The 115,343-nt window shown below is 62.3% G+C and carries 106 protein-coding genes and 1 riboswitch (2 of these 107 cut by a window edge); of the genes, 34 read left to right on the top strand and 72 right to left on the bottom strand.

Annotation, left to right across the window (positions count from 1 at the left end; genetic code table 11):
• Positions 1 to 136: the 5' end (the start) of an ABC-F family ATP-binding cassette domain-containing protein gene (locus tag R4P64_RS17170; RefSeq protein WP_033232091.1), read on the bottom strand. It extends 1,496 nt beyond the left edge of the window; 136 of the gene's 1,632 nt are visible here — the first part of the coding sequence; its start codon is at positions 134 to 136; the stop codon falls past the left edge of the window.
• Between the two features lie 191 nt (positions 137 to 327).
• Between R4P64_RS17170 and R4P64_RS17175 the strand changes: the two genes are divergently transcribed.
• The 3 genes from R4P64_RS17175 to R4P64_RS17185 all read left to right on the top strand — a co-directional run bounded on the left by R4P64_RS17175 (position 328) and on the right by R4P64_RS17185 (position 2,791).
• A complete protein-coding gene (locus tag R4P64_RS17175) occupies positions 328 to 1,467 on the top strand; it encodes a lycopene cyclase family protein (RefSeq protein ID WP_317821900.1) in 1,140 nt (379 codons plus the stop codon).
• Between the two features lie 66 nt (positions 1,468 to 1,533).
• On the top strand, positions 1,534 to 1,881 hold the full coding sequence (locus R4P64_RS17180) for a DoxX family protein (RefSeq protein ID WP_045067709.1): 348 nt from the start codon (positions 1,534 to 1,536) through the stop codon (positions 1,879 to 1,881).
• Between the two features lie 82 nt (positions 1,882 to 1,963).
• A complete protein-coding gene (locus R4P64_RS17185; RefSeq protein WP_045067708.1) occupies positions 1,964 to 2,791 on the top strand; it encodes a Ku protein in 828 nt (275 codons plus the stop codon).
• Positions 2,792 to 2,795: 4 nt separating this feature from the next.
• Here the strand turns inward: R4P64_RS17185 and R4P64_RS17190 are convergent, their stop codons facing one another.
• The 9 genes from R4P64_RS17190 to R4P64_RS17230 form a co-directional block, all read right to left on the bottom strand.
• A complete protein-coding gene (locus R4P64_RS17190; RefSeq protein WP_317821904.1) occupies positions 2,796 to 17,006 on the bottom strand; it encodes a non-ribosomal peptide synthetase in 14,211 nt (4,736 codons plus the stop codon).
• A 295-nt stretch (positions 17,007 to 17,301) separates the two neighbouring features.
• The gene (locus R4P64_RS17195; RefSeq protein ID WP_317821906.1) at positions 17,302 to 19,386 is read right to left on the bottom strand and encodes a condensation domain-containing protein; all 2,085 of its coding nucleotides are present in this window, start codon (positions 19,384 to 19,386) and stop codon (positions 17,302 to 17,304) included.
• Between the two features lie 150 nt (positions 19,387 to 19,536).
• Positions 19,537 to 19,959: a metal-sulfur cluster assembly factor gene (locus tag R4P64_RS17200; RefSeq protein ID WP_033232097.1), complete on the bottom strand. Its 423-nt coding sequence runs from the start codon at positions 19,957 to 19,959 to the stop codon at positions 19,537 to 19,539.
• Positions 19,956 to 20,459 (bottom strand): Fe-S cluster assembly sulfur transfer protein SufU, encoded by a 504-nt coding sequence (gene sufU / locus R4P64_RS17205; RefSeq protein WP_033232098.1) that lies wholly within the window; start codon positions 20,457 to 20,459, stop codon positions 19,956 to 19,958. The genes R4P64_RS17200 and sufU overlap by 4 nt, the downstream gene beginning before the upstream one ends.
• 3 nt (positions 20,460 to 20,462) lie before the next feature.
• On the bottom strand, positions 20,463 to 21,728 hold the full coding sequence (locus R4P64_RS17210) for a cysteine desulfurase (protein WP_095886278.1): 1,266 nt from the start codon (positions 21,726 to 21,728) through the stop codon (positions 20,463 to 20,465).
• Between the two features lie 5 nt (positions 21,729 to 21,733).
• Entirely contained in the window at positions 21,734 to 22,549 is an 816-nt protein-coding gene (gene sufC, locus R4P64_RS17215) for a Fe-S cluster assembly ATPase SufC (RefSeq protein WP_033232100.1), read from the bottom strand.
• A gap of 33 nt (positions 22,550 to 22,582) precedes the next feature.
• Positions 22,583 to 23,803: a Fe-S cluster assembly protein SufD gene (sufD, locus tag R4P64_RS17220; protein ID WP_045067704.1), complete on the bottom strand. Its 1,221-nt coding sequence runs from the start codon at positions 23,801 to 23,803 to the stop codon at positions 22,583 to 22,585.
• Positions 23,803 to 25,263, bottom strand: coding sequence for a Fe-S cluster assembly protein SufB (sufB, locus tag R4P64_RS17225; RefSeq protein WP_033232102.1), 1,461 nt, complete (start codon positions 25,261 to 25,263; stop codon positions 23,803 to 23,805). Before sufB ends, sufD begins: the two co-directional genes overlap by 1 nt.
• A 129-nt stretch (positions 25,264 to 25,392) precedes the next feature.
• Positions 25,393 to 26,058 carry a helix-turn-helix transcriptional regulator gene (locus tag R4P64_RS17230; protein WP_080711642.1) on the bottom strand — a complete coding sequence of 222 codons (666 nt, stop codon included), beginning with the start codon at positions 26,056 to 26,058 and terminating at the stop codon, positions 25,393 to 25,395.
• 210 nt (positions 26,059 to 26,268) lie between these two features.
• On the opposite strand from R4P64_RS17230, the gene mptB reads away from it, so the two are divergent.
• From mptB to R4P64_RS17255, 5 genes are all read left to right on the top strand, one after another.
• Positions 26,269 to 28,023, top strand: a complete 1,755-nt coding sequence (mptB, locus tag R4P64_RS17235) for a polyprenol phosphomannose-dependent alpha 1,6 mannosyltransferase MptB (RefSeq protein ID WP_045067703.1) — start codon at positions 26,269 to 26,271, stop codon at positions 28,021 to 28,023.
• Positions 28,020 to 28,964 (top strand): ABC transporter ATP-binding protein, encoded by a 945-nt coding sequence (locus tag R4P64_RS17240; RefSeq protein ID WP_045067702.1) that lies wholly within the window; start codon positions 28,020 to 28,022, stop codon positions 28,962 to 28,964. Before mptB ends, R4P64_RS17240 begins: the two co-directional genes overlap by 4 nt.
• Complete coding sequence (locus R4P64_RS17245; RefSeq protein ID WP_092808030.1) at positions 28,961 to 29,818, top strand: ABC transporter permease; 858 nt, start codon at positions 28,961 to 28,963, stop codon at positions 29,816 to 29,818. The genes R4P64_RS17240 and R4P64_RS17245 overlap by 4 nt, the downstream gene beginning before the upstream one ends.
• 47 nt (positions 29,819 to 29,865) lie before the next feature.
• Positions 29,866 to 31,263: a hypothetical protein gene (locus R4P64_RS17250; protein WP_411742687.1), complete on the top strand. Its 1,398-nt coding sequence runs from the start codon at positions 29,866 to 29,868 to the stop codon at positions 31,261 to 31,263.
• A gap of 133 nt (positions 31,264 to 31,396) precedes the next feature.
• The gene (locus tag R4P64_RS17255) at positions 31,397 to 31,927 is read left to right on the top strand and encodes a hypothetical protein (RefSeq protein WP_317821914.1); all 531 of its coding nucleotides are present in this window, start codon (positions 31,397 to 31,399) and stop codon (positions 31,925 to 31,927) included.
• A gap of 64 nt (positions 31,928 to 31,991) precedes the next feature.
• Here the strand turns inward: R4P64_RS17255 and lexA are convergent, their stop codons facing one another.
• Entirely contained in the window at positions 31,992 to 32,651 is a 660-nt protein-coding gene (gene lexA / locus R4P64_RS17260; protein ID WP_033232108.1) for a transcriptional repressor LexA, read from the bottom strand.
• Between the two features lie 96 nt (positions 32,652 to 32,747).
• On the opposite strand from lexA, the gene R4P64_RS17265 reads away from it, so the two are divergent.
• Positions 32,748 to 33,719: a COX15/CtaA family protein gene (locus R4P64_RS17265; RefSeq protein WP_172935494.1), complete on the top strand. Its 972-nt coding sequence runs from the start codon at positions 32,748 to 32,750 to the stop codon at positions 33,717 to 33,719.
• A gap of 13 nt (positions 33,720 to 33,732) precedes the next feature.
• Here the strand turns inward: R4P64_RS17265 and R4P64_RS17270 are convergent, their stop codons facing one another.
• A complete protein-coding gene (locus R4P64_RS17270) occupies positions 33,733 to 34,212 on the bottom strand; it encodes a DUF4188 domain-containing protein (RefSeq protein ID WP_317821916.1) in 480 nt (159 codons plus the stop codon).
• A 101-nt stretch (positions 34,213 to 34,313) separates the two neighbouring features.
• On the opposite strand from R4P64_RS17270, the gene R4P64_RS17275 reads away from it, so the two are divergent.
• Positions 34,314 to 34,943, top strand: coding sequence for a MerR family transcriptional regulator (locus R4P64_RS17275; protein WP_317821918.1), 630 nt, complete (start codon positions 34,314 to 34,316; stop codon positions 34,941 to 34,943).
• Positions 34,944 to 35,004: 61 nt separating this feature from the next.
• Here R4P64_RS17275 and R4P64_RS17280 read toward each other — a convergent pair whose 3' ends face one another.
• Positions 35,005 to 35,373, bottom strand: a complete 369-nt coding sequence (locus R4P64_RS17280; protein ID WP_033232110.1) for a hypothetical protein — start codon at positions 35,371 to 35,373, stop codon at positions 35,005 to 35,007.
• An 83-nt stretch (positions 35,374 to 35,456) separates the two neighbouring features.
• Here R4P64_RS17280 and R4P64_RS17285 point away from each other — a divergent pair, with 83 nt between their 5' ends.
• Entirely contained in the window at positions 35,457 to 36,422 is a 966-nt protein-coding gene (locus R4P64_RS17285; protein WP_233363820.1) for a quinone oxidoreductase family protein, read from the top strand.
• Positions 36,423 to 36,440: 18 nt separating this feature from the next.
• Here the strand turns inward: R4P64_RS17285 and R4P64_RS17290 are convergent, their stop codons facing one another.
• Entirely contained in the window at positions 36,441 to 37,424 is a 984-nt protein-coding gene (locus R4P64_RS17290; RefSeq protein WP_045068066.1) for a heme o synthase, read from the bottom strand.
• A gap of 216 nt (positions 37,425 to 37,640) precedes the next feature.
• On the opposite strand from R4P64_RS17290, the gene tkt reads away from it, so the two are divergent.
• The 6 genes from tkt to R4P64_RS17320 all read left to right on the top strand — a co-directional run bounded on the left by tkt (position 37,641) and on the right by R4P64_RS17320 (position 45,295).
• Positions 37,641 to 39,743: a transketolase gene (tkt, locus tag R4P64_RS17295; RefSeq protein ID WP_317540351.1), complete on the top strand. Its 2,103-nt coding sequence runs from the start codon at positions 37,641 to 37,643 to the stop codon at positions 39,741 to 39,743.
• Positions 39,744 to 39,748: 5 nt separating this feature from the next.
• Positions 39,749 to 40,873 (top strand): transaldolase, encoded by a 1,125-nt coding sequence (gene tal / locus R4P64_RS17300; protein WP_045068064.1) that lies wholly within the window; start codon positions 39,749 to 39,751, stop codon positions 40,871 to 40,873.
• A gap of 4 nt (positions 40,874 to 40,877) precedes the next feature.
• Positions 40,878 to 42,422 carry a glucose-6-phosphate dehydrogenase gene (zwf, locus tag R4P64_RS17305; RefSeq protein WP_033232114.1) on the top strand — a complete coding sequence of 515 codons (1,545 nt, stop codon included), beginning with the start codon at positions 40,878 to 40,880 and terminating at the stop codon, positions 42,420 to 42,422.
• Positions 42,422 to 43,330 (top strand): glucose-6-phosphate dehydrogenase assembly protein OpcA, encoded by a 909-nt coding sequence (gene opcA / locus R4P64_RS17310; RefSeq protein ID WP_092808104.1) that lies wholly within the window; start codon positions 42,422 to 42,424, stop codon positions 43,328 to 43,330. Before zwf ends, opcA begins: the two co-directional genes overlap by 1 nt.
• The gene (gene pgl, locus R4P64_RS17315; protein WP_033232116.1) at positions 43,323 to 44,063 is read left to right on the top strand and encodes a 6-phosphogluconolactonase; all 741 of its coding nucleotides are present in this window, start codon (positions 43,323 to 43,325) and stop codon (positions 44,061 to 44,063) included. Before opcA ends, pgl begins: the two co-directional genes overlap by 8 nt.
• A gap of 305 nt (positions 44,064 to 44,368) precedes the next feature.
• The gene (locus R4P64_RS17320) at positions 44,369 to 45,295 is read left to right on the top strand and encodes an SDR family oxidoreductase (protein ID WP_317821921.1); all 927 of its coding nucleotides are present in this window, start codon (positions 44,369 to 44,371) and stop codon (positions 45,293 to 45,295) included.
• Here R4P64_RS17320 and R4P64_RS17325 read toward each other — a convergent pair.
• Together R4P64_RS17325 and R4P64_RS17330 are read right to left on the bottom strand one after the other, a co-directional pair.
• Positions 45,292 to 45,432 carry a hypothetical protein gene (locus R4P64_RS17325; RefSeq protein WP_155276677.1) on the bottom strand — a complete coding sequence of 47 codons (141 nt, stop codon included), beginning with the start codon at positions 45,430 to 45,432 and terminating at the stop codon, positions 45,292 to 45,294. The genes R4P64_RS17320 and R4P64_RS17325 overlap by 4 nt on opposite strands.
• 50 nt (positions 45,433 to 45,482) lie before the next feature.
• Positions 45,483 to 46,067: a hypothetical protein gene (locus tag R4P64_RS17330; protein ID WP_317821923.1), complete on the bottom strand. Its 585-nt coding sequence runs from the start codon at positions 46,065 to 46,067 to the stop codon at positions 45,483 to 45,485.
• A gap of 71 nt (positions 46,068 to 46,138) precedes the next feature.
• On the opposite strand from R4P64_RS17330, the gene R4P64_RS17335 reads away from it, so the two are divergent.
• Positions 46,139 to 46,489 (top strand): iron chaperone, encoded by a 351-nt coding sequence (locus R4P64_RS17335; protein ID WP_033232119.1) that lies wholly within the window; start codon positions 46,139 to 46,141, stop codon positions 46,487 to 46,489.
• 151 nt (positions 46,490 to 46,640) lie between these two features.
• Here the strand turns inward: R4P64_RS17335 and R4P64_RS17340 are convergent, their stop codons facing one another.
• Complete coding sequence (locus tag R4P64_RS17340) at positions 46,641 to 47,312, bottom strand: TetR/AcrR family transcriptional regulator C-terminal domain-containing protein (protein ID WP_287162316.1); 672 nt, start codon at positions 47,310 to 47,312, stop codon at positions 46,641 to 46,643.
• An 83-nt stretch (positions 47,313 to 47,395) separates the two neighbouring features.
• Between R4P64_RS17340 and R4P64_RS17345 the strand changes: the two genes are divergently transcribed.
• From R4P64_RS17345 to R4P64_RS17365, 5 genes are all read left to right on the top strand, one after another.
• Positions 47,396 to 48,532, top strand: a complete 1,137-nt coding sequence (locus R4P64_RS17345) for an NAD(P)/FAD-dependent oxidoreductase (RefSeq protein ID WP_317821927.1) — start codon at positions 47,396 to 47,398, stop codon at positions 48,530 to 48,532.
• 79 nt (positions 48,533 to 48,611) lie between these two features.
• Positions 48,612 to 48,938 (top strand): TfoX/Sxy family protein, encoded by a 327-nt coding sequence (locus tag R4P64_RS17350; RefSeq protein WP_116103202.1) that lies wholly within the window; start codon positions 48,612 to 48,614, stop codon positions 48,936 to 48,938.
• A 77-nt stretch (positions 48,939 to 49,015) separates the two neighbouring features.
• On the top strand, positions 49,016 to 49,693 hold the full coding sequence (locus tag R4P64_RS17355) for a TetR family transcriptional regulator (RefSeq protein WP_317821929.1): 678 nt from the start codon (positions 49,016 to 49,018) through the stop codon (positions 49,691 to 49,693).
• Entirely contained in the window at positions 49,690 to 50,619 is a 930-nt protein-coding gene (locus R4P64_RS17360; RefSeq protein ID WP_317821931.1) for a TIGR01777 family oxidoreductase, read from the top strand. The genes R4P64_RS17355 and R4P64_RS17360 overlap by 4 nt, the downstream gene beginning before the upstream one ends.
• Positions 50,620 to 50,822: 203 nt before the next feature.
• The gene (locus R4P64_RS17365; RefSeq protein WP_233363811.1) at positions 50,823 to 51,242 is read left to right on the top strand and encodes a hypothetical protein; all 420 of its coding nucleotides are present in this window, start codon (positions 50,823 to 50,825) and stop codon (positions 51,240 to 51,242) included.
• Positions 51,243 to 51,311: 69 nt separating this feature from the next.
• On the opposite strand, the gene R4P64_RS17370 is transcribed toward R4P64_RS17365, so the two are convergent.
• Both R4P64_RS17370 and R4P64_RS17375 read right to left on the bottom strand, forming a co-directional pair.
• Complete coding sequence (locus tag R4P64_RS17370) at positions 51,312 to 52,487, bottom strand: MFS transporter (protein ID WP_317821933.1); 1,176 nt, start codon at positions 52,485 to 52,487, stop codon at positions 51,312 to 51,314.
• The gene (locus R4P64_RS17375; protein ID WP_258957136.1) at positions 52,484 to 53,059 is read right to left on the bottom strand and encodes a Chromate resistance protein ChrB; all 576 of its coding nucleotides are present in this window, start codon (positions 53,057 to 53,059) and stop codon (positions 52,484 to 52,486) included. The genes R4P64_RS17370 and R4P64_RS17375 overlap by 4 nt, the downstream gene beginning before the upstream one ends.
• 385 nt (positions 53,060 to 53,444) lie before the next feature.
• Here R4P64_RS17375 and R4P64_RS17380 point away from each other — a divergent pair, with 385 nt between their 5' ends.
• Genes R4P64_RS17380 through R4P64_RS17390 form a run of 3 tightly spaced genes read left to right on the top strand, consistent with a single transcriptional unit; the run spans position 53,445 to position 54,773 of the window.
• The gene (locus R4P64_RS17380) at positions 53,445 to 53,801 is read left to right on the top strand and encodes a hypothetical protein (RefSeq protein WP_317821936.1); all 357 of its coding nucleotides are present in this window, start codon (positions 53,445 to 53,447) and stop codon (positions 53,799 to 53,801) included.
• Positions 53,802 to 53,844: 43 nt separating this feature from the next.
• Complete coding sequence (locus tag R4P64_RS17385; RefSeq protein WP_317821938.1) at positions 53,845 to 54,522, top strand: hypothetical protein; 678 nt, start codon at positions 53,845 to 53,847, stop codon at positions 54,520 to 54,522.
• 50 nt (positions 54,523 to 54,572) lie between these two features.
• The gene (locus R4P64_RS17390; protein WP_147307779.1) at positions 54,573 to 54,773 is read left to right on the top strand and encodes a hypothetical protein; all 201 of its coding nucleotides are present in this window, start codon (positions 54,573 to 54,575) and stop codon (positions 54,771 to 54,773) included.
• A 73-nt stretch (positions 54,774 to 54,846) separates the two neighbouring features.
• Here R4P64_RS17390 and R4P64_RS17395 read toward each other — a convergent pair whose 3' ends face one another.
• The 6 genes from R4P64_RS17395 to secG form a co-directional block, all read right to left on the bottom strand.
• Complete coding sequence (locus R4P64_RS17395; RefSeq protein WP_165826287.1) at positions 54,847 to 55,014, bottom strand: hypothetical protein; 168 nt, start codon at positions 55,012 to 55,014, stop codon at positions 54,847 to 54,849.
• 62 nt (positions 55,015 to 55,076) lie between these two features.
• Positions 55,077 to 55,220: a hypothetical protein gene (locus R4P64_RS17400; protein ID WP_165826289.1), complete on the bottom strand. Its 144-nt coding sequence runs from the start codon at positions 55,218 to 55,220 to the stop codon at positions 55,077 to 55,079.
• A 44-nt stretch (positions 55,221 to 55,264) separates the two neighbouring features.
• Positions 55,265 to 55,408 carry a hypothetical protein gene (locus R4P64_RS17405; RefSeq protein WP_165826291.1) on the bottom strand — a complete coding sequence of 48 codons (144 nt, stop codon included), beginning with the start codon at positions 55,406 to 55,408 and terminating at the stop codon, positions 55,265 to 55,267.
• A 350-nt stretch (positions 55,409 to 55,758) separates the two neighbouring features.
• On the bottom strand, positions 55,759 to 57,018 hold the full coding sequence (locus tag R4P64_RS17410) for a PucR family transcriptional regulator (protein ID WP_033232125.1): 1,260 nt from the start codon (positions 57,016 to 57,018) through the stop codon (positions 55,759 to 55,761).
• Between the two features lie 274 nt (positions 57,019 to 57,292).
• Complete coding sequence (gene ppc / locus R4P64_RS17415) at positions 57,293 to 60,073, bottom strand: phosphoenolpyruvate carboxylase (protein ID WP_317821943.1); 2,781 nt, start codon at positions 60,071 to 60,073, stop codon at positions 57,293 to 57,295.
• A gap of 74 nt (positions 60,074 to 60,147) precedes the next feature.
• Positions 60,148 to 60,381, bottom strand: a complete 234-nt coding sequence (gene secG, locus R4P64_RS17420) for a preprotein translocase subunit SecG (RefSeq protein WP_033232127.1) — start codon at positions 60,379 to 60,381, stop codon at positions 60,148 to 60,150.
• A gap of 186 nt (positions 60,382 to 60,567) precedes the next feature.
• Here secG and R4P64_RS17425 point away from each other — a divergent pair, with 186 nt between their 5' ends.
• Positions 60,568 to 61,350 carry a tyrosine-protein phosphatase gene (locus R4P64_RS17425; RefSeq protein WP_317821945.1) on the top strand — a complete coding sequence of 261 codons (783 nt, stop codon included), beginning with the start codon at positions 60,568 to 60,570 and terminating at the stop codon, positions 61,348 to 61,350.
• 66 nt (positions 61,351 to 61,416) lie between these two features.
• Here R4P64_RS17425 and tpiA read toward each other — a convergent pair whose 3' ends face one another.
• From tpiA to fmt, 16 genes are all read right to left on the bottom strand, one after another.
• Complete coding sequence (tpiA, locus tag R4P64_RS17430) at positions 61,417 to 62,205, bottom strand: triose-phosphate isomerase (protein ID WP_317821947.1); 789 nt, start codon at positions 62,203 to 62,205, stop codon at positions 61,417 to 61,419.
• A 6-nt stretch (positions 62,206 to 62,211) separates the two neighbouring features.
• Positions 62,212 to 63,423, bottom strand: a complete 1,212-nt coding sequence (locus R4P64_RS17435; protein WP_033232130.1) for a phosphoglycerate kinase — start codon at positions 63,421 to 63,423, stop codon at positions 62,212 to 62,214.
• Between the two features lie 17 nt (positions 63,424 to 63,440).
• Positions 63,441 to 64,460: a type I glyceraldehyde-3-phosphate dehydrogenase gene (gene gap, locus R4P64_RS17440; protein ID WP_033232131.1), complete on the bottom strand. Its 1,020-nt coding sequence runs from the start codon at positions 64,458 to 64,460 to the stop codon at positions 63,441 to 63,443.
• Positions 64,461 to 64,628: 168 nt separating this feature from the next.
• Positions 64,629 to 65,606, bottom strand: a complete 978-nt coding sequence (whiA, locus tag R4P64_RS17445) for a DNA-binding protein WhiA (protein ID WP_172935629.1) — start codon at positions 65,604 to 65,606, stop codon at positions 64,629 to 64,631.
• Positions 65,603 to 66,658 carry a uridine diphosphate-N-acetylglucosamine-binding protein YvcK gene (locus R4P64_RS17450; RefSeq protein WP_092808066.1) on the bottom strand — a complete coding sequence of 352 codons (1,056 nt, stop codon included), beginning with the start codon at positions 66,656 to 66,658 and terminating at the stop codon, positions 65,603 to 65,605. Before R4P64_RS17450 ends, whiA begins: the two co-directional genes overlap by 4 nt.
• Positions 66,655 to 67,554 carry an RNase adapter RapZ gene (gene rapZ, locus R4P64_RS17455; protein WP_033232134.1) on the bottom strand — a complete coding sequence of 300 codons (900 nt, stop codon included), beginning with the start codon at positions 67,552 to 67,554 and terminating at the stop codon, positions 66,655 to 66,657. Before rapZ ends, R4P64_RS17450 begins: the two co-directional genes overlap by 4 nt.
• A complete protein-coding gene (gene uvrC, locus R4P64_RS17460; protein ID WP_092808068.1) occupies positions 67,551 to 69,713 on the bottom strand; it encodes an excinuclease ABC subunit UvrC in 2,163 nt (720 codons plus the stop codon). Before uvrC ends, rapZ begins: the two co-directional genes overlap by 4 nt.
• Positions 69,714 to 69,788: 75 nt before the next feature.
• Entirely contained in the window at positions 69,789 to 70,256 is a 468-nt protein-coding gene (locus tag R4P64_RS17465; protein WP_033232135.1) for a PH domain-containing protein, read from the bottom strand.
• A complete protein-coding gene (gene ribH, locus R4P64_RS17470) occupies positions 70,253 to 70,750 on the bottom strand; it encodes a 6,7-dimethyl-8-ribityllumazine synthase (protein WP_033232136.1) in 498 nt (165 codons plus the stop codon). Before ribH ends, R4P64_RS17465 begins: the two co-directional genes overlap by 4 nt.
• Complete coding sequence (locus R4P64_RS17475; protein WP_033232137.1) at positions 70,747 to 72,021, bottom strand: bifunctional 3,4-dihydroxy-2-butanone-4-phosphate synthase/GTP cyclohydrolase II; 1,275 nt, start codon at positions 72,019 to 72,021, stop codon at positions 70,747 to 70,749. Before R4P64_RS17475 ends, ribH begins: the two co-directional genes overlap by 4 nt.
• Positions 72,022 to 72,172: 151 nt before the next feature.
• On the bottom strand, positions 72,173 to 72,781 hold the full coding sequence (locus R4P64_RS17480) for a riboflavin synthase (protein WP_033232138.1): 609 nt from the start codon (positions 72,779 to 72,781) through the stop codon (positions 72,173 to 72,175).
• A 6-nt stretch (positions 72,782 to 72,787) separates the two neighbouring features.
• The gene (ribD, locus tag R4P64_RS17485) at positions 72,788 to 73,795 is read right to left on the bottom strand and encodes a bifunctional diaminohydroxyphosphoribosylaminopyrimidine deaminase/5-amino-6-(5-phosphoribosylamino)uracil reductase RibD (RefSeq protein ID WP_317822088.1); all 1,008 of its coding nucleotides are present in this window, start codon (positions 73,793 to 73,795) and stop codon (positions 72,788 to 72,790) included.
• Between the two features lie 55 nt (positions 73,796 to 73,850).
• Positions 73,851 to 74,534, bottom strand: a complete 684-nt coding sequence (gene rpe / locus R4P64_RS17490) for a ribulose-phosphate 3-epimerase (RefSeq protein ID WP_033232252.1) — start codon at positions 74,532 to 74,534, stop codon at positions 73,851 to 73,853.
• A gap of 64 nt (positions 74,535 to 74,598) precedes the next feature.
• A complete protein-coding gene (locus tag R4P64_RS17495; RefSeq protein WP_033232253.1) occupies positions 74,599 to 74,946 on the bottom strand; it encodes an MmcQ/YjbR family DNA-binding protein in 348 nt (115 codons plus the stop codon).
• Positions 74,947 to 75,040: 94 nt separating this feature from the next.
• Entirely contained in the window at positions 75,041 to 76,483 is a 1,443-nt protein-coding gene (locus tag R4P64_RS17500; protein WP_033232140.1) for an RsmB/NOP family class I SAM-dependent RNA methyltransferase, read from the bottom strand.
• Entirely contained in the window at positions 76,480 to 77,403 is a 924-nt protein-coding gene (fmt, locus tag R4P64_RS17505; RefSeq protein ID WP_317821954.1) for a methionyl-tRNA formyltransferase, read from the bottom strand. The genes R4P64_RS17500 and fmt overlap by 4 nt, the downstream gene beginning before the upstream one ends.
• A gap of 292 nt (positions 77,404 to 77,695) precedes the next feature.
• On the opposite strand from fmt, the gene R4P64_RS17510 reads away from it, so the two are divergent.
• Positions 77,696 to 77,902: a hypothetical protein gene (locus tag R4P64_RS17510; RefSeq protein WP_094272784.1), complete on the top strand. Its 207-nt coding sequence runs from the start codon at positions 77,696 to 77,698 to the stop codon at positions 77,900 to 77,902.
• A 22-nt stretch (positions 77,903 to 77,924) separates the two neighbouring features.
• On the opposite strand, the gene R4P64_RS17515 is transcribed toward R4P64_RS17510, so the two are convergent.
• Together R4P64_RS17515 and R4P64_RS17520 are read right to left on the bottom strand one after the other, a co-directional pair.
• Positions 77,925 to 78,890, bottom strand: coding sequence for an esterase/lipase family protein (locus R4P64_RS17515; protein ID WP_317821956.1), 966 nt, complete (start codon positions 78,888 to 78,890; stop codon positions 77,925 to 77,927).
• Between the two features lie 69 nt (positions 78,891 to 78,959).
• Positions 78,960 to 80,399: an MDR family MFS transporter gene (locus R4P64_RS17520; protein ID WP_045067681.1), complete on the bottom strand. Its 1,440-nt coding sequence runs from the start codon at positions 80,397 to 80,399 to the stop codon at positions 78,960 to 78,962.
• 125 nt (positions 80,400 to 80,524) lie between these two features.
• Between R4P64_RS17520 and R4P64_RS17525 the strand changes: the two genes are divergently transcribed.
• Positions 80,525 to 81,169 (top strand): TetR/AcrR family transcriptional regulator, encoded by a 645-nt coding sequence (locus tag R4P64_RS17525; RefSeq protein WP_051730342.1) that lies wholly within the window; start codon positions 80,525 to 80,527, stop codon positions 81,167 to 81,169.
• A gap of 12 nt (positions 81,170 to 81,181) precedes the next feature.
• Here the strand turns inward: R4P64_RS17525 and R4P64_RS17530 are convergent, their stop codons facing one another.
• Entirely contained in the window at positions 81,182 to 82,603 is a 1,422-nt protein-coding gene (locus R4P64_RS17530) for an MFS transporter (protein WP_172935481.1), read from the bottom strand.
• Positions 82,600 to 83,055, bottom strand: coding sequence for a MarR family winged helix-turn-helix transcriptional regulator (locus R4P64_RS17535; RefSeq protein WP_317821957.1), 456 nt, complete (start codon positions 83,053 to 83,055; stop codon positions 82,600 to 82,602). The genes R4P64_RS17530 and R4P64_RS17535 overlap by 4 nt, the downstream gene beginning before the upstream one ends.
• A gap of 265 nt (positions 83,056 to 83,320) precedes the next feature.
• On the opposite strand from R4P64_RS17535, the gene R4P64_RS17540 reads away from it, so the two are divergent.
• Positions 83,321 to 84,226 carry a hypothetical protein gene (locus tag R4P64_RS17540; protein ID WP_317821958.1) on the top strand — a complete coding sequence of 302 codons (906 nt, stop codon included), beginning with the start codon at positions 83,321 to 83,323 and terminating at the stop codon, positions 84,224 to 84,226.
• A gap of 86 nt (positions 84,227 to 84,312) precedes the next feature.
• Here R4P64_RS17540 and R4P64_RS17545 read toward each other — a convergent pair whose 3' ends face one another.
• From R4P64_RS17545 to R4P64_RS17640, 20 genes are all read right to left on the bottom strand, one after another.
• Entirely contained in the window at positions 84,313 to 84,846 is a 534-nt protein-coding gene (locus tag R4P64_RS17545) for a glutathione peroxidase (RefSeq protein WP_317821959.1), read from the bottom strand.
• Between the two features lie 96 nt (positions 84,847 to 84,942).
• Entirely contained in the window at positions 84,943 to 85,536 is a 594-nt protein-coding gene (locus R4P64_RS17550) for a PadR family transcriptional regulator (protein ID WP_045067677.1), read from the bottom strand.
• Positions 85,537 to 85,637: 101 nt separating this feature from the next.
• On the bottom strand, positions 85,638 to 86,741 hold the full coding sequence (locus R4P64_RS17555) for an ABC transporter substrate-binding protein (RefSeq protein ID WP_317821961.1): 1,104 nt from the start codon (positions 86,739 to 86,741) through the stop codon (positions 85,638 to 85,640).
• Positions 86,742 to 86,753: 12 nt separating this feature from the next.
• Positions 86,754 to 86,895, bottom strand: a riboswitch (cobalamin riboswitch).
• A gap of 19 nt (positions 86,896 to 86,914) precedes the next feature.
• Complete coding sequence (locus R4P64_RS17560; RefSeq protein WP_317821963.1) at positions 86,915 to 88,933, bottom strand: primosomal protein N'; 2,019 nt, start codon at positions 88,931 to 88,933, stop codon at positions 86,915 to 86,917.
• Positions 88,934 to 88,958: 25 nt separating this feature from the next.
• Complete coding sequence (metK, locus tag R4P64_RS17565; protein ID WP_033232149.1) at positions 88,959 to 90,173, bottom strand: methionine adenosyltransferase; 1,215 nt, start codon at positions 90,171 to 90,173, stop codon at positions 88,959 to 88,961.
• 175 nt (positions 90,174 to 90,348) lie between these two features.
• On the bottom strand, positions 90,349 to 91,644 hold the full coding sequence (gene coaBC, locus R4P64_RS17570) for a bifunctional phosphopantothenoylcysteine decarboxylase/phosphopantothenate--cysteine ligase CoaBC (RefSeq protein ID WP_317821965.1): 1,296 nt from the start codon (positions 91,642 to 91,644) through the stop codon (positions 90,349 to 90,351).
• On the bottom strand, positions 91,641 to 91,940 hold the full coding sequence (rpoZ, locus tag R4P64_RS17575; RefSeq protein WP_033232151.1) for a DNA-directed RNA polymerase subunit omega: 300 nt from the start codon (positions 91,938 to 91,940) through the stop codon (positions 91,641 to 91,643). Before rpoZ ends, coaBC begins: the two co-directional genes overlap by 4 nt.
• 73 nt (positions 91,941 to 92,013) lie before the next feature.
• Positions 92,014 to 92,610, bottom strand: a complete 597-nt coding sequence (gene gmk / locus R4P64_RS17580) for a guanylate kinase (protein ID WP_033232152.1) — start codon at positions 92,608 to 92,610, stop codon at positions 92,014 to 92,016.
• A gap of 60 nt (positions 92,611 to 92,670) precedes the next feature.
• Positions 92,671 to 92,991, bottom strand: a complete 321-nt coding sequence (mihF, locus tag R4P64_RS17585; RefSeq protein WP_033232153.1) for an integration host factor, actinobacterial type — start codon at positions 92,989 to 92,991, stop codon at positions 92,671 to 92,673.
• Between the two features lie 370 nt (positions 92,992 to 93,361).
• On the bottom strand, positions 93,362 to 94,570 hold the full coding sequence (locus R4P64_RS17590; protein WP_317821967.1) for a glycosyltransferase 87 family protein: 1,209 nt from the start codon (positions 94,568 to 94,570) through the stop codon (positions 93,362 to 93,364).
• A 57-nt stretch (positions 94,571 to 94,627) separates the two neighbouring features.
• Positions 94,628 to 95,449: an orotidine-5'-phosphate decarboxylase gene (gene pyrF, locus R4P64_RS17595; RefSeq protein ID WP_317821969.1), complete on the bottom strand. Its 822-nt coding sequence runs from the start codon at positions 95,447 to 95,449 to the stop codon at positions 94,628 to 94,630.
• Positions 95,446 to 98,787: a carbamoyl-phosphate synthase large subunit gene (gene carB, locus R4P64_RS17600; RefSeq protein WP_033232156.1), complete on the bottom strand. Its 3,342-nt coding sequence runs from the start codon at positions 98,785 to 98,787 to the stop codon at positions 95,446 to 95,448. Before carB ends, pyrF begins: the two co-directional genes overlap by 4 nt.
• Entirely contained in the window at positions 98,787 to 99,962 is a 1,176-nt protein-coding gene (gene carA / locus R4P64_RS17605) for a glutamine-hydrolyzing carbamoyl-phosphate synthase small subunit (RefSeq protein ID WP_033232157.1), read from the bottom strand. Before carA ends, carB begins: the two co-directional genes overlap by 1 nt.
• Positions 99,959 to 100,510: a hypothetical protein gene (locus R4P64_RS17610; protein WP_033232258.1), complete on the bottom strand. Its 552-nt coding sequence runs from the start codon at positions 100,508 to 100,510 to the stop codon at positions 99,959 to 99,961. The genes carA and R4P64_RS17610 overlap by 4 nt, the downstream gene beginning before the upstream one ends.
• A gap of 11 nt (positions 100,511 to 100,521) precedes the next feature.
• On the bottom strand, positions 100,522 to 101,859 hold the full coding sequence (locus R4P64_RS17615) for a dihydroorotase (protein ID WP_033232158.1): 1,338 nt from the start codon (positions 101,857 to 101,859) through the stop codon (positions 100,522 to 100,524).
• A complete protein-coding gene (locus R4P64_RS17620) occupies positions 101,856 to 102,800 on the bottom strand; it encodes an aspartate carbamoyltransferase catalytic subunit (RefSeq protein ID WP_317540370.1) in 945 nt (314 codons plus the stop codon). Before R4P64_RS17620 ends, R4P64_RS17615 begins: the two co-directional genes overlap by 4 nt.
• On the bottom strand, positions 102,797 to 103,423 hold the full coding sequence (pyrR, locus tag R4P64_RS17625) for a bifunctional pyr operon transcriptional regulator/uracil phosphoribosyltransferase PyrR (protein ID WP_033232160.1): 627 nt from the start codon (positions 103,421 to 103,423) through the stop codon (positions 102,797 to 102,799). Before pyrR ends, R4P64_RS17620 begins: the two co-directional genes overlap by 4 nt.
• A 182-nt stretch (positions 103,424 to 103,605) precedes the next feature.
• Positions 103,606 to 104,103: a transcription antitermination factor NusB gene (gene nusB / locus R4P64_RS17630; RefSeq protein WP_045067672.1), complete on the bottom strand. Its 498-nt coding sequence runs from the start codon at positions 104,101 to 104,103 to the stop codon at positions 103,606 to 103,608.
• 1 nt (position 104,104) lies between these two features.
• Positions 104,105 to 104,668, bottom strand: coding sequence for an elongation factor P (efp, locus tag R4P64_RS17635; RefSeq protein ID WP_033232162.1), 564 nt, complete (start codon positions 104,666 to 104,668; stop codon positions 104,105 to 104,107).
• A 35-nt stretch (positions 104,669 to 104,703) separates the two neighbouring features.
• Positions 104,704 to 105,798: a M24 family metallopeptidase gene (locus R4P64_RS17640; RefSeq protein WP_033232163.1), complete on the bottom strand. Its 1,095-nt coding sequence runs from the start codon at positions 105,796 to 105,798 to the stop codon at positions 104,704 to 104,706.
• A 111-nt stretch (positions 105,799 to 105,909) separates the two neighbouring features.
• Between R4P64_RS17640 and R4P64_RS17645 the strand changes: the two genes are divergently transcribed.
• Entirely contained in the window at positions 105,910 to 106,518 is a 609-nt protein-coding gene (locus tag R4P64_RS17645) for a B-4DMT family transporter (RefSeq protein ID WP_033232164.1), read from the top strand.
• A gap of 77 nt (positions 106,519 to 106,595) precedes the next feature.
• Here the strand turns inward: R4P64_RS17645 and aroQ are convergent, their stop codons facing one another.
• Genes aroQ through aroC form a run of 4 tightly spaced genes read right to left on the bottom strand, consistent with a single transcriptional unit; the run spans position 106,596 to position 109,881 of the window.
• Positions 106,596 to 107,024 (bottom strand): type II 3-dehydroquinate dehydratase, encoded by a 429-nt coding sequence (aroQ, locus tag R4P64_RS17650; RefSeq protein WP_033232165.1) that lies wholly within the window; start codon positions 107,022 to 107,024, stop codon positions 106,596 to 106,598.
• Complete coding sequence (gene aroB / locus R4P64_RS17655; RefSeq protein WP_033232166.1) at positions 107,021 to 108,130, bottom strand: 3-dehydroquinate synthase; 1,110 nt, start codon at positions 108,128 to 108,130, stop codon at positions 107,021 to 107,023. The genes aroQ and aroB overlap by 4 nt, the downstream gene beginning before the upstream one ends.
• Positions 108,131 to 108,155: 25 nt before the next feature.
• Positions 108,156 to 108,665, bottom strand: a complete 510-nt coding sequence (locus R4P64_RS17660) for a shikimate kinase (RefSeq protein ID WP_033232167.1) — start codon at positions 108,663 to 108,665, stop codon at positions 108,156 to 108,158.
• A 28-nt stretch (positions 108,666 to 108,693) separates the two neighbouring features.
• Entirely contained in the window at positions 108,694 to 109,881 is a 1,188-nt protein-coding gene (gene aroC, locus R4P64_RS17665; RefSeq protein ID WP_033232168.1) for a chorismate synthase, read from the bottom strand.
• A 455-nt stretch (positions 109,882 to 110,336) separates the two neighbouring features.
• Between aroC and R4P64_RS17670 the strand changes: the two genes are divergently transcribed.
• From R4P64_RS17670 to R4P64_RS17680, 3 genes are all read left to right on the top strand, one after another.
• A complete protein-coding gene (locus R4P64_RS17670) occupies positions 110,337 to 110,744 on the top strand; it encodes an SRPBCC family protein (RefSeq protein ID WP_317540371.1) in 408 nt (135 codons plus the stop codon).
• Positions 110,745 to 111,268: 524 nt separating this feature from the next.
• Entirely contained in the window at positions 111,269 to 112,693 is a 1,425-nt protein-coding gene (locus tag R4P64_RS17675; protein ID WP_317540372.1) for an ABC transporter substrate-binding protein, read from the top strand.
• A gap of 176 nt (positions 112,694 to 112,869) precedes the next feature.
• Positions 112,870 to 114,291 carry a DUF1254 domain-containing protein gene (locus R4P64_RS17680; RefSeq protein WP_317821977.1) on the top strand — a complete coding sequence of 474 codons (1,422 nt, stop codon included), beginning with the start codon at positions 112,870 to 112,872 and terminating at the stop codon, positions 114,289 to 114,291.
• 12 nt (positions 114,292 to 114,303) lie between these two features.
• Here R4P64_RS17680 and R4P64_RS17685 read toward each other — a convergent pair whose 3' ends face one another.
• The 3 genes from R4P64_RS17685 to R4P64_RS17695 all read right to left on the bottom strand — a co-directional run.
• Positions 114,304 to 114,789: an SRPBCC domain-containing protein gene (locus R4P64_RS17685; RefSeq protein ID WP_317821979.1), complete on the bottom strand. Its 486-nt coding sequence runs from the start codon at positions 114,787 to 114,789 to the stop codon at positions 114,304 to 114,306.
• 3 nt (positions 114,790 to 114,792) lie between these two features.
• Positions 114,793 to 115,134: a metalloregulator ArsR/SmtB family transcription factor gene (locus R4P64_RS17690; protein ID WP_317821981.1), complete on the bottom strand. Its 342-nt coding sequence runs from the start codon at positions 115,132 to 115,134 to the stop codon at positions 114,793 to 114,795.
• Positions 115,135 to 115,207: 73 nt separating this feature from the next.
• Positions 115,208 to 115,343 carry the 3' end of a hypothetical protein gene (locus R4P64_RS17695; RefSeq protein WP_317821982.1) on the bottom strand. The gene runs 308 nt beyond the window's last position, so 136 of the gene's 444 nt are visible here — the last part of the coding sequence; its start codon lies off the right edge, out of view — the gene reads right to left on this strand; it ends in the stop codon at positions 115,208 to 115,210.

Consider the following 115,343-nt stretch of genomic DNA (forward strand, 5'->3'; position numbering starts at 1 on the left):
GTGTGGTGGTCTTGCCTGCACCGTTACGACCGACCAATCCGATGCGATCACCGGGCTGAATTCGCAAGGACGGACCGGGCGCCGTGAGAAGGGTGCGGACACCGGCACGAACTTCGAGGTCAGTGGCGGTAATCAAGCAGAACTCCTCAGAACTAAAGACAACTACGGGCAAACGTGTCCTGACGGCAGACACAAGAACTTCCAATTTTACCGTGAGCTGGGGCCATCTCCGACCAGCGGCGTGTGAATCCGCTAACAGTGGGAGATCTGCGATGTAGATGGGAATCAACAGTGGGAGATCTGCGATGTAGATGGAATCCTCGGGGGATGACAACCCGAACAACCGCCGCAGACGTCGTCATCGTGGGCGGCGGGCCGGCCGGGCGGGCGCTGGCGACGAGATGCGTCGCCCACAATCTGTCGGTCATTCTGATCGATCCGCACCCCACGCGAGCGTGGACGGCAACGTATGCGGCCTGGCTCGACGAGCTTCCGGCGTGGTTGCCGGACGCGGCCATTTCCAGTCGTATCGGTCGCCCGTCAGCGTGGGCGCAGCGACCCACAACGCTCGATCGCACTTACTGCGTATTGAATACATCGATACTGCAATCAATACTGTCGACCGGATCTGCGCAGGTCATAGCCGGGAGAGCCACTAATGTGACTACCCACTCCCTCACCTGCGCTGACGGGACCCGTATCGGCGCACAGGTCGTGGTCGATGCCCGTGGAACACCACCAACTCCCAGAACGGCACAGCAAACCGCCTTCGGAATCGTGGTCGATCGCGCCGCCGCGGAGCCGGCACTCGACGGCAACGCAGCCTGGTTCATGGACTGGCGACGAGACAACGGCACCGCGGAAACCGCAGAGCCGTCGTTCCTCTACGCCGTCCCCCTCGACGCCAACCGGACGCTCCTCGAGGAGACGTGTCTTGTAGGTCGACCGCCCCTACCGCTCGGCGAGCTGAAACGGCGACTGCACATTCGGCTCGGCAATCGCGGCGTCACCGTTGCGGAAGACGCCCCCGTCGAACGTGTCCGGTTCGCTGTGGAATCGCCACCGCGTCGGCGCGGTGATCCCTTCCGATTCGGCGCACGCGGCGGACTGATGCATCCCGGCACCGGGTACAGCGTCGCCACGGCTCTGAACGAAGCAGACGCTGTTGCATCCGCGCTTTCCCGCGGCGACGACCCTCAGCACGCACTGTGGCCGCGATCGGCTCGAGCTGTCGCAGCACTGCGGCGAGTAGGCCTGAGCGCACTTCTCACTCTCGAAGCCGCTGACGTCGAAACGTTCTTTGCGACGTTTTTTGCGCTGCCCGTCGAACAGCAACGGGCCTATCTGTCGGATCGCCGCGATGCAGCCGCTACGGCGAAGGTCATGACGTCACTATTCGCCGCCTCACCGTGGCGGGTGAGACGAACATTGATGGGCGCGCCGCTTTCAGCGTTGAGGTCGCAATAACGGCTGTCCAAGTAACGGTCGTTGATAGCGTCACTACATATCGCCTCACCGATCACTGGAGTTTCCTTGTTCATTCTTTATGCCGTTGTTGCCGTGATTCTGACTGCCACTCTCGCCGGATCTGCCTATCTCGACATCACGCGCGAAGAAAAACTGGTCGACACCCTGACCGGATTGGGCGTTCCCGAAGAATGGATTCCCGGGCTCGGCGTCATCAAGCTGATCGGCATCGTCGGCCTGCTCGTCGGGCTTGTGGTGCCGGCGATCGGCATTGCCGCTGCCATCGGGCTGATCCTGTATTTCATCGGCGCCGTCGCCGCTCACCTGCGATCGGGCGACCAGAACATCGTGCCTCCCGCGATGCTCGGGCTCCTCGCCGTTGCCGCCTTGGTGCTGCGTATCGCGTCGTCCTGACCCGCCGACGCGGTGATCGCGAACAACAATTCGACATCGCACCCATTGTTTTCTCTCGCGCAATTGCGTTGCAGCGACCATCATGGGAACCATGCGATCGATTTGGAAAGGCTCGATAGCGTTCGGTCTGGTCAATGTTCCGGTCAAGGTGTACTCCGCAACAGAAGATCACGACATCAAGTTCCACCAGGTCCACGCCAAGGACGGCGGCCGGATCAAGTACAACCGCGTGTGCTCGGAGTGCGGAAACACGGTGCAATTTGCCGATATCGACAAGGCATACGACGCCGAAGACGGGACGCGTGTTGTCCTGACCGACGAGGATTTCACGAAGCTGCCGGCTGCGGAAAAGCATGAAATTCCGGTGCTCGAGTTTGTCGCGAACGAGCAGATCGACCCCATCCTTTTCGAGAAGAGTTATTTCCTCGAACCGGACTCCGCGTCACCGAAGGCATACGTCCTTCTCTCGACGGTGCTCACGGAGAGCGATCGCACTGCGCTTGTCCACTTCACACTCCGGCAGAAAACGCGTCTGGCGGCGTTGCGCGCCAGGGACGGCGTCCTGGTAATTCAGACCCTGCTGTGGCCGGACGAGGTTCGCGCTGCCGAGTTCCCCTCGCTCGACGGCGCGGAGAAGCCGAAGCCGAAGGAACTCAAGATGGCGCAGACACTGGTAGACAGCATGGCGGGCGATTTCGACCCGACCGAATTCACCGACGACTATCAGCTTCAGCTTCGCGAACTGCTCGAGAACATGATCGAGAGCGGCGGCAAGAAGGTCATCCCCGCAGCCGAGGTCGAACAAGGCGGCGAGGACGCCGACGTCGTCGATCTGGTGGCAGCACTGCAACGAAGCGTCGACGAGGCAAAATCCAACGCGTCGAAGACCAAGACCCGCAAGCGCGCCTGAGCACCTACCGCCGAATGTCCTGTTCGTCGATCAAGGCATCCAGTTCAGCGTCGACGTCGGTGCTTCGATCACCACCCGACGCAACGGCCAGTTTCACCGCGGGCCCGATCGCCGCCAGCCCGACGTCGGTGAACATGTCCGCGTGTGAGGTGGGGACCGGACGGTCCACGATCACGCCGGTTATGAACGGTCGCCACGCCGACGCAGTGCGCAGTGGGTCGAAGGTGTCCGTGTGTGCCGAGAAGAACAGCAGATCACCGACGAATCTGCCGGGGCGATACCGATGTGCAAGGTGCGCCCCGGCGCAGTACTCGTCGTACAGTCGCTCGATCGTGTTGCTGGAGGCCAACGGATGATCCCCGATACTGCGACGGAGTAACACTTCCGCAGCCGCGGGAGTCAACTCCACCGCATCAGGGACCGCTATCCCCAGCCCCGCGACCAATTCCGCGAGTGTGGGTTGCGCTCCGTCCATTGACGGATCCTCGAGCACGAAACTGTCCAACAGGACCAGTTCGGCAACGCTCTCCCCCAATGCCTGCAGCTGCACGGCAGCAGCGTGCGCGATCAGTCCCCCGATCGACCATCCGAGTAGGTGATATGGACCGTGCGGCTGGACTCGGCGGATCTCCGCGACATATCTCGCCGCAAAATCTTCGATCATCTCTGCCCGGAATTCCGGGTCCGTGAGGATCGGCGACTGCAGGCCGTACAACGGTCGGGCTGGATCGACGTACTGAGTCAACCCGCCGTAGCACCAGGCCAAGCCGATCGCGGGATGGACGCAGAACAGCGGTTCGGCTTCCCCTGAGGTTCGGATAGGCAGCAGAACCGACAGTGCTGATGCATCCGACTCGGACAGTGCTGATGCATCCGGCTCGGACAGTGCTGATGCATCCGGCTCGGACGAGTCGGCGTCGGCAAGCTTGCGGGCCAGCGCCTCCGGCGTCGGATCCGAGAACAACCACCCCACGGGAACTGCGCTCCCGGTCCTCACCTCGATCGCAGCTACCAGACGTGTTGCCATCAGCGAGTTTCCGCCGAGATCGAAGAAGCTCGAATCTGCGTGGACCATGTCGACGTCGAGTGCGAGTACGTCGGCGAATGCCGCGCACAGAGCGATCTCCGCGGAACCCTCCGGCCTGCGGCCGCCGTCGTCGTCCCACGTGGGAGTCGGGAGCGCGGAGCGATCGACCTTGCCTGCCGGCGACGTCGGGATCGAGTCGATCGTCACGAAGGCGGACGGCACCATATGCGTCGGCAACAAGCGAGCGGCATGGCGGCGCAACATTGCCGAATCGATACTTCCGCCGACGGCAGGGACTACGTACGCCACGATCCTGGAATCGCTGCCGGCCCCAACGACGGCCGCGACGGCTGCACGGACCGACGGTTCCGACGCCACGACCGTGTCGATTTCTCCCAGCTCGATACGGAACCCCCGCACCTTGACCTGGTGGTCGCCGCGTCCGAGGTAGTTCAACGAACCGCCGCGGTCGCTGCGCACCAGATCGCCGGTGCGGTACATCCGCGCACCTGCCTGGCCGTGCGGGTCGGCAACAAACCGTGTTGCCGTCAACGCGGGACTACCGAGATACCCCCGCGCAAGTCCGGCCCCGTTGACGTACAACTCCCCGACGAGTCGCCCGGGTACCGAGTGCAGGCGCGAATCGAGAACACGCGCGGCGACGCCCCGGATCGGGCCACCGATCGACACCGGATCCCCGACGCTCAACTCGTCGCTGATCGTGACCGCGACCGTGGCCTCGGTCGGACCGTAGGCGTTGAACATCCGTCGCCGTGGGGCCCACTGGGATACGAGCTCGGCTGAGCACGTATCGCCGCCGACGATCACTACGTCGAGCTGATCGAGTCCGCTGGGATCAACCGTCGCCAGGGCTGCTGGGGTGACAAACGCGTGCGTGACGGCGCAGCGCTGCATCACATCTCGCAGTTCGGCGCCGCCGTACACCGTCGCGGGTGCAATCACCATGGTTGCGCCTGCGCCGACGGCAAGCAGCAGTTCGAGAATCGACGCGTCGAAGCTGGGAGACGCAAAACTCAGGGTGCGGGAATCAGCGCTCACGCCGAATCGCTCGCGTTGTTCCTCCGCAAAAGCTGACAGTCCCGCGTGGGTGACCAACACGCCCTTCGGTTTTCCGGTGGAACCGGACGTGTAGATCAGGTAGGCCGGGTGATCGAGCTCGACCGACACCGGACTCACGTCTGCGCGGCCGACGGTAAGTTCGAGCGACTCGAGTGTGACCCACCGCGATGTGTCCGGCAGGTCGGCGACATAACTGCCGGCTGTCAGTCCGAGAACGGCCCCGCTGTCGCGAAGCATGTGTTCGATGCGTTCGGCCGGATACGCCGGATCGACAGGCAGGAACGCCGCGCCGGTCTTGGCTACAGCCCACACTGCGATCACGTAGTCGACGGAGCGCGGAAGTGCAATCGCGACGATCGTTTCCGGGGCAGCGCCACTCGCTACCAGCACGCGGCACAGAGCGTCGGACCGGCGATCGAGTTCGCCGTACGTCAGCGCGTCGGACCCCGCCACGTCGATCAATGCCAGAGCGAGCGGATCGGACGCAGATCGGGCGAGAAGCTGCGGCAACGTCGCGGGGTCGCCTGCTACCTCACCGTGCACAGCACTGGACTCATTCGGTCCGAGGAGGTCCACGTCGCCGACTACGACGGTCGGATCGGCAGTCACCTCGGCGACAAGCGTCTCCAACATCGTTGCAAACGACGCAGCGGTATCTGCGTCGAACAGATCCGTTGCATAGGTCAGGGACGCGGTGTACCCGGCGCCCTCTTGCGCTGTCTGTTCCACGACCGTGAATTGCAGATCGAACTTCGCGACGTCGGGCGTGATCTCCTCCGCGCGGACGCTCAGTCCGGGCAGTTTCCACGCCACCTGATGAGCGGCGTGGAAGGAGAACATCGTCTGGAACAACGGATGGCGGTCGGTTGTACGCGTCGGCGCCACGACCTCCACAACCTGTTCGAAAGGAATGTCCGTGTGGGCAAATGCATCCAGGTCAACGGCGCGAACAGTGCGTAGTACGTCGACGAAGGTCGCAGCGGGATCGACAATCGTGCGCAGTCCGACGGTGTTGACGAACATTCCGACCAGATCGTCGAGAACTCGGTGGCCGCGGCCGGCGACCGGCGAGCCGATCACGACGTCGCTGCTGCGACTCACGCGAGACAGCAGCACGGCGTACGCCGCGTGCAACACCATGAACGGTGTCGCTGCGTTAGATCCGGCAAGGGCTTCCACTGCGGCGCGAATGTGCGACGGCAGCGTGACGGTGACGTGCGCACCAGCCAGCGATTGAGTGAGCGGCCGCGGCCGATCAACGGGGAGATCGATCAACTCGGGTGCCCCGCGCAAGGTTTCCCGCCAGTACGACGCCTGTGCGCCGAGCACACTATCGGGGTCGTCCGCGCCGCCGAGCGCCTGGCGTTGCCACAGGGCGAAGTCGGCGTAGTGCACGTCGAGTGGTGTGAAGTGCGGAGCATGTCCGGAGCATCGTGCAATGTAGGCGGTGAACACGTCCCTCATCAAGGGCGCGACGGACCATCCGTCAGCGGCGATGTGGTGCACGACGATGACAAGAGTGTGGCGATCCGGTGCGGTCTCCATCAGTAGTGCGCGGATGGGTGCTTCGGAGGTGACGTCGAAGCCGCGAGAAGCAAATTCGGCGGCAATCGACACCGCCCCACGGGCGCCTTCCGTCTCGAATTCCACCGCGGTGACGTTGCTCTGCACCACCTGATGCGGCCCGGTATCCGAGTCGGGGAACACCGTTCGCAAGATCTCGTGACGCTCGATCACATCGAGCACCGCAGCTTCGAGAGCCGGCACGTCGAGGCTGCCGTCGAGTGAGATTGCCGCCGGAACGTTGTACGCGGGTGAGGCCGGATCGAGTTGGTTGAGGAACCAGATGCGTGATTGCGCGTACGACAGTGGAATTCGTTCGGGGCGCTTGCTGACAGTGATCGGCGGCAGCGCCAGGACCGAAGCCGTTGAATCCAGCGCAGCTGCGAGGTCTCGGATTTCTGGGTGTTCGAACAGCATGCGGACCGGAACGTGGCGGCCCAGTGATTCGCCGAGACGCGCAACCAGCCTGGTCGCGAGCAGTGAGTTGCCGCCGAGATCGAAGAAATTGTCCAGACCGCCGATGTCCTCGGTACCCAACAATTCTCCGAACGCGGCGGCGACCACCAGTTCGGTTGCCGTGACCAGGGGCGCCACCGTTCGCTCGATCGTGCCAAGCACCGGTGCCGGTAGTGCGGCCCGGTCCAGCTTTCCGACAGGGGTGAGCGGAACGCGGCCGATCGGAGTGATCGCCGATGGCACCATGAACGCCGGCAGGGACCGGCGCGCATGGCTCAGAAGCTCTTCCACCGCAACTGTTTCCGTCGACAGCACCACGTACGACGCCAATATCGTCTCGCCGGCCGGGCCGTCCACACCCACCGTGACGGCAAATTCGACGCCGGGATGGCTGCTGAGAACCGAATCGATTTCGCCGAGTTCGATGCGGAACCCACGTACTTTCACCTGATGATCGGACCGCCCGACGTAGTCGATGGTTCCGCCGGCAGTCCACCGCACCAGGTCACCGGTCCGGTACATACGAGTTCCACTGGGACCGAATGGTGCCGCCACAAATCGCGATGCGGTCAGCGCAGGCTGATCGTGGTATCCGCGGGCCAGTCCGAGACCGGCGATGTAGAGCTCACCCGTCACACCGATCGGCACCGGATTTCCGGATCCGTCGAGAACGACAGCCGACACTCCGCGGACCGGTCCGCCGATAGTGACCGGCTCCCCCACTGCCAACGCGTCGCTGATGCACACCATGACCGTGGTTTCAGTGGGGCCGTAGCCGTTGAACAACCGACGGCCCGGCGCCCATCGCTGCACCAGTTCGGGCGGGCATGCTTCGCCGCCGACAACGATCGATTGGAGCACGTCAAGTCCGGCGGGATCGACCGAGGCAAGCGCTGCTGGTGTGATGAAGGCGTGCGTGACGCCTTCACGGGCGATGAGCTCGGCCAGATCTTCACCGCCGTACACATCGGGCGAGGCAATCACCATCGTGGCGCCGGTATCGATGGCAAGCAGTAGTTCGAGGATAGAAGCGTCGAAGCTCGGTGACGAAAAATGAAGGGTCCGCGAGGAGGCAGAGATGCCGTATCGCTGCGTTTGTTCTGCGGCTAGCGCACTCAGTCCGCGGTGAGTGACGCTGACGCCCTTGGGTTTACCCGTCGAGCCCGACGTGTAGATGATGTATGCAAGGTTGTCGGCTCGGATAGGTGCTGCTGGTACCACCAGTTCGCGCGAATCAGCGACAATCTCATCCATTGTCAACCACGGCACGGATCGTGGAAGCGACTCGAGCACAGATGTTGTCGTCAATCCGCGTGATGCTCCGGAATCGGTGAGCATGTGCAGGATTCGATCCGCCGGATATCGCGGATCGACGGGAACAAACGCCGCACCGGTCAATGCCACGGCCCACAGCGAAACAATCGAGTCGACGGAACGCGGAATCGCAATCGCCACAATGTCTTCGGCGCCGATTCCCTCCGTGGTCAACCGATGCGCGACCGCTGACGCGCGGGAATAGAGTTCACGGTAGCGCAGGGTCACATTTCCCGATCGGAGCGCAACCGAATGTCCGGCCTCCGTTGCCGTCTGGGTGAAGATGTCCGCCAAGGTGCGCGAACCGACCCAGGCCGGTCCGCGAACCGGCATCAGCGACGCCCGCTCGTCGGCGGTGAGCAGTTCGATATCGGCGATCGTGGTACTCGGATCGGCGATTACGGCCCGCGCTACCGACTCGAACCGCGCGGCAATCCGCGCTGCTGTGTCCTCGTCGAACAAAGCGTGCGCGAAACGCAGGGAGCCGGTGATCTCCGGGTTCTCGGAATCACCCGCCACGAGCGTCAGTTCGAGATCGAATTTCGCTGTCGCAGGTTCGAGTGGCTCCGCGTGCAGATGGACGCCATGCACACTCACCTGCGGAGACACAAGATTCTGGTGGTACGACAGCATGACCTGGAACACCGGATGACGCGGCGTCGACCGGTCGAGTTCGAGTGCGTCCACCAGCACGTCGAAGGGCAGATCGGCGTGTTCGAATGCGGCGAGGTCGCTCTCGCGTACGGCGTCGAGCAGGTCCGTGAACGGCGCCCGGTGATCAACCGCTGTGCGCAGCGGCAAGGAGTTGACGAACATTCCGATCAGCGCATCGAGTTCGGGGCGCCCACGGCCGGCAACCGGTGTTCCGATCACCACGTCGTCGGTCGCGCCGAGGCGTGCAAGAACAAGTGCAAACATCGCGTGCAGGACCATGAACTGCGTTGTTCCGGTGTCACGGGCCAGAACGCCGATGTGCCTGCCTGCATCGGAGTCGAGGATGACCGGGACGGAACCGACCGCGGTGGTGGACTCGGATCCTCGTGGACGATCCTTGGGTAGGCGCAATTCGGCCGGCGCGCCGGCCATTGCCGCCGTCCAGAATTTCAGCTCACGAGAAACCACGCTTTCCGGATCGTGTGCATCACCGAGAACGGTGTGCTGCCACAGCGCGTAATCGGCGTAGTGCACGTCCAGCGGCATAAATACCGGTGAGTCCCCCACTGCGCGAGCCGAATACGCAGCAACGAAATCCGCAGCAAACGGGGTCAACGACCAACCGTCGAAGGCAATGTGGTGGATAACCACCACCAGACGATGCACGTCCGGGCCTTCGCGTACCAGCAGCGCCCGTAGCGGAAGGTCCGCACTCAGGTCGAAACCTCGACCTGTGAACTCGTCCACCGTGGTGTCGGCATTACCGGTGCACTGCTCCACCGCAAAATTCACGTCGGCCCGCGCGCGAATGATCTGAACGGGACCGTCAGCGTCATCGACATAGACGGTTCTCAGTGCTTCGTGACGTGCGATGACATCGGACAATGCCGCTTCGAGGGCGCCGACCGACACGTTTCCGGTAATCCGAATCGAGAACGGAATGTTGTAAGCCGGCGATGCCGGATCGAACCGGTTGACGAACCACAGTCGCTGTTGCGCGGCCGAAAGCGGCACGCGATCAGGGCGGACAACGGCCGTGAGAGCCGGGCGATCGTCCGAGGCTGCGACGCACGAAGCGAGACGCAGTGCCAGACCTTCGACGGTGGGGTTCTCGAAGATCGACCGCACCTCTACCGCGATACCCGTCGCGGCGGTCAATCGGGCGGTGACCTGCGTGGCGATCAGCGAGTTGCCACCGAGATCGAAGAAACTGTCGGTTGCTCGCACGGCGGTCACATCCAGAAGCGCTGCAAAGACTTCCGCTACTGCCTGCTCCAGACCCGGCTCCGGCGCGCGCCCGGTACCGAGGATTTCACGCGCGAGCGGCGTGGGTAGCGCCCGGCGGTCCAGCTTTCCTACCGGCGTCAGCGGTATGGCGTCGATGGCGGTGATGGACGACGGAATCATGTAGCGGGGCAAGGTTTCCCCGAGCAACCCGAACAGAGCCTCGGTGTCGCGGTTCTCGCCGTCGCGGTTCTCGTCACTGAACAGCACGTACGACGCCAGTGTGGTCCCCACGGAGGATTCGACGGCGATTGTTGTTGCGAACTGTACAAGCGGAGATTCCATCAACGCGGCGTCGATCTCACCGAGTTCGATGCGGAATCCGCGGATCTTGAGTTGATGGTCGCTGCGCCCCACGTAGCGAAGTGTGAGGTCCTTGGTCCAACGAACGAGGTCTCCGGTTCGGTACATCCGTGCACCGTCGGGCGAATACGGATGTGCGACAAAACGATCCGATGTCAATCCGGCACGTCGATGGTAGCCGCGAGCCAGCCCCGGTCCACCGATGTACAGCTCGCCGACACCGCCGACCGGCACCGGTTGCAGCCGCGAGTCCAGGACAACGGCGTCGACACCGCGGATGGGTCCGCCGATGGTGATCGACTCACCGGGTTCGATCTGGTCGCTGATCGCCACCATCACCGTGGTTTCGGTGGGCCCGTACCCGTTGTGCAGCCGGCGTCCCCGGCCCCAACTCTCGACGAGTTCCGGTGTGCAGACGTCGCCGCCGACAACAACACATTCAAGTTCGGAGATACCGGCGGGATCTACCGTCGCGAGTGCTGCGGGTGTGACGAAGGCATGGGTCACCGCGCTCGTTCGAAGGAACTTCCCAAGCGCCTCGCCGCCGTAGATGTCGGCCGGCGCGATCACCATCGTCGCGCCGGTGGACCCCGCGAGCAGAAGTTCGAGTACGGCACCGTCGAAGCTCGGTGACGCAAAATGTAGGGTCCGGGAATTCTCGGTGATCCGATATCGATCCTGCTGTTCCCGCGCAAGATTGGCCAGGCCGGAGTGCGTCACGACGGTGCCTTTCGGCACACCGGTCGATCCGGACGTGTAGATGATGTACGCAGCAGACGCTGGTGTGGTCGATGTGGAGTGCTCGTCGTGGCCGATCGGAGAGTCCGGATACGCCGCGACCTCCGCCGCGATGTCTGGGTCGCGAAAGTCGATCCACGCGGCAACGCTGCCACCTGCGGCAGCGTCGACTGATCTGATGCCGATCCGCGCTCCGGAATCCTCGAGCATGTGCGCCACGCGATCTTCCGGGTACCGCGGGTCGACGGGAACGAAGACTCCACCGGATTTGGCGACTGCCCACACTGCAAGAACCGAGTCGACCGACCGCGCAACTGCCAGCGCTACCGGCACTTCGCCGCACACGCCCAGGTCCATGAGGTATCGAGCGATCCGATTGGATTCACTGTCAAGCTCGCGGTACGACAGTGCGCGCTCACCGTCGTCGACGGCAATCCGGTCGGGATATGCCTCTGCCGTGCCGCCGATAATCTGCGCTAGCGTCGCATCGGGCAACCCTGCCTGACCGCGTCGTGGCAGTACGGCGGCGCTTTCACCGGCATGAAGCGTATGAAGATCGCCAACCCGAGTTGCCGGGTCGGTAACGGCGGACTTCACGAGCGTCACGAAGTTCTCGGCCATCGCTTCGATCGTCGAGGTGTCGAACAGGTCGGTGGAATAGGTGAGGGTGGCGTCGATTCCGTCTGGTCGGGAAATCCCCTCGATCTCGGCTTCGTGTCGTTCGGCGATCGTCAATTCGAGATCGAACTTGGTCAGGCCGGTATCGACCGCACGAGCCGCCATCGAGATCCCGGCGATTTCTCCCGTGTGGGTGGTCGCAATCCGCGAGGTGATTGCCACCTGGAACACCGGATTGTGCGACGACGAACGATCGATTTCCAGTGCGTCCACCACAACGTCGAATGGCACGTCTGCGTTGTCGAAAGCGTCGAGGTCGATACTTCTGACCTGTTCGAGGTACTCGTGAAATGTCATGGCGCGGTCGATGACCGTGCGCAGAGCGAGTGTGTTGACGAACATACCGACGATGGGATCCAGAGACCTGTCCCCTCGACCAGCGACCGGCGTTCCGACGACGATGTCGTCCGTACCGCTGTACTTGGCCAGTAGCAGAGCAAAGCAAGCATGCAGAGCGATGAACGGCGTGGCGCCGTGGTCTGCGGCCAGGGCCGTCAGTTTCTGATGGACGGGCGCATCAATCCTGAAGTCCATGTGCGAACCGCGCAGCGACGGCGCGATCGGGCGAGGACGGTCGATCGGCAGATCAAGTTGTTCGGGTGCGTCTGCGAGTTGGCGAGTCCAGAACGCAATCTGTTCGGATGCAAGCGAATTCGGGTCGGCGACTTCGCCAAGGTGCTGACGATGCCACAGGGCGTAGTCGGCGTACTGGACGGTTAACGGTTCCCACATCGGAGCGTGGCCGGTGACCCGAGCGGCGTAGGCGCCGGTGAGATCGGCTGCCAGCGGAGCAAGTGACCAACCGTCCGCCACCATGTGATGCAGGACAACCACCAGGACATATTCGTCGGTATCGGCAACCTGGATCAGCAGGAACCGCACCGAAGATTCACGCACCAGATCAAAACCGGCCGAAGCAAATTCGAAGATCCGGTCTTCTAGCAAGCGCGGTTCGACGTCGATGGATTCCAGTGCCTCGAAACTGTCACCGGGATCAAGAATCTCCTGAACTGCCTGGTCGGCGCGTTGAGGAAACACGGTGCGCAGCGATTCGTGCCGAGTGACGACATCGATCAGGGCTTGCTGCAGCGCTGCAGTATCGACATTGCCCCGCAGCGATATCGCAAACGGAATGTTGTACGCACCGGACTCCGGCGCCACTCGCCCCAGGAACCACAGTCGCTGTTGTGCGGGCGCGAGCGGTAGCGTCTGCGGACGTGGTTCAACCCGCAGGGCACCGCTGTCCGGCGTCTGAGTTGCGTGTTCTACGCTCGCGGCAATTCCGGAAACAGTCGTGTGGTCAAACAACGCCCGCAAGGGCATTCGCACGCCCGTTGCCTCGGCCACCCGGGCAACCACCGTCGTCGCGGCCAATGAGTTTCCGCCGAGATGGAAGAAGTTGTCGTCGAGCCCGAGTGGGCCACTGCCAAGAATGTCGGCAAGAACAGCGGCAACCGCAATTTCGGTCGCAGTAGTCGGTGACCGGAACGCAGCCTGGGAACCCAGGATCGGTGACGGCAGGCTGCGTCGGTCAAGTTTTCCGTTGGTGGTCAAAGGAATTGCGTCGATCACCATGAACGCGTCGGGAACCATGTACGTCGGGAGCATTCCAGCAGCATGCATTCGCAACGCCTGGTCGTCGACGGCGTCGGCTGTGGTCACATACGTGACCAGAACATCACCGGCCGGTGTGGGTGCCACCACCGTCACGGCGTCGTTCACTCCGGGAGCAGCGAGGATTACGGCGTCGATCTCACCGAGTTCTATCCGGAAACCACGAATCTTGACTTGAGCGTCACCGCGACCGAGATACTCGAGCCGGCCGGGTTCAACCCAGTGAGCCCGGTCTCCGGATCGGTACAGCCGCCCTCCGCCGGCGTTGAACGGGTCGGCGACAAACCTGCACGCCGTCAGGTCCGGACGCCCGAGGTAACCGCGAGCGAGCTGGCCGCCGGCAACGTAGATCTCCCCCGCAACACCCACTGGGACGGGTGAGAGATGGTCATCGAGCAGGTAGACCCGAAGCCCGTCGATGGCGTCACCGATCCGGCTGCCGGCCGCTGAGCGTGCGTGTGCACTGCCCAGTTCGAGACGAGTGACGTGCACCGTCGTTTCGGTGATCCCGTACATGTTGACAAGAGTCGGTGCCGAGTCGCTGTGATTGTCGTACCAGCGCCCGAGGCGACGCAGGTCCAGTGCTTCACCGCCGAAGATCACGTACCGGAGCGCAGTCTGAGACACTGCACGCGTGTCCGCCTCGATGTACTGGTAGAACGCCGACGGTGTCTGATTCAGCACGGTGACGCCTTCTTCGGCGACAAGAGCACGGAAGGCATCGGGATCACGCGAAAGGTCGTGGTCGACAAGTACCAGCGTTCCGCCGTTCAGCAGCGCTCCCCACAATTCCCACACCGAGAAGTCGAAGGCAAACGAGTGGAACATCGTCCACACATCGGTGTGGTCGAACCCGAAATCACGACGTGTGTTCTCGAACAGTCGCATCACCGCTGCATGAGTTACGGGGACGCCTTTCGGCCTCCCGGTCGAGCCCGACGTGTAGATGACGTAGGCCAGGTTGTCGGCGCTGTAAAAACTCGAGAGGTCGCCGAGAGTGTCGGCGGAGAATTCGGCGGATTCGACCCCGACCACCACCGCGCCAGAAATCTCGGCGTCGGAAATGATGCACACCGGCTTCGCGTCGTCGATCACAAAACTCACCCGATCAGCCGGGTGCGCACGATCGAGTGGGAGATAAGCACCGCCGGCCTTCAACACGGCTACTACGGCGACGATCATGTCGAGCGATTTCGTCAGCATGATGCCGACCAGTGATTCAGGCCGCACGCCCTCCTGGATCAGCTTGCGTGCCAGCCGGTTCGATCGCTCGTCCAGCACTCGATACGACATCCGCTCGGTGCCGCACACCACCGCAACAGCGTGTGGCAGGTTCCGCACTTGACCAGCAAGGACGTCGGTCAGTGTACGAACCGGAGTTGGCGGCCGCACCGGCCGTACGAGCGCACCTCGCTCGTCGGCTCGCAGTAGCGCAACAGCCCCCAAAGCCAAGCGAGGTGTCGTCACCAGCGCGGTCAGGATTCGGTTGAAGCGGTCTGCGAGATCCTCGGCAGCTCGCTGCGAACCGAGCCAGTCCACAACCCCGGTGACAGTCCGGTCGCCGCTGCCGTCACTGCCAGCCGGGACCGTCAGCGAGACAACAAGGTCCGGGTCGGTGGCGATGTCGGACCCGATGGGCACCCCTACTATCAGTCCGGGAAACCTTGGGTGCGCGTCGAGTGCTTCGTCGAAACAGAGCATCGCCCGGAACAAAGGTCCGTTCTCCACTGTGCGACCGTCCCCGAGGGCTGCGGTCACCGATGTCAGAAGGGTGTCCGCACGATCGAATGCTTCGACAGTGACACCATCCACGATCTCGACCAATTCCGCGAGCGTCGCGGAGGTCGACGCTTCGGTTCTCAGGACCAATTGATTGGCGAACATCGATACAAAATCGTCGGGACTCGGCGAACCGTATCCACGCACCGATACCCCGATTGACACTCCTTCGGCCGAGCCGTGGCGTCGTAGCAGGCCAACCATCGCGGACTGCAGCAGCACGAACACACTCGTATCCGTCGCTGCGGCCATCGACTCGAGACACCGGAACACATCGGATTCGATCGCGACGGGCGCCTGAGAGCGAATCCCGTCCGCCGACACCGGCAGCCCCAGTTCTTCGGCAGGTGTCGAAAGTTTCCGCGCCCAGTATTCGATATTTTGCGAATGGCGAACATTGTCGACCCAGCTCCGCGCCCCGTGAAAATCTATATCCGACAATCGGGTATCAGGACCAGCGGCGCAGAACAATTCGAGGAAATCGAGGAACCCACAATGGTGGGCGGTGAGGGTCTCGTCGGTATAAAGATCCGGGTTGGCCGCAAAATCGATCTGGATGTCGGTGGTGGACGGCTGGTAGACGTTGACCGACAGATCCTCCACCGGGCCCGTCGAGATCACCCGGAGTTCACCGGCGGCGGCGCCCAGAGTAATGCCGGAATGAAACAGCATCAGATTGATCAGTGGTCCGTGAAATCCTCGACCATCGGCCATGGCCCCAGTACCCGCGTTGAGATCTCGTCGCAGATCCTCGTGTCGATACTTCTGATGACGCAACGCGCCGGTGAGTTCCAGTTTCACCTCGCGGAGCACGTCACCGACGCAGTAGTTCGGGTCGACCGTCGCCCGCAGCGGTACAACGTTCGACATCATTCCGCCGGACCGTCTGGCAGCCTTTGTCGTGCGTCCGGACACGGGCAGACTCAAGACCACATCTCTGGTGCCGATCGTGCGGGCCAGGAACGCGGCCAAGGCTCCGATCACTACTGACGCGGTTGTGACGTCATGAGCGTCCGCGACGATTGCGATGGTGTTTCGCAGCGCCGCAGGCACAGTTGCAGATCGGATCCGGGCCCACGACTGCGCTGGCGCCGTATTGCGTGCAAGTGACGTCCCGGACGGCTGATCAGCCATCTTCGTGTTCCAGTACTCCCGATCGCGGTTCCATCGCGTCGAACCCAGGTAGTCGGATTCGGACTGGACCAGAGCGGGGAGCGACGCTGTTTCCTGGTCGGGAACCGGTTCGTTCCGAACGGATGCGGTGTAGATCTCGGCTGTGCGATTCATCATCGACATCGCGCCGAACCCGTCGAGAGCCACGTGATGAATGCGGCTGTACCAGTAGTAACGGTCCTCCGCAAGCACGAGAACTGCCATCCGCACCAGACGATCGACGAATGGATCCATGGGGGTGGTGTGTTCGCGGTGCATCCAATCCTGGGCTGCCGCTTCAGGATCCGACTCTCCGCGCAGGTCCACCACGTCCAGCCGGTCATCCAGGTTCACGTCGAGCCATTGCCGTGGCGTGCCGTCCACCTCGACCAATCGGAGATACCCCGATCCGATCTCACGTCCGGTTTGCTTACTCGCCGCGGTCAGTACTGCAATGTCCAACGGTCCGTCCACATCGACGTACTGCGCAATGGTGACCGGAATTTCGGGCCTCAGCTGTTGCGCGACAAGTAAGGAAAGTTGTGAAGGGGACAGCGGGAAAGTGTCGGACATTCTTCCTCGATTGGGGCTACCTTCCACACGGATCTCCCTTGAACGAAATAGTCGTGACACACGAGCAAAAACGCACCAGTCAATAGGCCGAGCCAAGAAAGGAGCAAATGCCGAAAGCTGACAAATTGCCCACTTGAGATCTCATCGTGACTATCCGTCGCGGCGTTACCACACAGATATATGAGAGCGGATCACAAATGCGGCAGAACAGGACTATCGTCCTGCATATAATGGCGAAAAGTCCCGCGGTAAACAAACTGGCGGGTCAGATACCCTCACCATAGGGCACCAAACGTCACAGGTCTTTGTGCGCCAGATCCACGGCCTCGAGCGTCAGGCGAGAATCATCGACCATGGCGCGAAGTATCCGCTGAAACCGGAATGCAAGATCACGGGCCTCTGTCGGCGGAGCAATGCAGTTCACGTAGCCGACGGCTCGGGAACTACCCGCCTGACTCGGTAGCGAGATGTACAGTTCTGGCATGTCGGCAAGTTCGAATCCGACTGGCACCCCGCCCATCACGGCCCGGAACCGTGGATGCGTATCCATCGGCGATTGCGCAAATACCAGTGTCCTGAACAGCGGACCGTAGTCGAGTGAACGACGCTCGCCCAGCGCAGCCGCCACCGCGGACAACCGGATATCCGCGTGGATCAGCGCGTCGACAACTGCATCGTCGGTCCGCTCGATCAACCGGGTCAAACTCTCCGCGGTGTCGATGGTCAAACGAAGTACGACGTGATGGGCGTACATCGAGGCAAAGTTGTCCGGGTGCGGCGCACCATACCCTCGAAGCGGGACCCCGATCGAGACCTCCGAGACTGAACCTCGTCGACGCAGCAATCCTGCGACGGCCGCGTGATACAACACGAACATGCTGGTGCACATCGATGCTGCCAGCGATTCGAGCTGTCGATACAGCTGTGGGGAGATGACGACCGGCGCCGAGGAACGCTCACCTGCGAGCATAGGAAGCAAACCCAACGTCGGGGCGGGTGTCGACAACGCCTCACGCCAATACTCCAAGTTACGGGCCTGCAACCCAGCTGAATCCGGTGTCGTGTCAGCTCGCGGATCGACATCCGCCACGAGGGTCGCCGCGTCGCTGGAACCGATCAAGGCAAGAAGTTCACAAAAACTGCGATGGTGCTCGGTGAGGATTTCCTCGGAATACAGATCAGGATGCGCTGCAAAATCGACCTGTATGCCGCTCGTTTCGGAGTGCGACTGGAGCGTGACATCCAAATCTTCGACGGGGCCCACAGACTCGAGATGCAGCACACCCCGCGCGTCGCCAAGAGTGATTCCAGATGGAAACAGATTCAATGCCAGAACCGGTGCGCGAAGCGGTTGCTGGTCGCGGTAGCGGCGGTGCCGAATCGCACCCACCAATTCGACTTTGACTGCCTGCACCAATTCACCAACTCGGCAATGCGGATCGAGCATGACGCGCAACGGCACGATATTCGACGCGCTTGCGCCGGCCACCCGCGCACTCGACGACGTCGGCGCCGGCGTCGGAATTCGAAGAACTACATCACGAGAACCCGTCATGCGCCCGAGATACACGGCAAACGTCGCAATGAGCACCGTGGACAGGCTCACGCTCTCCGCTTCGGCGATGCCTTCGAGAGAGGCGATGACATGTCGCGGCACAGTTCCGGTTCGGACGTTGGGCAATGCCACAGCCGTCGCGGTTTCAGCCGCCAGCGACGTTCGGGTCGGCGCACCCGCAAGCGTTGCGTCCCAATACTTCTGATCCTGGATCCAGCGTTTCGACACACGGTAGCCGACCTCGGTGTCGACTGCCGTACGAGGCGAATGTGGCGAATCCGGAGCCGTGTTCCGCACGGCCGCGGTGTAGATCTCGGCCGCTCGAATCATCATCGACCGCCCGCCCGCAACATCGAGCGCGATGCGATGCACTCGGGCGTACCAAATGCAGTGCTCGTCACCCAGAACGAGAATGGCCCACTGTGTCAGTTGCTCGGTCGACGGGTCCATCGGCCGAGCCGATTCGCGCTGCATCCAGTTCCGGGCCACGGTGTGTGGATCCGATTCGGTTCGAAGGTCTACCACGTCGAACGAATTCGCGCCCCGCTTGCCACCATGACTCATGACAACACCCTGCGCCGGTAGCAGTGATCGGCATCCGAATTCACGGCTGGCGAGTGAACTAGCAGCTTTCAGGGTGTCGACGTCCAGTTTTCCTGCGACGTCCACGTAGTGGCTGACCGTCAGTGGAACGTCGGGCCGAGAATGCTGCGCCTCGAGAAGTTCCTGCTGCTGCGGCGAAAGAACCGTAAGTTGACCCTGACGAGATGACCGGCGATCGCGCGAGGTTCCGAGAGCACGGTGTCTATCGGAACTGCCTTTCACGCGGATCTCCCTTGGGATGTTCGGTACGAAAACGGCAAAATGCCTTCGCTGGTAAATATCGCGCGAACACATAACTCCGTTACCGGACATAACGCCTAACGCCGGCACCTTGGTCAGGTACCGGCGTCAGAGGGGAAAAGCATCAGTGGATCAGACTGTGAAACCCAAAGCTCGAAGCTGTTCGCGTCCGTCTTCGGTGATCTTGTCCGGGCCCCACGGCGGCAGCCACACCCAGTTGATCTTCATGTCGGTACACAGGTCGCTGCGAACCAACGCGCCGCGAGCCTGATCCTCGATCACATCGGTCAGCGGGCACGCCGCCGACGTCAGCGTCATGTCGATCGTGACAACGCCGTCGTCCTCGAAGATCCCGTACACAAGACCGAGGTCGACGACATTGATTCCCAGTTCGGGGTCGACAACGTCGCGCATGGCTTCTTCGAGTTCGTCGAGTCGTTCCGGTGAGGGCAGTGTTCCGGAACCCTGCGCGCCACCGAATTCCGCAGTGGAATCGGGATTGGGGTTCACCGGAGCGGTGGCCTCGGACTCCTGTGTTGCTTGTGTCTCGGTCATGATCCCTGTCCTCTAGTCGTGTCGACCAAATCACTGCTGTTGTCTCGAGCATTCACGGCACCACCGTCAACAATCTGGACAACTGCATCCTTGAACGCCATCCATCCGAGCAACGCGCACTTCACACGTGCCGGGTACTTCGAAACTCCCACAAAGGCAATGCCGTCACCGAGAACGTCTTCGTCGCCCTCGATCTTGCCGCGACTGCTGACCATCTCGTTGAAAGCTGCCACGGTCTCGAGCGCATCCGTGACCTTCATGCCGATGACAAGGTCGTTGAGCACCGACGTCGACGCCTGGCTGATCGAACAGCCCTGACCGTCGTACGACACGTCAGCGACGGTGTCGTCGTCCGCGATGTGCACGCGCAGTGTTACTTCGTCGCCACAGGTCGGGTTGACGTGATGAACCTCGGCGCCGAACGGCTCACGAAGGCCGCGGCCGTGCGGATGTTTGTAGTGATCGAGGATCACTTCCTGATACATCTGCTCCATACGCATGATTCAGTTCAACTCCCCTGCAACACCGAAAAATTCCTGGGCACGCTTGATCGCCGCAACCAGCACGTCGATTTCCTCAGCGGTGTTGTAGAGGGCAAACGACGCACGGGCCGTAGCCGCGACCCCGAGGCGGCGGTGCAGTGGCCAGGCGCAGTGGTGTCCGACGCGGATGGCTACACCCTCGTCGTCGAGAATCTGACCGAGATCGTGGGCATGGATGCCGTCGACGACAAACGAGATTGCGCCGCCGCGATTTTCAGCGGTCTGCGGACCCACGATGCGTAGGCCGTCGATTGTCGAGAGCTTCGCGAGTGCGGCTTCGATCAGCGCATGCTCGTGTGCGGCAATGGCATCCATACCGACATCGCTGAGATAGCGCACCGCAGCACCGAGACCGATAACCTGCGAGACCATCTGCGTTCCTGCCTCGAACCGCTGTGGTGCCGGCGCATACGTGCTGGCCTCCATCGTGACCGTTTCGATCATCGATCCGCCCGTGATGAACGGAGGCATCGCGGCCAGCAACTCGGCCTTGCCGTACAGAACACCGATGCCGGTGGGGCCGAGCATCTTGTGCCCCGAGAAGGCTGCATAGTCGACATCGAGCGCATGGAAGTCCACTGCCATGTGCGGAACCGACTGGCACGCATCGAGAACCACCAGAGCGCCGACCGCGCGGGCCCGACGAACCAATTCCTCGACGGGCGCGATCGCGCCTGTCACGTTGGACTGATGCGTGAAGGCAACAACCTTGACGGCGTCGGTCAATTCGAGCGAATCGAGATCGATCCGGCCGTCGTCCGTGACCGCGTACCACTTCAACGTAGCGCCGGTACGCCGCGCAAGTTCCTGCCACGGAACAAGATTGGCGTGATGCTCGAGTTCGGTGATGACGATCTCGTCGCCAGGCCCGACGTGCCGATCGAAGCGGTCGTCACCGAGAACATATGTCACCAGGTTCAGCGCTTCGGTGGCGTTCTTGGTGAAGACGAGTTCGTCGGAATCAGCCCCGACGAACTCCGCGATCAAAGCTCGCGCGTCCTCGTAGGCGTCGGTAGCCTCTTCGGCCAGCTGATGAGCACCCCGGTGCACCGCTGCGTTGCACGTGGTGAGAAATTCCCGCTCGGCGTCGAGCACCTGGAGTGGCCGTTGCGACGTGGCACCGGAATCCAAGTACACCAAAGGTTTTCCGTCGCGCACCGTACGTCCCAGGATAGGGAAATCTTCCCGAATCCTGGTGACGTCGAGCTCGCGCACCGAGGTGGTCATCGCGCTTATGCTCCCTGGGTTGCTGAAGCGTCCGCTGTGAAACGAACGTATCCGTTGGTCTCTAGCTCATCAGCCAATTCCGGTCCGCCGGACTCGACGATGCGGCCACCGACAAAGACGTGAACGAAATCGGGAGCGATGTAGCGCAGGATGCGCGTGTAGTGCGTGATCAGCAGAACGCCGCCGTTCTCGCGCTCCTTGTAGCGGTTGACGCCCTCGGAAACGGTGCGCAGCGCGTCGACGTCGAGACCGGAGTCGGTCTCGTCGAGGATCGCGATCTTCGGCTTGAGCATGCCCAACTGAAGGATCTCGTGGCGCTTCTTCTCGCCGCCGGAGAAACCTTCGTTCACGGAACGCTCGATGAACGCGGGATCGATCTCGAGCTCGTTGAGAGCTTCCTTCACTTCCTTGACCCAGTGGCGAAGCTTGGGGGCTTCGCCGCGCACTGCGGTAGCTGCGGTGCGCAGGAAGTTGGACATGGAGACGCCGGGAACCTCGACGGGGTACTGCATCGCCAGGAACAGGCCGGCGCGAGCGCGCTCGTCGACGCTCATCTCGAGGACGTTCTCACCGTTGAGGGTGATGGAACCGGAAGTGACCTGGTACTTCGGGTGACCTGCGATGGCGTACGACAGCGTCGACTTGCCCGAGCCATTGGGGCCCATGATCGCGTGCGTCTCACCGGAGCGGACCGTCAGGTCGACACCTTTGAGGATCTGGATGGGCTCGGCGTTGGCGTCGCTGTTGGCAACCTCGACGTGCAGGTCACGAACCTCGAGGACCGAGGTGGCCGGTGTGGTGCTGTTGTCACTGGTAGACATGAAATTCCTTCAAGATGAGAAGTATGAGGGCGGTCAGGAGCCGACTGCTGCGAGTTCGGCTTCGACTGCGGCTTCGAGGCGATCGCGCACCTCGGGAACAGCGATCTTGTTGATGATCTCGTGGAAGAACCCACGCACGACCAGGCGGCGTGCCTGATCCTCCGGGATGCCGCGAGCGCGCAGGTAGAACAACTGCTCGTCGTCGAAACGACCTGTAGCGCTGGCGTGTCCGGCTCCGACGATCTCGCCGGTCTCGATCTCGAGGTTCGGCACCGAGTCGGCGCGTGCACCATCGGTGAGGACGAGGTTGCGGTTGAGTTCGAAGGTGTCGGTTCCCTCGGCTGCCGCACGAATCAGAACGTCGCCGATCCACACGGTGTGCGCATCAGGCTTGCTCGAATTCGGATCGCCCTGCAGTGCGCCCTTGTAGACCACGTTGGACTTGCAGTTGGGCTGGCTGTGATCCACGAGCAGACGCTGTTCCAAGTGCTGTCCGTCGTCAGCGAAGTACACACCGAGCAGTTCGGCGTCGCCACCTGGTCCGTCGTACTTCACCGTTGCCGAGAGACGAACGAGGTCGCCGCCAAGGCTGATCGCCGTGTGGCGAAGAACTGCATCGCGGCTGAGGCGAGCGTGATGCGACGTGACGTGCACGGCATCCTCGGCCCAATCCTGAACTGCGACGACGGTCAGGTGCGCACTGTCGCCGAGAACGAATTCGACGTTCTCCGCGAAGGTTCCGCTGCCGCGCTGATCGAGGACAACGGTTGCCTTCGCGAACTGAGCCAGACGAATCTGGGTGTGACCGTAGGCAACTGTGTCGGCGCCTGCGCCTGTCATCGTGACGACGACGGGCTTCTCGACCTCGATCTCGGCTCCGATCGAAATGACCGTCGCTGACTCGAAGCTCGAGTATGCCTGCGCTGCAATGCGATCGGCAGGGACGCCGGCCTTGCCGAGGCGCTCGTCGTCGCGGCCGACAGTCTCGACGGTGACATCGCTACCGGCCTCGACGTCGACCGTGATCTGAGCGTTGGCAACAGCACTGCCGTCGTGCAATCCGCGCAGACGACGCAGCGGGGTGAACCGCCAGATCTCGTCACGTCCGCCGGGAACCTCGAATGCATTGACGTCGAACGAGGAGAACTGCTCACCCTTGTTCGTGATGGGTGAGCCTGTGGCTGCACCCTTTACAGGAGCGGTCGGGTTCTCCCCGACTACAGCTCCGATGACACCGGTCTCTGGCGTGGTCACTAACCCACAGCCCCTTCCATCTGAAGTTCGATAAGGCGGTTGAGCTCGAGCGCGTACTCCATCGGGAGTTCCTTCGCGATGGGCTCGACGAATCCACGGACGATGGTGGCCATGGCCTCGTCCTCGGTCAGACCACGGCTCATCAGGTAGAAGAGCTGATCGTCGCTGACCTTGGAAACAGTGGCCTCGTGGCCCATCGTGACGTCGTCCTCGCGGATGTCGACGTACGGGTAGGTGTCGCTGCGGCTGATCTGGTCGACAAGCAGAGCGTCACACTTGACGGTCGACTTGGAACCGTGGGCACCCTTGTTGACCTGCACCAGACCGCGGTACGACGCGCGTCCACCGCCACGGGCGACGGACTTGCTGATGATGGTGGACGACGTGTGCGGAGCCAGGTGGAGCATCTTGGCACCGGTGTCCTGGTGCTGTCCCTCGCCCGAGAATGCGACGGAGAGAACTTCACCGCGGGCGTACTCGCCCATCAGCCATACGGCCGGGTACTTCATGGTGACCTTGGAACCGATGTTGCCGTCGATCCACTCCATGGATCCGCCGGCTTCGACCTTGGTGCGCTTGGTGACCAGGTTGTAGACGTTGTTGGACCAGTTCTGGATGGTTGTGTAGCGGCAGTGGCCGCCCTTCTTCACGATGATCTCGACAACTGCCGAGTGCAGTGAATCGGACTTGTAGATCGGCGCGGTGCAACCTTCGACGTAGTGCACGGAGGCGTTCTCGTCGACGATGATCAGGGTGCGCTCGAACTGACCCATGTTCTCGGTGTTGATGCGGAAGTACGCCTGCAGCGGGATGTCCACGTGGACTCCCGGCGGGACGTAGATGAACGAGCCACCGGACCACACCGCGGTGTTCAGCGCGGAGAACTTGTTGTCGCCGGCCGGGATGACCGATCCGAAGTACTCCTTGAACAGCTCCGGGTGCTGCTTGAGACCGGTGTCGGTGTCGAGGAAGATGACGCCCTGCTGCTCGAGATCCTCACGGATCGAGTGGTAGACGACCTCGGACTCGTACTGAGCGGCAACACCGGCAACAAGGCGCTGCTTCTCCGCCTCGGGGATGCCGAGCTTGTCGTACGTGTTCTTGATGTCCTCGGGCAGGTCTTCCCACGACTCGGCCTGCTTCTCGCTGGACCGGACGAAGTACTTGATGTTGTCGAAGTGGATACCTTCGAGGTCACTGCCCCAGTTCGGCATCGGCTTCTTGTCGAAGGTGCGCAGAGCCTTGAGGCGGATGTCGAGCATCCACTCCGGCTCGCTCTTCTTCGCGGAAATATCCCGCACGACAGCCTCGGAGAGTCCGCGCTGTGCGCTGGCTCCGGCTACGTCGGAATCGGACCAGCCGTAGCCGTAGTGACCGAGGGACGCGATGGCCTCTTCCTGCGATAGCGGCTCGGTGCCTGCAGCTGCAGTGGTAGTCGCCTGGTCTGATGTGACGGTCATGCGAGCTCCTTCCGGAGTCTTGTTACTTGACGGCTGCTCCGCAGCGACGAGGGCTGAATTCGACGCGAGGAACATTTCTGACTGTGAAGAACTAGCGAAAAACTTTGGGAACTAACGGATCGGGAGGTTTCATCTACTCCCGTTCGATACGAGGGGAACGTGTGTCGTGCAGGCGCAGTCACCGTTCGCGATGGTGGCCAAACGCTGAACGTGCGTGCCGAGCAGTTGCCGGAACGCTTCCTGTTCCGCGTCACACAGTTCCGGAAACTCCTCTGCCACATGGGAAACCGGGCAGTGGTGCTGGCAGATCTGCACGCCGTTACCCACCGGCCTGGTCGACGCGGCAAATCCGACGGCGCTGAAAGCGTCAGCAATGGCATCTGCCGTCTCCGCAACGGCGCCGAGGTCGGCGGGATCTGCCGGTTCGACATCTCCCACAATTGCCTGCACCCGCCGCTTGGCGAATTCCTCGATCGCGGCGTCTCCACCGATTTCGCGGAGTTGGCGCATTGCCGCGCCGGCAAGATCGTCGTACGCGTGACCGAGACGCCCACGTCCTGTGGCGGTGATCTGAAATTGCTTGGCGGGACGCCCGCGTCCACGCTGACGGAGCGACGACGCGGATGCGGCGCGGGCTTCACCGGACTCGATCAACGCGTCCAGGTGACGCCTGACACCGGCCGCACTCAAACCGAGTCGCGTGCCGATTTCGGAGGCTGTAATGGGCCCTTCTTCGAGGAGCAGTTTGACCACCGCTGCCCGAGTCTGGCCTTCGACACCCACCGCTACCGGCATTACGACAGGACTCTGCGAGGCAGCTGCAGTGGACTGACCTGCAGCTTCCTTGCTTTGAGTGCGAGTCGCATTTCTTTTCACAACACAAGTGTGACGGAATTCTTTTCGCAGGTCTACTAAGGGCAACCTGCATTACATTTGGGAATAGGCGGACTGCCCGCATTGTTCACAGTTGTCCGAGCCCTGCGCACGAGCCGCTAGGCTTCCTGGGTGCCGCAGACCCCCACGCAGAAGACGACCGCGCAGTCGACCCGCGCGATCCTGCTGGACAAGCCGAAACAACTTGTCCTCTCCACCCTCGGTGTCCGGCCGTTCGGATCCAAGCCCCGGCAATCCGTGATGGCGACGCTGCACGGCGACGAGGACGAGCGCCCCGGTCTGAACGAGAAGGAGACCGCTCAGCTTCGCGGAATCAGGCGTTTCGGCGCGACAGGCACCGTGTTGATGGCGGTTGGCGCACTCGGTGCGGGTGCGCAGCCTGTACTCCAGAATCCGACGGCCGGACTACGGGTGCTGAGTCTCCCCGGACGAATGCCGACTGTCTCGTTGACGATGACAATGACCGGAACTGTTCTGGTTGTCCTAGCGTGGCTCATGTTGGGCCGATTTGCCGTCGGTGATCTGCGAACTCGCGCCGGCGCGCCGCGCCGCATGAGCAGATCACAACTGGACCGCACGCTGTTGCTGTGGATTTTGCCGCTGACCGTCGCACCGCCGATGTTCAGTCGCGATGTGTATTCGTACCTGGCGCAGAGTGAGATCGCGGCACGCGGACTCGATCCGTATCTCATCGGCCCCAAAGCCGCGCTCGGCGTCGATCACGTGCTCACCAGAACTGTTCCGACGATCTGGCGTGACACCCCGGCACCGTACGGACCGTTCTTTCTGTGGCTTGGACGCGGCATCAGTTCGCTGACCGGCGACAACATCGTTGCCGGAATCTTCCTGCATCGCCTGCTCGTTCTGGTCGGCGTTGCGTTGATCGTGTGGGCCCTGCCCCGACTGGCAAAGCGGTGCGGTGTCTCTGCGGTCAGCTCCCTGTGGCTCGGCGCCGCCAATCCCCTCCTGCTGTTCCATCTGGTTGCCGGCATTCACAACGAAGCCCTGATGCTCGGTCTCATGCTCGCCGGAATCGAGGTGGCGCTGCGCGCGGTCGAAGGCGCCGGCCCGATCCGAGGTCGCTCGCTTGCTCTGTTGATAGCCGGCTCCGGCCTGATCGCGTTATCGGCGACCGTAAAGATCCCGTCCCTGCTTGCACTCGGTTTTGTCGGAATGGCGTTGGCCCGCCGGTGGGGCGGAACCTGGAAGTCCTTCTTCTCGGCGGCGCTGCTGCTCGCCGGCGTGACCGTTGTCGTGATCGGCGTCATCAGCGTCGCCAGTGGCTTGGGTATGGGTTGGATCAACACGCTCAACACCGCGACAGCCGTGCGAAGCTGGATGTCGATACCCACGCTTCTTGGCGTCGGGACCGGATTGGCCGGAGTGCTTCTCGGACTCGGCGACCACACGACGGCGATTCTCACCATCACCCGCCCGATCGCATATCTGGTCGCAGTGCTGATCACGGCCAGAATGATGGTCTCCGTCTACATGGGACGCCTCCATCCCGTCGGCGGGCTCGGAATCGCCCTCGGCGCGATCGTGCTGCTCTTCCCGGTTGTGCAACCGTGGTACCTGCTCTGGGCGATACTCCCGCTCGCAGCCTGGGCAACCGCTCCGATATTCCGCGTCCCTGCCGTGGTGTTCACGTCGATCGTGAGCGTCATGCTCATGTCGAACGGCGCCGAATACCTGCCGTTCATGATCGTCCAAGCGGTCGTCGCGACGATCATCACCGCTTTCGCGTTGATCTACCTCACCCGGAATTCCCTGCCCTGGCGTAGCGAGAAACCAGTAGCGGAAATCACGAAAACCAGACCAGTGGACGAAGGCAACTCTGCCGGGGCTTACGCTGATTCTCCGTGACCTCGAGTGCAACAAGATCGTCGACGCCTGCCGTGCGGATAGAAGGCGTCGTCAAATCGTTTGACGGTGTTCGTGCCGTGGACGGTATCGATCTCACCGTTGAAACCGCGCAGGTCGTCGCCCTTCTCGGCCCCAACGGCGCTGGTAAGACCACTACGGTCGAGATGTGTGAAGGCTTTGTCACCCCTGATTCCGGAACGGTCCGAGTACTCGGACTGGACCCGATCGCCGATTCCGGTGAAGTTCGTTCGCGGATCGGCGTCATGCTCCAAGGCGGCGGCGCGTACCCCGGCTCCAAAGCCGGCGAAATGCTCGACCTCGTGGCCTCGTACTCCGCTGATCCTCTCGATCCCACCTGGCTTCTGTCCAAGCTCGGATTGACCGACGCACGGCGAACTCCGTATCGACGGTTGTCCGGTGGCCAGCAACAACGCCTGTCGTTGGCCTGTGCACTGGTGAGCCGACCGGAACTTGTCTTCCTCGACGAACCGACTGCAGGCCTCGACGCCCAGGCCCGTCTCCTCGTGTGGGAGTTGATCGATGCATTGCGCCGCGACGGTGTCAGCATTCTCCTGACCACTCACCTCATGGACGAAGCTGAAGCACTGGCCGACGAGTTGGTCATCATCGACCACGGCCGCATCGTCGCATCGGGTACTCCCGCCGAAGTCACCAGCAAGGGAGCCGAGGGTCAATTGCGACTGACCACGATGTCCGGACTGAGTGTCGATTCACTTGCACTGTCCCTCGCCGGGGAATTCCGAGTGAGCGAAGCCAATCCGGGGACATACTTGATCGAAGGCTCGATCGAACCGTCGACGGTGGCAACGGTGGCAACATGGTGCGCCGAACAAAATGTCCTGATCAATGACATTCGCGTCGATCAACGTAGTTTGGAAGACGTCTTCCTCGAATTGACGGGTCGTGATCTGCGGGGATGACGGGAAACAAGGTCGTGAACAAAGCCGTGTCGAATAGCCAGAACAATGCTTCGGCGAACAGCGCCCGGGACCGACGGTTGGCTGACAATCGCTTCGAGCCCGGTACGTTCTCCCCCGATCCTCGCCCCAACTCTGCGGCGAAGATGATGGCGGCTCAGACCAAGCTCGAATTGACGTTGTTGCTGCGCAACGGCGAGCAGTTACTGCTGACGATGCTGATTCCCATCACGCTGCTGATCGGACTGTCCCTCCTGCCCCTGGGCGATCTGGGCGATTCAAGGGTCAGCAAAGTATTGCCCGGCGTCATGATGGTGGCGGTGATGTCCACCGGATTCACCGGGCAGGCAATCGCAGTGGGCTTCGACCGCCGATACGGCGCACTCAAACGTCTTGGCGCTACACCACTTCCGCGGTGGGGAATCATCGCCGGCAAGAGCGCAGCCGTCATCATCGTCGTGGCATTGCAATCGGTCATACTCGGCCTGATCTCCCTGGCGCTTGGTTGGCGCCCGACGCCGACGGAACTGGCGATCGGCGCGGTGGTCATCGCGCTGGGAACCGTTACCTTCACCGCACTCGGACTGCTCCTCGGCGGCACATTGCGTGCGGAAATCGTTCTGGCACTTGCCAATGTCCTGTGGTTTGTGATGGCTGGCATCGGCAGTGTCGGACTGATCAGCGAAGACATCCCCGACGCGCTGCACACCTTGGTACGCCTTGTTCCGTCCGGCGCCTTGGCCCATGCACTCGACTCGGCCCTCGCGTCCTCAATGGACTGGTTCTCGATCGTCGTGCTGCTCGTCTGGGCTGTGATCGGCGGAGCCTGCGCCGCACGGTGGTTCAAATTCACGTGAGCATTTCGCGGAAGGCACTCCGGATAGCCGGCGCAACCAGTGCGCTGATGCTACTTGCTGCCGTTCCGTCAACCGCGTCGTTGCCGACTGCGGGCCCGCTGGCACCGGCCAATCCCTACCTCGGTCCGGTCGGCACAGCAACGATGCACGGCGACGCAGGTTCGTCCGACGTCACTCCCCTCCCCGGGCCGGGCATCGAACCTCACGAGGTCACCGCGTTTCCTCTGATGTCGGCGTGCCCGACAATCTTGCAAGGTTCCGACGGCCTGATCGTCTCTCTGTGCACCACGATGCTCGGTCAGATCCCGACCATTCACCTCATCGATCCCAAGGCCGAGGCGTCGCCGTTCGGCCGATCCGTCGCGCAGTTGCCCCTGGCGAAGGGCAGCCTGCTCGGTGGCGTCTACGCATACCTCGACCACGAGAACCGACTGGTTGCCGTCGACGGCAATCGCCAACTCGTTCGCATCGCGCATGCTCAGAACCCCGACGGAACCTGGCGTCTGGAACTCTCCGATGTCATCGACCTCTCTGGCGCCGTCGCAGCCGACGACAATGTAACCGGACTGGCACCGGACTGGACCGGCAATGTCTGGTTCGCGACCGGCCACGGAACCGTCGGCGTTGTCGGCACCGATCGGATCGCTCATACGATCGACCTTCCCGAAGGCGAACAGGTCCAGAACAGTATTTCGACCTCCCCCACGGGAACGGCCGTCGCCACCACTCATGCGCTGTACCAACTGAGCCGCAAGGGCGACGATATCGCCGTCGATTGGCGTCAGCCTTACGACCGCGGCCCCGCAAGGAACCCTGGCCAGTTGAGTTGGGGAACAGGATCGACACCCACGTACTTCGGGCCGTCGACGGGCAGTGATTTTGTCACGATCGTCGACAACGCTCACCCGACCGTCAGCGTCCGGGTCTATCGGTCAGATACGGGTGCCGAAGTGTGCTCCCAACCCGTCCTGACCGCAGCCGGCAAAGACGGCTCACCGAGCGGCAGCGAGAACTCCCCCATTGCGATCGGCCACTCCGTCTACGTAGCCGGCACCTACGGGTATCCGTATCCGACCACACCGGAAGGCGCCGGTCCTGCGGTTCCAGCCACCGCACCATTCAACGGCGGAATGACTCGGGTCGACATCGATCCGGTTGGCTGTCATGTTGTGTGGGACAACACTATTCGAAGCTCCGCAGTCCCGCATCTATCCACGGCTGACAACAACATCTACACAGTGACGCGCGACGGCTCAGCCGACACGACGCCACTCGACGGTTACTCCTTTGCCGTCATCGACTCGAAGGACGGAACCCAGATCGGGTCCACCACGATGCCCGCCACAGTGGTGCACGACACCCTGCAGATGTCGGCCCTCATCACCGCGTCCGGCGAGTACTTCCAGGGAACGATCTCCGGAATTGTGCGCGTTCGCGCGTACTGACTCAGGACACCGAAAACTCCTCCGCCGCGCTCGGCACATCCCAATCACATCAGCAGGATTGAGCGCGTCGGCTTTGACAGCAGTATGAAACCGCTGGATGCGAACGCGTCGGGCCGGTGGGCAATCACTGCACATGCATCTGTTCGTGTGCCAGGCTCAGATCATGGTCTGGTATCAGAGATTCATGCCGCCCGACGCCAAAGAGTTGGGTGCAATCGCACACGGTCCTCAGCTGTTGGCCCAAGTGGAAGGCGTGACTGTGGGGCTACGGTCGATTGTGGCCTACACATCGGGGCTCGAACTCGCAGTTGTCGTGGTCGCCAAAGGCGTTCACGCTGACGCGCTACTACGTCAATACACAGCGCCGGCGATCACCGATCCTGAAACCGGCCGACGCCGACCCGGCGAGACGCATGGGAGACCTTTACGGTTGAGAGCTCTCGAGGACTCGGTGCTTCAACCCATTCGGCACAGAGATGGCCAGGGATACGAGAACTCCGAGATGCAGCAGCGCGAGTACCTATTTGAGCTGACGCCATTGCCTAACGCAGAGGATCTGCCCCTCATCACGGAGTGGCCAGAGATCGGTCTCGGACCTGTCACTACTCACCTGAAGCTGCCTCCACCCGCCGTATTGGCGGCAGCGATCATTCCACTGTCATAGTCCCTGAGAGACCGGCGATTCGACCTGCTCCTCGACTGTCACAGGTCGGCGATGATCGAGATCCTCAGATCCGCCGCATCACCGAAACAACCTTGCCCAAGATCGTTGCGTGGTCGCCGTCCATGACCTGGTAGGCCGAGTTGCGGGGCTCGAGGTACACGTGGCCGTTTCGGCGTCGGAGCACCTTCACCGTGGCCTCACCGTCGATCATCGCGGCCACTATCTCGCCCGAATGGGCCTCGTCCTGGCGGCGCACCACCACAACATCGCCATCGCAGATCGCGGCGTCCACCATCGACTCGCCGCGCACCCGAAGCCCGAACACCGTTCCGGAGCCGACAAGTTCGCGCGGTAGTTCCAATACCTCGTCAGTGTGTTCTTCGGCGAGAATCGGTGCACCGGCCGCGATATCGCCGACCACCGGCACCTCGACACTGTTGTTCGACGAACCCCCCTTGATTCCAACCAGGAAGGGCCGGACGTCCAGTTGCCGAGCCATCGCCGTGCCCCGGCGGAGGAATCCCTTTTCCTCGAGGCTCTTGAGGTGTTTGGATACCGACGACGTCGACCGCAGACCTACCGCGTCCCCGATTTGCCGGGTGCTCGGCGTGGATCCGTTTGTGGTCACCCAGTCCCGAATTGTGGCGAGAATCTGCTGCTGGCGGAGCGGGAGGGTGGAGGCGTCGAGGCCACCGAACATGTCGAGTTCGTCGTAATGCGTCACTCGGAGAATCGTAGTGAGGGGTGCCGACAGTCTTCTGCAGTAGGGCGGGCTGCCCCAACGACACGCTGTAGTTGTTGGGGAACTACCATCGTTGGCGTGGTGAATCGTGTGTATGCCGGATTTTTGAGCTTGGTGGATCGCCTGCCTCTCCCCTCGCTGAAGACGCAGAAGATCATCGCGTTCATCGTGATCTTGACCCAGGGCGGTATTGCTGTCACAGGTGCGGTTGTGCGTGTGACTGCGTCGGGGCTGGGTTGCCCGACCTGGCCGCAGTGCTTCCCGGGCAGTTTTGTTCCGGTCGGCCATGGTGAGGTCGCGATCATCCATCAGGTTGTGGAGTTCGGAAACCGGCTGCTGACCTTTGTGGTTGTGATTGTCGCGGCTGCGATCGTCCTGGCTGTGACGCGTGCGCGTCGTCGCCGCGAGGTTCTGGTGTACGCGTGGATGATTCCGCTCGGCACGGTCATTCAGGCGATCATCGGCGGAATTACCGTCCTCACGGGGTTGCTGTGGTGGACGGTTGCTATTCACCTGGTTGCGTCGATGCTGATGGTGTGGATCGCCACGGTTATGTACGCGAAGATCGCCGAACCTGATGACGCGACCACGCTGATCGTGATGCCGAAGCCGCTGCGCTGGCTCGCGGCACTGAGTGGTGTGGCTCTTGCCGGAGTTCTGGTCGCGGGAACGCTCGTGACGGGTGCCGGCCCGCATGCCGGCGACAAGAGTCTTGACCGGACGGTTCCCCGCCTCGAAGTCGAGATCGTCACCCTGGTTCATCTGCATTCACAACTACTGGTCGGCTATCTGGCCTTGGTCGTCGGTTTGACGTTCGGTCTGTATGCGGTCGGAACATCCGCTGCCGTAAAGAAGCGCCTGCATGTTCTGCTGGTCCTGATTGTTGCTCAGGCGCTGATCGGCGTTGTTCAGTACTTCACCGATGTACCGCAGATCCTGGTGATCCTGCATGTCGCGGGTGCCGGTCTGTGCACAGCGGCAACGGCGGCGGTGTGGGCAGCCGGAAAGGTCAGACAAGACGTTCCGGCAGCATCCGCAGTAGCGGCCTGAAACCACCTGGCGGTCAGCGAACCATCCGCTCCCTTGCGGTGTCGCGTCGCTTCCCCACTGGCACGGACGTAGTGGCCTCAGCCAACCCCATGACGGGCATGTTCACGTAGACCGATTCGTGCTGCCCGCTTCCGACGCGGTATGTCTCGTGATAGACGCCCACATCGCCACTCTTGCCGACGCGCCGGTTGAATGCCCTCCAGGCCGGCAAATGTGGATCGTTCGGGTTCTTCGCGAACGTTTCGAGGTCGTCGAAGCTTCGCCAGTACTGGATCACGGTAATCGTGCGCCCACCCCAGGACATTCGTGCCCCGAGCATTCCCTTGTCCGGCGATCGCTGCAGTTCTCGAAGCATTCGAGGCATCGCGACAAACGCGCCGATCCACTTGTGGATCTTCCAGAGCTTGTTGAATCTCATGCCGATGATGAAAACCACGAACTGGCCGTCGATGTCCGCGGTGTATCGGCCGTTCTGCACTTGATGTCGATTCATGAGAACCCTTCCATCGCAGTTTGATGTCGCCTCGATACGGATAGTGACACTATCTATAATGGATAGTGCTACTATCCGAACGTGAAGTCAAGGGCAAATCTGTGAGGATCTCCGAGCTCAGCGCCCGAAGCGGCGTATCAATCGCTTCGATCAAGTACTACCTGCGTGAGGGCCTGCTCACCAGCGGTGAACAATCAGCCACCAATCAGGCCGACTACGGCGACTACCACGTGAGGCGCCTACGACTGATTCGTTCCCTGATCGATATCGGAGGTCTGTCGATATCGAAAGTTCGAGCCACGTTGGCTGCGATGGAAGACGAGACAACCCCGATGCACGATGCATTCGGGGCGGTGATGCACGGACTCGACGAAATTCCGACCGGCGACCTGTCCGCCGATGTCATGGCGGCGTACGACGAGGTGCAGGTGTGGCTGAGGCACAGGAATTGGAAAATCGAGGATGACGCTCCGGCGCCGTACCGACTCGCGGAACTCGTCGCGACTCTGCGCCGGTTCGGCTTCCCGGCAGCGGTATCGGATTTCGACAACTCCGCAGACTTCGTCGAGAGAACAGCCGAAGCCGAAGTTCACTACGCTCGATCCATGCCGGATCGCACCGCTGCCGTCGAGACCATGCTCATCGGGACGGTGATCTACGAGCGAACTCTAGTCGAAGTGCGGCGGCTTGCGCTCGAAGCTGCCAGTTTCCGACTTGATGAAACCAACTAGATAGACCAATTGCGGCGAAGTTCCTGCCATCAGCTGCCGGAATTCGCCGCAATCAGTTTGTTCAGGCGCCGTTGCGGGCCTTCGGGAAGCGCGTCTGGTGGGCAACCCACCCGGCCATCTTCTTGAAGTGGCCGTCGGCCGGCGTGACGATGCTGGTCAGTTCACGTTCCCACTCGGCAACGGTGACGTTGTCGAAGGACGCGACGACGGCATTTGCAGTAGCAAGATCCTTGACCACCTGGTCGCCGAGAATGCCGTCGGCACCCACGAGAGTGATGCGCACTCCAACTACGCCGACGGGCTGAATGACGGCGCTTGCGGTGCCGCCATGTTCGGCGACGAACTTGGTGATCGCTTTGACCGTCGACTTCGGAAGTTCCGGCGCGGTCGCGGACGGTGTGGCGTCCGACTTCTCGGTATCGGTGCTCATAGCTCGACAATACTGGTCGGTAGTCCGGCCGCAACATGAGGCATGGCCTGAGTTGACGCGACCTCAGGTGTAGAACAGACAAGATGCGAGCCATCTATGTTTCCGAGACCGGCGGACCAGACGTTCTCACGCTGTCCGAACAACCCGAGCCCACGATCGGTGCACACGATCTCCTTGTCCGCACCGAAGCCATCGGCATCAACTTCATCGACACGTACTTCCGAATGGGCATGTATGCACGGGATCTCCCCTACATCCCCGGCGACGAGGGAACCGGGATCGTCGAGGCAGTCGGCTCCGAGGTAACGGAGTTCACTGTCGGCGAGCGGGTGGCATGGGCGGCAGCAACCGCAAGCTACGCCGAAAAGGTGGCTGTCGCGTCCACTGTTGCAGTAAAAGTTCCCGACGGTGTCCCTGCGCCGGTTGCCGCGTCAGCACTCCTGCAAGGCATGACCGCGCATTACCTCTCCAAGTCCACGTACCCGATCCAGCCGGGTGACACGGTGCTTGTGCACGCCGGTGCCGGCGGCGTCGGATTGATCCTCACGCAGATGGCAGTGAGTCTCGGCGCCAAGGTCATCACAACGGTGTCGTCAGATGCCAAAGAGCAACTGTCCCGCGAGGCCGGTGCGTCGGAGGTTTTGCGATACGAGGACGACATTGCGGCCCGGGTACGTGAGTTGACCGGCGGTGAAGGTGTCGCGGTGGCCTACGACGGGGTGGGTGCAACGACGTTCGATGCAAGCCTGGCGTCGGTACGAATCCGCGGGACCGTCGCATTGTTCGGGGCTGCCAGTGGCGCTGTGCCGCCGGTTGATCCGCAGCGGCTCAACAGCTCGGGTTCACTGTTCCTGACACGGCCGACGTTGGCTCATTACATTCGTACGCCGGAGGAACTGCGGTGGCGGGCCGGCGACGTCTTCGACGCCATCGCTGCGGGCACCTTGAAGATTCGGGTGGGTGCGCAGTATCCGCTGGCAGATGCTGCCCAGGCTCATCGTGATCTGGAAGGCCGGGCAACTACGGGATCAATCGTGCTGATTCCGTAGGTTCGTGGCTGCAGGCGGTCAGCTGAACATTTCGCTGATCGTCTGCAGTCCCAGCACCGAGTCGATGGCTAGGCCCACGAACAACACGGACAGGTAGTTGTTGGACTGCAAGAAGAGCTTGAGGGGCTTGACCTCTGCGCCGCCGCGGACTCCGCGGTACAGCTGGTGAGCGAGGAGCAAGAACCAGGCACCGGCCAGCAGAGCAACGATCGCGTAGACGAGACCGGCTGCGGGAACGAGGATCAGGCTGGTGACAACCATTGCCCAGCTGTAGAACAGGATCTGCTTGGTGACGTGCTCTTCGGTGGCGATGACCGGGAGCATCGGGACGCCGGCAGCCTTGTAGTCCTCTTTGTAACGCATCGCGAGAGCCCACGTGTGGGGCGGCGTCCAGAAGAAGATGATCAGGAACAGAACAAACGGTTCCCAGCTGAGCGAACCGGTAACAGCGGCCCAACCGACCAAGACGGGCATGCAGCCTGCGGCGCCGCCCCAGACGACGTTCTGCCACGTACGACGCTTGAGCACCATGGTGTAGATCAGGACGTAGAACGCGATGGTGATGACAACGAGGACACCAGCCAGCAGGTTGGCGCGCCACCACAGCCACGCGAACGACGCCAGTCCGAGCGCAAGACCGAAGACCAGCGCGTTGCGCGTCGGGACGGCTTCTCGGGCCAGCGGGCGCTTGGCAGTGCGCTTCATGACCTTGTCGATATCCGCGTCGACGACGCAGTTGAGGGAGTTCGCGCTCGCGGCGCCCATCCATCCACCGAACAAGGTGCTCAGCACCAACCACAGGTCGACATTTCCGCGATCAGCCATGAGCATCGCCGGAATTGTTGCCACCAGGAGCAATTCGATGACTCGCGGCTTCGTGAGCGCGATGTAAGCCAGAACCTTCCCCATTGCGCGACCCAGAACGGTGTTCTGATTGGTCGCCCGCGGGGCTGCTCCGGGGCTGCCGAAGCCATGTCCGCTCGGCTGTTGCCCTGTCCGCACGTTCTCTCCTTGCACCACGCGTTACCGCACTATCTCTTCACGACACACTGCTGACACTTCTCTGGACTATCGCAATTGCTACTACGGACGATGGTAGACCGCGGTCATCGTGGAACCGAATCGACCCGGACAGCCAGGACCATTAGGCTAGGTGACGCAGCGGAGGGACACCTCTCCCTCGCAATCCACGTACACAATGTCAGGAGACATCTGCCAGTGTCGATCACAGACGAGATCCACGTCCTCACACAGCCAGTCCACCCCTCGGACTGGACCGACCTGGACACGAAGGCTGTCGATACCGCCCGCGTGCTCGCCGCCGATGCGGTTCAGAAGGTCGGCAACGGCCACCCCGGAACCGCAATGAGCTTGGCGCCGTTGGCATATACCTTGTTCCAGCGTGTCATGCGCCACGATCCGTCGGATGCGGAATGGGTCGGGCGCGACCGCTTCATCCTCTCCTGTGGCCACTCTTCTCTGACGCTGTACACGCAGCTCTACCTCTCGGGTTACGGCCTCGAACTGGCAGACCTCGAAGCTCTCCGCACGTGGGGCGCCCTCACACCGGGTCACCCGGAGTTCGGTCACACTGTCGGCGTCGAGATGACGACGGGTCCGCTGGGCCAGGGCCTCGCGTCCGCAGTCGGCATGGCAATGGCTGCTCGTCGTGAGCGTGGATTGTTCGATCCGGAAACCCCGGTCGGCTCCTCCCCCTTCGACCATCACATCTACGTGATCGCGTCCGACGGTGACATCGAGGAAGGCGTCACGTCCGAAGCGTCGTCGCTTGCGGGTGTCCAGGAACTGGGCAACCTCATCGTCTTCTACGACGACAACAAGATCTCCATCGAGCACGACACTACGATCGCTCTCGGCGAAGACGTCGGCAAGCGTTACGAGGCATACGGCTGGCACGTTCAGCATGTCGAAGGTGGCGAAAACGTCTCCGGCATTCTCGACGCTGTTGCTGCGGCCAAGGCCGTCGTCGATCGCCCGTCGATCATTCTCCTTCGCACGATCATCGGTTTCCCCGCTCCGAAGAAGATGAACACCGGAGACGTTCACGGCTCCGCTCTCGGTGCCGACGAAGTTGCAGCGGTCAAGGAAGCTCTCGGCTTCGATCCGGCCAAGTCGTTCGACGTCGACGCCGACGCATTGGCTCACGCCCGTGAGGTCGTCTCCCGCGGAGCCGACGCGCACAAGGCGTGGCAGGTCGAGTTCGACGCTTGGGCGTCGCGTGAGTCCGAGCGCAAGGAACTGTTCGACCGCTTGTTCGCCGGTGAGTTCCCCGCCGGTTGGGCCGACGCTCTCCCGACGTACGAGCCCGATACCAAGGGCGTCGCAACTCGTAAGGCTTCCGGTTCAGCGCTTAACGCACTCGGCCCGATCCTGCCCGAGCTGTGGGGCGGCTCGGCCGACCTCGCCGGCAGCAACAACACCACCATCAAGGGTGCAGACTCCTTCGGTCCGTACTCCATTTCCACCAACGACTGGAACGCAAAGCCTTACGGCCGCACGCTCCACTTCGGTATCCGTGAGCACGCGATGGGCTCGATTCTCAACGGCATCGCGCTGCACGGCCCGACCCGCCCGTACGGCGGAACGTTCATGGTGTTCTCCGACTACATGCGTCCGGCTGTTCGCCTCGCTGCTCTCATGAAGACGGCCGTCACGTACGTGTGGACCCACGACTCCATCGGACTCGGCGAAGACGGCCCGACGCACCAGCCGGTCGAGCACCTTGCTGCTCTGCGCGCCATCCCGAACCTGTCCGTTGTCCGTCCGGGTGACGCCAACGAGACGTCGTTTGCCTGGCAGGCAGCCCTCGAGCACAAGACGGGCCCGACCGCTCTGGCACTTACCCGCCAGGACGTCCCGGTTCTCGAAGGCACCAAGGAGAAGGCAGCCGAGGGCGTCAAGCGCGGCGCATACGTGCTCGCCGATGCCGCCAACGGTGCTCCCGAGGTCATTCTGCTGGCCACCGGTTCCGAACTGCACCTCGCAACCGAGGCTCGCGAAACCCTCGAAGCTCAGGGCGTCGCAACGCGTGTTGTGTCGGTTCCGTGCCTCGACTGGTTCCTCGAGCAGGATCAGGCATACCGCGACGAGGTCATTCCTCCGGCCGTGCGTGCCCGCGTATCCGTCGAAGCCGGTATCGCAATGCCGTGGTGGCGCATTCTCGGCGACGCCGGCCAGGCCGTCTCGCTCGAGCATTACGGCGCTTCCGCCGATTACAAGACTTTGTTCCGGGAGTTCGGCATCACCGCCGACGCGACTGTCGAAGCCGCGCAGCGCTCCCTCGCCGCTGTGAAGGGATGATCTCGATGACACAGAATGTGAACACCGAAAAGCTATCCGCCGCAGGCGTTTCCATCTGGCTTGACGATCTTTCGCGAGATCGCATCCAGTCCGGAAACCTGCAGAACCTGATCGACACCAAGTCCATCGTGGGTGTCACCACCAACCCGTCGATCTTCCAGGCAGCCCTGTCCAAGGGTTCGGACTACGACGCGCAGGTCCGCGAGTTGGCCCAGCGCGGCGCCGATGTCGACGCCACCATCACGGCGGTCACCACCGACGACGTGCGCGCAGCGTGCGACATCCTGGCTCCGCAGTTCGAGGCGTCGAACGGCGTCGACGGCCGCGTGTCCATCGAGGTTGATCCTCGCCTGGCACACGACACCGACGCGACTGTCGCGCAGGCCATCGAACTGCACAAGATCGTCGATCGCCCGAACGTCCTCATCAAGATCCCCGCGACGCTGGCCGGCATTCCCGCCATCGCCAAGGTGATCGGTGAAGGCATCAGCGTCAACGTCACGTTGATTTTCTCGGTCGAGCGCTACGAAGCCGTCATGGGTGCATACCTCGACGGTCTGGAGACCGCGAAGGCTGCGGGCCGCGACATCTCTTCCATCGAGTCGGTGGCGTCGTTCTTCGTTTCCCGCGTGGATTCCGAGATCGACAACCGCCTCACGGCGATCGGCACGCCGGAGGCTCTCGAGCTTCGCGGCAAGGCTGCACTCGCAAATGCTCGTCTGGCATACAACGCATACCAGCAGGTCTTCGAGGTGCAGCCGCGCTTCCAGGGACTCCTGGCTGACGGCGCCAAGGCCCAGCGTCCGCTGTGGGCGTCGACGGGCGTGAAGAACCCTGACTACCCGGACACGCTCTACGTCACGGAGTTGGTTGCACCCAACACGGTCAACACCATGCCGGAGAAGACGCTCGACGCACTTGCCGACCACGGTGAGATCACGGGCGACACCGTCTCGGGCACCGCCCAGGAGTCGCAGGCAGTGTTCGATCAGCTCGCAGCCGTCGGCATCGATCTCGCGGACGTGTTCAATGTCCTCGAGACCGAGGGTGTCGACAAGTTCGAGGTGTCGTGGAACGAGTTGCTCGACGCGACTGCCGAGCAGCTCCGCGCAGCAACCCAGAAGAGCTGAGCCTGTGAGCGATTCCGCGGCGGCATCAGATTGGGTCAACCCCCTCAGAGACAGCACGGACAAACGTCTTCCGCATATTGCCGGGCCTTGTGCCCTGGTGATTTTCGGGGTCACCGGTGACTTGGCGCGGCGCAAGCTGATGCCGGCCATCTACGACCTTGCCAACCGAGGGCTGCTGCCGCCCGGATTCGCTCTGGTCGGGTTCGCCCGGCGCGACTGGACTGACGCAGACTTCGCACAGGTAGTTCTGGACGCGGTCAAGGACGGTGCTCGCACCAAGTTCCGGCAGAGCGTGTGGGAGCGGCTGGCGGACGGCATCCGATTCGTCAAGGGCAACTTCGACGATTCCGAGGGCTTCACGAACCTGGCCGACACTTTGGCCACACTCGACACCGAGCGGGGAATCGGTGGAAACCACGGCTTCTACCTCGCGATCCCGCCGGATGATTTCCCGCAGGTTCTCGAGCAGTTGTCGTCGTCCGGGCTTGCCCAGGCAGAAGAAGGCCAGTGGCGACGCGTTGTCATCGAGAAGCCGTTCGGTCACGATCTCGAAAGTGCTCGTGAACTGAACGCTGTGGTCAACAAGGTGTTCCCCGAGGACACGGTCTTCCGTATCGACCACTACCTCGGCAAGGAAACGGTTCAGAACATCCTGGCTCTGCGTTTCGCGAACCAGCTGTTCGATCCGATCTGGAACGCGCACTACGTCGACCACGTTCAGATCACGATGGCCGAGGACATCGGTCTCGGTGGCCGCGCCGGATACTACGACGGGATCGGCGCCGCTCGCGACGTCATCCAGAACCACCTGCTGCAACTGCTGGCGTTCACCGCGATGGAAGAGCCCATCAGCTTCGAGCCGCTCAACCTGCAAGCGGAGAAGATCAAGGTCCTCTCCGCCACCAGGCTCGCCGAACCTCTCGACGAGACCACCGCCCGTGGCCAGTACACGGGCGGCTGGCAGGGTGGTCTCCCGGTTGTCGGGCTTCTCGAAGAAGACGGCTTCGCGGCTGATTCCATCACCGAGACGTATGCGGCCATCACGCTCGAGGTCGACACTCGACGTTGGGCCGGTGTGCCGTTCTACCTGCGCACCGGTAAGCGTCTGGGACGCAGGGTCACGGAGATCGCCGTGGTCTTCAAGCGGGCGCCGCACCTGCCGTTCGACAAGACCATGACCGACGATCTCGGCCAGAACGCATTGGTCATCCGGGTGCAGCCCGATGAAGGCGTGACCATGCGCTTCGGGTCGAAGGTTCCGGGATCGAGCATGGAAGTACGCGACGTCAACATGGACTTCTCGTACGGCCAGGCCTTCACCGAGTCTTCACCCGAAGCGTACGAGCGACTCATCCTCGATGTGCTGCTCGGCGAGCCGTCACTGTTCCCGGTGAACGCTGAAGTCGAATTGTCTTGGGAGATACTCGATCCCGTCCTCGAGCATTGGGCTGCCGGCGGCAAACCGGACCCGTACGAGGCCGGTACCTGGGGACCGGAATCTGCCGACGAAATGTTGAACCGCACCGGACGCGAATGGAGGCGACCCTAGTGATTCTCGATTTGCCGTCAACCACCACGGTCCAGGTCAGCAAGAAACTGGTCGAGGTACGCAAGACCGGCGGCGCTGTCACGTTGGGTCGTGTGTTGACTCTTGTTGTCTGCACCCGCGACACCGGCAACGCCGAAGAAGCGATCGAGGCAGCCAACGAAGCAAGCCGCGAGCACCCGTGTCGCGTCATCGTGCTGCTGCGCGGCGACGAGCAAAGCGAACCACGCCTCGACGCTCAGATCCGCGTCGGCGGCGACGCCGGCGCCTCGGAAGTTGTGGTGCTACGTCTCTACGGTCCGCTGGCAGATCACGAGAGCAGTGTTGTCATCCCGTTCCTGCTCCCGGACACACCGGTAGTCGCGTGGTGGCCGCTCGAGGCTCCCGCGATTCCGGCCAAGGATCCGGTGGGCAAGCTCGCCGTCCGTCGTATCACCGACGCCACCGGTGCACCCGATCCGACGGCAACCATCAAGGGGCGGCTCGCGTCGTACACCGCCGGAGACACCGATCTGGCGTGGAGCCGCGTCACGTACTGGCGCGCGCTGCTGGCGTCGGCGCTCGATCTTCCGCCACACGAGAACGTCACCTCCGCTGTGGTGTCCGGCCTGAAAACCGAACCCGCACTGGATATTCTGGCTGGCTGGTTGGCTGCGAAGACCGGAGTTCCGGTATACCGCCGCACCGGCGCACTGAATGTGGAGTTGAAGCTCGAGACGCGCAGCATCTCCATCAGCCGCCCACAGGAGGGCACAACTGCAACGCTGATCCGGACAGGTCAGCCGGATGCACTTGTGTCCCTTGGTCGCCGGGAGACACGCGATTGCCTCGCCGAAGAACTACGTCGACTCGATCCTGACGAAATCTACGAAGAGGCGCTGGCCGGCCTCGAGAAGGTGACATATGAGTGATGTTGTCGTAGAAAAGTTTTCGGACGCGGGCCAGTTGGTCGATGCGGCCGCCGCACGTTTGGTAGACACCATCGTCGAGGCTCAGAAGGCTCGCGGCGTTGCGTCCATCGTTCTGACCGGAGGCGGAACCGGCATCGCACTGCTCGAAAAGTTGCGCAAAACTCCCGGTGATATCGACTGGGCGCAGATCGACCTGTACTGGGGCGACGAGCGTTTCCTCCCGGCCGGCGATCCGGAGCGTAACGAGGTTCAAGCGCGCGAGGCGCTACTGGATCATGTTCCGGTCGATCCGGATCGGGTACATCCGATGGCTGCGTCCGACGGCATCTACGAAGGCGATCCAGACGGCGCGGCAACAGCGTACGAGCAGTTGCTGGGCGCGCAGGCGCACGGCAAGCAGGTCCCCACATTCGACGTACACCTGCTTGGCATGGGCGGCGAGGGACACATCAACTCTCTGTTCCCGCACACAGACGCGGTTCGTGAAGAGTCTCGTTTTGTGGTCGCGGTGACGGACTCCCCCAAGCCCCCGCCGGTCCGCATCACTCTGACTCTTCCCGCCGTTCAGCGCGCGAAGGAAGTGTGGCTGCTCATTTCCGGCGCGGCAAAGGCTGAAGCTGTTGCTGCTGCCGTTGGCGGCGCTGCAGCGGTCGACTGGCCATGTGCCGGCGCCACAGGATTGGTTGCCACCCGGTGGTTCCTCGATTCGGACGCTGCCTCGCAGTTGCCCTGATCTCAGATTCACTCCGGCCGGGAGTCGTCTTCGGGCGACTCCCGTGCCGGTGGAACTTCTGTGGCCACTCCCCCACGACGGCCGCTACGCACAATCGCTAGCCTGCTCGAATTTCTTCGTGCCACAACCGAACTCATCGGCGTGACACCGTTTCTCCACTCGGCACTCTGCCCGACACAACGATTCATGTTCCCCCCGGTCCATGTTCTTGAGCACTCATGAATTTTGACGCGCCCAGAGCGCTTTCGGTTCCTCCTGTGTTTCGAGGCCTTGAACATGGCAGCGCCGGCGAGCAGAATCGGACAATGGCGTGGACACCTCAACGTGATGCCCTACGCGGGCGTGTTGCTGTTGTTGCCGGGGCAACGCGGGGCGCTGGACGCGGAATCGCCGCAGCATTAGGCGAGGCGGGCGCCACGGTTATCTGCACTGGTCGGAGCACGTCCACCGGCATCCTTCAGTCGGACTACCCGCGGAGCGAAACCATCGAGGAGACCGCCGCTCTGGTCACCGAATTGGGTGGCGTCGGAGTACCGATTGCCGTCGATCACCTCAAGAGCACTCGAGTTGCTGATCTCGCTGAGCAACTACGCACCGACTACGGACATATCGACGTCTTGGTCAACGACATCTGGGGCGCAGAGTTACTCAAGGGTGGACCGGCGGAGTGGAACACTCCGGTATGGGAACACGATCTGGACAAAGGCTTTCACATCTTGCGCCTGGCGATCGACACCCACATCACCACGTCGCATCATCTGCTGCCGCTCATGATCGATCGGCCAGGTGGACTGGTTGTCGAAATAACCGATGGCACTACCGAATACAACGCCTCGAACTATCGCATCTCAGTGTTCTACGACTTGGCAAAAGTGTCGGTGAACAGGCTCGCATATTCGCAGGGCCATGAACTTGGCCCGTTCGGATGTTCCGCCGTTGCCATTACTCCGGGTTTCCTGCGATCGGAGATGATGCTCGATAATTTTGGTGTCACAGAATCGAATTGGCGCGACGCACTACTGCCGAATCGGGATGGGCCGACTGCGCCACCTGATTTTGCTCGTTCCGAGTCGCCGAGATTTGTCGGACGCGCAGTGGCCGCCCTTGCCGCTGATCCGAATCGTGCCCGATGGAATCAGCGATCTGTCAGTTCGGGTGAACTCGGAGCAGAGTACGGGTTCGCCGACATAGATGGTTCGAGGCCCAACTTCTGGCAGCCGAAGCCGGACTAATCGACGGCACGATGGTCGTCGCGCTTGTCCTCGACCTCACGCAATGACCACCCTTGAACAAAGCGCTTCGCGTTGACCAAATATGCACGAAGGTGGGTAGTCAATCTCGAGATTTCCCAAGGTTCCAGATTCGCCATACCTAATGGTCTCATTTCAGAACGCGTGGGTAGATCGGGGGCCTGACCCATCACTCCGGTTTGATGAACCGAGCTTCGACCGTCGGCGAAACTGGGATGAGGTGGACAATCCGTTCAGTGACCGGTAGCTCCTGGATGGCAGTGATCGCCTCCCACTTAAACGCGCCACACTCATTTGTCGGCAGGTCCGGAGCAAGCAGTCCCAGGCCTTGATCGTCTACGAGCCACACAATCGGAGGCGTCGGCTGGTCCACAAAGCAGGTGCGGATTTCCGGCGGTGCATCGGACGGAAGCCGGTAGCCTGCAATAACGGCGTCCATATTGCCCTCACGTCGTTCCTCGACCCACGACACTGAGTGCTCTACGACGCCAGCGCTCCAGTCACCCTCACAAGTGACCACTCGGACGGGCACAAAATCAGCCGGGATCGGCCGCGGTTCTGGAACCGGTGCTGCTGCCTGCGGCAAGTCCGAGAATCCGAGAAGGTTACCGGCCAGGCAGGTTGGTTCCACCAGGCCAGGCACCTTCACTCGCGACGTCGGTGGCGCAACGTCGTCCGCGTTGTTGCTCGGTGCACCACATCCCACTAACAAGGCGACGGCCGCAACGCCCAGCAATTCCCGTGAATACCGCATGAATGCACCGTACTGCTCAATCGATTGTCGAATGCACAGTCGACAACGCTCGATGACGATATGTTCGAAACGTGACCACAGAAAGCCCCGAGACGATCGACCAGTACATCGCGTCCTTCCCGATCGATGTGCAACCGGTGCTCGAGAGCGTCCGTCAGACCATCCACGAAGCAGTCCCCGGCGTCGGCGAAACCATCAGCTACCAAATGCCGACCATCACGGTCGACGGCAAAAGCCTGGTGCATTTTGCCGGATGGAAACACCACATTTCGATGTATCCACTCCCCGAGGGCGACGCCGAATTCGAGAAGGCAATCGACCCGTATCGATCAGCCAAAGCGACGGCGAAGTTTCCGTTGAACAAGCCGATCCCGCTCGACCTCGTCGCGAGGATTACCGAATTGCTCGCGGCCAGACACTAACCCGGCCTTCCGAAGGCTTCCAACATCCGCGCGCGAATTGTGCATCCGCGCGGTTGATCAACCGCGCGGATGCACAATCCCCCTGCGGCAGTGGTGGTATCGACGGTTCAGCCCACCGGAACAGTCAGTGGCAACCAAGGCGTTAGGCCGTCTATCGGACAGTCGCGATTCCGGCCAGGATGAGATCGATGCCGGCAAGAAATTGGTCGCGGTCGTCGTGATCACGCAACTGCGGTGCCACCTGACGTAAGAACGGGTACTCGGCTGAGTCGAGTTGTTCCCACCCTGAGGTGATTGTCGCGAGGAAGTCCGATCGATCCGTCTCGCGTGCGTGAAGGCGGGCCCCTGCGGCATACTGTCCGGCCAGGCCGAGGACATAGTTCACGAGTGCGGAAGCGCAGTCGAACTGCGCGGATTCGGGAACTCCGAGTTCTTGGAGTTGCCGGCCAACGCCTTCGAATATCTGCAGCACCGCGGACTGCCACGGCTCACGAGAGAGCTGGGTGCCGACCCACGGGTGCGCGTCGATTGCGTCGAAGACATCGAGAACAGTAGTGCGGATGGTTTCCCGCGGCGTCGCCCCTGGGACGACGCCGGTCATAACACGTGTGATGACGTCGGTGGTCGTCGCTGCAAGCAGTTCGTTCTTGTTTGCAACGTGCCAGTAGATTGCGCCACTTCCGGTTGCCAGGCGAGACGCCAACGCGCGAAATGTCAGCGCGCCCTCGCCCTCGGTGTCGAGGATCTCGATCGCGGCCTCGACGATTCGCTCTTTCGACAGTGCATCCGTGCGTCGTTCGTTCCGCTGCGACTTTGTGTCCATCTGTCCATCTTGACATATCTGGAACACTGTTCCAAGATCGACAATGGAACAACGTTCCAATCTCATTGAAAGGAATTAAGACCATGACAACTCCAGTCACGATCATCGGAGCCGGCCTCGGCGGCCTCACCCTCGCGCGTGTCCTCCACGTTCACGGCATCGCTGCAACGATCTACGAGTCGGAACCCTCTGCCGAAGCCCGCACGCAGGGAGGTCAGCTCGACATCCACGAAAACAACGGGCAACTCGCGCTCGCAGCGGCCGGTCTCACCGACCAGTTCCGCGCGATCATCCACGAAGGTGGCGCGGCTTCACGGATACTCGACCAACACGGCACGGTGCTCCTCGACGAACCGGACGACGGCACCGGTGGACGGCCCGAGGTGCTTCGCGGGGATCTTCGCCAGATCCTGCTCGACTCACTACCTGACGGGACCATTGAGTGGGGACGGAAAGTGTCCAGTGCCGTTTCCCTCGGCGACGGCCGGCACGAACTCACCTTCGACGACGGCACAACCGTCACCACCGACCTTCTCGTGGGCGCCGACGGCGCGTGGTCGAAGATTCGACCTCTACTCTCCGACGCCACACCCGAGTACGTGGGCACCGTATTCATCGAGACATACCTGCAAGATGTTGACGAGCGACACCCTGCGACAGCCGACGTAGTCGGCGGCGGCGCTCTGTATGCGCTCGCCCCAGGTAAGGGAATCACCGCGCACCGCGAGTCCGGTGGCGTCATTCACACATACGTTCAACTGAACCGGCCCGCCGACTGGATTGCGAGCATCGATTTCACCGACACCGCCGCATCGATCGCTCGAGTCGCGGCCGAATTCGGCGGGTGGGCACCAGAACTCGCCGCGCTCATCACCGCGGGCGAAACCGCGCTGATCTCGCGTCCGATCCACGCTCTCCCAAGTGATCACCAGTGGGACCACGTTCCGGGGGTGACGCTCCTCGGTGACGCGGCGCACCTGATGGCGCCGTCCGGCGAGGGAGCGAACTTGGCAATGTACGACGGCGCCGAACTCGGGAAGGCGATTGCAGCGCATCCAGACAATCTCGAAGAGGCACTTGCCGACTACGAAGCGGCGATGTTCTCCCGCAGCCAATCGGAAGCGGCGGACGCAGACGTGATCCTGGGACTCTGCCTTGGCGACCGCGCTCCGCTCTCACTCGTCGAGTTCTTCACCGCCCCACAGCCTGCGCATTCGTAACGCTTATCGGTCGTCGCATGTCACGCTTGTGAGACATATCCGTACCGGGTACGCGATATCGACATCGAGGGATGGTCGCATGACATACGACAAAGCACTGGCAGACCGGATCCGCGATGCACTCGTGAGCGAGGACGACGTCAGTGAGGTGAAGATGTTCGGCGGCCTGAGTTACATGGTCAACGGACAATTGGCGGTCGCAGCGAACTCTCACGGCAACCTCTTGATCCGCTGCGCGCCGGAACGCGTCGACGAACTGCTGCTGCACAAGGGCGCACACTGGCCTGACATGCGCGGAAAGCCGATGAGCAAAGGGTGGGTCGAGGTCGATCGCACTGGCACCAGTTCAACCGTGGAGTTCAACGCCTGGATCAAGGAAGCCCTGGATTTCGCGCACTCACAGTAGCCTCACACCTCTAATTGAACACGTTCAACTATGGCGCGTAGACTCAGTTTTGAACACGTTCAAAACTAGGAGACGTCATGAGTAGTCGCGGAACTGAGACGCGGGAAAAGCTTGTGGATACCGCCTTGCGACTCTTCCGCGACGAGGGCTTCCAGTCGACAACCATGCGCCGGATCGCAAGCGAGGCAGGCGTCTCTCTCGGAAATGCCTACTACTACTTCGCCAGCAAGGACGAACTCGTCCATGAGCTGTATCTAGTCGTCCAGCGCGATCACCGCGATCTGGCACTTCCACTCTTGCGCCAGGGCGGCTCACTCGCGGAGAACCTGAAGACAGTTCTGCACTCCGGACTCGATGTCATGACGCCCTATCACGACTTCGGCGGAACATTCCTGCACAGTGCGTTACCTACCACCTCGCGATCCAGCCCGTTCTCGGTCGAGTCCACCGATGCCCGAGCAATGGCGATCGATCTGATGCGCGAGGCTCTGACTGCCTCCCACCAGCGGACACCGCCCTCATTGGAGAAACAGCTCCCCACACTTCTGTGGCTCACCTATATGGGTGTGACTCTGCACTGGGTCACCGATTCGTCGCCCGGACAAGCACGTACGCGTGCATTGGTCGACGGTCTCGCCCCAGTGGTCGCGAAAACCGTCAAGCTCGCCCGCCTACCAGTGGCCAGGAGCTTGGTCGGTGACGTCGCGAAATTGATGGCCAAAGTCACTGCGCGAGAAGAGGAGACCGTGCGATGAGCACCATGAATTACGTCGTCATTTGCGGAGCGTCGGGCTATATCGGGCAGTACCTTCGTCGCTCGCTCGAAGCCAGTGGGATCAATGTTCGGACGATCGGGCGGAGCGACTCGAGTGATGCCACTTGGTCCGACAGACAAGGCGTCGTCGACGTTCTGGATGGAGCGGATCTGGTTGTCAATCTCGCCGGACGCTCGGTGAGCTGCCGCTACAACAAGCGCAACGCCGATGAGATCTTTTCCTCACGTGTGGAAACCACGGCGCAGCTTGGTCGCGCACTGGCCCGCACACCACAGCCGCCATCACTCTGGATAAATGCCAGCACCGGCACAATCTATCGGGACGCTCGTGATCGGCCGATGAACGAGAGGACCGGCGAGCTGGGAACAGGATTCTCGGTGGCTGTCGCGCGAGCTTGGGAGCAAGAGCTGTTCGAGGCACCGACAACCGTTCGCAAGGTGGCGCTTCGGATGTCGATCGTGCTCGGCGCCGGCGGCGGGGCGATTAATCCGTTCATCAATCTGGCCCGCGTCGGCTTCGGCGGAAGAATGGGCGACGGTCGGCAGATGTTCAGTTGGGTTCACGTCGATGACTTAGTTCGTTCCATCACCCACGTCTACGAGCACCAGGCCATCTCCGGTCCGGTCAATGTCGCCTCGCCCGTTGCGGTGACCAACGACGTGTTGATGCGTGAGATGCGTGCATCCCTGGGTCGAGCGCGCGGGTTGCCGACGCCCGGCTGGATGCTGGAGTTCGGCGCACGCGTAATACGCACCGAAGCCGAGCTAGTGCTCAAGAGCCGCTGGGTGGACCCGGGCGTGCTCGCCGATACCGGCTTCCAGTTCACGTTTCCGACGCTGGACACGGCGCTCAACCAGATAGTTCAGGAGACTCCGCGAGGCTTGCTTCCCGTTGCTTTGGGCTGACAGTCCGGGCCAGGTCTGCACTCACGTTCAATTGAATATTGTCGAATCGGTCACAACACAGAGGGCGGTCCCTAGACTCCGAAGAAGCTAGACATGAGCAACAACGTTGTTAGAGAGAGTCGGTCCACCCAGTGACTATTCGGGTAAGTCAGCCGTATGAGCAGCAGCCGTTCGGGATTTCACCCCGGGTACCTCAAATGCCGATGCCTGCTCATTTCAGGCCGAATCTGATCGCAGCAGCGCTCTCGTGTGTCGGCATCATCATCGGCAGCATCGGTCCGTGGACGTCGTTCCTCGCGCTGGGTAGTTCCGGTATCGGCGAATGCGGCGTGATCACCCTGATCCTCGGGATCGGTGCAGCTTTCGCATTGACTCCGCTTCTTTCGAGGGGCGTCACACCGCAGGTGAAGAACCACTGCATTGGCCCCTTGGCGGGAATCGCAGTCTTGATCGTTGCCGTCGGCAACGCCGCCTGCATACTCCAACGCGGTACCGAGATCGCCGGAAAGATCATTGGACCGTCAGTGGGATGGGGGCTCTGGCTGGTCGTGATCTCCGCGCTAGTCCTGTCCATTACGTCGGCGACGCTCGCGCAACTGATCAGAGCGCAGGCCACCACTTAGACCCTCGAGATTACGAGCGGCGTTTCAACCTGACGTTCCCGGCAACCGAGCCACGGAGCATCGACGGCGTCATGAACGGACGTTGCGTTGACGCGCGGAATCTGCGCCGATCAACAGTGTTATTACTGCAAGTACGCCGAAGCCGGCTGTCAGTGTTGCGACAGCTGCCACGCCCGCGACGATCAGCGGGCCGCCCGCGTCGCCGAGTTCACGTCCCAGTTCGGCTGCACCCATCGTCTGCCCCATGCGCTCCTCGGGCGTCGATGCAGCAAGTGCGGCAAAGCCGAGGGGTGTGATGATGCCGGTGCCGATGCCAACAGCAACTGCCGCGGCGAGAATCCCGACCAGCCCCGGAATCATGGCAAGCGCCAGACCGGCGGCGGTGACAACCAATCCCCATGCCACACCTCGCTCGACGGTGATTTTTCCCGCATCAAGTGCTCGCCCGGCTCGCGGTTGGGCAAATGCTGCACATAACGCCAGTACTGATACGGCCGCACCTGTTGCTATCGGTCCGAGTCCGGCATCAACGCCGGCAACCGGGAGAAACCCCACACCGACCGACAGTGCGGCAGTCGACGCCGCAAGAGCTGCGGTGGGACCGAGGAACTGACGATCACTCAGGCGACGAGCCAAATCAACCACGGTTTGCCTGGCCCGAGGTAGCGGCGGAAGCGCAGGTACCACGAACTTGGCCCAGAGCGCGACAACCAGCGCGAGGACGGCCATGACTGCAAACAGAAGTGTGAGACCACCGATCCACACGATCACACCGCCCAGCAACGGGCCGAGGGTATAGCCCAGACTTTTGTAGAACCCGTAAGTTCCGAAGGCACTGCCGTGCTTACCTTTTCGGGTCAATCGAGCAACCGAAGAACTAGCTGCCGGCGAGAATGCCGATGCTGCCGCACCTTGGCCGAGCCGCGCCAACCACAACCAATCCGTATCCGCGACAACAACAAACAGAAACGATGCTGCGGCAAACGCGACGAGCCCGCCGAGCAGAACCGGCTTTGCGCCGATCCGATCTGCCAGCGTGCCGAACACAGGTTTGAGCAGGACTTCGGCGCCGTCGTACAGGGCCAGCAGTAGACCGAGATAGAGCAGCGAATTCGCCAGATCGTCGAGATCGAACACGAGGTTCGCCGCAACGGCATGGGCTCCGAATGCAGTCGTGAACCCGGCCGCGTACAGCGGCCACATCTGCCATCGCGCGCCTTCGACCTGGGCTTTGTTGTCACTCATGTGAGATCACCGTCGTCATTGCCTTCAGGAGAGTGCAGTGCGTTGATTACTCGCTCCGAGTAGTCCTCGAACCGCAGGGTGCACTGCTGGAGCGCCGCCGTTGCGCTTTCCGCATTCCTCGCGCCGAATACGTCGCGCGCCTTCAAATCTCGATGCCAGCGACGCAGCCTGTCCAAGCTCTGCTCTTCTTCCTCGAGTTCTGCGAGTGTAAATTTCTGGATCCGGATCTCCTTGTCGAGCTCGGCCTCGTATTTCGCACAGTCCGACAGGAATTCGGTCCAGTCTTCCTCGCGGGCCGCGGTGAACATCGCGGCGAATCGCGAGTTGTCTTCCTCGCTCGCACCCGTTGCGTTGAGGAAGACAATTTCACCGGACGCGCGGTCGACAAGTTCTTTCGCACGGTCGACGCCTGCCGCGAATGCCGGAACGTTCGGCACAGCCCAGGTGCCTTGCCCGATCGACAACGCACCCACTTTGCGCAGTTCTCGCCACACGGCAACACGGTGACGCGTCGGCTCGGCAGCAATCTTGATCAGGATTATCCGCCAACTCACGGATGACTCGGAATTCACACTGGAGAATGTATCACCCGTTACATTTCAAAGTGTGAAGCCAGTTTCCACACCCTTCGCTCACTTTCCCTCATCTGGGCAGCCAACACTGCTCTGAGTGGGTCTGTTTCGGTTCCGCCAGGATCGAATCGCAAACACGCTCGACCCGACAACACCGACAACCCCAGACCGACACCACTGTGAACTACCACCGGTCGAGCCGTTCATTTTCGCACCATCAGGAGGTGCCGTGATGATCCCGATTCCGCCTTACAGACTCGGTACCAGTTGGAAGATCTGGACGCCGTGGCTGGTTCCCCTTGTGGAAGGGTGGAATGTGGAGCGGTGGAACACCTGGCACTTACTCGCGGCGTTCAATCAAGCCACCAAAAGCTAAAGTCAATGTATGACAAGGCTTTCGGTAGCAAAGTGGCTGAGCATAGCGGCGCTGTTCACAACGGGCCTGGCTGGATGCGGCGCTCCGTCCGAACCATCACCGGAGAAGGTTGAAATCGGCACCGCCTACAGCTACAAGATGTACACCCACTGCGGTGCGCGAGAAGCCAAGTTCGCCGGCGAATACTGGGAAGCGGTCAACACTGATGCTCGGCAAAACAACTCGCCCTCCGGTTGGGACGACCCGTACCAGAAGGGCACTATGACCCGGTTATCTGAAACCGCCGCTGTTTTCGAAGCTGGCGGGAGCGAGAAGCGCTATCTATTACGACCGGGCGCCACAACTTTCCAACAAGTCTGCTCCTGATCGCACTCACGCAGCGCCGCGACGACGCATGGAGAATCGCAGTATGCCCCCACGCCTAGGTTGGATCGGCGATTCGTTGCCCGATAGCGCGACATGGCTCGCGCCCTACCCGTACCCCGACGCAGGACCGACGGGTCACTGGTTAGCCGACCGTTACCCGCATGTTCTGCGGATCCTGCACCCGGCCTATATCCATGACGACGGCGAGCCTCGAGCGGTGACATGGTCCCAGGTCGCCACTGCCGTGGGCGCAGAGATGATTGTCGGGACGCAGTTTTCCGAGATCGTCGGAGCGTGGTTTCCCAATAGTGTCGGACGCCCGGATCCGTGCGCGACAATCGAGGGCATCTTCGACACTGAACCGGAAATGGGGTCACTGCCGCCTGAGTTGATCGATGTCGTCTACGACCACTTCGACGACGTGCAATCGGGACTGTTCTGGGATGGGTGGGGCAAGTTCCTCGACGAACCGATCCGCGGTTGTGCTCGCGTCTCGGAAGGCCTACAAGGGTGGAACTACCAGGTAGTCACGACAACCCGGTCCCCCGCACAACGCGCCACACGGACGCGCACCCCGAACTTTTGGTGGCCCGCGGACCAAACCTGGTGCGGCGCAACCGGGATCGATGAGATGGACACGCTTGTCGTGTCCGCCGACCTCGCCCGGCTCAAATCCGTCCACGCGAACCCAGGTCTCGAAACACAGTTGTATTCACGCTGACAAACCGCGCACCATTGCATCTGCCAACCCCGGTGGCGCACAGTGAAGTAGTGGAGAATTCGCAGCATCGACACGCGGCACATCCGGAACGCACACCGGCTTACGGCGTCGTGATGATCATCGTGGCTCTGGCTGCGGCGATTACCGTCAGTTTTGTCGGTCCGACATGGTTGCGGATTGCGGTGTACGTCTTGGCAGGTGCCGCGATTGCAGTCGGGTTCGTTTTTACGCTGCGAGACTACTCGAACTGAACTGCTCCCCGAATGTCAGAACTGAACTTGTCAGTCCGAGATTCGGGGAGCAGTTCACGCAGAACGATGGCTGCTATGCGGCGCTGCCCATGCTCGCTGAGTCGAAGCTGCCGAGCCCGGTGCTACCGAGACCGCTGCTCCCGACACCGCCCAGTGCGAGCGCATTGCTGCTGCCTGCGCTGAAAAGCTGGACAATTATGTTGATCACGACGGGGTCACCGGTGAGCGGAATTGTAGGCACAGGAAGACCTGCTTTCTGTTTCGCGGGTGGATACGAATGTGCGTGGGAGACAGTGAGGTCTGTCAAAGTCCGCCGACACTACTGAATTCAATGCTTCCGGCACTGCCGAACGAGACGATCGGGCCGGCACTGCCGAAACCGAGTGCGCTGGCAAGAGAGCCGAAGTCGATGACCAGGCTGCCCTGGGTGTACGGCGAGTTGATCACGATGATTCCTGTCTGCGACGTTACGGTGCGAGCGGGTAGATCGATCAGGGCACGGGCGTCGTGGGATCTTCGCCGCCGCCCGGGAGCGGAGCGTTATTGGTAAAGAGAAAGCTGCTGCCCGCGTTGAACATCTGCAGGACGGTGTTCATGACGACGGCCAAAGCGCCGGTCGTTGGTGAGGCGATCATGTATTACTCCTGGCCTAAGCGGGGTGGCGGTGTGGTCACCCCCTCAGATCGTGGGGGCGAGAAACGTGCCCCTGTGCGAAGGATCTCGCACAGGGGCACGAAATGCGTCCCTAGGCGACGCCGCCGCCGTTCGTCGAGCCAGTTCCGGTGCTGCCTGCGTTGAACAGCTGCAGGATCGTGTCGAAGAAGGCACCGAGGAGGGCGTTTTCCTGGCCGTTGATCATGTCTTTCCCCTTTTTCGTTACTGGTCTGCGCGGTGATTCGCGCCACATTTTTATATCCCGGCTGTCTACTGAAAAGTGGGGTCCAGCCATCAAAAGTGGGTTGTTACCAGTGAGTTATGTGAGGTTTCACAATTTCACTGGACGGATGTCCACGTCGGTGCTGACAAAGGTCAGTGCGATCATCGCCGCACGCAGTTTAAGCAGCTCAGAGGGCAAAGTCGGGTCTAATCCGGTGAGGTGTGCAATGCGCTTGATCCGGTTGTCGACAGTGTTCGTGTGCAGGCCCAACGCTGACGCGGTGCGCTGCCGGTGCTGGTCGTTCGACAAGTGCACGGACAGCGTCTGCAACAGTTCAGGGTTGCTGTCGAGCGGCCTGAGTAGGCCGATCAGGCTGTCGCGCGCTGGGCCAGTCCGGGTCAATTGATACTCGAGCGCGAGGTCCTCCATCCGGTATGACTGCGCCGGCAGCCCGAGCCTCCGGACGAGGTGGACCAACTCGCGGGTGGTCGCCTGGGCCGCTGGGAGATCCTCGAGTGCGGCATTCTCGCCGACTGCCGTGATCTGCACCCCGATCTTGGCCGTCGCCTGACGCACAACTTGGCACACCAACCCCCAGTGTGGTGTGCCCTCGATGAGGACCAGGCCGCGTTGCGGCGCCGGGGCTTCGAGCAACTTGGCTCCGAAGTGGGCAGCGACCTTGGCTTGTGCCGCGGCGAGATCACGGTATGCCTGCAGTCGCTGATGCGCGCCGTCCCTGGCCCCCGGCCGGGGTTTCGGTAGGTTCACGAGGAGCCGCAGAACGAGATAGCGGGGTGCGAGCTCGATACCCAACTGCAACGCAAGATCAGTGGGATCGTCTCCATCCAACATGGCTTTGACGAGGGCGCCGGCGGAGCTTCCCTCGAGCTGGGCGCCGGCAGGGATCGCCGCCAGATAGCTGACCGAGATGAATGAATGAAGGCGCTGCGCGACTGTGAACAGGAGGTGGTTGAGCTCCTTGAGGTTGGCAGAGTCCTCGACGCCCGCTCTGCTGAGGATAAGGTTCCGAATGACGCTGATGGCCTCGTCTGTTACGGCAAGGATGGCACTGAGCGGGACACCCTGGCGGGCCTGCCGGACGGTCAGGGTGTGAATACTGTCCAGGTCGCGGTCGGTCGGCAGCTTCCTGTGGTCCATGAGTTGGATCGCCAGTTGCAACCCCTGCGCGGTCACCGCAACCAAATCCTCCTGAACGGATTCCAGGTTGAGGGTTTTGAAGGTTGCGTTGGCGCGGGAGAAGTTCTTCACAAGTTCGGCCGCCAGCGGGACGAAGTCGCGGACCGCAGTGGAGGCGGGTTCGCCTCCGAGCATCAGCGGCCCCGAGGTATTCAACAGCGCAGTGGACATCGTAGACAAGCCTCCTCGAGACAAGAGTGTCGCGCGGCGCGATGGCCGGCGGCTCGACGCGTCAGGGAATGAGAAACCCGCCGCGGTGCCCGAATTGAGGACTTTAGCCGCTTGCGTCTGCCGTTCCCGATTACGTCAGGCGATGTGATGTCTACCACATGAACGGTCGTCCAATTGTCAAATGAGACAATTTGGATTTCTGGTCGGTCGGCATGACATGGTCACGCCGACCGACTACACCGGAGGCTCCCGGCGTGGGCAAAATGACCGCTATTTAGCCGCTGTTCCGCAGCGCCGTGGCCAGGCCGTTCATCGTCAGCTGAATACCGCGCCGGACCTGGTCACTCTCGTCACCTGATCGATATCGCCTGATCAACTCGACCTGCAAGTGATTGAGCGGTTCGAGATACGGGAAACGGTTGTGGACGGAACGTTCCAGGCCTGAATTGTCAGCAAACAAATCGTCGTAGCCGGTGATCTCCTTGTACATCCGAACGGTTCGCGCATGCTCGTCGGTGATCATGCCGAAGACTCGATCACGCAGTTCTACGTCGGGAACCAACTCCGCGTAGCGGGCCGCCAAGCCCATGTCGGATTTCGACATCACCATCGCCATGTTCGAGAGCACAGTCCGGAAGAACGGCCACTTCTCGTACAAACGCGTCAGCGTCGCCAAACGCTCCGGGTTGCCGTCGATCCATCGCTCGAAAGCCGCGCCTGTGCCGTACCAGCCTGGCAGCATGACGCGTGACTGACTCCAGGACAACACCCACGGAATCGCACGCAGATCGGAGATCGCCTTGGTCTGCTTACGCGAGGCGGGTCGGCTACCGATGTTGAGTGCGCCGATTTCTGCAACCGGCGTCGACGCCTCGAAGTACTGGACGAATCCCGGTGTGTCATGGACCAATTCGCTGTACGCGGTACGCGCCAGCGCAGCAAGCTCATCCAGAACGGTGTACGCCGCCTCGGCATCGGTTCCGAGTCCTTCGACGTCGAGCAACGTCGACTCCAACGTCGCAGCAATGAGCGTCTCGAGGTTGCGATGAGCCAACCGCGGTTCGGCGTACTTCGCTGCGATCACCTCACCTTGCTCGGTGATCCTCAGCGAACCTTCGACAGCTCCGGGAGGTTGCGCAAGAATTGCCTCGTAGCTGGGTCCACCACCACGCCCGACGGTTCCGCCGCGACCGTGGAAGAGCCGCAACCGGATTCCACTCTTCCGTGCGGCGTCGACCAGATCGAGTTCTGCGCGGTACAGCGCCCAATTGGCAGCCAGGTAGCCACCGTCCTTGTTGGAATCGGAGTACCCGAGCATCACTTCCTGACTGTTGCCGCGGGACGTCACGATGGCTCGGTAAATCGGAATGTCGAGCGTGGCAAGCAATGTTGCCGCGCCGCCCTGCAAGTCCTCGATCGTCTCGAACAGGGGAACAATGCCGATGGGGCATGACGGCTCACCGCCAACACCTGGATCGAGAACTCCTACCTCCTTGAGCAGGACCGCGGCCTCGAGCATGTCGCTCACGGAGCTGCACATGCTGATGATGTAGTTGGGAACGGCACCGGCGCCCAGAACTCGAACTGCCTTGGCACCGGCGTGCATGATCGCCAATTCCTTGGTCGTCAGTTCGGAGAACTCCGCATCCGGCGACGTCAGCGGCCGACGGGTGGTCAGTTCCGCCGAGAGCAGGTCGACTTTTTCCGATTCCGACAACGACGCATAGTCCGGCTGAACACCCGACCAGGCCAACAACTCGGCAACGACGCTCTCGTGAACTTCGGAGTTCTGCCGCATGTCCAGACCCGAGAGGTGAAACCCGAACACCTCCACGGCTTCTCGCAAACGTTCGAGGCGATCATCGGCGATCACCGCGTCACCGTTGCGGCGCAGTGACGTGTCGATGACAGCTAGATCGTGCTGAAGTTGCCCGGGTTCGAGGTATGCCTCCAGTCCGGAGTCGCCGCCGTGCGCGGGCATCTCCCCCAAGATGGAAAGTCCTGTGGCGGTGAGGCGTCCACGGATTCCCCGGATTGCGCGACGGTAGGGTTCGTCCGCCCGGAACACCGAATCGTCACCCGAGGTCGATGCCAGAAGATCCAATTCCGGTGTCACCGTGACCAACCGCGCCGACATCGACAGCTCACGCTCGAGATGTTCGAGTTCGGCGAGGTGATGCTCGATCGCCGTGGCTGCCGCTCGGGTCGTCGCGCGATGCACGATCTCCCCCGTCACATAGGGGTTACCGTCGCGGTCACCGCCGATCCAGGAACCCGGACGCAAGATCGGCTCACGCAGGAGATCTGCGTCGGGCCACCGGCTGCGAAGCGCCTTGCGCACTTCGGCGTTGATTTTGGGAATGACTTCGAACAGGGCCGCGTCGTAGTAACGCAATCCCACTTCGATCTCGTCCTGGATTCGTAGACGCGAGAGCCGGATCAGCGCGGTCTGCCAAAGAGTAAGAATCTGTCGACGCAAGTCCAGGTCGACGTCCGCGGTTTCCCCGACGCTCAATGCCGTGCGCTCGCGGTAGCGCATCAATTCGGTGATGCGAGACTGTGTCTCGAAGACCGTCCGTCGACGCGTTTCCGTGGGATGAGCTGTGATGACCGGTGAGACAAGGGCGCCGCGCAGTGCATCTTCGACAGTCGCGGAGTTGATGTCCGCACCGTCGAGTTTGCGGTAGGTAGCGGCCAGTGTGCTGTCACGCGGTGATTCGCCGGCATTGATGTGAATGGCGCGCCGACGCTCACGGTGGATGTCCTCGGCCAGGTTGGCGAGCAAGGCGAAGTGGCTGAACGCACGGATCACCGGGATAGCGTCTGCGGTGCTGACTCCAGCGAACAACGACACCAGTTCGGCGCGGTCAATTTCGGAACGGCGTACTCGGAACGATTCCACCCGGGCGCGTTCAACAAGATCGAATACGGTGTCGCCGGCCTGTTCGCGAACAATCTGCCCCAGGATCCCGCCGAGAAGCCGAATGTCCTCACGCAGTGGCTCGGTGGCCTCGCGTGGTGTTTCACGATGCTGATTCGAGACGAATTCGGTCATCGTTCAATTATCAACTGAAACGCAGAACCCCGCTCGATGGCGGGGTTCTGTGTGAAATACGTGACGGGAGGCGATCAGGCGAACTTGATCTCCAAGCCGATGCCGACGATCGAAATGACCCAGATCAGAGCGGTGAAAACAGTCAATCTGTCGAGGTTCTTCTCGACCACTGTCGATCCGGACAGGCTGGACTGGACACCGCCGCCGAACAGGCTCGACAGACCGCCGCCCTTGGCCCGATGCAGCAGCACCAGCAGAATCAAGAGCAAGCTGGTGATGACCAGCAGGATATCCAAGAACAGTTCCATGTCTGTCTACGGCCACCAATCCAATAGGGACAACTACAACCGATAACACCATACAGGCGATCACAGCTATCCCGACCACATACCCGTGCGACAAGTTGTCTCGTTCGGTGGTACCGATCACAACTCCGAGTTTCCGGCCCGCTAGTTTCGAAGTGACGCGACGTTACCTTCGGAAGGCTTGTTCTGATGCACACCGACACCACTGGTCCCACAACACACAAAAGCACTCCGCGTCTCGCTTCCGTCCACAACTTCCGAGATGTCGCCGGAAACGGATACTCGACATCAAGCGGGACCACCATGCGGCGCGGTGTCTTCTACCGTGCCAACGTCCTCATCCCCACCGGGGCGGATCTGGCTGTTGTCGAATCGTTGGGCCTGACCGCCGTCTACGACGTTCGCTCCGAGGCCGAGGCTTCGGAAACCCCGGACACCATTCTCTCGGCAGCCAAGTACACACACATCCCGATCCTTCCGGGAACAATTCAGAACTCGGCTCTGGCAATCCGCACCGTCGACTCTGCGCAGGATTTCATGCGCGAACTCAATCGCAGTTTTGTGACCGACGACGCGACCCGCGCCGGGTTCTCCCAATTGCTTACCGCGCTCGCGACAACACCGGGACCCCAGTTGTTCCATTGCACCGCCGGAAAAGATCGCACGGGTTGGGCAGCAGCGTTGCTGCAGACGCTAGCAGGGGTTCCGCAGGAGACCATCGTCGACGATTACCTGCTCACCAACACCTACTCCGCGGCCTACGTCGACGCGGCTGCCGAGCGTATTGCTCAAACGGATGCGATCGGTCGGGCCGACGTGGTCCGTGTCATGTTGACGGTCGAGGAGAGTTACCTCGGCGCAGCCTTCGAGCAGGTGGGCGCCAGCTACAAGTCAATTGAGAACTATCTGCACGACGGACTCGGCCTCACCGCCGACACCATCGACGCACTCGGCTCAAAACTGGTTGCCTGAGAATGCAAAAACAGTGGGCGCGTAACCATTTCGGTTACGCGCCCACTGTTCTTTTCAGATCACATGCTAGCTAGGCAGTGGCCCGCCGGCTGCAATCGCAGACAAGGTGGCAAACTCGTCCGCCTTCAGTGACGCGCCGCCGACAAGTGCGCCGTCGACGTCGGCCTGGCCGACGATCTCTCCGACATTCTTGGAGCTGACGCTGCCGCCGTACAGGACTCGTACGCCTGCAGCCACGTCAGCGTCGGCGAGCTCGGCGACCGTGCCGCGAACCGCTGCGCACACTTCCTGAGCGTCCTCAGCAGAAGCGACTCGACCGGTGCCGATTGCCCAGACAGGCTCGTACGCGATGACGATCTTGGAGATCTCCTCCGCGCTCAAGCCGGCCAGAGAACCCTTGAGCTGCTCAACGTTGTAGGCGACGTGATTGCCTGCTTCGCGAATCTCGAGGCCCTCACCGATGCACACAATCGGTGTGAGGTCGTTCTTCAAGGCAGCCTTGGCCTTGGCGAGGACAAGCTCGTTGGTCTCACCGTGCAGGGTGCGACGCTCCGAGTGTCCGACCACGACGTAGGTGCATCCGAGCTTGGCCAGCATGGAGCCGCTGATCTCGCCGGTGAATGCACCGCTGTCCTGAGCGGAGACGTCCTGCGCGCCGTACGTGAGCAGGAGCTTGTCGCCCTCGATCAGCGTCTGGACGCTACGGATGTCGGTGAACGGCGGGATAACCGTGACGTCCACTTTGTCGAAGTACTTCGCAGGCAAGGAGAACGCGATCTTCTGCACCAGGGCGATGGCCTCGAGGTGGTTCAGATTCATCTTCCAGTTGCCGGCGATCAACGGGTTACGTGCCATGTCGGATCAGCCTTCCAGTACTGCGATGCCGGGAAGCTCTTTACCCTCGAGGTATTCGAGGGAAGCGCCGCCGCCGGTGGAAATGTGCGAGAAGCCTTCGTCCGGGATTCCGAGCTGGCGGACAGCCGCAGCAGAGTCGCCGCCGCCGACAACGCTGAACGCGCCCTTGGCGGTTGCTTCGACAATTGCCTCCGCAACACCGCGGGTGCCGGCTTCGAACTTCGGGAACTCGAACACGCCCATCGGGCCGTTCCAGAACACCGTCTTGGCTCCGGTCAGGATCGCGGCAAAGCGCTTGACCGACTCCGGTCCGATGTCCAGACCCATCCAGCCGTCGGGAATCTTGTCGAACGGAACGATCTTCGACTCGGCATCAGCCGAGAAGGAGTCCGCGACAACAACATCCTGAGGGATGTGAATGACGTCCGCGTACCGGTCGAGGAGGCTCTTGCAGGTCTCGATCATGGACTCTTCGCACAGCGAATTGCCCACGGACACACCCTGAGCCGCGAGGAACGTGTAGAACATTCCGCCGCCGATCACCAGTGTGTCGACCTTGGGTGCCAGTGCCTCGATGACGGCCAGCTTGTCCGAGACCTTGGAGCCACCGAGCACCACTGCGTACGGACGCGCCGCGTCCTGCGTGAGCTTGGCGAGCACCTCGACCTCGGCGCCGACGAGGTAACCCGCGTAGTGCGGGAGCAGCTTCGCGACGTCGAAGACCGACGCCTGCTTGCGGTGAACAACACCGAATCCGTCGGAGACGAATGCGCCGTCGTCACCGACCAGCTCGACGAGAGCTTTGGCGAGCTTGACCCGCTCGGCTTCGTCCTTGCTGGTCTCGCGAGGGTCGAAACGGATGTTCTCGAGCATCAGGACGTCACCGTCGGTGAGTCCTTCGGAACGAGCCAGCGCGTCCTGTCCCACGACGTCACCGGCGAGTTGCACGTTGCGACCGAGGATTTCGGCCAACTTTGCGGCAACCGGTGCGAGGGAGAACTTGGGATCGGGCTGACCGTCGGGGCGCCCGAGGTGCGCGGTCACGATGACCTTCGCTCCACCCTCGGCAAGTGCCCGCAAGGTGGGAGCGGACGCGACGATGCGGCCCGGGTCCGTGATTTCTCCGCCATCCAACGGGACGTTGAGGTCGGAACGCACCAGTACGGTGCGCCCCTCGACCCCAGCGTCCAGCAGATCCTTCAGCGTCTGAACTGCCACTGTTATCGAAACTCCGCTCAGAGTGACTTGGCGACGAGGCCGATGAGGTCGGCGAGGCGGTTGGAGTAGCCCCACTCGTTGTCGTACCAGGAAACGATCTTGACCTGGTCGTCGATGACCTTCGTCAGACCCGAGTCGAAGATCGACGAGTGCGGGTCGGTGACGATGTCCGACGAGACGATCGGTGCGTCGGTGTACTTGAGGATGCCCTTGAGGGGGCCCTCGGCTGCAGCCTTCATCGCGGCGTTGATCTCGTCAGCGGTAGCCGACTTCTTCAGGTTCGCGGTGAGGTCGGTGACCGAACCCGTGGGGATCGGCACGCGCAGTGCGTAACCGTCGAGCTTGCCGAGCAGCTGCGGGAGAACCAGGCCGATTGCCTTGGCAGCGCCCGTGCCGGTCGGAACGATGTTGAGAGCGGCTGCGCGGGCGCGACGGAGGTCGCTGTGCGGCGCATCCTGAAGGTTCTGATCCTGCGTGTACGCGTGGATCGTGGTCATCAGACCCTTGACGATGCCGAACTCGTCATCGAGGACCTTGGCGATGGGGCCGAGGCAGTTGGTGGTGCACGAGGCGTTGGAGATGATGTTCTGGCTGCCGTCGTACTTGTCGTCGTTGACGCCCATGACGATGGTGATGTCTTCACCCTTGGCCGGAGCCGAGATGATGACCTTCTTCGCGCCGGCTTCGAGGTGTCCCTTGGCCTTTGCTGCGTCGGTGAAGATGCCGGTGGACTCGACGACGACGTCGACGCCCAGCTCGCCCCAGGGAAGCTCGTTCAACGGGCCGCGGTGTGCGAGGGCCTTGATGCGCTGATCGCCGACGACGATCGTGTCGTCACCGTCGAGCGACACGTCGTACGGCAAGCGGCCGAGGATGGAGTCGTACTTCAGCAGGTGAGCGAGCGTCGCGTTGTCAGTCAGGTCGTTGACTGCCACGATCTCGATATCGGTGGTTCCGAGCGCCTTCTGCGCATCCACCGCCCTGAAGAAGTTACGTCCGATACGGCCGAAACCGTTTACGCCAACCCGGACAGTCACAATTCGCTCCTTTGACCATGATTCTGGTGTGCAACTTGACCCACGCAGTTCCGAATCCGTGTGTGCACGACGCGGACGTGGGGTTCATCGGTCGATGTGACCCTTACCCTAATGTGCTTGGCTCCAGAGTGCGCAGCCCACCCTGAAGACCCCGCCGTCGAGGGACCATCATCCCTCTTCGAGTAGCTCCGAGTTGACTGCGGATTCAGTGTCCGGAATGCCGGTTTCCTTCGCCTTGCGATCGGCCATCGACAGCAGACGCCGGATACGCCCCGCGACAGCGTCCTTCGTCATCGGCGGGTCAGCGAGCTGTCCCAACTCCTCGAGCGACGCCTGGCGGTGTTCGACGCGCAGGGCACCTGCGGCAGCCAAATGATCCGGAACATCCTCACCGAGGATTTCCAGGGCCCGCTCGACGCGCGCGGCGGCCGCCACGGCAGCGCGAGCCGAGCGTCGCAGATTGGCGTCGTCGAAGTTCGCGAGCCGGTTGGCCGTTGCCCGCACTTCGCGGCGCATCCGACGCTCTTCCCAGACGAGCCGAGTGTCCTGAGCGCCCATCCGGGTCAGAAGGTCACCGATCGCCTCACCGTCGCGGATCACGACGCGATCCGTTCCACGCACTTCGCGGGCCTTCGCCGAGATCCCAAGACGGCGAGCAGCACCGACCAGCGCGAGTGCCGCTTCGGGCCCGGGGCAGCTCACTTCGAGCGCCGAGGACCGGCCTGGTTCGGTCAGGGAACCGTGCGCGAGAAAAGCTCCGCGCCAAGCTGCTTCGGCGTCACCGACGCTTCCGCCGACAACCTGAGCCGGCAGGCCGCGGACCGGCCGGCCACGCAGATCGAGAAGCCCGGTCTGGCGTGCGAGGGCTTCGCCTTCCTTGGCAACGCGCACGATGTAGCGGGCTGATTTTCGCAGCCCACCCGCACTCAACACGTGCACGTCGGCGCTGTAGGTGAAGAGATCGAAGATCTCGCGGCGTAGTCGACGCGCGGTGGATCCCAGATCCACCTCGGCCTCGACGACAACCCGGCCACCGACGATGTGGAGTCCGCCGGCAAATCGGAGCAGTGCGGAGACCTCAGCCTTTCGGCAGCTGACCTGAGTCACCACTAACCGGCTCAGTTCGTCCTTGACCTCCGCTGTCATTGCCACGAAGTGTTCTCCCTCTGTTCTGCTGTTGAATGATCGGTGCCGGCCCCATTGGCCGGTTCGAGAGTGCCTGTCCGCCCGGTCAGTTGGGCGAGGGCCTCGGCGAGTTTCACCGGATCGTGGATATGCGCCGAACCCGCCGCGGTATCGGCGACGTCCGCATATCGGACTTCGGCGTGAAATTGTTGCGCTGCCCGCGCCAGATGTTCACGTTCCCGTCCCGGCGGAACCGACGCAGAATCGACGACGACGTAGTCAACCCGGAAATCGGGCACATGCTGGGAGAGTACGTGCAGGTGACGCTCTGCCGAGAATCCGGCCGTCTCCCCAGGTTCCGGAGCAAGATTGAGAACGAGCACCTTTCGGGCTTCGGTGGACGAGAGAGCATCGACCAATTCCGGGACGAGCACGTGTGGGATGACACTGGAAAACCACGAGCCAGGTCCGAGCACCACGAGGTCAGCTCGTCCGATGGCAGCCACCGCGTCGGGACTCGCGGGCGGATTTGCCGGCAACAGACGCACGCGTCGCACCTTTCCCGGCGTGGTCGCTACTGCAACCTGACCGCGGATACACCGGCTGACTCGAGGGTCTTCTTCCAAACCCTGAACGTCGGCTTCGATGTCGAGCGCGATCGGCGACATGGGCAACACCCGTCCGCGCACCCGCAACAGTCGCGCCATCTCGTCGAGTGCCTGAACCGGGTCGCCGAGCACCTCGGTGAGGCCGGCCAGAATCAGGTTGCCCACCGAATGCCCGGCCAACGCGCCGACACCACCGAAACGGTGCTGGATGGTGCGCGTCCAGTCCCTGACATCGGGTTCGTCGGCAGCCAACGCCGCCAGCGCCATCCGAAGGTCACCAGGCGGGATCACACCGAGTTCGGCGCGCAAGCGACCGGACGAGCCGCCGTCGTCTGCGACAGTGACCACAGCAGTCACGTCGAAGGTGAGTCGGCGAACAGCTTGCAGGGTCGCAAACAGTCCGTGACCACCACCGAGAGCGACGACCGCGGGTCCCCGAAGATCCTGCCCCGTCGAACCGCTCATTCGCGGCCCAGATCTCGGTGCACGATGCTGACCGCGATGTCGGCCTCACTGCCCAACTTGCGTGCAAGAGCCTCGGACATGGCCACACTTCGATGTTTCCCACCGGTGCAACCCACAGCAATTGTCATGTAGCGCTTTCCTTCTCGACGATATCCGGCGATCGTCAGGTCGAGCAGATGCAGATAGGTGTCGAGGTAGTCTTCGGCGCCGTCCTGAGACAGGACGTAATCGCGAACGCCGGCCTCCTGGCCGGTGTGATCGCGGAGTTCGGGAATCCAATGCGGATTCGGCAGGAAACGCACGTCGCACACGAGATCGGCGTCGATGGGCAAACCGTATTTGAACCCGAACGACTGCACGGTGACCTTCATGGTTCGGTTCGCCTCGACCCCGAAAGCCGTTTCGATCTTCTGCCGCAATTGATGTGCCTTGAGCGCAGACGTGTCGATCACCAAGTCGGCGGCAGCCTTGACCACGGCCAACTGCCGACGCTCGGCGGCGATACCTTCTGCGAGTGTGCCGTCGACGCCCTCGTTCTGCAGCGGGTGGCTACGGCGAACCTGCTCGAACCGCCTGATCAGAACGTCGTCGGACGCCTCGAGATAGAGGACACGCGTGTGGATCGGCGCGGCTTCCAATTCCGTGAGGACCGAGCCGAGATCGCCGGTGAACAGTCGAGACCGCACGTCGATCACCACGGCAAGTCGGTCAACCGGTGGATCAGACGTCAGGCTCAATCCCACCATTCGCGAGATCAATTCGGGCGGTAGGTTGTCCGCTACATACCAGCCGAGGTCTTCGAGAACCTTGGCTGCAGTACTGAGTCCGGCGCCGGACAATCCCGTGACCAAGAGAAAGTCCATGGTTCGGCTGTCGTTTGCGCTGTCTGTGGTCACTCGGCACTCTGCCCCGTCGTCGATATGGATGGTTCGCTCGACACGGAGTCCGGTACCTGCCGAACCAGCTGATCCGACATTTCGAACTCCACGTCCTGTTTATCATCCCCTACCCCGCCCGGCAGCGCTTCCGCTCGGTTGACGGTCTGCGCAGGTTCGCCGCCCAAAGCGTCGAGTACGGCCCGCGCCGTAGCGGCACCGATGCCGGGGACCTCCATGATTTCCTCGACGGTCGCGGTCTTGAGTTTTGCCACGGAACCAAAATGGGACACGAGCGCGGTTCGGCGGGTCTCCCCCAGTCCCTTGACCGAATCGAGCACCGACGCCGTCATTCGACGCGAACGCTTGCTGCGGTGGAAGGTGATGGCAAAGCGGTGCGCTTCGTCGCGGATTCGTTGCAGCAAGTACAGCGATTCACTGGTCCGAGGCAGGATCACCGGATCCTCCTCGTTGGGCACCCACACTTCTTCGAGTCGTTTCGCGAGTCCGACGACGGCTACGTCGGTGACGCCGAGCTCGTCGAGCACGGCGGCGGCGGCATTGACCTGCGGCGCACCACCGTCAACCACAAACAGATTGGGCGGATAGGCAAAGCGTCGTGGCCGACCGGTCTGAGGATCGATCGCCGCTTCCGGCGCCAGGTCGCCGCCGTCCGCATCCATACCGGCGGCCGAATTGGCCAGGATTCCGAGGTCACGGTTGTGTCGGAGGAACCGTCGACGCGTGATCTCGGCGATGCTCGCGACGTCGTCCGAGTGCCCGTCGCCTGCGGCTTCCTTGATCGCGTAATGGCGGTAATCGGATTTGCGGGGCAAGCCGTCTTCGAACACGACGAGCGAGGCAACGACGTCGGTGCCCTGAACGTGACTGATGTCGACACACTCGATTCGCAGCGGCGCCGAGTCCAGATCGAGGGCTTCCTGGATACCTTGAAGCGCGGCCGATCGTGACGTGAAATCGCCCGCTCGCTTGAGTTTGTGTTGCGCCAGAGCTTCTTTCGCGTTGCGCTGCACGGTTTCGGCGAGATCCTTCTTGTCGCCGCGCTGCGGAACTCGCAGCTGAACCTGAGAACCACGAAGCGTACTGAGCCACACCTGGATCTCAGCGGCGTTGGGAGGAAGTACCGGAACCAGCACCTCGCGAGGAACGGCGCTCGAACCCGATTCCGGGTCGCTCCCCGGTTCGAGGGATGCCTGCTCGCCGTAGAACTGGGTCAGGAACTGCTCGACCAGAATCGGGAGGTCGGAGTCTGCGTCGAGAGCTGCCCAGTCGATGGCGTCGCCGGCCTTCTCCACTACCCAGCCGCGTTGACCCCGCACCCGACCGCCCCGCACGTGGAATACCTGGACCGCGGCCTCGAGGTCGTCAGTCGCAAACGCGACGAGGTCGGCATCGGTGCCGTCGCCGAGCACGACGGCCTGCTTTTCGAGCGCCTTGCGGAGGGCTCCGATATCGTCGCGCAGTCGCGCTGCGGTCTCGAAATCGAGGTCATCGGACGCCTGCTGCATTTTCTTCTCGAGGTCACGCACCAACTTGTCTGTGCGCCCGGCGAGGAAGTCGCAGAAGTCCTCGACGATCTGCCGGTGTTCCTCGGGGCTGACACGGCCCACACACGGCGCAGAACACTTGTCGATGTACCCGAGCAGACACGGTCTGCCGATCTGGTTGTGGCGCTTGAACACTCCGGCCGAACACGTACGGGCCGGGAACACCCGAAGTAATAGGTCGAGTGTTTCTCGGATGGCCCACGCGTGCGAGTACGGACCGAAGTACCTGACACCCTTGCGCCGTGGACCGCGGTAGACGAACAGCCGCGGAAACTCTTCGTTCAGCGTGACCGCAAGAACGGGATACGTCTTGTCGTCGCGATAGCGAACATTGAACCGCGGATCGAATTCCTTGATCCAGTTGTATTCGAGTTGTAGCGCTTCGACTTCGGTGCTGACGACCGTCCACTCGACACTGCCGGCCGTGGTCACCATCTGCCTGGTGCGGGGATGAAGCGTCGTGACGTCCGCGAAGTACGAGTTCAGACGCGAACGAAGGCTCTTGGCCTTGCCGACGTAGATGACCCGACCATGCGGATCACGAAATTTGTAGACGCCAGGCGCCACCGGGATTGTTCCGGTGGCGGGGCGATAAGTCGAAGGATCCGGCACAGTTCCACGTTAGTCGTCGCCACCGACCGATTCGGAAACACGCTGGTGGTGTCCGACGAATCGGCCTGGCGAACGTCAGTTGCTTTCGTGTGCTGCCGGGGCGTAGCGGTCAGCGATTTCGCGCAGCTTCACGACGGCGTCCACCGCGTATTCGCGGTCGTTGGACTGGATTGCCATGACCGGCATGTACTCGTCGTCCGGCAGTTCGATCCTGGCCCACGCGGCACCGTCAGGGAACGACAGGCCTTCGAACAGATCCCACTCGACGATCTTCTCGCCGAGAATGTTGCGAACCGCGATACCCCGTTGACCCGCTCGCACCCGCGGGCGGGTGAGCAGCAGAACACCACCGGCGAGAACACAGCCGATCGTGGCCATCGCAAGCTGATCGGCCGCGCGGAAGTACACGCCGGTCGATCCGCTTCGCAGCGAGACTGCCAGAGTGACGTGGACGATGACCAGGAGAGCCGCAACCCCGATCGCGTATCGCGTCGACTTGCGCGGTTTCGCGATCAGTTCCCAGTTGTCGTCAGGTGTGCTCATCGAAACGAATCCTCAGTCCATGGCTGTCGTAGGTGGCGCAAGGTGACCGCCGTGTCCAATGCTGCGGCACAGGCCTGCGCACCCTTGTCCTCGACACTACCGGGCAAACCGGAACGATCCAGGGCCTGCTGTTCGGTGTCGGTGGTCAGGACGCCGTTGCCGACCGGTGTGCTCTCGTCGAGAGAGACCCGCGTCAGACCAGCTGTCACCGCGTCACAGACGTACTCGAAATGCGGTGTACCACCGCGAATGACCACACCGAGCGCAACAACGGCATCGTGCGTCTTGGCCAACGCCTGTGCAACGACGGGCAGTTCGATGGCGCCGGCGACGCGGATCAACGTCACATCTTTGATCTGCGCCTCTGCGGCCACCCGCTGAGCACCCGCGATCAATGCTTCGGAGATCGTGGCGTGCCACTGCCCCGCAACGATCGCCAGTTTCAAGTCCTTCGCTTCGGCAATAGCCAGCTGGGGCTGTCCCTCACCGCTCATACCGCACCGTCCTGCTTGACGGCTTCCTGAGCGGCTTCGTACTCGTCGAGTCCGATCAAATCGTGGCCCATCCGGTCGCGCTTGGTGCGCAGGTACGTGAGGTTCTCGGCGTTGGCGCGCAGCGGCATCGGAACCCGGTCGGTGATCTGCAGTCCGTAACCGTCCAGGCCGACACGCTTGGCCGGGTTGTTCGTCAGCAGACGCATCGACGAGATGCCCAGATCTACGAGGATCTGCGCGCCGATGCCGTAGTCACGGGCGTCAGCGGGGAGCCCGAGTTCGAGATTGGCGTCGACCGTGTCTGAGCCGGCGTCCTGCAACTGGTACGCCTGCAGCTTGTGCATCAGGCCGATTCCGCGCCCCTCGTGTCCGCGCATGTACAGAACGACGCCGCGGCCTTCCTGCGCCACCATGTCCAGCGCGGCATCGAGCTGCGGACCACAATCGCAGCGCAGTGAGCCGAACACGTCACCGGTCAGGCACTCGGAGTGCACGCGCACGAGAACATCGCTGCCGTCACCGTCGGGGCCGGCGATGTCGCCGCGCACCAGCGCAACGTGTTCGACCTCGTCGTAGATGCTGGTGTAGCCGACTGCGGTGAACTCACCGTGACGCGTCGGGATACGGGCTTCGGCAATGCGGACGACGTGCTTTTCGTGCTTACGACGCCACGCGATGAGATCGGCAATCGAGATCAACGCCAGGTTGTGCTCGTCGGCGAACACGCGCAACTCGTCCGTCTGAGCCATTGCGCCTTCGTCCTTCTGACTGACGATTTCGCAGATGACACCGGCGGGACGAAGATCAGCCATGCGAGCCAAATCGACTGCGGCTTCGGTATGTCCGGGACGACGGAGAACTCCGCCTTCCTTCGCGCGCAGCGGTACTACGTGGCCGGGACGGGTGAAATCGTTGGCACCGGAGTTGGGATCAGCCAACAGGCGCATGGTCGCAGCGCGATCCGACGCCGAGATACCGGTGCCGATTCCCTCACGGGCGTCGACGGTCACCGTGTATGCAGTGCCGTGCTTGTCCTGATTGGTGGCGTACATCGGGGGCAGGCCCAGACGGTCGCAGTCGTTTCCGTCGAGCGGAACACAGAGATAACCGGACGTGTACCGAACCATGAACGCCACCAGTTCAGGAGTGGCTTTCTCTGCGGCGAAGATCAGGTCGCCCTCGTTCTCACGATCCTCGTCGTCCACAACGACAACAGCTTTACCTGCAGCGATATCTGCTACTGCGCGCTCGATACTGTCGAACCTGGTCACGTGCTCGCACTCCAAAGTCTTGACTACTAGTCATCATCGAAAACAACGAGTACATCCGATGTGGATGCACCGACAACCCTACTGGCCAAGCCTACTGACCAACCCTGTTACCAACCCTACGACCGTCCGTCAAGACCCGATCGAGGCGGTCCTACCTACCGGCAGCGTGCAACCGTTCGACGTATTTCGCGATCACGTCGACCTCGAGATTGACCGGTGTGCCGATCGTCGCGGTTCCGAGTGTCGTCAACTCCAGCGTCGTCGGAATGAGCGAGATCTCGAAGTACTCGAACCCACGCTCACCTCCCAGCGCCGACACCGTCAGGGACACACCGTCCACGGTGATCGAACCCTTCTCCACGACGTACCGCGAGATGGACTCGGGCAGCGAAATCCGCACGATCTCCCAGTTCTCGGACGGCGAACGGGAGATGACGTGGCCGGTACCGTCGACGTGGCCCTGCACGAGATGTCCACCGAGACGGCTGTTGAGTGCTGCTGCGCGCTCGAGATTGACTCGGCTGCCGACAGCCAAGCTCGCGAGGCTCGAACGGTTCAGCGTCTCCTGCATGACGTCTGCAGTGAAGGAACCGTCGTCGAGTACGTCGACAACCGTGAGGCAGACGCCGTTCACCGCGATGGAATCACCGTGACCGGCGTCGGAGGTGACCAACGGTCCGCGCACCGTGAAGCGCGCGGCGTCGACCAGTTCTTCCTTGGCGACAACTTCGCCGAGTTCTTCAACAATTCCAGTGAACACGCGTGCCTACTCCTCGTTCTCCGGAGCGGAATTCTCCGGAACCAGACTCAACAAAATATCGGGGCCAATCGTTACCGCGGACTCCAAGTGGAACCGGCGAGCATCGGCGATGGTGTGTACTCCCGCGTCGACCAGCGCCGACGCTCCCCCGCCGAGCAGGATCGGAGCGATGTACGCCTCGATGACGTCGACATACCCTGCGGCCAGGAATGCACCCGCCAGGCGTGGTCCGCCTTCGAGCAGCACGTCCGTATATTCGGTGAGCGCCTCGACAACCTCGTCGATACTCTCCGTATTCAAGATCAGCGTCGGAGCCGCGTCGTCGAGAATCCTTGCAGTCGAGGGTATTTCACGCTTCCCGACTACCACGCGCACCGGCTGATGGGCCGCGAGGTCCCCCGTCGGCTGACGCGCGGTCAACCAGGGATCGTCTGCAAAGACCGTGCCGGTACCCACCACGATTGCGTCGACCTGCGCCCGCTGGGCATGTACGCGTGCTCGAGCAGCCGGACCCGTGATCCATTGACTCGTGCCGTCTTCGGCAGCGCTGCGGCCGTCGAGGCTCGCCGCGTACTTCCACGTGATGTGCGGACGGCCGGTGCGCTGCTTGTGCAGCCAGGCGCGCAGCGGACCCGCTTCGACCTCAGCCGCTCGTAGTCCGGACGTGACCGAGATTCCGGCGCGCATCAGCGTCGCCGCACCGCCGGACGCTTCAGGATTGGGGTCGCCGACGGCATAAACCACGGCCGCCACACCGGCGTCGATCAACGCCTGTGAACACGGCCCGGTCCGCCCCTGATGGTTGCAAGGTTCGAGCGTGACCACCGCCGTGCCGCCGCGCGCTGCCCGGCCGGCTTCGGTAAGAGCCACGATCTCCGCATGCGGACCACCTGGGGGCTGAGTCATGCCCACGCCCGCAATGGTTCCGTCGGCGCCCAGAATGACGGCGCCCACGGGCGGGTTGGGGCTGGTGAACCCGCGTGCGGAATCAGCAGCAGTCAACGCGATCTGCATTGCGGCGTCGAGATCAGAACTCGACACCGGAACAGCCTTTGCCATGTCGGTGTTCTCAGACCGACAGCGTCAGGTGCGGCGACGCGGATGCGGCCTGCGCACGAAGCTTGCGCACAGCTTCTCCGGGGTCACTCGCGCCGTACACGGCGCTACCGGCGACAAAGCAATCGATGCCCGCTTCTGCGGCCTGTTCGATCGTGTCCGCGTTGATGCCGCCGTCGATCTCGACAAGCAGTTTCAGCTCGCCCGAGTCGACGAGCTTACGAATCGTGCGGGCCTTCTCGAGGACCTGCGGCATGAAGGACTGCCCACCGAAGCCTGGCTCGACGCTCATGATCAGCAACGTGTCGAAATCTTTGAGGATTTCGAGGTAAGGCTCGATGTCGGTTCCGGGCTTGATGCTCAGACCTGCTTTGGAACCGGCAGCGCGAATGTCGCGGGCAACCGAACGCGGATCATCGGTGGCTTCGGCGTGGAACGTGACGTTGTATGCACCGGCCTCGGCATACGGCGGCGCCCAGCGCTCGGGGTTGTCGATCATCAGATGGCAGTCGAGCGGAATATCCGTTGCCTTGAGCAGGCTTTCGACCACCGGAAGACCCAGTGTCAGATTCGGAACGAAATGCGCGTCCATCACGTCGACGTGAAGCCAATCAGAACCGGCAACGGCGGCCGCTTCGTCGGCGAGGCGTGCAAAATCGGCGGACAGAATGGACGGTGCAATCATCGGGGAAGCCACGTGCCCGAGTTTAGCCGTGGCGTCTGCGCCCCTGTGCACGCCCGTCGGTGCGGTCGAAAATCTGTCAGTGCTTGACTGCGGCGCGAAGCTTGCGCACCTTCGACGGAGCCTTGATCCGCCATGCGTCCTCGAGCATTTCCGCCAACTGATCCTCCTCGATCAGTTCGAGGTGCACCAGGATCGAACCGTGCCCGTGGTAGTGATCCGTCGTGAAGAACGGCGCTTCCCCACTGGCGAGCAGCGCCTCTTTCTCGTCCAGACCACACATCACGACCAATGCGCCCTCGGCTTCGGTTCGCAAGCGCGCAAATGTCTTGCCTGCCACCTTGAGTGCTGGGGTGTTGTACGACGTCGATTCCTCCACTGACGGAAGCGCCGAAGCGAGTACGACAACCTGTTCCCACGTAACCATGGAGGGAACCATACGACTCCGGGGGCCGGAAGTCACCTCCCCACCCCTGTGCGCCGTTTTGGTCGGTCCCGCTACCAAAACGGCGCACAGCTACCTACGCCAGTGGTTTACGCAATGCCGCCATGAACATTGCATCCGTGCCATGGCGGTGCGGCCACAATTGAACCGAATTGCCGTCGCCGACGTCCGGCACACCGGGCACCAGCTCCTTGGTGTCGAGTTCGACGACGCCATGACGGCGGACCGCATCGGCAACAACGGCCAGCGTTTCCGACAAGTGCGGCGAGCACGTGGAGTACAGCACCACACCACCGGGACGCACCAATTCGATTGCCGCGGCGAGCAATTCACGCTGCAACTTCACCAGCGGGGCGACATCCGACGGTTGGCGACGCCACCGCGCTTCCGGACGCCGACGCAACGCGCCCAGTCCGGTGCACGGTGCGTCGACGAGGATGCGGTCGTAGCCGGGTTCGAGGCCGGACTCGCGTCCGTCCGCCACGTGTACGTCGACGGGTAGCTCACGGGTGGTCTTGCGGATCAGTTCCGCGCGGTGGGCGACGGGTTCGACGGCGTCGAGGCGCCCACCGTCGATTCCTGCCAGCGCTCCGAGAAGCGCTGCTTTGCCGCCGGGACCAGCGCAGAGATCGAGCCAGCGGCCACCGTCGTCACCGTCGAGCGGTGCGAGAGTCAGGGCGCGAGCAACCAGCTGGCTGCCTTCGTCCTGCACACCGGCCAAGCCCTGACGCACCGCATCGAGCTGGCCAGGATCGCCGCCGTCGAGATGCACGGCGTACGGCGAGTACGGGCCGATCTCGCCGCCGGTGACCAGCGCCAGCTCTTCGGCCGAGATTTCGCCGGGCCGCGCAACGAGGTGCACGGCGGGGCGGGCGTCGTCGGCAATCAGGACGTCTTCGAGTTCACCGGCCGCAGCGCCGAGCGAATCGGCGAAGACCTGTGCGATCCACACCGGGTGCGCGTGCTCGAACGCGAGGTGCCCGATCGGGTCCTTCGGCGCCAGCAGTTCCACCCACTCGTCCTGAGTGCGTTCGGACACCCGGCGCAGTACCGCGTTGACGAATCCTGCTCGCCCCTGGCCGGATTCAGCGCGCGCGAGGTCGACAGACGTTGCGACGGCAGCGTGCGGCGCGACGCGCGTGCGCAGCAGTTGGTAAGAACCCAACCGCAGCACGTCGAGAAGGTTGCCGTCGATTTCCTCGATCGGACGACCCGACGCGTGCACGATCACAGCGTCGAGCAACCCCTGCGCGCGGGCAGCGCCGTACGCCAGTTCTGTTGCCAAGGCAGCATCGCGGGAGTCGAGTTTGCGATCGCGGAGCAATCCGGGCAGAACCAAGTTTGCGTAGGCGTCGCGCTCGCGGACCGCGCGCAGCACGTCGAGAGCTGCGAGACGCGGCTGATCGAGTCCAGCCGTCGGATCGGGCCGCTTTGCCTGCTTCGGCTTGTTGTTTCGCGACCCGTTCCGCTTGTCGCCCGGGCCTTGGGCCTGGCGGGCTGGTCGTCGTGATTCGGTCATGCTGCTCGTACCTCCGCGTCGAGTCGGGCACCGCGTGCCCAGTCCCCTGCCGACATCAATTTCTTGCCCGGGGGCTGTATCTGCCCGAGTCGCACCGCCGTCGTAGCGGTACCGATGTACAGACCGTCCTTACGTACTGCGATCTCGCCGACTGCCAGTACGTCGTCAGTCACGGTGACCGGTCCGAGCTTGGCCCGCAGGTCACCGATCATCGTCCACGCGCCCGGCGCAGGCGTGACCGCCCGAATGTGGCGGTCAACGGCCGCAGCGGGACGATCCCAGCGCACCCGGGCCGCGTCGACGGTCACCTTCGGCGCGTACGAGACTCCGTCGTCGGATTGAGGAACCGCCGTGATTGCACCGGCTTCGATTCCGTCGAGCACTGATTCGAGCAGGCCGGCGCCACCTTCGGCCAGTCGCCCCAGGAGATCGCCGGCGGTGTCGGTGTCGCGAATGCGTTCGGTCATCACGCCGTACACCGGTCCGGTGTCCATGCCCGCTTCGAGGCGGAAGGCGCTGGCACCGGTGACCTCGTCACCGGCGCTGATCGCTGCCTGTACCGGCGCAGCACCACGCCACGCGGGAAGCAGCGAGAAGTGCAGGTTCACCCAACCGAACTTCGGGATGTCGAGTACGTTCTGCGGCAACAGATTTCCGTAAGCGACAACAGGCGCACAGTCCGGCTCGTAGCTTTTCAGCTCGGCCGCGAATTCGGGATCTGACGCCTTGACGGGAGTCAACACCGGAATGCCGTGTTCGTCCGCGAGCATGCCGATGGGTGACCGGGTGACTTTTCGTCCGCGACCGGCGACGGCGTCAGGACGCGTCACCACGGCAACGACCTCGTGATTGGCCGACTCGATGAGTCGACGCAAGGACGGGACGGCAGGTTCCGGCGTTCCGGCGAATACAACGCGCATGTCAGCCCTCCCTATTCTCAGGGCTGCCGAGACTGTGATCAGCTCGCTGGCCGCTCGAACGTGGTGGACTGCAAGTCACGAAAGCGCTCCCGGATGTTGGTACGAATGGAACCCTCAGTCTAGGGAGTGCTGAGCGCAGGTTGTACCGCGCGCCATGTCACGCGCAATTCTCAGCAAATTCTTTGATCAGAACGCTGCAGATTCACCGACCGACGGTATTGACTGTTTCTGGCGTCGCCACCGGGCGTCGCGCGGCAAGAAGAACATGCACCGACCACACGGAGGAACTTCGATGGCAGGGATCGACAGCAAGTTCGACAAGGCGTACGCAGGAAAATCCGTCGAAGACTTGGCCGACGCTCCGGTAGCGGCCCTGAACGGCGTAAGTGATTCGGACGCCGAGCATTTGAAGGCCGCATTCAATATCAAAACGGTCCGCGATCTGGGCACCAACAAGTTCTTCCTGTGGGCGCAGGCAGCGGCCAAACTCGCCGAGTAAGCGAAGCCGGTCGCAGGCGACGTCAAGAGTTGGCGTCGATCACCACTTGCGGAATATCGGTGCCGAGCGGGACGGCCGTACACGGTGCGTGCCGCTCGGCATCGGGATCGAGCGAGGTGCGGATGATGTCGATCACGTAGGGGTCGTACGGCATCCGGAAGTGCCCGGTCAGGTTCTGCGGGCACAGGTCCTGCAGGACGATGTTCTCGGCGCCTGAGTCCCGCAACGCGATGTTGCCTGACGGTTGGATCACTTCGTCGACCTGCGAGCCGATGGTGGTGTACCGCACCCCTGGCACGGTGTCGCCGCCGTTGTTGAGACTGCGCAGCAGATCCGATCCCTCCATCTGCTCGCGCACGGCAACCGAGAAAGTGTCCTCGACAAATTCTTCGCCGCCGGGTATTGCCCGAACGAGTGGCACGAGCCCGAACATCACACCGCCGTACGTCGGCGAAGCCAGCCCGATCCAGTGGTCGACAAACTGCGAACCACCAAGTTTGTTGGTGTAGTACCGAGTTACCGTGGCGCCCTGCGAGTACCCGATGACGTCGACGCGATCAGCGCCCGTCCTCGATCTCACCTGATCGACAAAGGCCCTGAATTCGCTTGCGCTCGAGACGATGTCGCCGACGCCGAAGGTATCTTCCTCAGGATCCCCGCCGTAGTTGAGAACAAAAACGCAATAGCCATCGGCAGCGAGGGCAGGCGCCACAGCCGCCCAGTCGGTGTACGCCTGAGTGTCCGTGCCATGTGCAAGCAACACCGGACGTGGATGCTCGGCCGTGGGCCTGCAGTCGAAATTATTGGACCCGGCCGGCGCCGAATCGGGGTGAGTCTCTGCATATGCGGTTGCCGCGTGACGGGTTATCTGTGCGGGTCCGACGTGTGTGGGAACGCTCGCCCCGGACTGCGCGCCGGCAACACTTGGTAGCGCCACCAGACAGGCGCTAGCCAACACCAATCCTGCAATTCTTGTTCTACCCGACATAGTTCAGCACTCCCGCCCCGATCCCGATCCACACCAAGGCCAATCATAAGTGCAGACGAACACGCATCCCTAGCTGGTCACTGCCGGCTTCCGGATGAAGAACGAACCTGCCACCGCGATCAGGGATATGACGCCACCCCACATGAATGCGGTGTGGATACCCGATTGCTGAGCAGCGACGTCAGTCGCACCATCGGCGAGTTGGGAGGCGGCTGTGTTCGACATGATCGTGACGAACAACGCGGTTCCCGCCGCACCGGCCAACTGCTGACCGGTATTGAAAATCGCACTGCCGTGGGAATACAACTCCGACGGGACCGATCCGAGCGACGACGTCATCAGCGGAGTCATCACCAATGCCAGACCCACCATCAGCATCGAATGGATGCCGACAACCATCGGCAAGCCGGTCTCCGTGTCGAGGAGCGTCATCAGCCACAACGCGGCGCTGACCACGACGACACCGGGGATGACCAGCGGGCGCGGACCGACGCGGTCGAAGACCCGACCGACGAACGGTGCCAGAATGCCCATGAGCAAACCACCGGGGAGAAGCAACAAACCGGTCTTCAACGTGTCGAGGCCGAGCACATTCTGCAGGTACAACGGCAGCAGAATCAGCGCACCGAACAAGGCCATCATGCTGATCGCCAACATGGCCAATCCGATGCTGAACGTCGGCGTGAGGAATGGCCGCATGTCCAGGAGGGCGCGCCCGTCCTCTTGCCGCGACAACTGACGCAGAACAAACACGACCAGCGCCACGACACCGACAACCAGCGGTACCCACACCGGCACGCCGGATCCCTCGGCGGAATGTCCGAGACTACCGAGTCCGTAGACGATGCCACCGAATGCCAACGCGGACAATACAACCGACAACCCGTCGAACGGTGCTGCGCCGGTAGTGGTGAGGTTCTTGACCAAAGCGGAGCCGATGGCAAACGCAACCAGGGCGATCGGCAACACAAGCCAGAACATCCAGCGCCAGTCCAGCGATCGCAGGATCACACCGGAGAGTGTCGGACCGATCGCCGGAGCGACGGCGATCACGATGGAGATGACGCCCATCATGGCGCCGCGCTTATGGGCGGGAACAACACGCAGGACCGTGGTCATGAGGAGTGGAAGCATGATGGCGGTACCACCGGCTTGGATCACTCGACCCGCCAGAAGAAGTTCGAATCCGGGTGCGGACGCCGCGAGGAGCGTGCCGACGCTGAAGAGCGTCATCGCGGCTGCGAATACTTGCCGGAGAGTGAATCGCTGGAACAGGTAGCCCGTCGTCGGAATCACGACGGCCATGGTCAGCATGAATCCAGTGGTCAGCCACTGTGCTGTGCTGGCGGTGATGTCCAGGTCCACCATCAAACGTGGCAGTGCCACACTCATGATCGTCTCGTTGAGGATCATCACGAACGCTGCGACGACCAGCACGGTGATCAACAATTTGCTACCGCGGTCGAGGTCAACCGATTCCGGTTGGGCTTCCGTCTCTTGAATATGCATGCGCTACTGAGAACTCTCTGGTCTTAGAAGACAAATCAACTTATTTAACTGACAATATCAATCATCTTGAGAGTCACTGTCAAGTTGATTTCGGCTGGTAAGTTGAGCCGCATGGAGGACTGCGGATGACCACACACGACAGCGTCAAGGTCCCCGCGGCAAAACGCGCTCCCGACCTGCGGGAACGCCGCCGCCAGGAAACTCGCCTCGAGATATCCCGGGCCGCTCTGGAACTTTTCGAACTCCACGGCTCGTCGGCGACGACGGTTGACGAAATCGCGCGCCGCGCCGGAGTCTCGCCCAGCACATTTTTTCGATGCTTCGCCACCAAGGAAGACTCGGCCCTCAGCGTCGAGGTCGAGTTCGAGACGGAAATCGTCGAATGGCTCGATGCGATCCCTGCCGACGACGTGACTCTGACAGGGATGCAGGAAATCTACGGGAACATCATCGAGAGACTGGAGGCCTCGCCTGACAGGCGAGATCGAATACTGCGAGTTCGGCGCCTCCTCGCATCCGACCCCCATCTGTGCGCATCGTCATTTGCCACAGAATCCATGGCACTGATCCAACTGACGGACCGAGTTGCCATCAAACTCGGCGGCGAGAATGCCCGCCCTTACGCTCGACTACTCGTCGAAAGTGCCGCGATGACAACACGTATCGCGGTCGATACCTGGGCAGAACGCCTGGACAACGGCGCCGAGGCTGATCTGGCACAGATTTACCGGAGCACGTGCGAAGATCTGCGACGCGCCGCAGCGAGCTGATCGACAGTGAGATCAGGCAGACGAACTCGGGGAATCGACAGCGCGGGCCGGTCCCATGTTGCGCGAGAACATGATCCCGACAAGAAGGACCAATCCTGAAACTGCGATGAACCATCCAGTCCGGTGCAGACCAGCGTCGTCGATCTGATGACCGGCCGTTACCTGCAACACCACAACCGCAAGATTCGCGCCGATGAACGCGACTGTGCGGTAAACGCCGATAGCCGCACCAACTTCGTCCACGGTTGTCACCGCATTGATCAGGCTTTGATTGCCGATGTTGTTGAAACCGTTCGGTATACCAAGTACTGCGGCAACAAGGAGAAGCACCAAGACCGGTGCAGTCGAGCTTTCGACCGAAGCGATCAACACCCCGCCGACCAGCAGCGCACACGTACCGACAAACAGAGTGCGACGGGCGCCGTACCGCCGGTATGTGCGAGACCCGATCATGGTGGCCACCACGCTGACCCCCGCGACGGGCAGCATCGTCAAGCCGGCCTCGATCGGGCTCATCCCCCGCGCGTACTGCAGCCATTGTGGAATTCCGAAAAAGACGCAGTAGAAGCACGTGTACGTGAGCAATGTCCGACCCAGAGTGGCACTGAGCGCGCGATTACGTGCCAGGGCCTCGACATCCAGAAACGGCTCCGGAGCGCGGTGCTCCCACCAGACAAAGAGACCGAGTCCCGTCACCGCAACGGGAAGCAGCCACCACGTCGGGTTCCCCGGCAACGAAACCAGCAGCACCATCGTCGACGTAATCGTCACGAGGAACAATCCGATTCCGACCACATCGAGAGCATGGAGCGCTTCCCGAACCGACACTCGCCCACCGCCGGCAAAGCCCACGTCAGCACGCATAACCACAACAGCACTAAGCACGACGACGGGAAGATTCACCCACAGGATCGATTGCCACCCGAAAGCCCCCACAAGGAGACCACCGACAGTGGGACCAAGAGCCGCAACGGACTGACTGCAGACGACCAACGTTGCAATCGCCGTACGCGGCTGGCGCCCGTAGCGCTCGGAGTAGCTGCGGACCATGGTCATCGCGTTGGGCATGTGGGCTGAAATGCCGAATCCGAGGATCACGTACGCACCGATCAACCAACCGACATTCGGGGCAAGCATCCCGACGCACGATCCGATGGCGACCAGGGCTAAGCCTCCGAGAAATACCCGGCGAGCGCCCAGCAATGCACCGAGCCGACCCATCATGGGGGCACCAACAGCGGTCGTGATGTACATCGCGGAGATGATCCAGGAAACGCCGCCGTTCGACCCGAACTGAGCGGCGATACCAACAATTGCCACGGCAATCATCGACGAATTCAGCGGTTGCAGAATGCTGCCGGTCGCTGCCGCACCACTCACCCGGAACGGAACAGGCAAGGCCTTGGTATCTGCCTGGTCCTCGACGGCAGTCATGCGCGCATCACTGACTCCTGCGCCGATGTTGTATCGGTCGACTCAGCCGCACGCCGCAGCAAACGTCCTGCGAGATAAAGCAACTCACGTTCGACGTCAGTGAACTCCTCCGTCAGCACGGACGTAAGCCATTCACTACGGGCGGCGCGGTCCACGTCCAAGGTCCTGCGGCCGATGTCCGTGATCGAGATCAAACTCGCGCGAGCATCATGTGGATCGACGGTGCGCGTCACCATCCCCTTCTCCTCGAGGAGAAGCACAGTCCGGGCGATTGTTTGCGGGACTACCCGCTCCAAATCGGCAAGCGCACGCGCACTCATCGCGCCCACCCGATCCAGATGCGCAAGTGCCTGCAGTTGGGTTGGAGTCAACAAATGCCCGGAACTCTTCGTCCGAATCCTTCGACTGAACAGCGCCACGTCTTCCCGCAGCCGGTCGGCACGTTCGTCCATGCGATTCTCCCTAGTCTCATTAGCCAGGGTAGCTGCTTATTTCTTCTAAGGTCTTGGATGTGAGCTGTCTCTATTGAAATTTTTTCAACAGACTATCTGTCAAATTTTGTGAGGTGACGTGACGTTGCGAGCCCAAACTGCGATGTAGACCCCGGATTGCTGATCCGACGGATCGGATCCACAGAATCCTGGGATTCACCCGAGATGACCGCCTACGAGAACGAAGACCACTTGCAGCGGATCGTCGCAACCGACCCCGCAGGACGTGCCCGGTGTCCCCGAAGGCGCTTTGACTGTTCGCGAGCTTTCGACCACGGCAGGCCCCGCAGACGTGTGCATTGTCAGCCTTGACGGCACGATCACGATCGTCGAGTGCAAGCTTGCATCGAACTCCGAGCGACGCAGAATGGTGATCGGGCAGGTTCTCGACTACGCATCCGCGATCTGGGTCGATGGTGCTAAATCGTTCAGGGAGCAATGGAATCGTCAGCGGGGTGATGATCTTGCCGCGCTCGGGGAGACTGCACTCGAACAACTCGACCTCAACATCACAGAAGGCCGCATCGACCTGTGTCTTGCCGTCGACCGTATCGACAACGATCTCAAACGCTTGGTCGAATTCCTGAACCGAATAACTCGCGACGAAGTGGCAGTCACCGCTCTTCAGCTGACTTATGCCCGACACGGGGACATCGAATTCCTGATGCCTTCCACCTACGGCGGCGAAATCGCGGCCGTTAAAGCCCGCAGTTCTGGCCCCTCGACATCCTGGACCACACAATCATTCCTCGACGCACTCGACGCCACGTCCGACCGCGTCTCCGCCCAGCGGATCTTCGAACTTCTCGAAAATCTCGATGACATCCGCGGACCGCACGAGGCCCTGTGGTTCGGCAATCGTCCGGGAGGCGGCATCTTCTTGTACCCCTATGGACTCCGGTACGCACCCATCCAATTGTGGATCAACAAAACCGGCCAACTCATGGCCTACGGAACCTGGAACCAATACGAGGTTGTACGTCAGCACCCGGGTTTCGCCGAACTAGCCGGATTGATCGGGCAAGACCACCATTCCACCGCAAAAGGTTTCGCAATCGCCGACGTCGATCTCGACGAACTTTGGCACGTTGTGCTGCGTTGTGCGATCGAAATCAACAGGTCCGACGCTTGAGACAGCAAACCCGGGAGACCACGCAGGGGCTCCCGGGATTGCGACTAAATATTCAGTTGGTAGACCTGCTTACAGCAGCTCCGAAATTACAGCAGCTCGGAGATTTCCTCGGCGATCTGCTCGGGGGTGATTGTCGACTCGAACCGGCGAACTACCGCTCCGTCACGATCGACGAGGAACTTCGTGAAGTTCCACTTCACTTCGTCGGTACCGATCGCCTCGGGGCGCGTCTTGCTGACGTGCTCGAACAGGAATCCGATTTCGGGCCCGAATTCACCGGGTGCCTCGCTGCGGAGGTGCTCGTACAGCGGGTCCGCGTTGTCGCCGTTGACCTCGATCTTTGCGTACACCGGGAAGGTGACGTTGTAGGTCGTGCTGCAGAACTCCTGGATCTCAGCGTCCTGGCCAGGCTCCTGATCTCCGAACTGATTGCTCGGGAATCCGATGACCCGAAGGCCGCGGTCCTTGTTCTCCCGGTACAGGGCATCGAGGCCTTCGTACTGCGGTGTGAATCCACACTTGCTTGCCACGTTGACGACCAACAGAAGGTTGCCCTTGTACTGGCTCAGATCCTCGGTGGATCCGTCGGCAGCCTTGACGGCAAAGTCGTGGACACTCATGAACTCTCCTGATTATCGAAGTGATTATATTGCTACCCAAGGTAGTTCATGCTTCGCCGGCGATAGTGACCGGACACACCAACACGAGTGCCGCACTCAACTGTCAGTATCGGTGGACCCGTCGTCGGCAAGAACGCGATACAACGCTCGACGCGCTTCGATCAGAACATCGGCAGCGGCCTTGACCTGCGCTGGTGTACCCACTGCGGCGACCTGACCGGCAGCACCCATCAGTTGCCCGATCAGCTCACGCAGATCCTGCTCGGGAGCGCCGACGCTGTCGCGAACCTCGTCCCACGGTGCACCGAGATCCGCCCGGTGCTGCTCGACGTACGCGGCACCTTCCTCGGTGAGTTTTGCAGTCTTGCGTCCGGCGACCTTGTCGATGATCACGAGGCCTTCGTCTTCGAGTTGCGACAGTGCGGGGTAGATCGATCCCGGACTCGGCTTCCACACTCCGCCACTGCGTTCGACGATCTGTTGAATCAGTTCGTAGCCGTGCATCGGTTCTTCGGCAATGAGGAGCAGAACAGCCGCGCGAACGTCACCTCGACGCCCGCGCCCGCCGCGTCCGCGCCCACGTCCGAAGTGCGCGCCGGGACCGAACCCTGGGCCAGGTCCGCCGTCGGGCCCGAACCGCCCTCGACGATGCCCGCGCCCACGGTCGCCGTCGGGAAAATGCCTGTCCATTGTTGCTACCCTTCGCCGATATCGCTGATAGTTCGACGATATATCGCACAGATCGAAGGTGCAATGTCCCGAGCAGTAAAGGTGCAATGTCTCGAGCAGTATCAGCCCACCGTCGAGCGCAGTCCGTCTGCGAGTTTTTCCAGTGCGTCGATCTCGCGGATCCCTGGATCCATCTCTGCCCCGGACAATGTGACGTAGTTGCGGTTCCGCACAGCAGTCATCTGCGCGGTCACCGGATTCGATTCGAGAAAGGCGATTTTTGTTTCCAACGAATCACCGTCTACTCGCCGACGGTGAAGGTCACCGAGCACCAACACATCCGGGTCGCGGTCGGCTACCGCTTCCCAACTCACTTCCGGCCAGTCGTCGGACAGATCCGCAAATACGTTGACGGCGCCTGCCTCGTCGGCAAGAAGACCTGGGGCCGAACAACATCCGGCCATGTACGGAGCCTCGAGTCCGGAGAACCAGAAAGCGAGCGTTCTTCCCGAACCGGCAACACCGGCCGCCGCTTCCGATAGCCGCGACTGCAGTTCGGCAATCAACTCTGCGCCACGATCCTGCACGTCGAAGATCGCCGCCAGCTCACGAATCTCCCGGTACAGCGTGTCGATGGTCAGAGTCGCGGTACGCGAGACGTTCTCCCCCTCCACGACGGCATCGGTACAGACAGACGGCGACTGATACGTGGGAACTCCCAGTTCCGCGAATCGGGAGCGTTCCGCAACAACGGCTGAGGTGAAGGTGTGGGCGCTCGCCGACGTCACCAGATCGGGTTCGGTGTCGAGTACCACTTCGAGCGACGCGTCATTGTCGGCCAGTCTCGGCACCAGGTCGTTCTGGGCCGCGAGAGGAGCGAGAACAGGATCGAACCAGGTGGAGGTGCCTACCATCCGGTCGCCGAGACCGAGCGAGAGCAAGATCTCCGTCGCACTCTGGTACAGCGACACAGCTCGTTGCGGCGCCGAATCGAATGTCACTGACACACCACAATTTTCGAGTGTCAACGGGTAACTTGTAGGGCCCGCTGCATCAGCAGCAACGGTAATCGGGGTCGCGGCGTCCGGCGCAGTAGCGCTGGAGCACCCGGTCAGTAGTGCGGTGGTGCAGAGCAATCCGGTCGCGGCAGTGAGTGCGCGCGTCAGTGGTGCGGTGAGCACGGAAAGTCGTCCTTCGATCAGGGGCTCGGTCGCGGAACCCGACATGTGGCAATCGCCATTTTCGATGTGGTGCCGGACGAGTATTCGGACTCGTGGGAAATCCCATCGCCGTTGCGCGTCAGTTCCGGATTCTCACCGGTATTCCCTCGTCAGACAGTGGTCAGTATAGGCAGCACACATCCGCAATCATGCAAAGCGCCAGGCCACCAAGAAATTTCTCAGCCGATTCGACGCGGGTCAATCTGAATACGCACAGGTCCGGAGGATTTTCGGGCGCTCCGGGCTGCGCGAGCATGAGCTAGAGCGTCAGCCAGTGCCCGGCCGTCCTTGCGCGGCACCCGAATCAGCAGACGCTCGGGAGCTACGCCCGCCTCGTCCTCACCGGAATACGGAAGCCTCTCCCCCGCAGGCAATTCCACAGGACCGAGGAGAACCGCGCTCGCAGGCAGATCGGCAGAAGCCACCAGTTCAGTAATCGCGGCGCTACCACCGTCGATGGCCGCCAGATGGACGGCAGGCGGAAAGCCGACCTCGTCGCGTTCGTCGAACTGACTGCGGGCGTGCCCAACTGGATCCCACCGGACCAAAGCCTGAACTGTCGGGATTCCCGAATCCGCGACCACTACTACCTCGCCACCGTCGGACAGTGGAATCACCAAGGCGGCGGCAGACATCCAGCGCCGCAGAGTCTCTTCCTCGGCGCGAAGATCTGCGCGCCCGAGCAATGCCCACCCGTCGAGCAACAAAGCAGCACCATAGCCCCCGGTCATCACCGGTTCCGCGCCGACGGTCGAGACCACCAGCGCCGGGCCCTGGGCAACTTCCTTGATTACATCGCCGCCACCGGACAGCACAACCTTCACCCCGGGGAACGCGCGACCGAGTTCCTCAGCTGTTCGGCCCGCCCCGACCACAACGGCACGCAACGCCTTGGCTCCACACGCATGGCATCGGTAGGCCGCGTCGGCGACGCCGCACCAGCGGCACTCGGGAATTCCGGCACCGTCGGGACCTGCTGCAGATGGCAACGCCAACGGTCCGTTGCAACGACGGCACCGCGCCGGTGCCCGGCACTTCCCGCACGCGAGTGTCGGAACGTACCCGCGACGCGGCACCTGCACCAACACGCCACGGCCGTCGGCCAATGCTCGCCTGGCCGCGGCAAAAGCGATCGCCGGCAACCGTGCTGCCCTCGCACCGGGGTCGCGGGCCAACGCGTGATCACTATCCGCCAATGCGGTGATCTTGGGTGAGCAGTGCCTGACCACATCCCGAGCGGCGACCAAATCGTGGGCCCACCCCGAATCGACGAGCACCTGAGACTCCGCAGTTCGGGAGAAACCGCCGATCACCACGGCGCACCCGGCCACATGCGCGCGCAATACCGCGGATTCACGGGCGTGCGGGTAGGGCGAGCGGGGCTCGGACAGGTTGTCGTCGCCGTCGTCCCACACGACAACAAGGCCGGTGTCCGGCGTGGGGGCAAAAACGGAGCTTCGGGTGCCGACGACGATGCGGGCACTTCCGCGAAGCGCCGCAAGCCACCGCCGATAGCGCATGGCCGGGCCAAGTCCCGCTGAAAGTCCTACTACCGCTTCAGGTCCGGACACTTTCTCGCAGGCGGCAAGAACTCGATCGAGATCGCGTTGATCCGGAACGACGATGACCGCACTCTTGCCTGCCGACGCCACCGAACCGGCGAGTTCCGCCAACCGCAACGGCCAATCCTCACCGGGCAATGCCTGCCACACCGCTCGCGGAGCACGCAGTTCGCGGACAGCGGTGACAAACGCGTCGCCGTACTGATAGAGGTGCCAGCCTCGTTCGTCCAGTGTGGGCGCGGCAATGTCACCGCTGAGTTCCCACGGCTCGCCCTCGACCTTGGCGTGGCGGGGCGGTACGGCTAGGCGCAGCACGTCGGCCCGGGTGCCTGCATAGCGCTCGGCAACGCGGTCGACCAGTTGCGCTATCTCGGCGGTGAGGACTCGCTCGGCGGAAATGACACGTTCGAGCCACCCGAATTTGCCCTGATGATCGCTGGTCGCCTCGCGGGAGACGATGAAACCGTCGACCAGGCGACCAGCAAAGCGGATGCGCACCCGTACACCGGGTTGCGCATCCGCTTCGAGTTCACGGGGAACGAGGTAGTCAAACTCTCGGTCGAGGTGGGCGAGCGGGAGCATCGGGAGCACCCGGGCAACCGGATCAACCTCTGCCGCTACTCTTTCCGCGCCCACCCGCGCCCCGTCTGTACGTCAGTTATCAGAGACCTGCTGCGCTGCGCAGCTTGTCCGCACGATCCGTGCTCTCCCACGGGAGATCGATGTCGGTGCGTCCGAAGTGACCGTACGCCGCAGTCTGTGCGTAGATCGGACGAAGCAGATCGAGATCGCGGATGATCGCTCCGGGCCGCAAGTCGAATACCTCGGTGATGGCCTGCTGGATCCGAGCCGGGTCGGTCTTCTCGGTACCGAACGTCTCGACGAACAAGCCGACGGGAGCAGCCTTGCCGATCGCGTAGGCAACCTGAACTTCGATGCGATCGGCGAGGCCGGCCGCAACGGCGTTCTTGGCAACCCAGCGCATTGCGTATGCCGCACTGCGGTCGACCTTTGACGGGTCCTTGCCGGAGAATGCGCCGCCGCCGTGGCGAGCCATTCCGCCGTAGGTGTCGACAATGATCTTGCGTCCGGTCAGACCGGCGTCACCCATCGGGCCACCGAGCACGAACTTGCCCGTCGGGTTGACGAGCAGACGCACGTCGGAGGTGTCCAGATCAATGACATTGATGTCTGCGAGCACCGAGTTGAGCACCTTCTCGCGAAGGTCAGGGGTCAGCAGGTTGTCGAGGTCGATGTCTGCGGCGTGCTGGGTGGAGATGACGACGGTGTCGAGACGAACCGGCTTGTCACCGTCGTACTCGATGGTGACCTGAGTCTTGCCGTCCGGACGCAGGTACGGCAAGACGCCGCTCTTGCGAACCTCGGTCAGACGACGCGACAAGCGATGAGCCATCGCGATGGGAAGCGGCATCAGTTCCGGCGTATCAGTGGTGGCGTAGCCGAACATCAGGCCCTGATCGCCGGCGCCCTGACGGTCGATTTCGTCGTCGAGAGTTCCGTCGACCCGAGCTTCGTGCGAATGATCAACGCCCTGAGCAATTTCCGGGGACTGCGCACCGATCGCGACGTTGACACCGCACGAGTTGCCGTCGAAGCCCTTGGCGGAGCTGTCGTACCCGATCTCGAGAACGGTGTCGCGGACGATCTTGGGGATGTCGGCGTATGCCGTGGTCGTGACCTCACCGGCGACGTGAACCTGGCCAGTGGTGACGAGTGTCTCCACGGCGACGCGGGCACGCGGATCCTGCGCGAGGATCGCGTCGAGGATGGAGTCGCTGATCGCGTCACAGATCTTGTCCGGGTGCCCCTCGGTGACGGACTCGCTGGTGAATAGCCGACTGCCGGACTTGCTCACAGATCTCCCTCTCGACGCCTTGAGTTCATGACTACAGCTTATTGAAATAACACGACCACCGTGTGGTGGCCGTTTTGTCGCTTATTCAGGGTGTAGCTGCGCCGACGATATCCGTTGAACGCTCGGCGCAACACCCTTACGCTCACCCGAAACGGGTGAGAAGCCCCTCACCCCTCTACGGGAATAACGTAATGAGCGCATCCAGCACGCGGCTGGCCATCAACGCTTTCGAACCGTGTTCCAGTGCCGCCTCGGATCCGTCGGAGCCGAGAAGCCAACCGTCGTTGTGATCAACTTCGAATGCCTTGCCCTCGCCGACTGCGTTGACCACAAGGAGATCGCAGCCCTTACGAGCAAGTTTCGAACGGGCGTAACTCAGGACGTCACCGTGTGCGTCACCGGTCTCAGCCGCAAATCCGACGATGACGGTGTCCGCGGCAAGGTCACCGGCCCGACGCGATTCGACGAGGCCGGCAAGGATGTCCGCGTTGCGCGTCAGGGGGATCGAGTCGGGCTCGTTTGCGCCCTTCTTGATCTTGCTTCCCTCCAGCGTGGTGGGCCGGAAATCGGCGACGGCAGCGGCCATGATGATGCCGTCATGCCCGGGGGCATGCTTCTCGACGGCCAATCGAAGATCTTCGGCGGTCTTGATGTGGACGACGTCGACAGCTGCTGGATCCGCTAGATCGGCCGTGTATCCGGCGATCAGCGTGACCTGTGCACCTCGCTGCGCAGCCAGGCGAGCCAGGGCGTACCCCTGCTTGCCCGAACTGCGGTTGCCGAGGAAACGAACCGGATCGAGCGGTTCGCGGGTACCACCGGCGGTGACCAGAACTCGACGACCTTCGAGGTCACGAGGCAAAGCGTCGCTGCGCTCGAGGAGCAACGACGCGAGGCCCACGATCTCGTCGGGTTCGGGCAAGCGACCAGCACCGGTGTCCTTGCCGGTCAATCGTCCTGATGCCGGTTCGATCACGTGGACTCCGCGCGAACGCAGGGTCGCGACGTTGGACACCGTTGCGGGGTGTTCCCACATTTCGGTGTGCATCGCCGGAGCGAAGACGACGGGACAACGAGCGGTCAACAATGTTGCGGTCAACAGATCGTCAGCTCGGCCCATGACGGCACGTGCCATCAGATCGGCCGTAGCCGGCGCGATGACAACAAGGTCCGCTTCCTGCCCGAGTCGGACATGCGGCACCTGCGGTACATCGGCGAAGACACCGGTGTGCACCGGATTGCCGGAGAGCGCCTCGAAAGTTGCTCTGCCGACAAATTCCAGTGCGGACTCGGTGGGAATCACGCGAACGTGGTGACCACTCTCGGTGAAGCTGCGGATGATCGCGCACGCTTTGTACGCCGCGATACCCCCGCCGACACCCACAACGATGCGTTTACGCGCCGTACCGGAAGTTTCCGCTACTCCCCCGGTGCCCGAAACCGATTCGGGAGCGGCAGACGACGTGCTCACTCGCCTTCGGTGTGCTCGAGCAGATCAGCGTGGATTTCGCGCAGCGCGATGGAAAGCGGCTTTTCCTGCAGGCCCGGCTCGACGAGGGGGCCGACGTACTCGAGGATGCCGTCACCGAGCTGGTTGTAGTAATCGTTGATCTGGCGAGCACGCTTGGCCGAGTAGATGACCAGGGCGTACTTCGAGGAGGTGCGTTCGAGCAACTCGTCGATCGGCGGGTTGGTGATGCCGAGCGGAGTGTCGTAGGCAGGCAGAGCGCCCTGGCTTGCGGCGGACGCGGCTGAAGTGCTGCTCACTCTTGTGTCTCCTGAATTAGATCTTGAATGAAGGCCTACATGAATCGATTTTATGCACCTGGATGGATGAAAATCAGTTCCCAACCAACAAGGATACCAACTCATCGCAAGCACGGCTTACATCCTCGTTCACGATGACCGTGTCGAACTCGTCCTGGGCGGCCAATTCGACTCGCGCCGTCTCCAAGCGCCTCGCGACGACCTCGTCGGATTCGGTGCCTCGCCCGGTGAGTCGCTGGACGAGAACGTCCCAACTCGGCGGAGCCATGAACACCAGGAGAGCTTCGGGTTTTGCCTTGCGTACCGCACGGGCTCCGGCCAGATCGACCTCGACCAGTACGGGTCGTCCTGCTTCGAGAGCTTCTTCGACGGGAGCCGCTGGTGTGCCCGATCGCTGCAGTCCGCCGTGAATGTCGGCCCATTCGAGGAGCTCACCGGAATCGATCATCCGCTGAAACTCGTCGCGAGTGGTGAAGCGGTAGTCCTTGCCGTCCACCTCACCAGGGCGAGGATCGCGGGTCGTTGCCGACACGCTGAACATCAACTCGGGCAACCGAGTCCTCAGTTCGCGGACCACACTCGACTTACCGACAGCCGAGGGGCCGGCTAGTACAACCAGCCGACCCCTCCGCACTGCAGTCTTGCTCTCTGACACAGCCTCAGCACTCATAAGAAACTGTTTTCGCAGCGCTCATCACTACTGTTGCGCCAGTTTTTCTCACGGTTCGACTCAGACCTCGAAGTCGAACTTGGTGAGCAGAGCCCGACGCTGACGATCACCGAGGCCGCGGATGCGACGGGTCGGAGCGATCTCCAGCTCGGTCATGATCTCCTGAGCCTTGACCTTGCCCACCTTCGGCAAAGCCTCGAGCAGTGCAGAAACCTTCATCTTGCCCAAGATTTCGTTGTCTTCGGCGTCCTTGAGGACCTCTTTAAGGTCGGTGCCGCCACGCTTCAGGCGCTCCTTGAGCTCAGCCCTGGCCTTGCGGGCAGCAGCTGCCTTCTCCAAAGCAGCAGCGCGCTGCTCATCAGTCAACTGGGGAAGGGCCACGGTTCCTCCGTCTCGTCGTGTGCAAATTTTGTCTATTCCACTGGATAACCAGCAGCGATAGCGACCGTACTCACGCCTGGCGCGAATTGCTAACCCACCCCCCGCGGTCCGGTGCAGATCACGGTGGGTTATGCGCTCTGAAACGTATCTCGAAATCGATGTGCACGACAGCGCTATCTCGACCGAAACAAAACAACATGGACGTTAATATGATTGCGAAAACTATTGTAACACAGGGCTTTTCGGTAAATCTACCGAATAGCACCCAAGGTTGCCCCAGGCGTCGGCCGCACCGCCACCAAACGTGCCCGGTGCCACAGTCAAATTTTTCGACGCAATTCGACGCGTTTGCGCGTGTCGCGAGCGAAACTCACGCAGAAAGCGAAGATTTCGGATCGCCGGCGCTCGCGTCGGCACCGACATTTCGGTCCGCACCCGGTACGACCAACGCTACGAGGACAGCAAACGCAACCCAGAGTAAAGAATTCTCCAAGACAAAGCCGACAACCGGGACGTCGAGGTCTGCGCCGACGCGCGGCAACCGGAACAGCACCACTGCTGCAGTCAGTGCAACGGCGGCCCACGACCAGGCGGGAATCGTGCTCCTCCCCCGCGGCGGCGTCAAGAGCACGCCAACGGCTGGCACCAGCCACACGAAATGATGGGTCCACGCGATAGGTGTCACTACAGCGGCAAGCAGCGCGACCACGGTAAACGCCGCCAGATCCCCGCGTAAGCGCTGTACACGCCGAGTCGCAAGAATCCCCAGCCCGGCAAGAACAACACACGCAGCCAGCCACACAGGCCCCACCATGGCGTCGGGAAGCACCCGCAGCGCCATTCCACGAAGCGACTGATTTCCGAAGACCGCCGGGTCTCCAACGGCGACGCGTCCCGACAGCGATGCGATGTCACCGAAATAGTCGAGGCTCGCTCGTGGCAGTATCACGAAACCTACGGCGGTTGCTCCCGCAAAACCCGCAACGCCGCCCGCAAAGGCCTTCCACTTCCCGGTGATGACGTAGTAGCCGAGGTAGACGATGGGCACGAGTTTGACAGCTCCGGCTATGCCGACCAAGACGCCCTCGGGCAGCCACTTCGGCCGCGCGAGGACGTCGATCAGGCACAAGAACGTCAGAAACAGTCCAACCTGCCCGTACCCGAGGTGATCCGAAATCGGCGACGCAATCGTCCACAGAATCAGGAATCCCACATACACCGACAGCGGTCGCTTACGTGTGAGCGGCACTCCCCGGTAGCTCAGTACGATGATCGCGGCCAGCATCAGAAGACTGATGAAACTCCACGTCCACTGCATGAAACCCCAGGTGCCGATCGCCACCGGGACGGCAACGACGGCGGCAAACGGTGGATACGTGAACGGCAATCGGGCGTTGAACGAGCCGTCGTAGAGGTTTGTCCCATCCAAGACGGCCTGCCCGGCCGTCCGGTACACCGCGAGGTCGTCGCCGTGTACACCCGTCAGAGCCTGAAACGCGGTGGCCAACGACCCACACACCACAACAAGCACCCCGACGCGCCACCAGCGACGCGTCCACAATCCGTCCAATCCACTCACCGCAGGACGGTACCACCGCGATCCGACACCACCGGATACGTCGTGATCGCTCACGGATCAGTTCGCCAACGCTGCTTCGATCTCGTCCCGATCACGCATGGCTGCCTCGCGGAGCGCCGAGATAGACGGTCCGTACTTGAGTACACCGCGCGACGAGTTCGGCAGGAGCAACTCCGTCGAACCGGCAAAGATCTCGGCCAGATCGGCGGCCGTCGCACCTTGAGCGCCGAGTCCCGGAGCCAGGATCGGACCGTTGAAGTCGGTCAGGTCCAAGCCGTGATCGCGAGTAGCGCCTACAACCAGTCCCACGGTGTCACGGCCGTCTGCGTTGGCGGCAACGGCGTCGTCGACAATCGACTGCGCCACCGACACACCACCGGCGGAGGATTGCTGCAATCCGCCGCCCTCGGGGTTGGACGTGCGCGCGAGCACGAAGATTCCGCGCGCGTTCTCGCGGGCAAGGTCCAAGGCCGGAGCCAAGGCGCCGAACCCGAGGTACGGCGACACCGTCACCGAATCCGAGGTCAGCGGCGATTCACCGAGCCACGCCTGTGCATACGCATCCATGGTGGAACCGATGTCGCCGCGCTTGGCGTCAGCCACGACGAGCGTCCCGGCGTCGCGAAGAGCCGCGATCGTGCGTTCGAGCACGGCGAATCCTGCGCTGCCGTACGCCTCGAAAAAAGCAACCTGCGGCTTCACGAGTGCAACTTCACCGGTGAACGCTTCGACGCAGATGTCCGCGAACTTCGCCAAGCCGTCAGCGGAGCGGGGCAAGCCCCACGCGCCGAGAAGAGCTGGATGCGGGTCGATGCCCACACACAGCCGCCCCCGGTCCGCAGTCGCGGACCGAAGGCGCTGACCCCAACTGAGGGTCACGACTGTGCGGACGGTTGACGCAGTCCGGCGTGCAGTTCCTGCAAGGAGTGAACGCCGATGTCGCCGCGCAGAACAGCTTCGATGCCCTGAACGGCAGCCGAAGCGCCCTGCACTGTCGTGATGCACGGAATGTTCGACGCCACAGCGGCACTGCGGATCTCGTAGCCGTCGACGCGTGGGCCGGAGTTGCCGTACGGGGTGTTGATGATCATGGCGACCTCACCGCTGCGGATCTGGTCGACGATGGTCACAGCACCCTCAGGCACCTCTTCACCGGACTGCTTGTACACGTTGGTGCACTCGATACCGTTGCGGCGCAAGACCTCTGCGGTTCCGTCTGTCGCGAGGATCGTGAAGCCCAGGTCCGCAAGACGCTTGACCGGGAAGATCAGCGAACGCTTGTCCTTGTTGGCAACCGAGACGAACACGGCGCCTTCGGTGGGCAGCGATCCGTAGGCAGCGGTCTGCGACTTGGCGAAGGCAGTGCCGAAGTCGAAGTCGATGCCCATGACCTCGCCGGTGGACTTCATTTCCGGGCTCAGCAGGGTGTCGACACCGGTTCCATCGGCGCGGCGGAACCGGTTGAACGGCAGTACTGCTTCCTTGACCGCGATCGGTGCGCCGGCCGGGGTGTTTCCGCCGTCACCCTCTGCAGGCAGGATTCCGCTGACCCGCAGTTCGGCGATGGATTCGCCGAGCATGACGCGAGCACAGGCCTTGGCCAACTGCACAGCCGTCGCCTTGGAGACGAACGGGACGGTGCGGCTGGCGCGCGGGTTCGCCTCGAGGACGTAGAGGATGTCGTCCTTGAGTGCGTACTGCACGTTGAGTAGGCCCTTGACGCCAATTCCCTTGGCCAGAGCCTCGGTGGAGCGGCGAACGTTCTCGAGGTCTGCACGGCCCAGCGTGATGGGCGGCAGCGCACATGCCGAGTCACCGGAGTGGATGCCGGCTTCCTCGATGTGCTCCATGACGCCCGCGAGGTACACCTCGGTGCCGTCGCACAGAGCGTCGACGTCGATCTCGACCGCATCTTCGAGGAATCGGTCGACCAGCACGGGGCGGTCGTCGGAGATTTCCGTGGCCCGGGAGATGTAGTTGGCGAGTGAAGCCTCGTCGTACACGATCTCCATGCCGCGTCCACCGAGCACGTACGACGGACGCACCAGGACCGGGTAGCCGATGCCTGCCGCGATGTCGCGGGCGCCGTCGAACGTGGTGGCTGTACCGAACTTCGGTGCGGGCAGACCGGCTTCGGTCAGCACTCGACCGAACTCGCCGCGATCCTCGGCGAGGTCGATGGCTGCGGGGCTGGTTCCGACGATGGGAACGCCTGCAGCTTCGAGGCGCTTGGCCAACCCGAGCGGGGTCTGGCCACCGAGCTGGACGATGACGCCGGCCACGGTGCCCGACTGTGCTTCAGCGCGGTAGACCTCGAACACGTCCTCGAACGTAAGCGGCTCGAAGTACAGGCGATCAGCGGTGTCGTAGTCCGTCGAGACGGTCTCAGGGTTGCAGTTGACCATGACGGTCTCGTAGCCGGCCTCGGACAGAGTCTGCGCAGCGTGGACACACGAGTAGTCGAACTCGATGCCCTGACCGATGCGGTTGGGGCCTGATCCGAGGATCAGGACCTTGGGACGCTCGGTCTGCGGGGCGACCTCGGACTCGGCGTTGGGGTCGAGTTCGTACGTCGAGTAGTGGTACGGCGTCTTGGCTTCGAACTCTGCGGCGCACGTGTCGACGGTCTTGTAGACCGGGCGGACACCGAGCTCGTCACGCAGAGCGCGAACGCCGTCCTCGCCGCCGAGTTCGGGGCGCAGGGCCGCGATCTGACGATCCGAAAGACCGTGGTACTTGGCCTGACGCAACGCAATTTCATCGAAAGTTTCTGCAACGCGCAGCTTTTCGCCGAGTTCGTGGATCTGCTGGAACTGATCGAGGAACCACGGGTCGATTTTCGTGGCGTCGAAGAGTTGCTCGATGGTGGCGCCGAGGGCAAATGCCTTCTCGATGCCGTACATCCGGCCGTCCTGCGGAACGCTGATATCGGCAAGCAGAGCTTCGAGGCTCTCGGTTTCAACCTCGGGGCCCGTCCAGTAACCCGCACGCTTGGTCTCGAGCGAGCGCATGACCTTGCCGAATGCCTCGGTGAAGTTGCGGCCGATGCTCATTGCCTCACCCACCGACTTCATCGTGGTGGTCAGAGTTCCGTCGGCGCCGGGGAACTTCTCGAACGCAAAGCGAGGAGCCTTGACGACGACGTAGTCGAGCGTCGGCTCGAAGCAGGCCGGGGTTTCCTTGGTGATGTCGTTGACGATCTCGTCGAGCGTGTATCCGATGGCCAGCTTGGCGGCCATCTTCGCGATCGGGTACCCGGTCGCTTTCGATGCCAGTGCCGACGAACGGGAGACGCGCGGGTTCATCTCGATGACAACCAGGCGGCCGTCGGCCGGGTCCATCGCGAACTGGATGTTGCAGCCGCCGGTGTCGACGCCCACCTCACGCAGGATGTCGATGGAGAGGTCGCGCATTGCCTGGTACTCGCGGTCGGTCAGCGTCATCGCCGGGGCGACCGTGACGCTGTCGCCGGTGTGGACACCAACCGGGTCGACGTTCTCGATGGAGCAGACGATCACGACGTTGTCGCGACTGTCACGCATGAGTTCGAGTTCGTATTCCTTCCAACCGAGGATGGATTCCTCGATCAGGACGTTGGCGGTCGGCGATGCAGCCAGACCGCCGCCGGCGATCCGGTTGAGATCGTCGACGTTGTACGCCATACCGGAACCGAGGCCGCCCATGGTGAAGGAAGGGCGTACGACAACCGGGTAGCCGAGTTCGGCAACCGTGGCGTGTACTTCGTCCATCGTGTAGCAAACAGCCGACTTCGCGGATTCGCCGCCGACCTTGGCAACGATGTCCTTGAACTTCTGGCGATCCTCGCCGCGCTGGATGGCGTCGAAATCGGCACCGATCAGCTCGACGTCGTACTTCTCGAGGATGCCCTGCTCGTGCAGCGCCACAGCGGCGTTGAGAGCGGTCTGACCGCCGAGCGTCGCGAGGACGGCGTCGATCTTGTTGCCCTGCAACGCTTCCTTGGCGATGACCTTCTCGAGGAACTCGGCCGTGATCGGCTCGACGTAGGTAGCGTCGGCGAACTCGGGGTCCGTCATGATGGTGGCCGGGTTGGAGTTGACCAGGCTGACGCGCAGGCCCTCCTCCTGGAGGACGCGGCAAGCCTGGGTGCCCGAGTAGTCGAACTCGCAGGCCTGACCGATGACGATCGGACCGGAGCCGATTACCAGGATGTGCTTGAGATCTGTACGGCGTGGCATTAGTTCTTGACTCCGGTTTCTTTCCGTGCGGAGAGCAGGCTGGTGAAGCGGTCGAAGAGATACGCGGCGTCGTGCGGGCCGGCTGCGGCTTCCGGGTGGTACTGCACCGAGAAGGCCGAATCGTCGAGCAGGCGAACACCTTCGACGGCTCCGTCGTTGGCGCAGGTGTGGCTGACCACGGCGCGACCGAACGGGGTGTCGAATTCCTGGCCGGCTTCACCTTCGAGTGCGAAGCCGTGGTTCTGAGCGGTGATCGCGATGCGACCCGTCTGATGCTCGATCACCGGGATGTTGATGCCGCGGTGGCCGAACTTCATCTTGTACGTGCTCAAGCCGAGGGCGCGGCCCAGGATCTGGTTGCCGAAGCAGATACCGAACAGCGGCAAGCCCTGTCCGATGACCTCTTTCGTCAGGTGCACTGCGCCGTCGGCGGTGGCCGGGTCGCCCGGGCCGTTGGAGAGGAACACACCGTCGGCCTTGAGGTCGAGGATCTGCTCGAGGCTCGCGTTGGACGGCAGTACGTGGACGCGAATGCCGCGCTCGGCGAACATGCGCGGGGTGTTTGTCTTGATACCGAGGTCGATGGCGGCAACCGTGTACAGCGCCTCGCCGCCCTTCGGCTCGACGATGTAGCCGCTGGTGGTGCTGACCTCACCGGCAAGATCGGCGCCGAGCATGGTGGGCTGATCCTGAACCCGTCGGACCAACTCGTCGTCGGCGGCGATGGCCTCACCGGAGAAGATTCCGGCCTTCATCGAACCGCGAGTACGCAGGTGGCGAACCAGGGCGCGCGTGTCGATACCGGCGATGCCGACAATCGACTGCTCTTCGAGCTTGGCCTGCAGCGAACCCGTCGCGCGCCAGCTCGAAGTCACCCGGGAGGGGTCACGAACGACGTATCCGGCAACCCAGATCTTCGCGCCTGCGCTGTCCCCTGTCGGTCCGACGGACTCGTCGTCCTCGTCGTTCCAGCCGGTGTTGCCGATCTGCGGCGCAGTGGAGACCACGATCTGGCGGTGGTAGCTGGGATCGGTGAGCGTTTCCTGGTAGCCGGTCATGCCGGTGCTGAACACCGCTTCGCCCAGCGTCTGTCCAACCGCGCCGAAGGTGGTTCCGCGGAACACCCGTCCGTCTTCGAGGACCAGTACTGCGGGGCTGCTGTCAAAGCCGCTCATGCGTTCTTTCCGTTCTGCTCGATGTCGCCAGAGCTTGCGTCTTCATTGTTGTTCGTCTTGTTCGAAGCAGTAACCGGCTTGACCCAGTCCGGGTACACCATTTTGTCGTCGCCGCGCACGCCCGTGTCGATCTCGGTTCCGCTCGGCAACTCCCAGCGGATGACCAGGACCCCGTCCTTGCTCATGACCTTGCCTGCGAGACCGCTCTCGGTGCGGATCGCGCGGATCGACTTCTCGGGGATCCAGATAGCAGACGCCCCGTCACGCTCGACCAGGATGCCGTTGGAGTAGCGACTGATCTCGCAGGTCGCCCGGAATCCGAGATCTCCGACCGCAATGCGGTCCTGCCAGCTGGGCGCGATGGTGCTACCGACGTACAAGCCGGTGGTCGGCATGACCAGCAATTCACCCAACGTCGCCGGCACCGTGGGCAGCTCGCCGATCTTGTCTTTCTGTCGTCGGGCGCGGCCACGCCAGCCGATGAACATCAAACCGATCATCGCGGCCCAGAAGACCACCAGACCGACAATCCACAGAACTCTTTCCATCTCCATGACGCCTACTCCTTGCTGCTCAGCAGCCGCGGCGATCCGTCGTGTGCAGTAACGCGGCCACGTAACAGTGTGGTCGTGACCCGAGCAGGCAATGTCATCGACTCATACGGAGTGTTACTCGCGACACTCGCCAGTGCCTTGCCGTGCACGGTCCATTCTGCGGAGGGATCGATCAACGTCAGGTTGGCCGGCTCCCCCACCTCGATGGGGCGGCCCTGATCGTCGAGGCCGACAATCGCTGCGGGACGCTCACTCATGACGCGAGCAACGCCGCGCCAGTCGAGCAGTCCGGGCTCCACCATCGTTTGCACGATGATCGAGAGCGCCGTCTCGAGGCCGAGCATGCCGGGGCGCGCAGCGGCGAACTCGCAGCACTTGTCCTGCTCGGCGTGCGGAGCGTGATCGGTGGCCACGCAGTCGATGATGCCCTCGGCCAGGCCCTTGCGCAGGGCAGCAACATCGCTGGCCTCACGAAGTGGCGGGTTGACCTTGTTGATGGCGTCGTACGTCTCGAGACGCGAATCGTCGAGCAGCAGGTGGTGCGGGGTGACCTCGGCAGTGATCGAAATACCCTGTCCGCGAGCCCACTTGACGAGTTCGACGGTTCCCGCTGTCGACGCGTGGCAGATGTGGACCCGGGCGCCGGCATCACGGGCAAGGAGTGCGTCGCGGGCAACGATGGACTCTTCCGCGGCGCGTGGCCAGCCGGCCAATCCGAGGCGAGCGGCCGTCGGGCCCTCGTGTGCAACTGCACCGACCGTCAAACGCGGCTCTTCGGCGTGCTGCGCGATGAGAACGCCCAGCGAGCTGGAGTATTCGAGCGCGCGGCGCATGATCAGCGGGTTGTCGACGCAATGACCGTCGTCGGAGAACATCTTGACCTTGCCGACACCGGCGGCCATGGTTGCCATCTCGGCGAGCTGCTTGCCTTCGAGGCCGACAGTGACAGCTCCGACGGGATGGACGTCGACGAGGCCGACTTCCTGGCCACGTCGCCACACGTGATCGGTGATGACCACGGAATCGGCGACAGGGCTGGTGTTCGCCATCGCGAAGACTGCGGTGTATCCACCCAGAGCGGCTGCCGCAGAACCTGTTTCGATGGTTTCCGTGTCTTCACGACCGGGTTCACGCAGATGCGTGTGCAGGTCGACAAATCCGGGAAGCAGGATCTGACCACTGCCGTCGATCACCTCGGATGCGGTGGCCGGATCCAGGTTCACGCCGATCTCGAGAATGACTCCGTCGCCGACACGGACGTCGACGGCTTCCCCTTCTCCGTAGATCAGTACGCCGCGGAGCAGGACACTCACCGGTGATTCTCCGTTCTGATTGCTTGTCACATCGCACCGTCCTCTGAACCGACCAGAAGCCGGAACAAGACAGCCATACGCATGTGCACACCATTGGTAACCTGCTGCAGCACAGCAGCTTTGGGGGAATCTGCGACGGCCGAGGCAATTTCCATGCCGCGCAGCATCGGTCCGGGGTGCAGGACCACCGCGTGATCGGCCAGCATTCCGAGACGCTTCTCGGACAGGCCGTAATTGATCGAATACTCGCGCTGCGACGGGAAGAATCCGCCGTTCATGCGTTCGGCCTGGACCCGCAGCATCAGGACTGCATCGAGTCCGGGCAGTTCCGCGTCGAGTGAATGTGAGACGGTGACCGGCCACGTGTGTGCGCCGATCGGCAGCAGCGTCGGCGGGGCAACGAGGACAACCTCGGCGCCGAGCATCGACAGAAGCAACGCGTTCGAACGCGCGACACGACTGTGCAGGATGTCGCCGACAATGGCGATCCGCTTGCCCTCGATGTCGCCAAGACGCTGACGCAAGGTCAGAGCGTCGAGCAACGCCTGCGTGGGATGTTCGTGAGTGCCGTCGCCGGCGTTGATGACCGCGGGGCCACCGTCCGATGCGGTGCCGGTCCACTGGGCGATCTGATGAGCTGCGCCCGACGCGGGGTGACGAACGATCAGAGCGTCGGCGCCGGCAGCACGCAGTGTCATCGCGGTATCGCGCAGCGATTCACCCTTCGACACCGACGAGCTGGATGCACTGACGTTGATGACGTCGGCGCTCATCCACTTACCGGCCACCTCGAAGGACACCCGGGTGCGGGTGGAGTTCTCGAAGAACACCGTCATCACTGTGCGGCCACGAAGTGTCGGGAGCTTGTGAACTTCACGGCCCAGGAGTGCCTGCTCGAAGCGTTCGGCCTCGTCGAGAAGTTCGATCGCGGACTCTCGGGTGAGGTCTGCGATGGAGAGAAGGTGCTTCACGCGCTCTTACCTCCGGAAATGACCACAGCGTCCCGGCCGTCGTGTTCCTGAAGGAGTACCTTGACGTCCTCGGACCTCGCGGTGGGAACGTTCTTGCCGACGTAATCGGCGCGCAGCGGGAGTTCGCGGTGGCCGCGGTCGACCAGTACGGCAAGCTGCACTGCACGCGGGCGCCCCAGGTCACGAAGAGCGTCCAAGGCGGAGCGGACGGTACGGCCGGAGAACAGGACGTCGTCGACGAGTACGACCAACGCGTTGTCGACGCCACCTTCGGGAACGGAGGTCCGTTCGAGGGGGCGGTGCGGCTTGGTGCGGAGATCGTCACGGTAGAGCGTGATGTCGAGAGATCCGATGGGTGTACGCACACCGGAGAATTCTTCGATCTTGTCGCGAAGACGTGTCGCGATGGTGGTGCCCCTGGTGGGAATACCGATGAGGACGACGCGGGGCGCAGTACCTTCTGGTCCGTCGAGTGCCGTTTTCTCGATGATCTCGTGCGCGATTCGCGCGACGGTCCGGCCCACATCCTGGGCGGACAGCAATTCGCGGGTCTCGGCGTCACTGGCCTGCGTTGTATCTGGACCTGCAAGATCGGATGGGCGAGACCCTTCGGGCACGCTCATACAGCGACCTCCTTCTCCGCCTCACTGGACGGATCGTTAAAGGATGTCTGACGGTTCCCCACCCTATCAGCCGACAGACCTGAAACCCGCCGCGCGAGCCGTCGTCATGACGGGTTGTGTGCAGACACACAACCTAAGCTCGCACGGCGGGCGGTAGTACTGAAATACGCGGAACGGTAGAGCTACTCGGTACCCGAATCGGTGTCCTGCGCGCGCTGCGAAGTCGCCGCAGCGGCCGAACGAACCTGCGGAGCTACGAGGACAACCTGGCCGAGGATTCCGTTGACGAATCCGGGCGAGTCGTCCGTCGACAACTGCTTTGCCAATTCGACGGCCTCGTCCACGGCAACAACCGGCGGGACGTCCGTCGCGTGGAAGAGCTCCCACACGGCAATACGCAGAATCGCGCGGTCGACTGCGGGCAGACGCTCGAGCGTCCAGTCCTGCAGGTGCGACGAGATGACCTGATCGATCCGGTCGAGGTTCTCCGCAACTCCGGACACCAAGGTGACCGTGTACGGGGCAACGGGAGCTACTGCGTCGTCCTTGACGGACAGATCGGAACGCTCCGACGCCAGTTCTACCGGGTCGAGGTCACGTGCCTCGGCTTCGAAAAGGAAGTCGACAGCACGCTTGCGCGCCTTGTGGCGCGCACCGAGTTTCTTATGAGTGCCGGACACTTTAGGAATTCACACGCCCGAGGTAGTTACCGTCACGCGAATCGACCTTGAGCTTGTCACCGGTGTTGATGAACAGCGGCACGTTGATCTCGGCACCGGTCTCGAGGGTGGCAGGCTTGGTGCCACCGGTGGAGCGGTCGCCCTGCAGGCCCGGATCGGTGTGCTGAACGACAAGCTCGACCGTGACCGGGAGCTCGACGAAAAGCGGGACGTCCTCGTGAGTCGCAACCTGAACGGCCATGTTCTCGAGAAGGAAACGCGACTGCTCGCCGACGACGGTTTCGCTGATCGGAATCTGGTCGTAGGTGTCGCCGTCCATGAAGATGTAGTCGCTACCGTCGTGGTACAGGTAGGTCATGTCGCGGCGGTCGACCGTGGCGGTCTCGACCTTCACACCGGCGTTGAACGTCTTGTCCACTACCTTGCCCGAGAGCACGTTCTTGAGCTTGGTACGCACGAAGGCAGGGCCCTTGCCGGGCTTGACATGCTGGAACTCGATAATCGTCCACAGCTGGCCTTCGATCTGCAGAACCAGACCGTTCTTGAAATCACTGGTGGAAGCCACTTGCTTCGCGTCTCCTAGGGGGTCGGGAAACCGTCTCAGATGACGGTAAGGTCTTTTGCGGTCAGTGTGAGCAGCTCTGGCCCCTGCTCACGAACAACGAGCGTGTCCTCGATCCGTACGCCTCCGCGCCCGGAGAAGTACACGCCCGGCTCGACGGTCACCGCCGCGCCGGAAAGAAGTGTACCGGTGCCGAGCTTCCCGATTCCGGGAGCTTCGTGGATTTCCAGCCCCACACCGTGTCCGAGGCCGTGCAGGAACAACTCGCCGTACCCTGCGTCGTCGATCACCGAGCGTGCCGCAGCGTCGACGGCGGCACATTCTGCACCGGGAACCAGGGCCGCGCAGCCGGCCGCTTGGGACTTGGCAACCAGTTCGTAGACGTCCCGTTGCCAATCGGAAACAGTCTCCAGTACGTAGGTGCGAGTCATATCGGAGTGATACCCGCCGACCTGGGCGCCGAAGTCCAATTTCACGAAGTCGCCAGACGCCAATACCGCACCGGTGGGTCGGTGATGCGGAATCGCGGAGTTCGATCCGGCTGCCACGATCGTCTCGAAGGAGATTCCGTCGGCGCCGTTCTCGAACATGAGGTTTTCCAGTTCGCGGCCCACCTCGCGTTCGGTGCGACCCGGCCGCAGTCCCCCGCGAGTGATCAACTGCGCCAACGCATCATCGGCTGCCGCACACGCGGCACGCAACAATCCGATCTCGTGCTCGTCCTTGACCATCCGTAGTTTCTCGACAAGCCCGCTCACCGGTTCGAACCGGACGGACGGCGCCGACTCCGTCCAGGATCGGTGCTCGGCAAACGTCGCGACGTGCGCCTCGAAAGCCAGGACGTCGCCCGAGAAGGTTCCGATCAGATGTGCTGCGCTCGAACGATCGATTTCGGCCCGTAGATCCGGCACCTGCTCGGCAACTTGCGTGACATAACGACCGTCCGTGCAGATTACTGTCGCATCCTCGTCGCCATCAGCATCTCGAGCGCTCACCACCAGCGCGGCGTTCGAACCGGTGAACCCCGTGAGGTAGCGGATGTTCAGAAGGTCTGTGACGAGAATCGCGTCGAGTTCGCGCTCAACCAGAAGCGTACGGAGGGCATCGCGGCGGGACCGATGATCAACTGACATGACTCGAACCTACCCGCTCGTCGCGGTCTCCCTCTCAATCCGAAACGCGCGGTTACAGCAATAATTGTGGGTTAGGCCACAAGTGGAATCTGTTCTAGTTAGGCTGTAGGTATGAACGCGTGGTTAGTACGTGGCCTCGGCATGGCCCTGATACATGTTGTGTTTCGCGCATTGCTCGGTATGGCGATCGCTCAGTGGCCACTCCAGGGCTCCACCCTGCGATGGCTCTCCCTGTTCATCGTCATCGCACTTGCTGCGATCTGGGGCGGAATCGACGGGATCCGTGATCGTCGCCAGTTCCCCGAGCCGGACGACGGTGCAGACCTCCTGATGCTGTGGCTCAAAGCCGCCGTTGTCGGTGGCTTCGTCGCCGGCGCAGCCAGCTGGCTCCTGAGCCTCGTCCCGGCCCTCGAACTGACCCAACAGGGTCTGTTCTTCGAAATCACCGCCGGTGCGGCCTTCACGATTCTGCTCATCTTCGTTCCCGCGATGGTCGCCGTTACCGTCGGCCGGTTCTTCACGAGCCGTGAGCAGCGCAAGCACGGCACGGCCCCGCAAACTCCGTCGCACGAGCGCCACCATGAACCTGTCCCCGTCAGCGAGGGCTACGACTCCCCCACAACCCAGCACGCGTACAGCGGCGCCGCCATGACGGTCGAGGAATCCGACGCCGACACAACCGTCTTTCCCGCCATCGACCTGGGCAAGCGCGAACAGTAACGTCCACGACTGAGGGCTCCGAGGAAATCATCCTCGGAGCCCTCAGTCGTGGATAGGTATTTCGTGTTCTCGTATTTTCAGCCGCGCTCGGCCAGGAACCTGATCGCCAGTGGGTATCCGGCAACACCCAACCCGACGATCACGCCGGCCGCGATAGGACTGAGGAGAGAATTGTGCCGAAACTCCTCGCGCGCATGGACATTCGAGATGTGAACCTCGACCAGACCGGCGGTGAGCTCGACGCACGCATCACGCAATACGACCGAGGTATGAGTCAATCCGCCGGCGTTGAGAATTACCGGTTCGCCGGCATCCGCCGCGTCGTGAATCCAGCCGAGCAGGTCGCCTTCGTGATCGCTCTGACGAACAACCACCTCGACGCCCAATTCCTTACCGGTCGCGACACACAGTTCGACCAGATCGTCGTGCGTGGTCGCGCCGTACACCTCCGGCTGACGCTTACCGAGGCGGCCGAGATTCGGTCCGTTGACGACGTTGATTTTCACAGGCGAACCGTTCCGCCGGATGCCCTGGGCGGGCGGGCAATAGCCGAGTACGCCGCAACCAGCAGCGACGGATCCGGGCCTTCGAGCCTGCCGGGCTTGGCCAAGCCGTCGAGAACAACGAACCGCAGCAGTCCGGCACGGTTCTTCTTGTCGGTCTGCATTCCGGCAAGCAACTGAGAAAAGGCATCGTCGTCGTACGACGTCGGGAGGCCCACCAATTCGAGGATCGACTTGTGGCGATCAGCCGTCGCGTCGTCGAGGCGACCGGCCAGGCGACCCAGTTCAGCGGCGAACACCAGGCCCACCGACACTGCGGCGCCGTGACGCCACTTGTACTGCTCACGACGCTCGATCGCGTGCGCCAGAGTGTGTCCGTAATTGAGGATTTCGCGCAGATCCGACTCGCGAAGATCGGCTGCGACAACCTTGGCCTTGACCTCGACGGAACGTCGAATCAGTTCGGGCAGAACAGTTCCCGACGGATCCAACGCAGCCTTCGGGTCTGCCTCGATCAGGTCCAGGATGACAGGGTCGGAAATGAAGCCCGTCTTGATGACCTCTGCCAAACCGGCGACGATCTCGTTATGCGGCACCGTCTCGAGAGTCGCGAGATCGATGAACACCGCGCCCGGTTCGTGGAACGCACCGACGAGGTTCTTGCCGGCTTCGGTGTTGATGCCCGTCTTGCCGCCCACTGCCGCGTCGACCATCGCAAGCAATGTGGTCGGAACGTGCACAACCTTGACGCCGCGCATCCATGTTGCTGCCACAAAACCGGTGAGGTCTGTCGCGGCGCCGCCGCCGAGGCTCATGATCGCGTCGCTGCGGGTCAGGCCGATACGTCCCAACACGTCCCAGCAGAAGCCGGCCACAGCCAGATCCTTGCCGTCCTCGGCGTCCGGGATCTCGATGCGATGCGCGTCGATTCCCTTCTCCGCCAATGCGCCGCGCACGGCCTCAGCGGTTTCCGCGAGCGGTGGCTGATGGAAAATCGCGACGGTCCGCGTGCCCTCCAACTCGGCGACGATGTCGCCGAGCAGACCGCGCCCGATCACAACCGGGTAAGGACTTGCGGTCTTCACCTCTACAACTACGGGTTCGGTCACTGCTCCACTGCTCCGCTCCGGTTGATCATTTGTCTTCAAGTTTGGATACCAACTGCGCGACGACGCGCGACGGACTCCGACCGTCGGTGCGTATCCGGATGGTGGCGGCGCGCCGGTACAACGGACGCCGACGCCGCATCAATTCCTGATATTTCACCTTGGGATCGCCGCCCGCCAGAAGCGGTCGGTGATTGTTGGCACCTGTCCGGCGCAGCCCTTCGGCAACACTGATCTCGAGATAGATCACGGTGTGACCGTCGAGCAATGCGCGCGTGCGCTCCGACAAGATCGCACCGCCACCGAGCGAGACAATGCCGTCCGTGCTGGCCAACGCTTCCCGAACCACATCTTCCTCGATCTCACGAAAGCGTGGCTCGCCGTCGTGCGTGAAGATGTCGGGAATCGTCCGTCCGGTCGTCTTTTCGATCTCGGCGTCAGTGTCAACCAGGTCGAGTTCCAACGCCTGCGCGATACGACGGCCGATGGTCGACTTACCAGCGCCGGGTGGCCCGATAAGTACAGCTTTCGGTTTCATCGTGGCAGGACCTTCCGCTCGGACGCTCTCAGCGAGGCGGTCGGGCTGCGATACCGTCGGCGTAGCGCCGGTAGTTCGCTGTGGTCTCGGCAATGGAATCACCGCCGAACTTTTCGAGTGCGGCTTGAGCGACAACAAGCGCAACCATGGATTCCGCAACGACACCGGCAGCCGGAACCGCGCAGACGTCACTGCGCTGATGGATGGCAACTGCCTCTTCACCGCTTTCCATGTCGACCGTCGCCAATGCGCGCGGCACCGTTGAGATCGGCTTCATCGCGGCGCGAACCCGCAGTGCCTCGCCGTTGGTCATGCCGCCTTCGATACCGCCTGCGCGGTTGGTGGAACGGACAATGCCGTCCGGGCCGGGGCGGATCTCGTCGTGAGCTTCGCTGCCGCGGCGACGCGCGGTCTCGAAACCGTCGCCAACCTCGACTCCCTTGATGGCCTGAATTCCCATGAGGGCAGCAGCAAGTCGCGCGTCGAGACGCTCGGCGCCGCTGACAAACGTTCCGATACCGACAGGCAGGCCGTGAATGACAACCTCGACGACGCCACCGAGGGTGTCGCCATCCTTCTTAGCCGCTTCGATTTCGGCGATCATCGACTCTTCGGCGGCCTTGTCGAAAGCGCGGACCGGGCTCGCGTCGATCGCGTCCAGATCCTTGCCCTCGGGAACCGGTCCGACATAGGGCTCGGATGCACCGATGGAGATGACGTGCGAGACAACCTCGACGCCGAACACCTGACGCAGGAAAGAGCGAGCCACGGTTCCGGCAGCAACACGGGCAGCGGTCTCACGAGCACTCGCACGCTCGAGAATGGGACGGGCGTCATTGAAGCCGTACTTGAGCATGCCGCTGTAATCGGCGTGGCCGGGACGCGGACGCGTCAACGGTGCATTACGGGCCTGATCGGCGAGCAGATCCGGATCGACCGGGTCGGCCGACATGATGGTTTCCCACTTCGGCCACTCGGTGTTGCCGATTTCGATGGCAACGGGGCCACCGAGCGTAAAGCCGTGGCGGACACCACCGATGATGGTGACCTTGTCGGCCTCGAACTTCATCCGCGCGCCACGGCCATAGCCGAGTCGACGACGGGCAAGTTCGGACGAGATGGCCTCAGAGGTCACTTCGACCCCCGCAACCATGCCCTCGAGCATCGCGACGAGGGCGGGACCATGGGATTCTCCAGCAGTTATCCAACGCAGCACGACGACTATCTTTCCACGTCGCGGACTGTGGTTGTGACAGTGGTCCTTCGACCTCTGCCCGATTGCTCGATGTCACACCGGAAGGGGCGTTGAGTGTGTGACGTCCTCCAAGTCTCCTCGAACGCAGTTGAAGGGTTGAAGGCCCCTCCGACGGGTCGCCACGAAGATCGGGTGCCAGCCCCATCCACCACGTCACCTCGAACGTAAACGTAAAGGCACGGTCCCGGAACGTCCCCGCGGGGACGCGGCTCTCACTTACTGCACCGAAGCAGTTTCCCCAACAGCTGGATCCGAGCCCAACTCGACGATGACCTCGTCGTCGAAGAACACGAGTTCTTGGACAAGCTCCTCGACCAACTCAGCACAGCCGACAATTAGGTCAGTAGTTGTCCTAGCTGCCTCGTAGCGTGGTTTCCGGAAGCGACCAGGGCGCCCTCTACAGAAAAGAGCAGAAGATGGCCTCCGTACAGAAAGAGATCATTATCGATGCTGACCCGGCAGACGTGTGGGCGGTTATCAGCGACTTCGCTGACGGGCCCGTTCGGATGGCGCCGGGATTCGTGATCAACAGCAAACTCGAAGAGCCCGAAATCAGGATCGCCACTTTCGCAGACGGAACCGTCGTGCGTGAACGGCGCATCGCGCTCGACGACCAATCGCGCCGACTCGCCTACTCCGTCATCGGTGGCACCATGGCGCCGACACACGACAACGCGTCGATGCAAGTCTTCCCCCACAGCGACGGGCGCAGCCGATTCGTGTGGATCCACGACGTACAACCGGATGACCTCGCCACTGCGATGGGCGCCGCAATGGAACACGGCCTGGGCATCTTCAAACAGACAATGGAGGCCATCCGATAAGCCTCGAGTTCTCTTGTCCCACATCGAAGCACCTCACATCCCGATATCAACAGAAAGCGACATGTCGGACACGATCCGTCGATAGGCTCGGCTCGACAACTGAACAAGACAAGAGAGGTACTCCATGGGATCCCTTAACGACTGGCTACTCAACAGCGACAGCCCACTGGTGGGAATTGTCGGCGGCATCCTCCTGACGATCGCGATGCTCTCCGGCGGCTCGGGCATGTAATCCACCACCGCGCCCCGGAAATCCGAGGCGCGGTGACCGGGGTTGAATGATCCCGTCATCCAATACCGGGTTCAGGGACCCCGCACGACGGTTCGAGGCTGAAACAGGCCGAAAAAGCATGACCAGAGCCACAAAAGCCCTCGCTCTGTGTCGCACTTCACTTTCGTATCTCACCCATCGGGAAGTCGCATTCGACATTGTCCGATCGCTGATTATCTACGGCTCTCAGTGCAACTGCCCAGGCAGTGCCGCCTGTGAACTGCTGTGCCGTCCGCAAAAGGAGAACCTCGAAGTGAAGCCCAACAAGACCACGAAGCTGGTTGTGGCGCTTGCTGCCACCGCCGCTCTGGTGTCCGCCTGTTCCGGTGCTCGTGGCGACGACCCGTCAGCGACGTCGAACGGTGCATCCGTTGCGACGGCCGACGCTGCGTCGAAGAGTTCCGATGCCAAGTTCGGAACCATTGCCTCGCCGTGCGGCGACGGAGATGCGAAGGGCGCGACGGATCAGGGTGTCAGCGACACCGAGATCAAGATCGGCTTCGGCGACGACCGCGGCTACGTGAAATCCCCAGGCCTCAACAAGGAAATGAGTGACGCGGTCAACGCCCTCATCTCGTGGTGCAACGATCAGGGCGGCATCAACGGCCGCAAGGTTGTCGGTACCGACTACGACGCCGCGATGACGCAGGCCAACTCGGTCATGCAGGAAGCCTGCGCCAGCCAGTTCATGATGGTCGGCCACGGATTCGCGATGGACCAGACCGCAGAGCAGACCCGTGTGGCCTGCAACATGGTTGCCGTTCCCGGATTCACGGTGTCACCCGACGCAACCAATGGTCCGATGTCATTCCAGGGTGTGCCGATGCCCGTCGACTACTCCAATGCGGCAGCCTGGTTCCAGATGGCCGAGATGCACCCGGACCTGCTGAACGACTTCGACGTCGTCAACAGCACGATGCCGGCAATCATCAACTCCACCACCAAGACACGTGCGATGGCCGCAGCTGCGGGCTTCAAACTCAAGGACTGCGGCGTGACCCTCAACTACGAGGGCGAATCCAGCTACGTGCCGTTTGCCGAGAAGTTCAAGGAATGTGGCGTCAAGGGTATCTGGACCTCCCGTTCGGCCAGCCCTGCCGAGCTGAACTTCGTCAAGTCTCTCGATCAGGTCGGTATGGACCCGATCTTCTTCGGTGAGGCCACATGGTACGGCGAGGCTGTTTCGGCCTGGAACAAGGACACCGGACTGCTCGACAACCTGAACGCGGACATGATTTTCCAGATGCTCGAGAATGCCGACAAGGTTCCGGCTGTGAAGCAGTACTCCGACCTGGTATCCGCAGGTGGCGGCAAGACGGCACTCCTCGGTATGCAGGCTGCATCGTCGTTCCTGCTGTGGGCTACCGCTGCAGATGAGTGCGGCAGTGACCTGACCCGTCAGTGCATGGTCAACGAACTGTCGTCGATCCACGACTGGGACGGCGGCGGATTGCACGCTGTTACCGATCCGGGCAAGAACATGCCGGCTACCTGCGGCCTGATGACAGCGCTGAAGGGCGCCGAATACTCGCAGGTATTCCCGGCGACAGCCGGCGAATTCAAGTGCGACCCCAAGTACCTCATCGCCAACGACAAGAGCATCTGGGGCACCGATCTGGATGCCGATCGAATCTCCACGAAGTACCTCAACGCGAACGTGATCAAGCCGCAGGCCTAATTCGCAGGACGCCGGTGGCGCTCATCGAGTGCCACCGGCGGTCATATGTGACGATCGGCGAACGATCCGGCGCAGCACTGGCTGATCGACCATGCCAGCGGTTTCCTACAGGTAGCGTCCCCACGACGATCCGTCGTATTTGCCCGGATCGACACCTGGGACGAAAGGTACGGAGTATGTCCACCCTTCGCGATGCACGGTTGACCGGTGACGAGGTCATCAATACCTCGTTCGGCACAATCGAACTCGAGCACACATTCCCGACCGACGCGTCCGCCGAATTACTCTTCGACCAACTAGATGTACAGCGCGCCGCCCAGGCCTATCTGTGGGCGCTTCCGCTCGTCGGGTTCGTCACCTGGCGCGACCGCGCAGCAAAAACGTTTGGCGCCAACAACTTCGGCGACTTCGTCGTGTACGAGACTTTACGGGAGAAGCGAGGCATCGTCACCGCAAACCTCACCACGCCGTACATCATCAATTTCAGCACTCTCGCTGACGGACCGGTTCTCATCGACTACCCCGCCGGCCCAACCGCGGGCGGCGTCCTGGACTTCTGGCAGCGACCAGTGGTCGATCTCGGCCTGACCGGGCCTGACCAAGGCAAGGGTGGCGGCTACGTCATCCTCGGCCCGAACGACGATGCCGCACCGTTCGAGGACTCCGGGCGATATGTGGCACGTTCGGCGACAGTCAATATCTTTATTGCGTTCCGGGTGCTCACCCAGGACGCGGACGTGATGGCCTCGTCAAAACGAGGCCTCGCTCTCGCGCGCGCCGGCTCCGCGCCCATACCCGTGAACTTCATCGAAGGGGTCGATACCGAATGGAGCGCAACACCATCGCGCGGCCTCGGCTATTGGGAGGACCTCGCGACGGTATTGGGTGAAGAACCTGTCCGAGAAGTCGACAAAGCCCTGATGGCGATGCTCGAGCCCCTGGGTATCGTCAAAGGCGAATCGTTTGCACCTGATGAGCGCCAGCAGCGACTTCTCCTCGAGGGCGCCGCGCTCGGCGAGTTGCTGGTCCGCACCATGCAGGTCAACCCGCGGCACACGACCCCCTACTGGGCAGGTACGAGCTGGTACAAACTCATCGACTTCGAGATCGAACAGGAGACCGACACAATTCTGCAACTCGATCAGCGCGCCACACTGTTCTACGAGGCAGTCACGACCACCAAGGGCATGGTTCACCCAACTCCCGGTGTCGGGCAGGTCTACCTGACCTCGAAGCGGGACAGCGAGGGTCGCCTGGTGCGCGCCGACCGGACCTATCGCCTGCACGTGCCCGCCGACGTACCCGTCGCACAGTTCTGGTCTCTCACTCTCTACAGCGAGAACACACGTCGGCCGTATGAGAACGGCGGCAATGACATTCGCAGTGTCAGCCTGGACAGCCGGGACGAGATGTTGGATTTCAACGAAGATGGCAGCATCGACCTCTACATCGGTCCGTCGGCACCCGAAACAGCCGACAACAACTGGATGAAGACGGTTGCCGAGGACGGCTGGTTCGTCTACTTCCGCATGTACGCGGCCACCGAGCCCTTCTTCGACAAATCCTGGTCACTCCCAGACTTCGACGAAATCCGGTAACACTGTCGCCGCTCAGGAAGCGACCAGATCGTCGATCTGGTTGATCGCCGACGAGGCGCCTTCAACGACACCCATGTCAAGCACCTGCTGCAACGCCTCGGCGGACTCGTAGGTGCTCACGTAAGTCGCGCGCGTGCCACCGTCGTGCTCGGTGAAAGTGAAGACGTTCTTCGAAACCGGCAACTCGGGATTCTTGTTGAAATCCTCGTCGGCAAAGCCGTCGTCGAACGAGAAGCTCGTCGGTTCGTCGGTAGCCGTAATCTGCCAATATCCTGCATACTTCTCACCGTCCGGGCCTGTCATGAAGTAGGTCGTGCGACCTCCCGGCGCGAGGTTGTGCTCCACCACGGTCGCCGGGTAAGTCGGTGGGCCCCACACCTTCTCCAACTGGCGTGGGTCGGCGTAGACCTGCCAGATACGTTCCACCGGCGCGGCGAATTCCGCGACAATTGTCAGCGTTCGGGTGTCTATGTCCTGCTGGACGTCCGTCACAGGCATGGTTCAGCCCTCCTTGGGCGAGTCGAGTGCGATAAGTTCGTCAATACGTCCGATGCGGCCGCGCCACACTTGCTCCAACTCGGTGAGCATGGCCGCCACCGACCGCAACTCCGTCACGTCGCCGCTGGCGAGATGCTCTCGACCGCTGCGTCGCTTGGTGATGAGGCCGGCCTTCTCCAACACGGCGACATGCTTCTGCACCGCAGCGAAGCTCATGTCGTACTTCGCAGCGAGCGCAGAAACCGAGTGCTCCCCGGCCAGCACTCGGCGCATGATGTCCCGCCGCGTCCGGTCTGACAGCGCACGGAACAGTGCGTCCGCGCGGTCCTCGTCATCTCCGTTCACACCACCAACGTACAACCAATTGGTTGTAGATGTCGACCCCTGGCCACGCCCATAGGCTCACCCGGGATTACCGTCAGGGCGCGACGATGCAACCGGGCCCGACCGGCACACTCGGGTTCACGGTTACAGTTTCGATCGGCCCACCTGCCGAAGTCTGGTACGCCATCAGGGAATGCTCGCCAGGGGCAGTAGGAGTCCACAAGGTAAAC

The organism is Rhodococcus sp. IEGM 1366 (assembly GCF_033142425.1).
Lineage (GTDB): Bacteria > Actinomycetota > Actinomycetes > Mycobacteriales > Mycobacteriaceae > Rhodococcus_F > Rhodococcus_F globerula.

Excerpts from the sequence above, each read along its gene's own strand:
- R4P64_RS17175 (WP_317821900.1), top strand. The coding sequence starts at position 328 with ATGACAACCCGAACAACCGCCGCAGACGTCGTCATCGTGGGCGGCGGG.
- R4P64_RS17185 (WP_045067708.1), top strand. The coding sequence starts at position 1,964 with ATGGGAACCATGCGATCGATTTGGAAAGGCTCGATAGCGTTCGGTCTG.
- R4P64_RS17190 (WP_317821904.1), bottom strand. The coding sequence starts at position 17,006 with ATGTCCGACACTTTCCCGCTGTCCCCTTCACAACTTTCCTTACTTGTC.
- R4P64_RS17200 (WP_033232097.1), bottom strand. The coding sequence starts at position 19,959 with ATGACCGAGACACAAGCAACACAGGAGTCCGAGGCCACCGCTCCGGTG.
- sufU (WP_033232098.1), bottom strand. The coding sequence starts at position 20,459 with ATGCGTATGGAGCAGATGTATCAGGAAGTGATCCTCGATCACTACAAA.
- R4P64_RS17210 (WP_095886278.1), bottom strand. The coding sequence starts at position 21,728 with ATGACCACCTCGGTGCGCGAGCTCGACGTCACCAGGATTCGGGAAGAT.
- sufC (WP_033232100.1), bottom strand. The coding sequence starts at position 22,549 with ATGTCTACCAGTGACAACAGCACCACACCGGCCACCTCGGTCCTCGAG.
- sufB (WP_033232102.1), bottom strand. The coding sequence starts at position 25,263 with ATGACCGTCACATCAGACCAGGCGACTACCACTGCAGCTGCAGGCACC.
- R4P64_RS17230 (WP_080711642.1), bottom strand. The coding sequence starts at position 26,058 with ATGCCGGTAGCGGTGGGTGTCGAAGGCCAGACTCGGGCAGCGGTGGTC.
- R4P64_RS17245 (WP_092808030.1), top strand. The coding sequence starts at position 28,961 with ATGACGGGAAACAAGGTCGTGAACAAAGCCGTGTCGAATAGCCAGAAC.
- R4P64_RS17250 (WP_411742687.1), top strand. The coding sequence starts at position 29,866 with ATGCTACTTGCTGCCGTTCCGTCAACCGCGTCGTTGCCGACTGCGGGC.
- R4P64_RS17255 (WP_317821914.1), top strand. The coding sequence starts at position 31,397 with ATGCATCTGTTCGTGTGCCAGGCTCAGATCATGGTCTGGTATCAGAGA.
- R4P64_RS17270 (WP_317821916.1), bottom strand. The coding sequence starts at position 34,212 with ATGAATCGACATCAAGTGCAGAACGGCCGATACACCGCGGACATCGAC.
- R4P64_RS17280 (WP_033232110.1), bottom strand. The coding sequence starts at position 35,373 with ATGAGCACCGATACCGAGAAGTCGGACGCCACACCGTCCGCGACCGCG.
- R4P64_RS17285 (WP_233363820.1), top strand. The coding sequence starts at position 35,457 with ATGCGAGCCATCTATGTTTCCGAGACCGGCGGACCAGACGTTCTCACG.
- tal (WP_045068064.1), top strand. The coding sequence starts at position 39,749 with ATGACACAGAATGTGAACACCGAAAAGCTATCCGCCGCAGGCGTTTCC.
- pgl (WP_033232116.1), top strand. The coding sequence starts at position 43,323 with ATGAGTGATGTTGTCGTAGAAAAGTTTTCGGACGCGGGCCAGTTGGTC.
- R4P64_RS17320 (WP_317821921.1), top strand. The coding sequence starts at position 44,369 with ATGGCGTGGACACCTCAACGTGATGCCCTACGCGGGCGTGTTGCTGTT.
- R4P64_RS17325 (WP_155276677.1), bottom strand. The coding sequence starts at position 45,432 with ATGGCGAATCTGGAACCTTGGGAAATCTCGAGATTGACTACCCACCTT.
- R4P64_RS17330 (WP_317821923.1), bottom strand. The coding sequence starts at position 46,067 with ATGCGGTATTCACGGGAATTGCTGGGCGTTGCGGCCGTCGCCTTGTTA.
- R4P64_RS17340 (WP_287162316.1), bottom strand. The coding sequence starts at position 47,312 with ATGGACACAAAGTCGCAGCGGAACGAACGACGCACGGATGCACTGTCG.
- R4P64_RS17345 (WP_317821927.1), top strand. The coding sequence starts at position 47,396 with ATGACAACTCCAGTCACGATCATCGGAGCCGGCCTCGGCGGCCTCACC.
- R4P64_RS17350 (WP_116103202.1), top strand. The coding sequence starts at position 48,612 with ATGACATACGACAAAGCACTGGCAGACCGGATCCGCGATGCACTCGTG.
- R4P64_RS17355 (WP_317821929.1), top strand. The coding sequence starts at position 49,016 with ATGAGTAGTCGCGGAACTGAGACGCGGGAAAAGCTTGTGGATACCGCC.
- R4P64_RS17360 (WP_317821931.1), top strand. The coding sequence starts at position 49,690 with ATGAGCACCATGAATTACGTCGTCATTTGCGGAGCGTCGGGCTATATC.
- R4P64_RS17365 (WP_233363811.1), top strand. The coding sequence starts at position 50,823 with ATGCCTGCTCATTTCAGGCCGAATCTGATCGCAGCAGCGCTCTCGTGT.
- R4P64_RS17370 (WP_317821933.1), bottom strand. The coding sequence starts at position 52,487 with ATGAGTGACAACAAAGCCCAGGTCGAAGGCGCGCGATGGCAGATGTGG.
- R4P64_RS17380 (WP_317821936.1), top strand. The coding sequence starts at position 53,445 with ATGACAAGGCTTTCGGTAGCAAAGTGGCTGAGCATAGCGGCGCTGTTC.
- R4P64_RS17385 (WP_317821938.1), top strand. The coding sequence starts at position 53,845 with ATGCCCCCACGCCTAGGTTGGATCGGCGATTCGTTGCCCGATAGCGCG.
- R4P64_RS17405 (WP_165826291.1), bottom strand. The coding sequence starts at position 55,408 with ATGATCGCCTCACCAACGACCGGCGCTTTGGCCGTCGTCATGAACACC.
- R4P64_RS17410 (WP_033232125.1), bottom strand. The coding sequence starts at position 57,018 with ATGTCCACTGCGCTGTTGAATACCTCGGGGCCGCTGATGCTCGGAGGC.
- ppc (WP_317821943.1), bottom strand. The coding sequence starts at position 60,073 with ATGACCGAATTCGTCTCGAATCAGCATCGTGAAACACCACGCGAGGCC.
- secG (WP_033232127.1), bottom strand. The coding sequence starts at position 60,381 with ATGGAACTGTTCTTGGATATCCTGCTGGTCATCACCAGCTTGCTCTTG.
- R4P64_RS17425 (WP_317821945.1), top strand. The coding sequence starts at position 60,568 with ATGCACACCGACACCACTGGTCCCACAACACACAAAAGCACTCCGCGT.
- tpiA (WP_317821947.1), bottom strand. The coding sequence starts at position 62,205 with ATGGCACGTAACCCGTTGATCGCCGGCAACTGGAAGATGAATCTGAAC.
- whiA (WP_172935629.1), bottom strand. The coding sequence starts at position 65,606 with ATGACAGCGGAGGTCAAGGACGAACTGAGCCGGTTAGTGGTGACTCAG.
- R4P64_RS17450 (WP_092808066.1), bottom strand. The coding sequence starts at position 66,658 with ATGAGCGGTTCGACGGGGCAGGATCTTCGGGGACCCGCGGTCGTCGCT.
- R4P64_RS17465 (WP_033232135.1), bottom strand. The coding sequence starts at position 70,256 with ATGAGCACACCTGACGACAACTGGGAACTGATCGCGAAACCGCGCAAG.
- ribH (WP_033232136.1), bottom strand. The coding sequence starts at position 70,750 with ATGAGCGGTGAGGGACAGCCCCAGCTGGCTATTGCCGAAGCGAAGGAC.
- ribD (WP_317822088.1), bottom strand. The coding sequence starts at position 73,795 with ATGCAGATCGCGTTGACTGCTGCTGATTCCGCACGCGGGTTCACCAGC.
- R4P64_RS17495 (WP_033232253.1), bottom strand. The coding sequence starts at position 74,946 with ATGGTTACGTGGGAACAGGTTGTCGTACTCGCTTCGGCGCTTCCGTCA.
- R4P64_RS17500 (WP_033232140.1), bottom strand. The coding sequence starts at position 76,483 with ATGACCGAATCACGACGACCAGCCCGCCAGGCCCAAGGCCCGGGCGAC.
- fmt (WP_317821954.1), bottom strand. The coding sequence starts at position 77,403 with ATGCGCGTTGTATTCGCCGGAACGCCGGAACCTGCCGTCCCGTCCTTG.
- R4P64_RS17510 (WP_094272784.1), top strand. The coding sequence starts at position 77,696 with ATGGCAGGGATCGACAGCAAGTTCGACAAGGCGTACGCAGGAAAATCC.
- R4P64_RS17515 (WP_317821956.1), bottom strand. The coding sequence starts at position 78,890 with ATGTCGGGTAGAACAAGAATTGCAGGATTGGTGTTGGCTAGCGCCTGT.
- R4P64_RS17520 (WP_045067681.1), bottom strand. The coding sequence starts at position 80,399 with ATGCATATTCAAGAGACGGAAGCCCAACCGGAATCGGTTGACCTCGAC.
- R4P64_RS17525 (WP_051730342.1), top strand. The coding sequence starts at position 80,525 with ATGACCACACACGACAGCGTCAAGGTCCCCGCGGCAAAACGCGCTCCC.
- R4P64_RS17530 (WP_172935481.1), bottom strand. The coding sequence starts at position 82,603 with ATGACTGCCGTCGAGGACCAGGCAGATACCAAGGCCTTGCCTGTTCCG.
- R4P64_RS17535 (WP_317821957.1), bottom strand. The coding sequence starts at position 83,055 with ATGGACGAACGTGCCGACCGGCTGCGGGAAGACGTGGCGCTGTTCAGT.
- R4P64_RS17545 (WP_317821959.1), bottom strand. The coding sequence starts at position 84,846 with ATGAGTGTCCACGACTTTGCCGTCAAGGCTGCCGACGGATCCACCGAG.
- R4P64_RS17550 (WP_045067677.1), bottom strand. The coding sequence starts at position 85,536 with ATGGACAGGCATTTTCCCGACGGCGACCGTGGGCGCGGGCATCGTCGA.
- R4P64_RS17555 (WP_317821961.1), bottom strand. The coding sequence starts at position 86,741 with ATGTCGGGTTCCGCGACCGAGCCCCTGATCGAAGGACGACTTTCCGTG.
- gmk (WP_033232152.1), bottom strand. The coding sequence starts at position 92,610 with ATGAGTGCTGAGGCTGTGTCAGAGAGCAAGACTGCAGTGCGGAGGGGT.
- carB (WP_033232156.1), bottom strand. The coding sequence starts at position 98,787 with ATGCCACGCCGTACAGATCTCAAGCACATCCTGGTAATCGGCTCCGGT.
- carA (WP_033232157.1), bottom strand. The coding sequence starts at position 99,962 with ATGAGCGGCTTTGACAGCAGCCCCGCAGTACTGGTCCTCGAAGACGGA.
- R4P64_RS17610 (WP_033232258.1), bottom strand. The coding sequence starts at position 100,510 with ATGGAAAGAGTTCTGTGGATTGTCGGTCTGGTGGTCTTCTGGGCCGCG.
- pyrR (WP_033232160.1), bottom strand. The coding sequence starts at position 103,423 with ATGAGCGTGCCCGAAGGGTCTCGCCCATCCGATCTTGCAGGTCCAGAT.
- R4P64_RS17640 (WP_033232163.1), bottom strand. The coding sequence starts at position 105,798 with ATGTCAGTTGATCATCGGTCCCGCCGCGATGCCCTCCGTACGCTTCTG.
- R4P64_RS17645 (WP_033232164.1), top strand. The coding sequence starts at position 105,910 with ATGAACGCGTGGTTAGTACGTGGCCTCGGCATGGCCCTGATACATGTT.
- R4P64_RS17660 (WP_033232167.1), bottom strand. The coding sequence starts at position 108,665 with ATGAAACCGAAAGCTGTACTTATCGGGCCACCCGGCGCTGGTAAGTCG.
- R4P64_RS17670 (WP_317540371.1), top strand. The coding sequence starts at position 110,337 with ATGGCCTCCGTACAGAAAGAGATCATTATCGATGCTGACCCGGCAGAC.
- R4P64_RS17680 (WP_317821977.1), top strand. The coding sequence starts at position 112,870 with ATGTCCACCCTTCGCGATGCACGGTTGACCGGTGACGAGGTCATCAAT.
- R4P64_RS17685 (WP_317821979.1), bottom strand. The coding sequence starts at position 114,789 with ATGCCTGTGACGGACGTCCAGCAGGACATAGACACCCGAACGCTGACA.